This is a genomic window from Sphingobium bisphenolivorans (genome assembly GCF_000412635.1).
Lineage (GTDB): Bacteria > Pseudomonadota > Alphaproteobacteria > Sphingomonadales > Sphingomonadaceae > Sphingobium > Sphingobium bisphenolivorans.
The window spans coordinates 1-93,973 of sequence record NZ_ASTG01000020.1; the positions used below are offsets into that span (position 1 = coordinate 1).

87 protein-coding genes and 3 tRNA genes are annotated in these 93,973 nt (G+C 63.6%); 28 read left to right on the forward strand and 62 right to left on the reverse strand.

Features of this window, described 5'->3' with window-relative positions:
* Positions 1 to 164: 164 nt before the first annotated feature.
* Positions 165 to 2,441 carry an ATP-dependent helicase gene (locus L858_RS0114710; protein ID WP_022683920.1) on the reverse strand — a complete coding sequence of 759 codons (2,277 nt, stop codon included), beginning with the start codon at positions 2,439 to 2,441 and terminating at the stop codon, positions 165 to 167.
* Positions 2,442 to 3,102: 661 nt separating this feature from the next.
* Complete coding sequence (locus L858_RS0114715; RefSeq protein ID WP_028056169.1) at positions 3,103 to 3,579, reverse strand: RrF2 family transcriptional regulator; 477 nt, start codon at positions 3,577 to 3,579, stop codon at positions 3,103 to 3,105.
* Between the two features lie 115 nt (positions 3,580 to 3,694).
* Between L858_RS0114715 and L858_RS0114720 the strand changes: the two genes are divergently transcribed.
* The gene (locus L858_RS0114720) at positions 3,695 to 4,144 is read left to right on the forward strand and encodes a globin domain-containing protein (protein ID WP_022683922.1); all 450 of its coding nucleotides are present in this window, start codon (positions 3,695 to 3,697) and stop codon (positions 4,142 to 4,144) included.
* Positions 4,145 to 4,147: 3 nt separating this feature from the next.
* Here the strand turns inward: L858_RS0114720 and rsmD are convergent, their stop codons facing one another.
* Positions 4,148 to 4,687, reverse strand: coding sequence for a 16S rRNA (guanine(966)-N(2))-methyltransferase RsmD (gene rsmD, locus L858_RS0114725; protein ID WP_022683923.1), 540 nt, complete (start codon positions 4,685 to 4,687; stop codon positions 4,148 to 4,150).
* Between the two features lie 7 nt (positions 4,688 to 4,694).
* Positions 4,695 to 5,609: a pseudouridine synthase gene (locus L858_RS0114730; RefSeq protein WP_028056170.1), complete on the reverse strand. Its 915-nt coding sequence runs from the start codon at positions 5,607 to 5,609 to the stop codon at positions 4,695 to 4,697.
* 161 nt (positions 5,610 to 5,770) lie between these two features.
* Here L858_RS0114730 and L858_RS0114735 point away from each other — a divergent pair, with 161 nt between their 5' ends.
* Both L858_RS0114735 and L858_RS21705 read left to right on the forward strand, forming a co-directional pair.
* Positions 5,771 to 6,217 (forward strand): response regulator, encoded by a 447-nt coding sequence (locus tag L858_RS0114735; RefSeq protein WP_022683925.1) that lies wholly within the window; start codon positions 5,771 to 5,773, stop codon positions 6,215 to 6,217.
* 267 nt (positions 6,218 to 6,484) lie between these two features.
* The gene (locus tag L858_RS21705; RefSeq protein ID WP_152639845.1) at positions 6,485 to 6,919 is read left to right on the forward strand and encodes a hypothetical protein; all 435 of its coding nucleotides are present in this window, start codon (positions 6,485 to 6,487) and stop codon (positions 6,917 to 6,919) included.
* Positions 6,920 to 7,540: 621 nt separating this feature from the next.
* On the opposite strand, the gene L858_RS0114745 is transcribed toward L858_RS21705, so the two are convergent.
* From L858_RS0114745 to L858_RS0114790, 10 genes are all read right to left on the reverse strand, one after another.
* A complete protein-coding gene (locus L858_RS0114745) occupies positions 7,541 to 8,488 on the reverse strand; it encodes a hemolysin family protein (protein WP_022683927.1) in 948 nt (315 codons plus the stop codon).
* A 20-nt stretch (positions 8,489 to 8,508) separates the two neighbouring features.
* Positions 8,509 to 9,009, reverse strand: coding sequence for an rRNA maturation RNase YbeY (ybeY, locus tag L858_RS0114750; RefSeq protein ID WP_022683928.1), 501 nt, complete (start codon positions 9,007 to 9,009; stop codon positions 8,509 to 8,511).
* 14 nt (positions 9,010 to 9,023) lie between these two features.
* Positions 9,024 to 10,034, reverse strand: coding sequence for a PhoH family protein (locus tag L858_RS0114755; protein ID WP_022683929.1), 1,011 nt, complete (start codon positions 10,032 to 10,034; stop codon positions 9,024 to 9,026).
* Between the two features lie 122 nt (positions 10,035 to 10,156).
* A complete protein-coding gene (gene miaB / locus L858_RS0114760; RefSeq protein WP_022683930.1) occupies positions 10,157 to 11,506 on the reverse strand; it encodes a tRNA (N6-isopentenyl adenosine(37)-C2)-methylthiotransferase MiaB in 1,350 nt (449 codons plus the stop codon).
* A 9-nt stretch (positions 11,507 to 11,515) separates the two neighbouring features.
* On the reverse strand, positions 11,516 to 12,274 hold the full coding sequence (locus L858_RS0114765) for a lysophospholipid acyltransferase family protein (RefSeq protein WP_022683931.1): 759 nt from the start codon (positions 12,272 to 12,274) through the stop codon (positions 11,516 to 11,518).
* Positions 12,275 to 12,281: 7 nt separating this feature from the next.
* Positions 12,282 to 12,704 carry a Fur family transcriptional regulator gene (locus tag L858_RS0114770; protein WP_022683932.1) on the reverse strand — a complete coding sequence of 141 codons (423 nt, stop codon included), beginning with the start codon at positions 12,702 to 12,704 and terminating at the stop codon, positions 12,282 to 12,284.
* 128 nt (positions 12,705 to 12,832) lie between these two features.
* Complete coding sequence (locus L858_RS0114775) at positions 12,833 to 13,255, reverse strand: Ros/MucR family transcriptional regulator (protein WP_028056171.1); 423 nt, start codon at positions 13,253 to 13,255, stop codon at positions 12,833 to 12,835.
* A gap of 107 nt (positions 13,256 to 13,362) precedes the next feature.
* Complete coding sequence (locus L858_RS0114780; RefSeq protein WP_028056172.1) at positions 13,363 to 13,842, reverse strand: GNAT family N-acetyltransferase; 480 nt, start codon at positions 13,840 to 13,842, stop codon at positions 13,363 to 13,365.
* Entirely contained in the window at positions 13,839 to 14,465 is a 627-nt protein-coding gene (tsaB, locus tag L858_RS0114785) for a tRNA (adenosine(37)-N6)-threonylcarbamoyltransferase complex dimerization subunit type 1 TsaB (RefSeq protein WP_022683935.1), read from the reverse strand. The genes L858_RS0114780 and tsaB overlap by 4 nt, the downstream gene beginning before the upstream one ends.
* Positions 14,466 to 14,546: 81 nt before the next feature.
* Positions 14,547 to 15,119 carry a NifU family protein gene (locus L858_RS0114790; protein WP_022683936.1) on the reverse strand — a complete coding sequence of 191 codons (573 nt, stop codon included), beginning with the start codon at positions 15,117 to 15,119 and terminating at the stop codon, positions 14,547 to 14,549.
* Positions 15,120 to 15,234: 115 nt separating this feature from the next.
* On the opposite strand from L858_RS0114790, the gene L858_RS0114795 reads away from it, so the two are divergent.
* The 3 genes from L858_RS0114795 (at position 15,235) to L858_RS0114805 (ending at position 20,490) form a co-directional block, all read left to right on the forward strand.
* On the forward strand, positions 15,235 to 15,705 hold the full coding sequence (locus L858_RS0114795; RefSeq protein WP_022683937.1) for a pyridoxamine 5'-phosphate oxidase family protein: 471 nt from the start codon (positions 15,235 to 15,237) through the stop codon (positions 15,703 to 15,705).
* Between the two features lie 384 nt (positions 15,706 to 16,089).
* The gene (locus L858_RS0114800) at positions 16,090 to 17,478 is read left to right on the forward strand and encodes a DEAD/DEAH box helicase (RefSeq protein ID WP_022683938.1); all 1,389 of its coding nucleotides are present in this window, start codon (positions 16,090 to 16,092) and stop codon (positions 17,476 to 17,478) included.
* A gap of 120 nt (positions 17,479 to 17,598) precedes the next feature.
* On the forward strand, positions 17,599 to 20,490 hold the full coding sequence (locus L858_RS0114805; RefSeq protein WP_022683939.1) for a M16 family metallopeptidase: 2,892 nt from the start codon (positions 17,599 to 17,601) through the stop codon (positions 20,488 to 20,490).
* Between the two features lie 153 nt (positions 20,491 to 20,643).
* Here L858_RS0114805 and L858_RS0114810 read toward each other — a convergent pair whose 3' ends face one another.
* A complete protein-coding gene (locus L858_RS0114810) occupies positions 20,644 to 21,231 on the reverse strand; it encodes a TetR/AcrR family transcriptional regulator (RefSeq protein WP_028056173.1) in 588 nt (195 codons plus the stop codon).
* A 115-nt stretch (positions 21,232 to 21,346) separates the two neighbouring features.
* Here L858_RS0114810 and L858_RS0114815 point away from each other — a divergent pair, with 115 nt between their 5' ends.
* Genes L858_RS0114815 through L858_RS0114825 form a run of 3 tightly spaced genes read left to right on the forward strand, consistent with a single transcriptional unit; the run spans position 21,347 to position 27,080 of the window.
* On the forward strand, positions 21,347 to 22,504 hold the full coding sequence (locus L858_RS0114815) for an efflux RND transporter periplasmic adaptor subunit (protein WP_028056174.1): 1,158 nt from the start codon (positions 21,347 to 21,349) through the stop codon (positions 22,502 to 22,504).
* 3 nt (positions 22,505 to 22,507) lie between these two features.
* On the forward strand, positions 22,508 to 25,663 hold the full coding sequence (locus L858_RS0114820; RefSeq protein WP_022683942.1) for an efflux RND transporter permease subunit: 3,156 nt from the start codon (positions 22,508 to 22,510) through the stop codon (positions 25,661 to 25,663).
* A 4-nt stretch (positions 25,664 to 25,667) separates the two neighbouring features.
* Positions 25,668 to 27,080, forward strand: a complete 1,413-nt coding sequence (locus tag L858_RS0114825) for an efflux transporter outer membrane subunit (RefSeq protein WP_028056175.1) — start codon at positions 25,668 to 25,670, stop codon at positions 27,078 to 27,080.
* 145 nt (positions 27,081 to 27,225) lie between these two features.
* On the opposite strand, the gene L858_RS0114830 is transcribed toward L858_RS0114825, so the two are convergent.
* The 4 genes from L858_RS0114830 to dapB all read right to left on the reverse strand — a co-directional run bounded on the left by L858_RS0114830 (position 27,226) and on the right by dapB (position 29,300).
* Positions 27,226 to 27,302: transfer RNA gene (locus L858_RS0114830), tRNA-Arg, on the reverse strand.
* Positions 27,303 to 27,375: 73 nt separating this feature from the next.
* Complete coding sequence (locus L858_RS0114835) at positions 27,376 to 27,768, reverse strand: hypothetical protein (RefSeq protein ID WP_022683944.1); 393 nt, start codon at positions 27,766 to 27,768, stop codon at positions 27,376 to 27,378.
* Positions 27,769 to 27,870: 102 nt separating this feature from the next.
* A complete protein-coding gene (nth, locus tag L858_RS0114840; protein WP_022683945.1) occupies positions 27,871 to 28,527 on the reverse strand; it encodes an endonuclease III in 657 nt (218 codons plus the stop codon).
* A gap of 8 nt (positions 28,528 to 28,535) precedes the next feature.
* Entirely contained in the window at positions 28,536 to 29,300 is a 765-nt protein-coding gene (dapB, locus tag L858_RS0114845; RefSeq protein ID WP_022683946.1) for a 4-hydroxy-tetrahydrodipicolinate reductase, read from the reverse strand.
* A gap of 123 nt (positions 29,301 to 29,423) precedes the next feature.
* On the opposite strand from dapB, the gene L858_RS0114850 reads away from it, so the two are divergent.
* Positions 29,424 to 30,122 (forward strand): NAD-dependent deacylase, encoded by a 699-nt coding sequence (locus tag L858_RS0114850; RefSeq protein WP_022683947.1) that lies wholly within the window; start codon positions 29,424 to 29,426, stop codon positions 30,120 to 30,122.
* On the opposite strand, the gene L858_RS20240 is transcribed toward L858_RS0114850, so the two are convergent.
* The 3 genes from L858_RS20240 to L858_RS22015 all read right to left on the reverse strand — a co-directional run bounded on the left by L858_RS20240 (position 30,050) and on the right by L858_RS22015 (position 31,989).
* On the reverse strand, positions 30,050 to 31,126 hold the full coding sequence (locus L858_RS20240; RefSeq protein ID WP_022683948.1) for a FecR family protein: 1,077 nt from the start codon (positions 31,124 to 31,126) through the stop codon (positions 30,050 to 30,052). The genes L858_RS0114850 and L858_RS20240 overlap by 73 nt on opposite strands.
* Positions 31,047 to 31,649 (reverse strand): sigma-70 family RNA polymerase sigma factor, encoded by a 603-nt coding sequence (locus tag L858_RS0114860; RefSeq protein WP_028056176.1) that lies wholly within the window; start codon positions 31,647 to 31,649, stop codon positions 31,047 to 31,049. Before L858_RS0114860 ends, L858_RS20240 begins: the two co-directional genes overlap by 80 nt.
* Positions 31,650 to 31,812: 163 nt before the next feature.
* Positions 31,813 to 31,989, reverse strand: coding sequence for a hypothetical protein (locus tag L858_RS22015; RefSeq protein ID WP_022683950.1), 177 nt, complete (start codon positions 31,987 to 31,989; stop codon positions 31,813 to 31,815).
* A gap of 145 nt (positions 31,990 to 32,134) precedes the next feature.
* Here L858_RS22015 and L858_RS0114870 point away from each other — a divergent pair.
* The 5 genes from L858_RS0114870 to clpX all read left to right on the forward strand — a co-directional run bounded on the left by L858_RS0114870 (position 32,135) and on the right by clpX (position 37,233).
* A tRNA-Leu gene (locus L858_RS0114870) sits at positions 32,135 to 32,219 on the forward strand.
* A gap of 67 nt (positions 32,220 to 32,286) precedes the next feature.
* The gene (gene tig / locus L858_RS0114875) at positions 32,287 to 33,891 is read left to right on the forward strand and encodes a trigger factor (RefSeq protein WP_022683951.1); all 1,605 of its coding nucleotides are present in this window, start codon (positions 32,287 to 32,289) and stop codon (positions 33,889 to 33,891) included.
* A gap of 233 nt (positions 33,892 to 34,124) precedes the next feature.
* Positions 34,125 to 35,102, forward strand: coding sequence for a glycosyltransferase family 2 protein (locus L858_RS0114880; protein ID WP_022683952.1), 978 nt, complete (start codon positions 34,125 to 34,127; stop codon positions 35,100 to 35,102).
* A gap of 93 nt (positions 35,103 to 35,195) precedes the next feature.
* On the forward strand, positions 35,196 to 35,831 hold the full coding sequence (gene clpP / locus L858_RS0114885; protein ID WP_022683953.1) for an ATP-dependent Clp endopeptidase proteolytic subunit ClpP: 636 nt from the start codon (positions 35,196 to 35,198) through the stop codon (positions 35,829 to 35,831).
* A gap of 133 nt (positions 35,832 to 35,964) precedes the next feature.
* Complete coding sequence (gene clpX, locus L858_RS0114890; protein ID WP_022683954.1) at positions 35,965 to 37,233, forward strand: ATP-dependent Clp protease ATP-binding subunit ClpX; 1,269 nt, start codon at positions 35,965 to 35,967, stop codon at positions 37,231 to 37,233.
* A 320-nt stretch (positions 37,234 to 37,553) separates the two neighbouring features.
* On the opposite strand, the gene mtgA is transcribed toward clpX, so the two are convergent.
* The 3 genes from mtgA to L858_RS0114905 form a co-directional block, all read right to left on the reverse strand.
* Positions 37,554 to 38,246 carry a monofunctional biosynthetic peptidoglycan transglycosylase gene (mtgA, locus tag L858_RS0114895; protein WP_022683955.1) on the reverse strand — a complete coding sequence of 231 codons (693 nt, stop codon included), beginning with the start codon at positions 38,244 to 38,246 and terminating at the stop codon, positions 37,554 to 37,556.
* A 115-nt stretch (positions 38,247 to 38,361) separates the two neighbouring features.
* Positions 38,362 to 39,276, reverse strand: a complete 915-nt coding sequence (rpoH, locus tag L858_RS0114900; RefSeq protein ID WP_022683956.1) for an RNA polymerase sigma factor RpoH — start codon at positions 39,274 to 39,276, stop codon at positions 38,362 to 38,364.
* A gap of 75 nt (positions 39,277 to 39,351) precedes the next feature.
* Entirely contained in the window at positions 39,352 to 40,305 is a 954-nt protein-coding gene (locus tag L858_RS0114905; RefSeq protein ID WP_022683957.1) for an RluA family pseudouridine synthase, read from the reverse strand.
* Positions 40,306 to 40,322: 17 nt separating this feature from the next.
* Between L858_RS0114905 and L858_RS0114910 the strand changes: the two genes are divergently transcribed.
* Positions 40,323 to 40,724, forward strand: a complete 402-nt coding sequence (locus tag L858_RS0114910; RefSeq protein ID WP_022683958.1) for a M67 family metallopeptidase — start codon at positions 40,323 to 40,325, stop codon at positions 40,722 to 40,724.
* Positions 40,725 to 40,806: 82 nt separating this feature from the next.
* A complete protein-coding gene (locus L858_RS0114915) occupies positions 40,807 to 41,460 on the forward strand; it encodes a histidine phosphotransferase family protein (protein ID WP_028056177.1) in 654 nt (217 codons plus the stop codon).
* 3 nt (positions 41,461 to 41,463) lie between these two features.
* Here the strand turns inward: L858_RS0114915 and L858_RS0114920 are convergent, their stop codons facing one another.
* The 4 genes from L858_RS0114920 to map all read right to left on the reverse strand — a co-directional run bounded on the left by L858_RS0114920 (position 41,464) and on the right by map (position 45,613).
* The gene (locus L858_RS0114920; protein WP_022683960.1) at positions 41,464 to 42,519 is read right to left on the reverse strand and encodes an NAD(P)H-dependent flavin oxidoreductase; all 1,056 of its coding nucleotides are present in this window, start codon (positions 42,517 to 42,519) and stop codon (positions 41,464 to 41,466) included.
* 174 nt (positions 42,520 to 42,693) lie between these two features.
* Complete coding sequence (gene glnA / locus L858_RS0114925) at positions 42,694 to 44,106, reverse strand: type I glutamate--ammonia ligase (RefSeq protein WP_022683962.1); 1,413 nt, start codon at positions 44,104 to 44,106, stop codon at positions 42,694 to 42,696.
* A gap of 102 nt (positions 44,107 to 44,208) precedes the next feature.
* Positions 44,209 to 44,547 carry a P-II family nitrogen regulator gene (locus L858_RS0114930; RefSeq protein ID WP_028056178.1) on the reverse strand — a complete coding sequence of 113 codons (339 nt, stop codon included), beginning with the start codon at positions 44,545 to 44,547 and terminating at the stop codon, positions 44,209 to 44,211.
* A 235-nt stretch (positions 44,548 to 44,782) separates the two neighbouring features.
* Positions 44,783 to 45,613 carry a type I methionyl aminopeptidase gene (map, locus tag L858_RS0114935; protein WP_022683964.1) on the reverse strand — a complete coding sequence of 277 codons (831 nt, stop codon included), beginning with the start codon at positions 45,611 to 45,613 and terminating at the stop codon, positions 44,783 to 44,785.
* A 91-nt stretch (positions 45,614 to 45,704) separates the two neighbouring features.
* Here map and L858_RS0114940 point away from each other — a divergent pair, with 91 nt between their 5' ends.
* The 4 genes from L858_RS0114940 (at position 45,705) to L858_RS0114955 (ending at position 52,043) form a co-directional block, all read left to right on the forward strand.
* On the forward strand, positions 45,705 to 46,466 hold the full coding sequence (locus tag L858_RS0114940) for a competence/damage-inducible protein A (RefSeq protein ID WP_022683965.1): 762 nt from the start codon (positions 45,705 to 45,707) through the stop codon (positions 46,464 to 46,466).
* A gap of 156 nt (positions 46,467 to 46,622) precedes the next feature.
* Positions 46,623 to 48,845, forward strand: a complete 2,223-nt coding sequence (katG, locus tag L858_RS0114945; protein WP_022683966.1) for a catalase/peroxidase HPI — start codon at positions 46,623 to 46,625, stop codon at positions 48,843 to 48,845.
* 346 nt (positions 48,846 to 49,191) lie between these two features.
* Positions 49,192 to 50,535 (forward strand): UDP-glucose dehydrogenase family protein, encoded by a 1,344-nt coding sequence (locus L858_RS0114950; protein ID WP_022683967.1) that lies wholly within the window; start codon positions 49,192 to 49,194, stop codon positions 50,533 to 50,535.
* A gap of 314 nt (positions 50,536 to 50,849) precedes the next feature.
* Complete coding sequence (locus L858_RS0114955; protein WP_022683968.1) at positions 50,850 to 52,043, forward strand: glycoside hydrolase family 16 protein; 1,194 nt, start codon at positions 50,850 to 50,852, stop codon at positions 52,041 to 52,043.
* Here L858_RS0114955 and L858_RS0114960 read toward each other — a convergent pair.
* The 17 genes from L858_RS0114960 to L858_RS0115040 form a co-directional block, all read right to left on the reverse strand.
* Positions 52,028 to 52,948, reverse strand: coding sequence for a glycosyltransferase family 2 protein (locus L858_RS0114960; protein WP_022683969.1), 921 nt, complete (start codon positions 52,946 to 52,948; stop codon positions 52,028 to 52,030). The two genes, L858_RS0114955 and L858_RS0114960, sit on opposite strands and share 16 nt — an antisense overlap.
* Positions 52,948 to 54,033: an acyltransferase family protein gene (locus L858_RS0114965; protein ID WP_022683970.1), complete on the reverse strand. Its 1,086-nt coding sequence runs from the start codon at positions 54,031 to 54,033 to the stop codon at positions 52,948 to 52,950. The genes L858_RS0114960 and L858_RS0114965 overlap by 1 nt, the downstream gene beginning before the upstream one ends.
* Positions 54,030 to 55,160, reverse strand: a complete 1,131-nt coding sequence (locus tag L858_RS0114970) for an endo-1,4-beta-xylanase (RefSeq protein WP_022683971.1) — start codon at positions 55,158 to 55,160, stop codon at positions 54,030 to 54,032. The genes L858_RS0114965 and L858_RS0114970 overlap by 4 nt, the downstream gene beginning before the upstream one ends.
* Entirely contained in the window at positions 55,157 to 56,125 is a 969-nt protein-coding gene (locus tag L858_RS0114975) for a glycosyltransferase family 2 protein (protein WP_022683972.1), read from the reverse strand. The genes L858_RS0114970 and L858_RS0114975 overlap by 4 nt, the downstream gene beginning before the upstream one ends.
* A complete protein-coding gene (locus tag L858_RS0114980) occupies positions 56,125 to 57,084 on the reverse strand; it encodes a glycosyltransferase family 2 protein (protein ID WP_022683973.1) in 960 nt (319 codons plus the stop codon). The genes L858_RS0114975 and L858_RS0114980 overlap by 1 nt, the downstream gene beginning before the upstream one ends.
* Positions 57,081 to 58,010: a glycosyltransferase family 2 protein gene (locus L858_RS0114985; RefSeq protein ID WP_022683974.1), complete on the reverse strand. Its 930-nt coding sequence runs from the start codon at positions 58,008 to 58,010 to the stop codon at positions 57,081 to 57,083. The genes L858_RS0114980 and L858_RS0114985 overlap by 4 nt, the downstream gene beginning before the upstream one ends.
* Entirely contained in the window at positions 58,003 to 59,406 is a 1,404-nt protein-coding gene (locus L858_RS0114990) for an O-antigen ligase family protein (RefSeq protein ID WP_028056180.1), read from the reverse strand. Before L858_RS0114990 ends, L858_RS0114985 begins: the two co-directional genes overlap by 8 nt.
* On the reverse strand, positions 59,367 to 60,650 hold the full coding sequence (locus tag L858_RS0114995; protein WP_022683976.1) for a polysaccharide biosynthesis protein: 1,284 nt from the start codon (positions 60,648 to 60,650) through the stop codon (positions 59,367 to 59,369). The genes L858_RS0114990 and L858_RS0114995 overlap by 40 nt, the downstream gene beginning before the upstream one ends.
* On the reverse strand, positions 60,643 to 61,455 hold the full coding sequence (locus tag L858_RS0115000) for a WecB/TagA/CpsF family glycosyltransferase (RefSeq protein WP_022683977.1): 813 nt from the start codon (positions 61,453 to 61,455) through the stop codon (positions 60,643 to 60,645). Before L858_RS0115000 ends, L858_RS0114995 begins: the two co-directional genes overlap by 8 nt.
* A complete protein-coding gene (locus L858_RS0115005; protein ID WP_022683978.1) occupies positions 61,452 to 62,357 on the reverse strand; it encodes a capsular polysaccharide biosynthesis protein in 906 nt (301 codons plus the stop codon). The genes L858_RS0115000 and L858_RS0115005 overlap by 4 nt, the downstream gene beginning before the upstream one ends.
* Positions 62,354 to 63,712, reverse strand: coding sequence for a GNVR domain-containing protein (locus L858_RS0115010; RefSeq protein WP_022683979.1), 1,359 nt, complete (start codon positions 63,710 to 63,712; stop codon positions 62,354 to 62,356). Before L858_RS0115010 ends, L858_RS0115005 begins: the two co-directional genes overlap by 4 nt.
* Positions 63,709 to 65,124 carry an ATP-binding protein gene (locus L858_RS0115015; protein WP_022683980.1) on the reverse strand — a complete coding sequence of 472 codons (1,416 nt, stop codon included), beginning with the start codon at positions 65,122 to 65,124 and terminating at the stop codon, positions 63,709 to 63,711. The genes L858_RS0115010 and L858_RS0115015 overlap by 4 nt, the downstream gene beginning before the upstream one ends.
* On the reverse strand, positions 65,121 to 65,951 hold the full coding sequence (locus L858_RS0115020; protein WP_028056181.1) for a polysaccharide biosynthesis/export family protein: 831 nt from the start codon (positions 65,949 to 65,951) through the stop codon (positions 65,121 to 65,123). Before L858_RS0115020 ends, L858_RS0115015 begins: the two co-directional genes overlap by 4 nt.
* Before the next feature lie 26 nt (positions 65,952 to 65,977).
* A complete protein-coding gene (locus L858_RS0115025) occupies positions 65,978 to 67,126 on the reverse strand; it encodes a hypothetical protein (protein WP_051132660.1) in 1,149 nt (382 codons plus the stop codon).
* A gap of 300 nt (positions 67,127 to 67,426) precedes the next feature.
* Positions 67,427 to 67,705 (reverse strand): hypothetical protein, encoded by a 279-nt coding sequence (locus L858_RS20250; RefSeq protein WP_152639846.1) that lies wholly within the window; start codon positions 67,703 to 67,705, stop codon positions 67,427 to 67,429.
* A 173-nt stretch (positions 67,706 to 67,878) separates the two neighbouring features.
* Positions 67,879 to 69,270 carry a sugar transferase gene (locus tag L858_RS22305; RefSeq protein ID WP_022683984.1) on the reverse strand — a complete coding sequence of 464 codons (1,392 nt, stop codon included), beginning with the start codon at positions 69,268 to 69,270 and terminating at the stop codon, positions 67,879 to 67,881.
* A 279-nt stretch (positions 69,271 to 69,549) separates the two neighbouring features.
* On the reverse strand, positions 69,550 to 69,777 hold the full coding sequence (locus L858_RS0115040) for a hypothetical protein (protein ID WP_022683985.1): 228 nt from the start codon (positions 69,775 to 69,777) through the stop codon (positions 69,550 to 69,552).
* A 135-nt stretch (positions 69,778 to 69,912) separates the two neighbouring features.
* Here L858_RS0115040 and L858_RS0115045 point away from each other — a divergent pair, with 135 nt between their 5' ends.
* Positions 69,913 to 70,383 carry an Lrp/AsnC family transcriptional regulator gene (locus L858_RS0115045; protein WP_022683986.1) on the forward strand — a complete coding sequence of 157 codons (471 nt, stop codon included), beginning with the start codon at positions 69,913 to 69,915 and terminating at the stop codon, positions 70,381 to 70,383.
* Positions 70,384 to 70,486: 103 nt separating this feature from the next.
* Here L858_RS0115045 and L858_RS0115050 read toward each other — a convergent pair.
* The 6 genes from L858_RS0115050 to L858_RS0115075 form a co-directional block, all read right to left on the reverse strand.
* Positions 70,487 to 70,562, reverse strand: a tRNA-Lys gene (locus L858_RS0115050).
* Positions 70,563 to 70,687: 125 nt separating this feature from the next.
* Positions 70,688 to 71,803, reverse strand: coding sequence for a rod shape-determining protein RodA (rodA, locus tag L858_RS0115055; RefSeq protein ID WP_022683987.1), 1,116 nt, complete (start codon positions 71,801 to 71,803; stop codon positions 70,688 to 70,690).
* A 5-nt stretch (positions 71,804 to 71,808) separates the two neighbouring features.
* Positions 71,809 to 73,866, reverse strand: a complete 2,058-nt coding sequence (mrdA, locus tag L858_RS0115060; protein ID WP_022683988.1) for a penicillin-binding protein 2 — start codon at positions 73,864 to 73,866, stop codon at positions 71,809 to 71,811.
* A complete protein-coding gene (gene mreD, locus L858_RS0115065; RefSeq protein ID WP_022683989.1) occupies positions 73,863 to 74,390 on the reverse strand; it encodes a rod shape-determining protein MreD in 528 nt (175 codons plus the stop codon). Before mreD ends, mrdA begins: the two co-directional genes overlap by 4 nt.
* On the reverse strand, positions 74,387 to 75,313 hold the full coding sequence (mreC, locus tag L858_RS0115070; RefSeq protein WP_022683990.1) for a rod shape-determining protein MreC: 927 nt from the start codon (positions 75,311 to 75,313) through the stop codon (positions 74,387 to 74,389). Before mreC ends, mreD begins: the two co-directional genes overlap by 4 nt.
* Positions 75,314 to 75,325: 12 nt before the next feature.
* Positions 75,326 to 76,372 carry a rod shape-determining protein gene (locus L858_RS0115075; RefSeq protein WP_007685698.1) on the reverse strand — a complete coding sequence of 349 codons (1,047 nt, stop codon included), beginning with the start codon at positions 76,370 to 76,372 and terminating at the stop codon, positions 75,326 to 75,328.
* Between the two features lie 149 nt (positions 76,373 to 76,521).
* Here L858_RS0115075 and mutL point away from each other — a divergent pair, with 149 nt between their 5' ends.
* The gene (mutL, locus tag L858_RS0115080) at positions 76,522 to 78,300 is read left to right on the forward strand and encodes a DNA mismatch repair endonuclease MutL (RefSeq protein WP_022683991.1); all 1,779 of its coding nucleotides are present in this window, start codon (positions 76,522 to 76,524) and stop codon (positions 78,298 to 78,300) included.
* 2 nt (positions 78,301 to 78,302) lie between these two features.
* Positions 78,303 to 78,827 carry a hypothetical protein gene (locus L858_RS0115085; protein WP_028056184.1) on the forward strand — a complete coding sequence of 175 codons (525 nt, stop codon included), beginning with the start codon at positions 78,303 to 78,305 and terminating at the stop codon, positions 78,825 to 78,827.
* Between the two features lie 7 nt (positions 78,828 to 78,834).
* On the opposite strand, the gene L858_RS0115090 is transcribed toward L858_RS0115085, so the two are convergent.
* From L858_RS0115090 to ychF, 3 genes are all read right to left on the reverse strand, one after another.
* Positions 78,835 to 79,299 carry a MaoC family dehydratase gene (locus L858_RS0115090; protein WP_022683993.1) on the reverse strand — a complete coding sequence of 155 codons (465 nt, stop codon included), beginning with the start codon at positions 79,297 to 79,299 and terminating at the stop codon, positions 78,835 to 78,837.
* 103 nt (positions 79,300 to 79,402) lie between these two features.
* On the reverse strand, positions 79,403 to 79,924 hold the full coding sequence (locus L858_RS0115095; RefSeq protein ID WP_022683994.1) for a DNA-deoxyinosine glycosylase: 522 nt from the start codon (positions 79,922 to 79,924) through the stop codon (positions 79,403 to 79,405).
* A gap of 6 nt (positions 79,925 to 79,930) precedes the next feature.
* Positions 79,931 to 81,031 carry a redox-regulated ATPase YchF gene (gene ychF, locus L858_RS0115100; protein WP_028056185.1) on the reverse strand — a complete coding sequence of 367 codons (1,101 nt, stop codon included), beginning with the start codon at positions 81,029 to 81,031 and terminating at the stop codon, positions 79,931 to 79,933.
* A 139-nt stretch (positions 81,032 to 81,170) separates the two neighbouring features.
* Between ychF and L858_RS20255 the strand changes: the two genes are divergently transcribed.
* A complete protein-coding gene (locus L858_RS20255; RefSeq protein ID WP_037504813.1) occupies positions 81,171 to 81,623 on the forward strand; it encodes a DUF983 domain-containing protein in 453 nt (150 codons plus the stop codon).
* On the opposite strand, the gene L858_RS0115110 is transcribed toward L858_RS20255, so the two are convergent.
* The 6 genes from L858_RS0115110 to L858_RS0115135 form a co-directional block, all read right to left on the reverse strand.
* A complete protein-coding gene (locus L858_RS0115110; RefSeq protein WP_022683997.1) occupies positions 81,620 to 82,306 on the reverse strand; it encodes a DUF2490 domain-containing protein in 687 nt (228 codons plus the stop codon). The two genes, L858_RS20255 and L858_RS0115110, sit on opposite strands and share 4 nt — an antisense overlap.
* A 144-nt stretch (positions 82,307 to 82,450) precedes the next feature.
* Complete coding sequence (locus L858_RS0115115; protein ID WP_022683998.1) at positions 82,451 to 84,079, reverse strand: alpha-D-glucose phosphate-specific phosphoglucomutase; 1,629 nt, start codon at positions 84,077 to 84,079, stop codon at positions 82,451 to 82,453.
* Positions 84,080 to 84,198: 119 nt separating this feature from the next.
* Positions 84,199 to 84,768 (reverse strand): aminoacyl-tRNA hydrolase, encoded by a 570-nt coding sequence (gene pth / locus L858_RS0115120; protein WP_022683999.1) that lies wholly within the window; start codon positions 84,766 to 84,768, stop codon positions 84,199 to 84,201.
* An 86-nt stretch (positions 84,769 to 84,854) separates the two neighbouring features.
* Entirely contained in the window at positions 84,855 to 85,466 is a 612-nt protein-coding gene (locus tag L858_RS0115125; RefSeq protein ID WP_022684000.1) for a 50S ribosomal protein L25/general stress protein Ctc, read from the reverse strand.
* A 109-nt stretch (positions 85,467 to 85,575) separates the two neighbouring features.
* Positions 85,576 to 86,460 carry a TraB/GumN family protein gene (locus L858_RS0115130; protein ID WP_022684001.1) on the reverse strand — a complete coding sequence of 295 codons (885 nt, stop codon included), beginning with the start codon at positions 86,458 to 86,460 and terminating at the stop codon, positions 85,576 to 85,578.
* A 1-nt stretch (position 86,461) separates the two neighbouring features.
* Positions 86,462 to 87,376: a TraB/GumN family protein gene (locus L858_RS0115135; protein ID WP_022684002.1), complete on the reverse strand. Its 915-nt coding sequence runs from the start codon at positions 87,374 to 87,376 to the stop codon at positions 86,462 to 86,464.
* 174 nt (positions 87,377 to 87,550) lie between these two features.
* Here L858_RS0115135 and L858_RS0115140 point away from each other — a divergent pair, with 174 nt between their 5' ends.
* From L858_RS0115140 to ppdK, 3 genes are all read left to right on the forward strand, one after another.
* A complete protein-coding gene (locus L858_RS0115140; protein ID WP_028056186.1) occupies positions 87,551 to 88,423 on the forward strand; it encodes a glycine--tRNA ligase subunit alpha in 873 nt (290 codons plus the stop codon).
* A complete protein-coding gene (gene glyS, locus L858_RS0115145) occupies positions 88,423 to 90,426 on the forward strand; it encodes a glycine--tRNA ligase subunit beta (protein ID WP_028056187.1) in 2,004 nt (667 codons plus the stop codon). The genes L858_RS0115140 and glyS overlap by 1 nt, the downstream gene beginning before the upstream one ends.
* 145 nt (positions 90,427 to 90,571) lie before the next feature.
* Complete coding sequence (ppdK, locus tag L858_RS0115150; protein WP_022684005.1) at positions 90,572 to 93,274, forward strand: pyruvate, phosphate dikinase; 2,703 nt, start codon at positions 90,572 to 90,574, stop codon at positions 93,272 to 93,274.
* Positions 93,275 to 93,309: 35 nt separating this feature from the next.
* Here the strand turns inward: ppdK and L858_RS0115155 are convergent, their stop codons facing one another.
* A complete protein-coding gene (locus L858_RS0115155; protein WP_022684006.1) occupies positions 93,310 to 93,828 on the reverse strand; it encodes a hypothetical protein in 519 nt (172 codons plus the stop codon).
* Between the last annotated feature and the right edge of the window lie 145 nt (positions 93,829 to 93,973).

Here is a 93,973-nt window from a genome sequence, read left to right on the forward strand (position 1 = left end):
TCTCACCCAGATCGTCGCGCTATAGATCGACGAATCTGATGTGAACGCCGAAGCATTGTCACCGGCAGATCGGGCTAAAGCCGTGAACGGCAACTAGGCAGCAGTGATCATTCCGGCGTGATGCGAAAGGGGGGCGCTGTCGGGCAGCCACCCTTTTGTGTTGATCAGGCGGGCTGAACGAAACTGTCCATCACGCGCTTGCGGCCAGCGGTTTCAAAGTCGATTTCAAGCTTGTTGCCTTCTATCTCGGCTACCGTCCCGTATCCGAACTTCTGGTGAAAGACGCGCAGCCCGACGCTCATGTCATCCCGGCCTTTGTTGCCGAGCGATACGGCAGAGGTGCGCGCCTCCACGATACGCACCGGTTCGCGGCTGAACTGGCCGCTCTGCTGCGCGCGCTGCCAGCCAGGCCCCCTGCCGGAACCGCGCTGAACATTGGCGAAAGGATCGGCGCGCTCCGACCAGTTCGCCCGCCAAAGAGACGCACCGCCCGCCATGCTGCTTTCCTCCTCCACATGCTCGGGCGGAAGTTCTCCGACGAACCGGGAGGGGATGGAACTTGTCCACTGACCATAAATCCGGCGGTTGGCGGCGTGCAGGACGATGCACCGCCTACGCGCCCGCGTAAGAGCCACATAGGCTAGGCGCCGCTCTTCCTCCAACGCGTTCAGGCCGCCCTCATCGATGGCGCGTTGCGAGGGGAAGAGGCCTTCTTCCCAGCCTGCGAGGAACACGGTGTCGAACTCCAGCCCCTTGGCGGCGTGGATGGTCATGATGGTGACCTTCCGCTCCTCCTGCTGAGCCTCATTATCCATGACGAGCGACACATGTTCGAGGAAGGCGCCGAGCGTCTCATATTCCTCCATGGCCCGGGCAAGCTCGTTGAGGTTTTCGAGGCGGCCAGCGCTTTCAGCCGTTCGCTCCGCCTGGAGCATGGCGGTATAGCCGCTCTCATCAAGGATCTGGCGGGCAAGTTCAGCATGCGGGAGTTGGGCCGCGCGATCCCGCCAGCGCGCCAGGTCGCCGATAAAGGCCCCCAGGCTGCGACGCGCTTGCGGCGTCAGTTCATCGGTGTCGAGGATTCGGGCAGCGGAAAGCGTGAGGGGAATGCCCTGAGCGCGGGCCAGTCGGTGCAGCTTCTCGACCGCCTTGTCGCCGAGGCCGCGTTTGGGAACATTGACGATACGTTCGAATGCGAGATCGTCAGCAGGCTGATTGACCAGACGTAGATAGGCCAGGGCGTCGCGAATTTCGGCCCGCTCGTAGAAACGGAAGCCGCCAACGATCCGGTAGGGCATGCCGATCTGGATGAACCGATCTTCGAACTCGCGGGTCTGGTGCTGCGCGCGCACGAGAATGGCGACCTCATCCAGCGACTGCCCGCTGCGTTCGACCGCCTCGATTTCCTCACCGACCCTGCGAGCTTCCTCCGGTCCATCCCAGACGCCGATGATGCGAACTTTTTCGCCGACGTCGATGTCGGTCCAGAGCGTCTTGCCGAGGCGGTTGCCATTTTCCGCGATCACGCCGGAAGCTGCGCCGAGGATGTGAGGCGTCGATCGATAATTTTGCTCGAGGCGCACGATCTTGGCGCCGGGAAAGTCCTTCTCGAACCGCAGGATATTGGCGACTTCCGCTCCGCGCCAAGAATAGATGGACTGGTCGTCGTCGCCCACGCAGCAGATATTCTTGCGCTGCTGGGCCAGCAGCCGCAGCCAAAGATACTGGCTGCTGTTGGTGTCCTGATATTCGTCCACCATGATGTAGCGGAACCGTTGCTGGTAGCTTTCCAGGACATCCCGATGCCGCTTCAATATCGTGAGAATATGCAGCAGCAAGTCGCCGAAGTCGCACGCATTTACATCACGTAGACGGGCTTGATAGGCAGAGTAGAGCTTCTGTCCGCGTCCATTGGCATAGCCTTCGCTCTCGCCCGCGCCGACCTCCTCGGGCGTGAGACCCTTATTCTTCCACTGGTCGATCAGGCCGGCAAGTTGGCGCGCCGGCCAGCGCTTCTCATCGATGCCCTCGGCCTGGATAAGTTGCTTCAGAAGGCGAAGCTGATCGTCCGTGTCGAGGATGGTGAAATTCGATTGCAAGCCGACCAGTTCGGAATGACGCCGCAGCATCTTGGCCGCAATAGCGTGGAAGGTGCCGAGCCAGGGCATCCCCTCGACCGCCGACCCGATCATGCGCCCGACGCGCTCGCGCATTTCCCGGGCCGCCTTGTTGGTGAAGGTAACGGCGAGAATTTCGGATGGATAGGCCCGGCGCGTGGCGACCAGATGAGCGAGCCGCGCAGTCAGAGCGGCGGTCTTGCCCGTTCCCGCGCCGGCAAGAACCAGCACCGGACCTTCGGTCGTCAGCACGGCCTCCCGTTGAGGCTCATTCAAGCCTTGAAGATATGCGGGATCGTTGGGCGAAGGAGCAGGCAGGGTCATGAGCCAACAACTAGGAAGCGGAGGAGCGGGGAGCAAGGGCGGTGCGCTTTGAGCCCGCCAGTCTATGAGAACAAAAAGCGAATGACGCAAGGCGCAACATCGAGGGGCAAGTTGCTCCGATGTTCGTCATCAACTGGTGGCTCACCTGCCACGGTTCGTCGCCGTTCTTGGAACGCTCGCGTCACGGCTCCGGTTCTTCATCCGCCTATGCGGCAGAACGGGGCGAAAAAGGAAAGGATGTTCTCCATGAGATCAATCATGTTGGCAGGCGCCGCCATGTTGGCTTTCACCACAGGTGCCGTAGGATCGGCCCAAGCACAGCAGACGCCGCCCGCGGGGACCCCGATGAACGATCAGTCGGCGACGCCCGCAACGCCCGCGACACCCGCTGACCCGGGAATGCCTGGTGCCGGTGCTACGCCTGCCACTCCTGCTACACCGGCAACGCCGCCGGCTGGTGCGGACCCCAATGCCGGGCAGCCGACGGGTGCAGTTCCCGCCGACACAGGGATGCAGCCTGCTCCGGCCGATGCTCCGCGGGATGCAGCGGCACCGGTTGGAAGTTCTGCCAATCCGGTCACAGTCGGCGGCAATATGACTCCGCCGCCCACAGAGAAGAAGGATTATCCTCTTTGCAGCAGAACCGTTCAGGACAGCTGCATCAATCCGGGAGAAGCGCGGAAGGCTCGCAAGCGCCGCTGACAGCCGGGGCGGGGCTGGACAATGTGGCGATGATCGCCGCGAGCCCAGCCCGGTCACGACTGGCGTCCGCCAGACTGTGCTGATCGAGGACAGCCAGGAAGGCGCTGGTTGCGGCGCGCAATATGCCGGATAGGCCGCAGGCCGGGCGGAGTGCGCAGGACCCGCAGTCCGCCATGTTCATATCGGGTTCGGTATGGCGGATGACTTCGCCCAGGGTGATCGCCTCGGCTGGGCGGGCGAGGGTGAAGCCGCCCCCCCGACCTCGCTGGGTGTCGAGGTAGCCACCCTGGCCGAGGTGATGCACCACTTTCATCAAATGGTTGCGGGACAGATCGTAGCTGTCGGCGATCTCGCCGATGGTGGCGCGACCGGTCGGAGCCACTGCGAGATGGATCAGGACGCGCAGGGCGTAGTCGGTATGGCGGGTCAATTGCATGAAGGTTTCTGCTAGAAGGAGCGCATACTTTTTCAAAGATGCATTCCCTTTACATCTTTAAAAAAGACCCGTAAATGCTCCCCTACCGAGTCTTTTCCAAGAGGGGTGCTTTCCCATGAACCAGCTGACCGCCGAAACCATCGCCATCGTCAAGGCCACCGCGCCCGCGCTGCGCAGCCATGGCGTGGAGATCACGACGGCGATGTACGCCCGGCTGTTCCAGGACGCGTCGATCAAGGACATGTTCGATCAGGCCGCGCAGGAAAGCGGTGAGCAGCCCAAGCGGCTGGCGGCGGCGATCCTTGGCTATGCGGAGAATATCGACAAATTGCAGGCGCTGGACGGCGCGGTGGCGCGCATGGTGCAGCGGCATGTCGAGACGGGCGTGAAGGCCGAGCATTACCCCAAGGTCGCCGAAGCGCTGCTGCCCGCGATCCGCGATGTGCTGGGCGAGGAAGTCGCGACCGACGCGGTGCTCAACGCCTGGGGGCAGGCTTACTGGTTCCTTGCCAACATATTGATCGGCAAGGAATCGCAGGCTTATGAGGATGCCGAAGCGGCCTGAGCCTCAGCCCTCTGCTCTGAGCAGGGTTAGACGGGCTTTGCCGACGTCGCGGGTGGCGTCGACGGTGAAGCCCTTGACCTCCACATCTTCGCGCCTGTCCGTCTCGATGCTGATCCAGGTCGCCGACGTGGTCCAGCCGAGGCGGCTCAGCTTGTCGAGGGCGACCGCGCCAGCGCCCGTCTGATAGGGCGGGTCCATGAAGATGAGGTCCAGCGGCTTTGACGCGGGGCCGAGCGAAAGGACGCTGCTCTGGCGAATGTCGGGGCGCAGCCCAAGCCTGTCCCCATTGGCGCGGATCGCGTCGGCGGCGGCGCGATCCTGCTCAACGAAGATGCAGCTTGCCGCGCCGCGCGACAGGGCTTCGAAACCGAGCGCGCCGGACCCGGCGAAAAAGTCGCCGACAGCCAGCCCCTCGAACGAGCCGATGCGGCTGAGCAGCATCGAGAAGAGGGTTTCGCGCGTGCGGTCGGCGGTGGGGCGCGTGGCGTCGCCCTTGGGAGCGGTCAGCGGGCGGCCCCGCCACTGGCCTGAAATGATTCTCATGGGGCTTCTAGCTCTTCAGCGTCTTGAGGCTCTTGCGGAAAATGACGAGGTCGTGCTGGCGCACTTCCTCGACCGCGCCGGACGCGAGTTCGCCGAGGTGGAAGGGGCCGTAGCTGGTGCGGATCAGGCGGTTCACCTGAAGGCCCAGATGCTCCAGCACGCGGCGGACTTCGCGGTTCTTGCCCTCCGTCAGGGTCATCTCGATCCACTGGTTGCGGCCGGTGCGGCGCTCCAGATTGGCCTCGATCGGGCCATAGCGGATGCCGTCGATCTCAAGACCGTCGAACAGATCCTCAAGCTGGTTCTGGCTGACTTGGCCAAAGGCGCGGGCGCGATAGGTGCGGGGCACGCCTGTCGAGGGCAGCTCCATCTGGCGCTTGAACTCGCCATCGGTGGTGAGGAGCAGCAGGCCCTCCGTCGTCATGTCGAGACGGCCGATCGGCATGAGGCGCGGCAGGTCGGCGGGCAGGCGGTCGTAAATGGTCGGACGGCCGCGCGGGTCGCGCTCCGTCGTCAGATAGCCGGTGGGCTTGTGGAACAGGAAGAGGCGGGCGGGCGCGGGCGCGGCGACGGGATTGCCGTCGACCGCGATGCCGTGCAGCGAGGTGAGGAGCGTCGCCGGGGTGGTGACGGGCTGCCCGTCGAGCGTGACGCGGCCTTCCTCGATCATCCGCTCGATCTCCCGGCGGGAGGCGATCCCCGCGCGGGCGAGCAGCTTGGCGATGCGCTGCGGCTCATCCTTGCCGCTCGCCGCGGCGGCGGCGCGCGCCGGATGCGGATTGGCTGGCGTGGCAGGCGCGGCCTTTTTCTTGAAGGGGGGGCGCGGAGGCCGACTTGTCGAGCCGGGACGCGATGCGCCGGGATGCCTTGGGCCGCCCGGTCCGGCCCGGCGCGGTGATCCAGGTTTTTTCGGCGGTTCCACGGGCTGATTCCTTTTCAAGACGCTGTGACATTCCCATATCAGCATCGCCATGGATTTGACGAATGGTGCTGTCCCAACGCCCATGCGACGGCAGGGGCTGCAACCGGCGGAAGGCCCGGTGCGTTGATCGGGTGCATGGCGGAAATGGGGCGTGGCGGCAAATGTTTTTCGGGCTGGTCAAAGGGGAAACGGGATCGGGAATGCGCAAGGCGATCCGCAGCGTGCTGATCGTTGAGGACGAACCGCTGGTCGCCTTCGACAATGAGCATGTGCTGGAGCAGGCCGGCTTCACCGTCGCGGCGACGGTTGATGATTATGACCATGCGGTCGGCGTGATCGAGGATGAGCAGGTTGATCTGGTCATCGCCGACATCACCCTGCATGGCGACAAGACCGGCGTGGATGTGGCGCGCCATGCGCGGGACAAGGGATTGCCGGTGCTGTTCGTGACGGGGGCTTGCCCGCCGGATGCCGCGGAACTGGCGGTGGGATGTCTGGCCAAGCCCTACGCGCCGCGCGATTTGTTGTCGGCGATCGATGTGGTGGAGGCGGTGCTGCGTGGAGCCGAGCCGCCGAGGTTTCCGGCTGGGCTGCATTTATTTGGGTGAGGGTTGGCGAGGTAGTGTTGGGCGAAGGGTGGCGACGGGACGTTGCCATCGTCCAGCTTGTGGCCCTGGCTCCTGAGCTGGGGCGCGCTTCTTCTTCTCGCGGCAGGTTTTTGATAGCGGGACCCCGGATCAAGTCCGGGGTGACGAAATGGGGATGGCCGGAATCGACCATTTTCTGTCGTAGGGTGTGGTAATTTTCACCGTGATAGCGGACATCGCCGATCGTTCTTTACGGTCCAGCAACCTCACACACCGTAGCTTTCCGCTATGAACAAACTCAGTCAGATGTTGGTGCTGGTAAGCCTCTTGGTCTGTGCAGTGGCTCAGCCGCCTTCCTTTGCAGCATTCGGCATAGGCCTATCAATGACTTGCTTGAGCTACTGGATTGGTCGCAAATGGCCTGATCCTAAGCCAACATTTATGGCGGTTATTTCTCGACCCGACGCGAAAACACTATCTAAGGAACGGCTTTTAACCGCCTTGGCTGCCGGGGCGATGATCATAGGCGGCATATTATGTCATTTCTTTTTGCCGCTAATTCTCCCCGTTACCATTTGGACCCTTTTTTGGCCTCCTATGGGCGACCATATCATCGGGCAAGGCGTGGGAGCTCTCATTTTCGGATGGATCGCTGCGCCTAAGTATGTTGCAGAGCACAATTCGTGGCTGGCAAAAATGGGCAGCAACTTTCACCGTAACTGAACTGTCCGCTTATGCACTTATCTGTCGAAACGCCGCCCTCCCGTAAACCACCCGCCATCGTCGTTCCCAGCCCCGGAACCACGCTGCGCCGCCGGTAACCTGCTGGTCCGGTTCAAGATTGAAAAGCCGCCCAGCGGCAGGCGACCAGAAGCGGACCTAACCAACCGTCACCCCGGACTTGATCCGGGGTCCCGCTTCTTCACCGCCGCAGCTGTGTTCAGAGAACAGTGGGACCCCGGCTCAAGGGCGGGGTGACGACTGTCGGAATGACGGGAAACCACCCCTTTCTAATAGCGCGGGAAACCATATCCTAGCCTTGCGTCCGTAACTGGATCCCCGGCAAGGCTGGCGGTGGGTGACAAGTTTTTCCGCCTTTTACCCAAACCGACACTGCTTCTCGCTCGGAGAGCGGAGGCAGAGTCTTGCTGAGCGCAGCGGGTTTGGGCGGAGGTCGACGAGGGTGGCGGAGCTGGGCCGCGATCAGGCAGCGTCGCCCTCACCCTTCCGCCGTGCTTCGCGCGGCTCCCTCCCTCTCCCGCAAGGGGAGAGGGAAAGTTGCGCAGCCGCTCAGCGTGCCGTGCTCCTGCTTTTGCGGAAACATGGCTTGGCAAAGGGCACTGATCACTCTTCCTCTGAGACTTCCCGTTCGGCCGGGGGGTGGAGGCGCAGGCGGCTGACGCGGCGGCCGTCGCTGGCGAGGACTTCGAGTTTCCAGCCGCTTTCCTCATGCTCGATGATCTCGCCGGGGTCGGGAACGCGGCCGGCGATCACGAAGGCGAGGCCGCCGAGCGTGTCGACATCTTCCTCGACATCGGCGAGACGCGGGTCGATCTCCTTGGCGACGTCCTCCAGTTCGGCGCGGGCGTCGGCTTCCCAGAGGCCGTCGTCCAACGGGACGATCAGCGCTTCGGGGGCATCGTCATGCTCGTCCTCCACCTCGCCCACGATTTCCTCGACCAGATCCTCGAAGGTGAGGAGGCCCTCGGTCCCGGAATATTCGTCCAGCACGATGGCGAGGTGGGTGCGCTTGGCGCGCATTTCGGCGAGCAGGTCGAGCGCGCCCATGCTTTCGGGCACGTAGAGCGGCTGACGGATCAGCGGTTCGAGCGTGTCGGGCACGGGCGCCTTGCCCGCCAGGATCGCGAAGGCGTCGCGGATGTGGGCCATGCCGACGATGGTGTCGAGATTTTCCCTGTAAACGGGGATGCGGCTGTGGCCCGCCTCCGCAAACAGGGCGGCGAGTTCCTCGAAACTCGCGCTTTCCTCGATGGCGATGATGTCGGCGCGCGGCACCGCGACATCGTCCACCGTATGTTCCGAGAAATGGAGAAGGTTGCGGACCATCTGCCGCTCGATCGCGGAAAGGTCGCCCTTGGCCGGGGAGGCGGCGGGATCGTCCTGCTCGTCCTCATCATATTCGTCGAGGGCTTCCTCCAGCTCGCGGCGCAGGCTGGGGCTTTCCTCCTCACCGAAGAGCAGCGACTTCAGGCCGCTCCATAAACCGCCTTCGCCGCTGCTACTGTCCGGTTCCTTTGAACCGTTGCCGTCCTTGGGGGTGTTTTCACCCATCTGGCTCACCAACTCCTGATCTAGCGATCCCCGTAGGGATCGGAAATGCCGAGGCTGATCAGCGATTGCGTCTCAAGCGCTTCCATCGCCTCTGCTTCGGCGTCCTCCATATGATCATATCCGAGCAAATGGAAAGTGCCATGAATGATGAGGTGGGTCGCGTGATCAGCGACGGAAATGCCCTTTTCCGCCGCTTCGGCCGCGCAGACGCCCTCCGCCAGCACGATGTCGCCCAGGATCACCTCGCCATCGTCGGTATTGGCGGTGGCTTCGAGCAGGTCGGCCTGCACCATCGGGAAGGAGAGGACGTTGGTGGGCTTGTCCTTGTTCCGGTAGGCGCGGTTGAGCTGGTGCACCTCCTCGTCGGTGGTGAGCTTGACCGCCACTTCGTAGAGGGCTTCGTCGGCGGCGAAGGCGGCATAGGGGCTGTGCGTGATCGCCGCGACTACGGCCCGCTGGGCGAGCAGTTCCCAGTCGGTGTCGGGCCAGCCCTGTTCGTGGAGGATGGCGACTTCAATCATTCCAGCAGCTTCCGTTACGCATCCGGTCCCTCATAGGCCTGGACGATGCGGCCGACCACCGGGTGGCGGACCACGTCGCCGACATTGAAGGGCACGACCGAGATGCCGTCCACCCCCTCCAGCCGGGCGACCGCGTCGGCGAGGCCGGAAATGCCGGGCTGCGGCAGGTCGACCTGACGCGGGTCGCCGCAGATGACCATGCGGCTGCCTTCGCCGAACCGGGTGAGGAACATCTTCATCTGCGCGACGGTGGTGTTCTGCGCCTCGTCCAGCACGATGAAGGCGTTGGCGAGGGTGCGGCCGCGCATGAAGGCGAGGGGCGCGATCTCGATCTCGCCGGACGCGATGCGGCGCTCGACCTGCTCGGCGGGGAGCGTGTCGTAGAGCGCGTCGTAGATCGGGCGGAGATAGGGGTCGACCTTCTCCTTCATGTCGCCGGGCAGGAAGCCGAGCCGCTCGCCTGCCTCGACGGCGGGGCGGGAGAGGATGAGGCGATCGACGCTGCCGGTGATCAGCTGGCTCACCGCCTGCGCGACGGCGAGATAGGTCTTGCCGGTGCCGGCCGGCCCGAGGGCGAAGATGATGTCGTTGCGGGTGAGCGCCTCCATATAGGTCACCTGCGTCGCGGAGCGCGGGACGATCGTCTTCTTGCGCGTGCGGATCATGACCTTGGGCGGTTCGGCGACGTCCTGGCGGATGATGCCGTCGAGCGTGGGTTCGGCGGACATGGCGATGACGGCCTCGACCGCGCCGGCGTCTATTTCCTGCCCTGCGGCAATGCGGTTGTAGAGGCCGGTCATGACGTCGCGGGCGCGGGCGGCGGCTTCGGCCTCGCCCTCGATCTGGAGCTTGTTGCCGCGCGCGGCGATATAGACGCCGAGGCGGTTTTCGATGGCGACGAGATTCTGGTCATATTGGCCGAAGAGGGCGCCGAGCAGATGCGGGCGCTCAAAGGTGACCTCCAGCCGGGCGCGCTCGGCGACGTCGGTGCGGTGATTGTGGTTGTGGTTGGGTTTCTTCGACATTCAGCAGCCTCCCTCATTTTTCGTCGCGCCCGCATCAGCGGCTATCCATCTCCTCTTCGTTGAGCCTGGTGGACAGGTCCGGAGATGGGTTCCCGTTGCTCCGGGAACGACGATTTTTGGGTTCAAGCGGCCTTCCTCCTGCTGAGTTCGCCGGCCAGACTGTTCGGACCGGCGCTGATGATATCGACTTCTACCATGTCGCCGATCGAAAGTTCCGACGCGGTGACGTGGACGGACTGGAGCCAAGGAGTCTTGCCGATCAGCTGGCCGGGGTGGCGGCCCTTGCGTTCCAGCAAGATGTCGGTGGTGCGGCCGAGGGTGGCGGCGTTGAACTGCGCCTGATGGCGGTTGATGACGGCCTGGAGCCGAGCGAGGCGTTCGTCCATCACCTCCGCCGGGATCTGGTGATCCATGTCGGCGGCGGGAGTGCCGGGGCGCGGGCTATATTTGAAGCTGTAGCATTGGGCATAGCGCACCTGTTCGACCATCTTCAGCGTATCCTCGAACTCCGCGTCGGTCTCGCCGGGGAAGCCGACGATGAAGTCGCCCGAAAGCGCGATGTCGGGACGGGCGGCGCGGACGCGGTCGATGATCGCCAGATAGCTGTCGGTGCTGTGGCTGCGGTTCATGGCCTTGAGGATGCGGTCGTTGCCCGACTGCACCGGCAGATGGAGAAAGGGCATGAGCTTGGGTTCGTCGCCATGGGCGGCGATCAGGCCCTCGCTCATGTCATTGGGATGGCTGGTGGTGTAGCGGATGCGTTTCAGGGCATCGATCCTGGCCAGTGCGCGGACGAGGCCGTCCATCCCCTGCGCGCGGCCCCGGCCATCCTCGCCAGTCCAGGCGTTGACGTTCTGGCCAAGCAGCGTGATCTCCCGCACGCCGCCATCCACGAGCGCCCTGGCCTCGTCGAGGATCGCGGACCAGCTGCGGCTGATCTCGGCACCGCGGGTATAGGGGACGACGCAATAGGTGCAGAATTTGTCGCAGCCCTCCATGATGGTGAGGAAGGCGGTGGGGCGCGCCTGCTTGGTGCGGGCGGGGAGGGCGCCGAACTTCGAGGCGAGTGGCATGTCGGTGTCGACCGCGCTCTCGCCGCGTCCGGCCTTGTCGATAAGGTCGGGGAGGTGGTGGTAGGCCTGCGGGCCGACGACGATATCGACATTGCGCGCGCGGCGCTGAATCTCGCTGCCTTCCGCCTGGGCGACGCAGCCGGCGACGGCGATCATCGGACGGGTGCCGTCCTCGCGGGTCAGGCGGCCGATGTCGGAATAGACCTTGTCCACCGCCTTTTCGCGGATGTGGCAGGTGTTCAGGATGACGAGATCGGCCTCCGTACCCTCGGCGGCGGCGGTCATGCCGCGCGTGCCCAGCATCTCTGCCATGCGCTCGCCATCATAGACGTTCATCTGGCAGCCGAAGGATTTGACGTGGAATGTCGCTGGAGTCTTTGGGGCGTCGGTCCGATTCATGTGGTCCAGCTATACAGGCGGTGTGGGACGAGCGAAAGGCGGCAGGTGCGTTGCGATGCTGGTGGCGATCCTTTCCTGCGTGAGCGCGGCCAAAGCCTTGCGATCGGGGCAGGCGGCGGGATCGACAGGTTCCAGAAAGCGGAGCGTGACGTCCAGTCGGCCCCGGCGCTCCATCACGCGGCGGGCGTTGACGCCGGCGGGCTCGTCACTGTGCCAGGCAATGCCGTCGGTCGCTGCGCCATAGTCGATGTGCACCGGCTGGATCATCACCGCGCGCGGCGGGGGAAGGAGGACGGCAAGCAGCGTCGGCTTGAAGGGGAGGAGGGCACGGCCGTCGCCGGTCGTCCCTTCAGGAAAGAGCGCGACGGGCTGGTGCCCCGCGAGCGCCGCGCGCAGGGCGTCGAGCTGGCCCGAAAGCGTGCCGCGCCGGCTGCGCGAAACGAACAGCGTGTTATTCTGCGCGGCGAGCCAGCCGATGACCGGCCAGCCGGCAATGCCGTCATGGGCGACGAAAGCGGAGCCGGTCGCGCCTCCCAGCGCCAATATATCGACCCAGCTGACATGGTTGGCGATGATGAAACTGTCGCCACGAAAGGGATGCCCCTCTATCCGGACGCGCGCGCCAACGGAACGGGCGGCAAGGGCGAGGAAGTGCCGCGGCCATGGCGAAGGGCGCCCGGCGGCACGCCATAGCAGATGGGGGACAAGGCAGAGCAGCAGGCTGCCGGTCAGGGCAGCGATGCGCGCGGTGCGGCGAAGCGCGGGCAAGCTGCCTTCAGTTCTTGCGGTCGATCGCCACGCCGTACAATTCCATGCGATGATCGACCAGCCGGAAACCCAGCTTCTCGGCGATCTGCTTCTGCAACTGTTCCAGTTCCGGATCGACGAATTCGATGACATTGCCTGTCTCGACATCGATCAGATGGTCGTGGTGGGACTCGGGCGCCGCTTCGTAGCGGGCGCGGCCGTCGCCGAAATCATGGCGCTCAAGGATGCCGGCCTCTTCGAACAGGCGGACGGTGCGATAGACGGTAGCGATGGAAATGCCCGAATCCACCAGCGCCGAGCGCCGGTGCAGTTCCTCCACATCCGGATGATCCTCCGCATCGCTGAGCACTTGAGCGATGACACGGCGCTGGTCAGTGATGCGCAGCCCCTTTTCATGGCACAGGGCTTCAACGTCGATCTTTCGGTTCATCACTTCTCGCCCAAAATCATCAATTGCCGGGATCGGCCGGAGTCTAACGACTTTTGTCCGCGCATAAAAGGGGCGCGCGATCGACACGCCCCCCTTCCTGTGCTGCGATTAAATCGTCTGCCGATATTTTATTTCGGGCGTGCGCGACGACGCTTGGTGCCGAGGCCAATCTTCTTCGCGAGCGAACGGCGCTGCTCGGCATAGTTGGGAGCGACCATCGGATAGTCCGCCGGCAGGTTCCACTTCGTGCGGTAATCTTCCGGCGTCATTTGATAATGGGTCATCAGATGGCGCTTGAGCATCTTGAGCTTCTTGCCGTCTTCCAGACAGATAATATAGTCCGGCTTGATCGAGGAGCGCACCGACACGGCAGGTTCGGGCTTTACTTCCGGAGCAGCGGCCGGGGTCGCCAGACCGGAAAGCGCAGCGTGCACATTCTGGATCAGGGTGGATACGTCCGACACGGCGACACTGTTGTTCGAAACGTGCGCGGCGACGATGTCAGACGTCAATGTGATGAGCAGTTCGCTCTGAGCTGATTCGATTTCCATGGTCTTTCCTGCGAAGGCTTTGATGCGACCCGCCCGCATGCGATCATTTCAGGAGCGGTACGGCCCAGCTAGTCGCATCTCATGAATTTAGCAAGGGTGGATATGCACTATCCAAGCATATCGAGCCGAAAACTTAAGGCATCATGAAGTTGTCCATCATTGCCGCGATAATAACCGGGGCGGCGATGTACGTATTCAAAGCCTAACTTTTCGTATAGCTTGATGGCTATATTGGAAGCGCGAACTTCCAGATTCATCGACCTGATGCCCTTCAATCGCGCCGTTCTGAGGGCGTCGTTCAGCAAAGCTTCACCAATACCGCGCCCGCGCCAAAGCGGAGAGACGGCGAGCAGCAGCAGTTCGCACTCGTCGAGGACGGAACGGACAAGCGCGAAGCCGAGTGGCGCGGCATCAACCCGCGCGATGGTGAGCCACGTCCCCGGCATCGCCATCACGCCGGCCAACTGCGGCAGGGTCCAGGCTTCGCCGAACGCCGGGTCGAAGGCGCTGACCATCACGTCCATGGCGTCGCCCAGCGCGTTGCGCTCGCTTTCCTCATAAGTGTCTAGCGTCATCCGGGGCGTCATGGCTGGACCCGTTCCGCCATCGGCCGCGCATCCGCGCCCCGGCAATAGATGGGCGAAGGAGGCAGCGGCGGCAGCCCGGCTATGAGCGGGAAGTCCCGCGCGTCGGGATAGAGGGTCAAGGCGGTGCCGTGGCCGCGTGCGGTGATGAGCGCTTCGGCTCCGGTCCCGTAGACGGGGGCGTTGCTGAGTTCGGAGGCAAGGCCGGCGATCGGCGTCGAGGCGGGTTGCGTTTCGGCTACCAGTCCGCCGGCCGCGAAACTTTGCCAGAATAGTTCGCCATGGCCGCCAGTAATGGTGACGGCGATGGGTTGGAGCGCGTCTTCCTGCGCGGCGCGGGCCGCAATCAGGGAGAGTGCGCCATAGCCGTGAAGCGGGATCGACCATGCAAGGGCAAGCGCGCGCGCCGCAGCAATGCCGATGCGAACGCCCGTGAAGCTGCCCGGGCCGACATCCACGGCGATCATGTCGGCGCGGCCGCCGTCGGGCAGCGCGGCGATGGCCGGCAACAAGGCCTCGGCATGGCCACGCCCGACGATTTCATGAAAGTGACCGACCGGCACCGCATCGTCCAGCAGCGCGACGGACAGCGCCTGTGTCGCGGTGTCGATGACCAATATGCGCAAATTAAGCCCCTGTGGCCGATCAGCCAATTGCGAAGTTCCAGCGGTTAATCGATCCGGAGCGATTCGCCAAATGCGGGGCGATCAGACCGCGCGCACTTCGGTCACTTCGGGCACATAATGTTTGAGCAACTGCTCGATCCCGTTCTTGAGCGTTGCGGTGGAGGAGGGGCAGCCCGAGCAGGCACCCTGCATGCGCAGGTAGACGGTCCCCTTGTCGAAACCGCGATAGATGATGTCGCCGCCATCATTGGCGACCGCCGGACGAACACGGGTGTCGATCAGTTCGCGGATCTGTGCGACGATCTCCGCATCCTCGGGATCATCAGCAAATTCCTCTTCCTCCGGTACGGCGATGCCGGCAGCGGAGCCCTGCGCGAACAGGGGCATGTTGGCAGAGAAATGATCGAGCAGGACGGAGAGAATGTCGGGCTTCACCGCGTGCCATTCAGCGCCGGGCGCGATCGTCACGGAAATGAAGTCGCCGCCGAAAAAGACGCCGGTCACGTCGCCAAGATCGAAAAGGGCCGACGCAAGCGGCGATGCTTCCGCCTCCTCCGGCGTGGCGAAGTCGCGGGTGCCCATGCCCATCACCACGCGGCCGGGCAGGAACTTGACGGTGGCCGGATTGGGCGTCGGTTCAGTCTCGATCAACATGCGCGCTATGTGGAGAGAAGACTGCGCCAGATCAAGCTTTCGTGGTAAATTGGATGCGGAACTTCCGAAACGGGCAACCATTGAGTCTGAACAAGGTCCGGAAGGAGAGACAAGCATGGACAATGAATCGGATATCCGTCACCGCTTCTGGAGCGAACTAGCGCAGAGTCCCTTTTTGATGGTCAGCCTGCAGGGATCGCATGAGCATGCGCTGCCGATGACGGCCCAACTCGATCCCAATGCAAATCATTGCTTCTGGTTCTACACGGTCCGCGACAATCGCCTTGCGGCAGGCGGTCCGGCCATGGCGCAGTTCGCGGCCAAGGGCCATTATCTGTTTGCCTGCATCGACGGCACGCTGATCGAGGAAACCGACCCGGCCGTGATCGACCGCTATTGGACCCATGACGTCGCCGCTTGGTATGAAGGTGGCCGCAACGACCCCAAGCTGCTGATGCTGCGCTTTGAACTGGGGCATGCGGAAATCTGGCGCGCGGACATGTCGCTGGGCGGCGTATTCAAGCAGCTTTTCGGCGGCGATGTGAAGTCCGAAATGCGCGGCAAACATGTCGAGGTGGATCTGTAGACGGCCCATCTGTCGAGAGGGGCGGGCCGCTCGGCGGACGTTTCCGCACGGCGAGCGGCGGCGCGTTGATCCTGATAGCCGACGCGTCGCTCCCAGATCGATCGACCCATGATGTTGGCGAGCGCTTCCCCGCGAACGGCATGAAGCGCTTGCTTTTTCCCTGCATTTGCAGCATAGCGCGCCAGCGCAGCAGGCGAGCCGCATGGCTCCTCCAGCGATTGGCAGCGTGATCGTTCCGGCCGACTCAGGTCAGGAGCCGGCCAATGAAAGTCTGCGCCAAGCTTTGAGGCTTCCCTTTTCACGCGGGTCGTTTCGTAACCCGCCCTTGCGCCCTGCTGCGTGGCAGCTGGAATGGCGCGGGGCTGACCTGTGAGTTTTATTTCGATGCAATTTACTGAACTTGGCCTTGCCGAGCCGATCCTGAAGGCGCTCGCCGCCAAGAAATATGGTTCGCCCACGCCCATCCAGGCGCAGGCCATCCCTGTGCTGCTGAAGGGCAAGGACCTTTGCGGCATCGCGCAGACCGGCACCGGCAAGACGGCCGCCTTTGCGCTGCCGAGCCTTGACCATTTCGCGCGTAACCCCAAGCCCACGCCGCTGCAGGGCTGCCGCATGCTGGTGCTTTCGCCCACGCGCGAACTGGCGGCGCAGATCGCGCAGAGCTTCCGCGACTATGGCCGCTTCCTGAAGCTGTCGGTCGAGGTCGTGTTCGGCGGCGTGCCGATCAACCGGCAGATCCGGGCGCTGGGACGCGGCGTCGACATCGTCGTCGCGACGCCGGGCCGCCTGCTCGACCTGATCGACCAGCGCGCCTTCACGATCAAGGACACCGAGATCTTCGTCCTGGATGAAGCCGACCAGATGATGGACATGGGCTTCATCCATCCGTTGAAGCGCATTGCCAAGCTGCTGCCGAAGGAACGGCAGAACCTGTTTTTCTCGGCCACCATGCCCAAGGAGATCGAGGCGCTGGCGGCGCAGTTCCTGCATGACCCGGTGAAGGTCAGCGTCGCGCCGCAATCGACCACGGCGGAGCGGGTGCGCCAGCAGGCGACCTTCGTCAACCAGGCGGAGAAGCAGGCGCTGCTGAACCTTACCATCAGGAGCGAGGATATCGACCGCGCGCTGATCTTCACCCGGACCAAGCATGGCGCGGATCGCGTGGTGCGCTTCCTGGAGGGGGCGGGCATTCAGGCGGCGGCCATCCATGGCAACAAGAGCCAGGCGCAGCGGACCACCGCGTTGCAGGCTTTCCGCCATGGGCATGTGAAGCTGCTGGTCGCCACCGATATCGCGGCGCGCGGGATCGACGTGTCGGGCGTAAGCCATGTCATCAACTTCGAAATGCCCAACGTGCCGGAGCAGTATGTGCACCGCATCGGGCGGACCGCGCGCGCAGGTGCGGAAGGCATTGCGATCAGCTTCGTGGCGGACGACGAGCGGCCTTATCTGAAGGCGATCGAGCGGACGACCAAGGTGAAGCTGGACGTCGTGCCGCTGCCCGAGAATTTCGTGGAGGCCGTTCGCAACCTTCCCAAGGCCGCGCCGCAGCGCAAGGGCCGCGAGCAGACGACCGAACAGAAGGTGAAGCGGGCCGAAGGGCAGCGCCGCTATCAGGACCAGCAGAAGCAGCAGCGCGGCACTGGCGAGCGGGCGCATCGCCCGGACGGCGAGGCGGCTGCACCGGCGAAGAAGAACTTCCGCCGGCGGCGCGGCGGCAGCGGTGTCGGCGCGCACAAGGGGGCGGTGCAGAAGACCGGCGGGCGTGCCTAACGCCATCTGACGCTTCGTTCGAAGCGAACGAAGAGGGTTTCAGGGGTGTCGATCTTTACTGATCGGCGCCCTTGCTATTGTCAGTGGTCATTCAGGAAAATCTCATTAGGCTGCGCGCCTATGAGTTTTTCCTTCCGGCGTTCCGCCGTCTCGCTGTCCGTCCTTGCCCTGCTGCTTTCGGGAATGTCCGCGCCGCTGGGCGCGAAGACGGACCCGGCCAGCAACCCGGCCAAGCCCGCCTCCACCAGCGCTCAGGTACGGCCGTGGCTCTATGAAAATAGCGATGTGCCGATCGATCCGGCGTGGCGGTTCGGCGAACTGTCGAACGGCCTGCGTTATGCGGTGCGGCGCAATGGCGTGCCGCCGGGGCAGGTTTCGGTGCGGCTGCGGATCGACGCTGGGTCGCTGATGGAGCGGGCCGACGAGCTTGGCTATGCGCATTTCATGGAGCACCTGACCTTTCGCGGGTCGCGCCATGTCCCCGACGGGGAATCCAAGCGCATCTGGCAGCGGCTGGGCGTGACCTTCGGCAGCGACAGCAATGCGCAGACGACGCCGACCGGCACGACCTATGCGCTCGACCTGCCGCAGGCAACGCCGGCGAGCCTTGGCGAAAGCATGAAGATTCTCGCGGGCATGATGGTCGATCCCAACATTGTCGACAGTGCCGTCAACGCGGAGCGGGCGGTGGTGCTCGCCGAGAAGCGGGAGGGTGACGGGCCGCAGATGCGGATTTCCGACGCGAGCCGGCAGCATTTCTTCGCCGGGCAGCCGCTGGCGGATCATAGCCCGATCGGCACGGTCGCGACGCTGAACGCGGTGACCGCGACGAAGATGGAGGCATTTCACCAGCGCTGGTATCGACCGGAAAATGCGGTGATCTCGATCGCGGGCGACATCGATCCGGCGGCGGCCGAGCAACTGATCAAGGATAATTTCGCCAGTTGGACAGTGCCGGGCAAGGGTGCGCCGCTCCCCGACTTCGGTGAGCCGGACCCCAAGGCGCCCGCGACCCGGGTGACGGTGGAGCCGGGCGCGCCGACGGGCCTTACCATGGCTTGGCTGCGGCCGTGGAAGCCGCATGCGGACACGATCGTCTATAATCAGGACAAGCTGACCGACATGCTGGCGCTGCAGATCATCAGCCGGCGGCTGGAGCAGGCGGCGCGGGGCGGGGGCAGCTTCCTCCAGGCGAGCGTCGATCAGCAGGATGTCAGCCGGTCGGCGGACGGCACCTTCGTCACCATCGTGCCCACGGGCGAGAATTGGGAGAAGGCGCTGGCCGACGTGCGCGCGATCATCGAAGACGCCAAGGCGAGTGCGCCGAGCCAGATCGAGATTGACCGCGAATATGCGCAGATGGACACGGCGCTCGCCATCCAGGTGGAGAATGCCGACACCGAATCCGGCGCCAAGCAGGCGAGCGACCTGGTGAGCGCGGTGGATATACGCGAGACGACGGTCAGTCCGCAGGCGGCGCTTGATATCTTCCGCTCGGGCAAGCCGTCGATGACGCCGCAGAAGATACTGGATTCGACGCGTCGCCTGTTTTCGGCGGGCGTGTTCCGCGCGCTGCTGATCACGGGCAAGGTCCAGCCGGGCGTCGAGGCGAAGCTGGCGGCGGCGGTGGCGGCGCCGGTCAAGGCGGCGACGAACGCGCGCCTGGGCGACAAGGTCGTGACCATGGCCGACCTGCCGAAGCTGGGCACGCCGGGGAAGGTGGTAGCGCGCACGCCTGTCGGGCTGCCGGGAATGGAACTGGTGACCTTCGCGAACGGGGTCAAGCTGACGCTCTTTGCCAATGATGCCGAAACGGAGAAGGTGCGGATCAACGTCCGCTTCGGCCATGGGCAGCAGGCTTTCTCTCCCACCAAGCCTGCGCCCGGCTGGGCGGCGGACTATGCGCTGGTGGCGAGCGGCATCGGCAAGCTCGGCCAGCGGGAACTGGACGATCTGACCAACGGCCGCCGCATGGGCATGAATTTCTCGACCGACGATGATGCCTTCGAAATGCAGGCCGTGACGCGGCCGGCCGACTATAAGGACCAGTTGCAGCTGTTCGCGACGAAACTGTTCGCGCCCGGATGGGACCCGGCACCGATCGCACGGGTGAAGACGGGGGCAGGGGTTGCCTATGACGCGATGGAGCGCGCGCCGGATTCCGTGCTGGCGCGCGACCTCAACTGGTTGCTGCATGACAAGGACGTGCGGTTCCGCACGCCATCCCGCGCGGAGATCGACGCGCTGACGCCGCAGGCCTTCCGCGCGACCTGGGAGCCGTTGCTGGCGTCGGGGCCGATCGAGGTGCAGATTTTCGGGCAGGTGAAAGCGGACGACGCCATCCAGGCCGTTGCGGCGACCTTTGGCGCGTTGCCGCCGCGGGCCGATACCCCCGTACCAGCGGCCAACAGGCTGATGCGTTTTCCGGCCCATGTCGAAACCCCAGTCGTCCTGCGGCACAAGGGCGACAAGGAACAGGCGGCGGCGGTCATGGCCTGGCCGACGGCGGGCGGCTTCGCGCTGACCAAGGAGGCCCGGCAGCTGGAGATATTGACGCAGATCTTCAACGATCGGCTGTTCGACAAGCTGCGCTCCACCGAGGGCGCCGCCTATTCGCCGAGCGTGCAGAATAGCTGGCCCTTTTCCTATGAAAGCGGCGGCTACATTCTGGTGACGAGCCAGGTGCGGCCCGACCGGGTCAATTATTTCTACGGTGTGGTGAAGGATACGGCCGCCGACCTCGCGAAAAATCCGGTGAGCGGCGATGAACTACAACGTGCAGTCGCGCCGATGCGCCAGCTGCTGATGCGGGCCGGGACGGGCAACGCCTTTTGGATGAACCAGATGGAGGGCGCGGCGCATGACCCGCGCTATGTCGAGGCGATGCAGGGCATGGCACGCGACATGCTGAACGTCACCCCGGCCGATATTCAAACGCTGGCCGCCAAATATCTGGTGCCGGGCAAGAGCTGGTCGGCGGTCGTGCTGCCCGACGGGGTAGCTGCGAAGTAAGACCCCTTGCATGCTCGGCGCGGCTTGCCGCCAAGGGCGGGCAAGACTGAGCGGTTCCTCTTGCCAAGAGGAGCGCTTGGATAGCTAAGCCCGAACCGGGCTGTGCCGGCGTGCGTCGCGCCGGAGCCGGAATGCCCAGACCTTTGCCGATCGTCAGCGAATGGAGCGGAGGGCGGCGACGATCATCTGCGCGGCACTTCTCGCGGTGTCCTCCCGGCCGAGGGTCGGCGCGGAGAGGCTGCGGTGACCAAGGCCGAACAGGGTGGCGAGGATGATCTCCTCCGCGCTCTTGAGCGCATCACCTGCCAAGTCGGGATTGGCGATGCAGGCAAATTCGCCCAGCGCTTCGCGATAGTGCTCGCACATGGCGGTGATCGTGGCGCCCACACGGGGGTTACGATGCGCTTCGGCAAGAATGTCGAAGGTGAGGGCCTCGTAAGGGTTGTCCATCCCCTTGAGCAGCATCAATTCGAAGGTCCGCACAATATCGATCTCGCCTGCTTCGAGACGGGCGCGAAGGGCAAGGATCATCTGCTCCTTGTCATGCGCGTCCTTTTCGACGATGGCATCGATAATCTCTTCCTTGCCCTTGAACAGCCGGTAAATCTGTCCGACTGACACGCCCGCTGATGTCGCGAGTTCAGCGATGGGCGTCTGGTGAAACCCCTTCGCAGCGAAGAGGTCGCGCGCGGCCAGCAGGATGCGATCCTTACCGCTAATCTCATGTTGCAGCGCAGCCAAAATCATCTCCAGATCAGTTTTTTTCTTGAACTTAACCTGCCATGATCTTACCTGCGCATCAAGCGGAATGAATGTTCATTCACGATCGCAAACAGAGGGAACGGAGCATCAGATGATGCAAAAGGGGAAAATCGTCGGTCTGCTGGCTTGCGTTTCAGCCTTGGGGCTTAGCGCCTGTGGCAAGGAACAGCCGCCTGCCCCGCCCCCGCCGGCAGTCGGGGTGGTGACGCTCCAGACGGAATCTGCGCCGCTCTTCACTGAGTTGCCGGGGCGCATCACTGCTGTGGAAACAGCGGAAGTTCGTCCGCAGATCAGCGGTGTGATCCGCAGGCGCCTGTTCACTGAGGGCGGCTATGTGCGGGCTGGCCAGCTGCTTTACGAGATTGACGACGCGCCCTATCGGGCCGCTTTAGGTCAGGCGCAAGGCGCTCTGGGCAGGGCGCAGGCCTCTATTCGCGCGACGGGCCTTCAGGCGCAGCGGTATCGCGAACTGGTCGGCATCAACGCGGTCAGCCGACAGGAAGCCGACAATGCGGACGCCGCCGCCCAGCAGGCCCGAGCTGATGTTGCAGCGCAGCGTGCGGCCGTTCAGGCGGCGCAGGTGAACCAGAATTTCACGCGCATTCGCGCGCCCATTTCCGGCCGGATCGGCCGCTCGCTGTTTACGCCCGGCGCGCTGGTTCAGGCGGGGCAGGCCGACGCGCTGACGACGATCCAGAGGACCGACATGGTCTATGTCGATGTGACTCAGTCCGCCGCGCAGATACTGAACCTCAAACAGGCCATGCAGGCAGGGGGCGTCAGCGCCGCCCAGGGCGCACGGGTCCGCCTGCAACTGCCCAATGGCAGCGACTATCCGGTGGAAGGCCGGCTGCAATTTTCCGAAGTGACGGTTGATCCGAGTTCCGGCGCCGTGACCTTGCGCGCCACCTTCGCCAATCCCGACGGCCTGCTGCTGCCGGGCATGTATGTCCGCGCGACCGTGGTGGAAGGCCAGAGGTCGCAGGCGATACTGGCTCCGCAGCAGGGCATTTCGCGCGACGCGCGCGGCCGGGCGACGGCCCTGGTGCTGGGCGCGGGCAACAAGGTCGAGATGCGGCAGGTCGAGATCGATCGGGCGCTGGGCGACAAATGGATCGTGACCAAGGGCCTCAAGGCCGGCGACAGGCTGATCGTCGAGGGGCTGGTCAACCTGCGCCCGGGAACGGTCGTGCGGCCGGGCCGGCCGCAGCAGGTGACCGCGCAGCCGGTCACGCAGGCTGGAGCGAAGTAAGTCATGGCGCGTTATTTCATCGACAGGCCGATTTTCGCCTGGGTGATCGCCATTGTCATCATGCTTGCGGGCGTGCTCGCGCTGCGTTCGCTGGCCGTCGCGCAGTTCCCCGAGATCGCGGCTCCTTCCGTGACGATCGCCACCAGCTATCCGGGCGCGGATGCGCGGACGCTGGAAAGCACGACCACGCAGATCATAGAGCAGCAGCTCAAGGGCATCGATAATCTCCGCTATTTCTCTTCGAGCAGCGATTCGGCAGGTAATCTGACGATCTCGCTTACCTTCGAACAGGGCACCGACGCCGATATCGCGCAGGTGCAGGTCCAGAATAAGCTGGCGCAGGCCACCCCGCTACTGCCGCAGGAAGTGCAGCAACAGGGGCTGCGGGTCACCAAATCCACGTCCAGCTTCCTGATGGTTCTGGCCGTCTATGCCGATGACGGCATTCACGACCAGCAGGATGCGGGCGATTTCGTTGCGTCCACGCTGCAAGATCCGATCAGCCGGGTCGCCGGCGTCGGCGATACCCAGTTGCTGGGCGCGCAATATGCGATGCGGATCTGGCTCGACCCATACAAAATGGCCAATCTGGGCGTTACGACGGGCGATGTGAAAGCGGCGATCCGGGCTCAGAATGCGCAGGTTTCGGCGGGCCAGGTCGGCGGCACTCCCTCACCGGCGAGGCAGGCGCTTAACGCGACCGTGACAGCGCAGTCGCGGCTGCGCACCCCGGAAGAATTCCGCCAGATCATGCTCCGCAGCAACAGCAACGGGTCGGTGGTTCATCTGGCCGACGTCGCGCGGGTGGAACTGGGCGCGGAAAATTACGGTTTCGGCGCGCGGTTCAACGGCCATCCGGCCGCGGGTTTCGGCATCAAGCTGGCTCCAGGCGCCAATGCGCTCGATACCGTCGCCGCCGTGAAGAAGCGGATCGACGAACTGTCGGCGAATTTTCCGGTCTGGGTGAAATACGACTTCCCCGTCGACAATTCGACCTTCGTCAAACTGTCGGTCGAACAGGTGATCCACACGCTGGTCGAAGCGATCCTGCTCGTCTTTGTCGTGATGTTCGTCTTCCTGCAGAACTGGCGTGCGACGCTGATCCCGACCATCGCGGTTCCGGTGGTGCTGCTGGGATCGCTGGCGATCCTCTATGCGACGGGCTTTACCATCAACACGCTGACATTGTTCGGCATGGTGCTGGCGATCGGCCTGCTGGTGGATGATGCGATCGTCGTTGTCGAGAATGTCGAGCGATTGATCCAGGATGAGGGGCTCAGCCCCAAGGAGGCGGCGAAGAAGTCGATGGACGAGATCAGCGGCGCGCTGGTCGGCATCGGTCTGGTGCTGTCTGCGGTGTTCCTGCCCATGGCTTTCTTCGGCGGATCGACAGGCGTGATCTTCCGCCAGTTTTCGATCACTATCGTGTCGTCCATGGTGCTTTCAGTGCTGGTGGCGCTCATCCTTACGCCCGCGCTGTGCGCCACGATCCTGAAGCCTGCGCATCAAGGACATCAGCAGCATAAGGGCTTCTTCGGCTGGTTCAACCGCACCTTCGACCGCAATGTCGAGCGCTATGGCCGGACGGTCGAGAAGGTCGAGCGGCGCTGGGGCCGGACGATGCTGGTCTATGCCGCGATCGTTCTGGGCATGGCGCTGATCTTCCTGCGCATGCCGGGTGGCTTCCTGCCGGAGGAAGACCAGGGGTCGCTGATCAATCAGGTGTCCTTGCCGAGCGGGTCCACGCTGGAGGAGACGGAGCGGACGCTGGCCCGCGTACGCGACTATTATATGACGCAGGAAAAGGACAATGTCCGCGCGGTGTTCACCATTTCGGGCTTCGGCTTTGTCGGGCAGGGGCAGAATGTCGGCCTGACCTTCGTGCGGCTGAAGGACTGGTCGCAGCGCAAGGGCAAGGCGAATGGCGCCCCCGCCATCGCGCAGCGGGCGAACCAGGCGCTGCACAACATCTCCTCGGCCATGGTCATCGCGTTCGTGCCGCCTGCGGTGCAGGAACTGGGCAACGCCAGCGGCTTCGACTTCCAGCTGGTGGACCGGGGCGGTCTGGGCCATGAAAAGATGCTGGAGGCGCGCAATCAGCTGCTGGGGATGGCGGCCGCGGACAAGCGTCTGGCGCAGGTGCGGCCCAACGGCCTTGAAGACACTGCGCAGATCAAGCTGAATGTCGATCAGGCCGCAGCTGGCGCTCTGGGCGTCGCGCAGGCGGACATCAACGACACGATCAGCACCGCCATGGGCAGTTCCTATGTCAATGATTTCGTGGATCGCGACCGGGTGAAGCGCGTCTTCGTGCAGGCCGACGCGCCGTTCCGGACGTCTCCCGATGCCATCGGCGCGCTGCATGTTCGCGGCAGCGGCGGAGTGATGGCGCCGATTTCATCCTTCGCCTCGACCGAATGGACGAAGGGTCCGGCCAAGCTGGAGCGGTTCAACGGCGTGTCGTCGATGCAGATCATGGGGGCGCCGGCGCCCGGCGTATCGACGGGCGAAGCGATGCAGGTGATGGAGGAACTCGCGGCCAAGCTGCCGGCGGGCGTGGGCCATGAATGGAGCGGCATCTCCTATGAGGAAAGGACCTCCGGCGGGCAGGCCCCGGCGCTTTATGCTCTTTCCATGCTGATCGTCTTCCTTTGCCTTGCAGCCCTTTATGAAAGCTGGTCGGTGCCGATCGCGGTCATGCTGGTGGTGCCGCTGGGCGTGATCGGCGCGGTGATCGCGGCGAGCTTGGCGGGCCTGAGCAACGACATCTACCTGCAGGTCGGCCTGATCACGACCATCGGCGTGTCGGCGAAGAACGCGATCCTGATCGTGGAATTCGCCGAGGAGAAGATGCGCGAAGGCCTGCCCCCCGCACGGGCGGCGCTGGAGGCGGGCAAGCTGCGCCTGCGCCCGATCCTGATGACCAGCTTCGCATTCGTGTTCGGTGTGCTGCCTCTGGCGCTGGCATCGGGCGCGGGGGCAGGCGGGCAGCGGGCGATCGGCTGGGCCGTGGTGGGTGGCATGCTCTCCGCCACCTTGCTCGCGATCTTCTTCGTGCCGGTGTTCTTCACCGTAGTGAAACGACTGTTCCGTGAGCATCACGGGAGCGAGAGGGCTGAGCGTACGGGTGACGCGCCGCTGGCCCCGCAGGAGGCGTAGGATGATGCGCAATATGAAAGCGGCTTCGGCCATCACTCTCGCCCTTTCACTGGCGGCGTGCGACATGGCGCCCAAATATGTGCGGCCCGCGCTCCCGGTGCCGGAGGCGAGTCCGCAGGGGCCTGCCTATAACGCAGCGGGGCGGGGCGGGGCGATCTCCCCTGCTGACACGGCCTGGCGTGATTTCTTCCTCGACCCCCGGCTCGTCCGGGTGCTCGACGCGACGCTGGCCCATAATCGCGACCTGCGCGTGGCGCTCGCCAATGTCGAGCAGGCGCGGGCGCAATATCGGGTGCAGCGGGCGGACCTGTTACCGACCGTGGGCGCGCAGGGCAGCGCCACCTTCCAGGACCAGCCCTTTGCCCAGCAGGGCAGCGGCGCTTCGGGACGGACGGACATCTACACGGCCTCCGCGGGCATTTCCGCGTGGGAGATCGACCTGTTCGGCCGGGTGCGCAACCTGACGCAGGCGGCGCAGGAGCAATATTTCGCCTCGGTCGAGAATCGCAACGCGGCGCAGACGGCGTTGATTGCAGAAACTGCGCGCGCATGGCTGACCATGGCGGCGGATCAGGAGCGGCTGCGGATCGCGCGCGATCTGGAGAAGGCGTTCGGCCAGACGCTGGCGCTGACGCGGGCACGCTTCGCCAAGGGCATCGCGTCGGAACTGGAGGTGCGGCAGGCGCAGACCAGCCATGACCAGGCGCGAGCCGACATCGCGCAGGCGACGACGCTGGTGGCGCAGGACCAGAATGCGCTGAACCTGCTGGCAGGGACGATCCTCCCTGCGGGAGATCTGCCGTCGGCCATGCCGGAGGGCGAGGTGACGCTGGCCAATCTGCCGGGCAGCCTGCCATCGACGGTGTTGCTGCGTCGCCCTGACATCGCGGCGGCGGAGCATCAGTTGCTGGCGGCCAATGCCAATATCGGCGCGGCGCGAGCGGCTTTCTTTCCCAATATCTCGCTGACGGCTGCCGTTGGCACGCTGAGTTTGGGCCTGTCCAACCTCTTCTCCTCGGGCAGCGAATATTGGTCGGTCGCGCCGTCGTTGAGACTGCCGATCTTCGACTTCGGGCGGAACAAGGGCAATCTGCGTTATGCCCAGGCGACTTATGATGCGTTGCTCGCCACCTATGAAAAGAGCGTGCAGACCGGCTTTCGCGAAGTTGCCGATGCGCTGGCGGAGCGCGGCACGATGACGGCGCAGATGGAGGCGCAGACCTCCCTGCGCGACGCGGCGCGGGTCAGTTACCGCCTGTCGGAGGCGCGCTTCCGGGCCGGGATCGATCCGTTTCTGACGACGCTGGATTCGCAGCGGACGCTCTATAATGCAGAACGCAGCCTGCTCGCGACCCGGCTGGCGCGGGCAAGCAACATGGTCGAACTCTATCGCGCGATGGGCGGCGGGCTGAAATAGCGCCGCCCATTTTTTTACTGGTCTCATCTGTCCGAACGAGGCCGCTCGACAGGCTGAGGGCTAACGGGGATGAGCTAACGCCATGTCCTCAACGCTGAAAACAGCCGGTGCTTGCACGAACTGGTCACCGTCGGAGGTAAGGAAATGGCGCACCCAAGAGGATTCGAACCTCTGGCCTTTGCCTTCGGAGGGCAACGCTCTATCCAGCTGAGCTATGGGTGCGTGTCGCTGATGCGAAGGGCCGCTTAGCAAAGGCCAATCGTCCGCGCCAGCACCAAATAGCGTCAGGCCGATCTTATTTGTGCACTTTCTTCATCGGCTGGAACTTGCCCAGGCCACAGCTGGCACCGCGCATCAGCGAGGGGCTGCTGTAAAGCACCGTGATGATATCGACGGAGCAGAGCTGTGACAGGCTGGTCTTGTACGCGAAGCGCCGTTCGAAGCCGAGGCTGGGGCAGCTGTTGGGCAGGATGTTGCGATAAATCCTGTTGCCGTTGACCATGAAATCGATCGTGCGGTCGTCGCGCACATCGGTGTTCCGGATGGTCTGGAGCGGGATGCAATCGACCGGCTTGCCCGTGGGTACATAAGGGTCGGGCATGGTCTTCGCGACGGCCGGCGCCACCGTGCCGATGAGGGCGAACGCCAAGGCGACCCGGCGCGCCGTCGATGAGATGTGACTGGACATCTTATTCTCTCCTTTAGCTGCCGATAGTGACGTCACCGGCACGCATTTTCCATATGGTCCGCCTATATCACGCCATGGCTGAACCGCAGGATAATGCAGCGCTCAGGCAGGGGTTGCGGTTCCGGGCGGCGGCGTCTTCGGCTTGTAGCGGCACAGGTCGGCCACGATGCAGCGCCAGCATTCGGGCCGACGTGCCTTGCAGACATAACGGCCGTGCAGGATCAGCCAGTGATGCGCATCGCGGCGGAAGGGGCCGGGCACGCGCTTTTCCAGCTTCAGTTCGACGGCGAGCGGTGTCTTGCCGGGGGCAAGGCCGGTGCGGTTGCCCACGCGGAAAATATGGGTGTCGACGGCAAAGGCTTCCTGTCCGAAGGCGGTGTTGACCACGACATTTGCCGTCTTGCGTCCCACGCCGGGCAGCGTGGTCAAGATGTCGCGATCCTGCGGCACTTGTCCGTCGAAGTCGCGCACCAGGATTTCCGAGAGCGCGATGACGTTAGCCGCCTTGGAATTGAACAGGCCGATGGTCTTGATGTGCTGCTTTAGCCCATCCTCTCCGAGTTCGACCATCTGTGCCGGCGTCTCCACCTCCCCGAAGAGGGCGCGGGTCGCCTTGTTGACGCCGACGTCGGTCGCCTGCGCCGAGAGCACAACCGCGACCAGCAACTGATAATCATTGCCATATTCCAGTTCCGTGCGGGGCGCGGGATTGGCTTCAGCGAGGCGGCTGAAGAAGTCGAATATCTGGTCCTTCTTCATGGCGGGGGCTACAGGCCAAGCACGCCCTTCATGTCATAGCGGCCGGCGGCCTGGCCCTGTAGCCAGCGCGCGCCCTTGATCGCGCCGCGGGCGAAGATGGTCCGGTTCTCGGCCCGATGGCCGATCTCTATCAGCTCGCCCTCGGTGGCGAAGATCACCTGATGATCGCCCGCAACCGAGCCGCCGCGCAGGGCCGCAAAGCCGATCGCGCCGGCTGCGCGCGCACCGGTTATGCCGTCGCGGCCGCTTTCTTTCTTGTCGGCAAGGGTGATGCCACGTCCGCGCGCCGCTGCTTCGCCCAGCAGCAGCGCCGTGCCGGAGGGAGCGTCCACCTTGTGCCGGTGATGCATTTCGACAATCTCGATGTCCCAATCATCGCCGAGCCGGGACGCCGCCTGCTCGACCAGGGCCGCGAGCAGATTGACCCCCAGCGAGGTGTTGCCGGTCTGCAGGATGGGGATGTGCTTCGCAGCCCGATCTATCAATTGATGATGCGTGGCCTCCAGCCCGGTCGTGCCGATGAGGATGGGCTTCTTCGCGACGAGGCAGGCGTCGAGATGGGCGGAAAGCGCGCCAGGGACGGAGAAATCGATGAGGACGTCGCTCCGTCCGGCAAGCGCCTTCGGATCGGTGGTGATGGCGATACCGGGCGCGAGTTCGCCGGTACCATCCCGATCGGTGCCGCCCGCGATCTCAAGCCCCGCCTCGATCGCGACCTGCGCAATGGCCCGTCCCATGCGGCCGGCCGCGCCGAAGATACCGATCCTGCACATCTCTGTCTCAATACCCCGTTTCAAGTCAGGAGGGCGGATGCCAGAGCGGATCGCCTTTGTCATCCCCAAGAAGTCCGGCAGCTTCGGTTGGCAGCCCGGTGCCGATCGGGCTAAGCGTCTCTCATGGACGATATTCGCAACATTGTGATCCTGACCGGCGCGGGCATTTCGGCCGAGAGCGGCCTTGCCACCTTTCGTGGGCCGGACGGCCTATGGGAAGGGCATCGCGTCGAGGATGTATGCACGCCGGAGGCTTTGGCGCGGGACACCGCGCTGGTGCACCGGTTCTACGACGAGCGGCGGGCGAGGTTGCGGGAGGTCGAGCCCAATGCTGCGCATGAGGCGCTGGCCGCGCTGGATGCCCAGTGGCCGGGCGAGTTGCTGATCGTGACCCAGAATGTCGATGACCTGCATGAACGGGCCGGAGCGCGCCGGCTGATCCATATGCACGGGGGATTATGCTCGGCGCTGTGCGCAGCCTGTGGGAAGGCGAAGCCGTGGGCCGATCCCTTGCCGCCCGCGACGGTCTGTGACGGCTGCGGCAGGGCGGCTCTGCGGCCCGACATCGTCTTCTTCGGCGAAATGCCCTACGAGATGGACCGCATCGATGAGGCGCTGCGGCGGGCGGATTTGTTTGTTTCCGTCGGCACGTCGGGAGCGGTCTATCCGGCGGCGGGTTTCGTGCAGACCGCGCGCTACGCGGGCGCACGGACGATCGAACTCAATCTGGAACCTTCGGCCGGCAGCTTCTATTTCGAGGAGAGCCGGATGGGACCCGCGACCGAACTGGTGCCCGCATTGGTACGGGAGTTGCTGGCATGATGCGGGGCGAACCGTTCATCATCATATAGCAGCATCACCGAACCGTCCTGACCATTCACGGCGCGAACGGGAAGGCTTTGCTCCAGCGCAGCCAGGAACTGTCTGCTATCGCCAATCCCGAAGCTGCCGGCGGTGCGCAGCGATGAAACGCGGGTGTCGCCGATCAGGATGGGCGCCGTGCGATAGCGGTTGAACTCGCTCGCCGCCTGCTCGATCGTTTCGCCGTTCAGCCGCACCAGATGGTTGCGCCAGGCGAGACGCTGGCTGATGAGGGGTGGGTCGAGCCGCGTGGGAGAAATGTTTCTGGGCTGGATGACGGCGCCCGCACCCGCGCCGACCTGTTGCCGGGCGTTGGCATTCACGCTGACGGCGACGGCTCCGCGCGTGACGGTTAGTTCGGTGAGGGAAGGGCGGAGGCGGACGTTGAACGCCGTGCCGGTGGCCCGGATTGCGGCCGAGCGCGCCTCGACATCGAAGGGCCGGCGAGGGTCATGAGCGACCTCGAAAGAGGCCTCGCCCTTCAGCAGCCGCACCTTTCGGCCCAGGTCGGTGAAGCGCACCTCGGCGGCGCTGTCGCTGTTCAGGTGAAGGAGCGAGCCGTCGGCCAGCCGTATGTCCCTGATCTCGCCCGTCCGGCTTTCATAGCGCTCGACGCCGGAGAAGGTGTAGATGGTGACGATGGCGGCGGCGGCGAAGAGGGCGACGGCGATCGCGGCGACGATCATGATGTTGCGCGACAGGCGGCGCTGCTGTTCCTCGCTGGCGATGGCTTCAAGCGGGGGCAGCTTTACTTCGGCAGCGGCGCTCTTCAGCCGTTCCGTGGCTTCCCATGCGGATTCGGCGCGGGCGAAGGCGAGGGCGTGGCGCGGGTCCGATTCCACCCAGGCGCAGATTTCCGCTTCATCCTGCGGGCTGGGCTCGCTGTTAAGCCTTGCCAGCAGGCGCGCGGCTTCCTGCTCTATCTGCGCCCAGTCGGTGCCTGATCCTGATCCCGACCCCTGCACGTTCGAAATCCGTTTCCTCACGTTCCGCCCAAGCCCGCATAACCAATGCGATGGCTTTGGCCAGATGTTTTTCTACCGTAGAAACGGACAGCGACATTTCCTCCGCTATCTCGAGCATGGATTTGTCGTGGATGCGGCGCAGGATGAAGACGCGGCGGCACTGGGTCGGCAGCGTTTCCACGATGGTTTCCACCTGCCGCAGCGCTTCGCGTGCATGGAGTTGCGCCTCGACATTATCCTGGCCCTGCAGCAGCTCGAGGTCGGCGATCGTCTCGAAGCTGACGACCTTGTTCCGCCGCGCCGTGTCGATCACCAGATTGCGAGCGATGGTGAACAGATAGGCGCGGCCCGTCGTCACATTTTCCCAGTTTTCCGTGGCATAGGCGCGCGTAAGCACCTCCGCCACCATATCTTCCAATTCATGCGTGGACGGGAGTATCCGCCTCAGCCGCCCGCGGAGAGCAGCTTCCTGTGGTAAGATAACCGTCTTGAACCAATCCAGTTTAGCGCGAACCTTGTGCACGTTGACCCCCTTGATGTCAGCCGCGCCTCTCCCGCTATTTCATGTGTTTGTCACAGTTCAACCATGCTTGCAGGGGCCTGTCCAGCGGTAGCAGGAATAAGCTTTCCCCTTTTTGTGGAAAGGCTTTCCTGTTGTGGCCGGATCGCATCAATCTGTATCATCCTCAGCCCGGCGGCAGTTCGGGAATGGATCGGTCGGGCTGGTCGTAATCGGGGTTCTGCGGGACGATTTCGGGCGGTTCACCCGCGGGCGTTTCGTCCGGCGTGGAAGGAGCGGGGGTTTCGGGCGGGGATTGCGGCTCGATCCGGTCGGGCGGGGGGATGTCGGGCTGGGTCGCCATGATAGTCTCTCCTGTTGAAACAGAGGTACGTTTGGCTGGCAAGATGGGTTCCCGCCTGACTTATCCACCGGTTATCCACAGGCTTGACCCGGGGGCCTTGCTTCGCGGCACTCTTTTCTCTATGCCGCGCCGACCGGCGACCGATGCGGGCGTGGCGAAATTGGTAGACGCGCCAGATTTAGGTTCTGGTATCGCAAGATGTGGGGGTTCGAGTCCCTTCGCCCGCACCAGTGCGCCAGACTGATGGAAGCGCAGGCGCCAACGAAATTCAGCTGAAGAAAGCGTTTGAGAGAAGAGATGCAGACTGTCGAGACGTTGAACGAGGGCCTGAAGCGCGCCTACACCGTGACCATCACGTCGAAGGACATCGACGCCCGCGTCGAGAAGGAAGTGGCCGCGATCGCGCCGCAGGTGCGGATGCCCGGCTTCCGCCCCGGCAAGGTGCCCGCCAATCTTGTCAAGAAGATGCACGGCGAATCGTTGCAGCGCGACGCGCTCAACAGCTCGATCCAGGACAGCATCCAGAAGCTGATCGCCGACAACAAGCTGCGTCCCGCGATGCAGCCTTCGGTCGAACTGGACGAAGGTTTCGAGTTCGGCAAGGACGCAGAGGTCAAGGTTGCTCTCGAAGTGCTGCCGGAGATCGCCGCGCCGAGCATCGAAGGCCTGAAGCTGGAGCGCCTGACCGCCGAGATCGAAGACGCGAAGGTCGATGAAGCCGCTGGCCGCATCGCTACCCAGCAGGGCGCGCTGGAGGAGCATCCCGCGAGCCACAAGGCGAAGGACGGCGACACGCTGACCATCGATTTCGTGGGCAAGATCGACGGCGAAGCCTTCGAGGGCGGTTCGGCCGAAGATGTGAAGCTGAAGATCGGTTCGGGCCAGTTCATCCCCGGCTTCGAAGAGCAGCTGACCGGCGTCAAAAAGGGCGACGAGAAGACCATCAGCGTCACCTTCCCGGAAGATTATGGCGCGGCTCACCTCGCCGGCAAGGAAGCGACCTTCGACGTGACCGTCAAGGCGATCCTGGATGCCGACAAGCCCAAGCTGGACGATGATTTCGCCAAGTCGCTCGGCCTGGAAGGGCTCGACAAGCTGAAGGAACTGCTCAAGGGGCAGATCGAGCAGGAACATAACGGCCTGACCCGTACCTATATGAAGCGCAAGCTGCTCGACCAGCTGGCCGCTTCGCACGACTTCGATGTGCCGCCGAGCATGGTCGAAGCCGAGTTCAACCAGATCTGGGCGCAGCTTCAGCATGAGGCCAGCCATGAGGAAGATCCCGAAGCGGCCCTCAAGGAAATGGAAGCGGAGAAGGAAGATTATCGCGCCATCGCCGTGCGTCGCGTCCGTCTGGGCCTGCTGCTTTCCGAAATCGGCCAGGCGAACGGCGTCGTCGTTTCCGATCAGGAGATGAACCGGCTCATCATGCAGGCCGCGCAGCAGTACAGCCCGCAGGACCGCGAGCGCTTCGTGCAATATGTCCGTCAGGACCCGATGGCCGCCGCTCAGCTGCGCGCCCCGCTGTACGAAGACAAGGTCGTCGATTTCCTGTTCGAAAAGGCGGAGATCACCGATCGCACCGTGACCCGCGAAGAGCTGGAAGCCGCGATCGAGGCGGAAGATGGCGACCTGAAGCCGCACGTCCATGGCCCGGGCTGTGGTCATGACCATGATCATGACGAGAAGCCGAAGGCGAAAAAGGCCGCTCCCAAGAAGAAGGCTGCCGAGGCTGAAGATGCTCCCGCCGCCGAGGAAGCTGCTGAAGCCGCGCCCAAGAAGGCGCCGGCCAAGAAGGCTGCCGCCAAGAAGGACGAAGCTGTAGCTGAGGAAGCCGCTGCCGACGAAAAGCCCAAGGCGAAGAAGGCTCCCGCCAAGAAGGCTGCCGCAAAGGCTGAATAAGGCCGATTTGGCCCGGATGGATAAGCGCCCGGCTTCGCGAGGAAGCGCGGGCGCTTTTCATTTCTGCTGCGTCATGGCAGACGATATCTTAATCACATCCGTTCAAATGGGACGTGAGCAACGGGGGCAGCGTGCTCCTGCGAAGGCAGGAGCCCGGACCCGCCGCTTGGGCCGGTTCCCTCGCAGGACTGCGAAGCTCTGTTAGACTGGGCGGCAAAAAGGTTTTCGGGCAGATGAAGGAATTTCCGGCAGTGGAGAGCGGTGAGGGGATCGCCACGCCGCGCATCGCGGTGATCCTGCCCTGCTATAACGAGGCGGGTGCGATCGTGCAGACGGTGGAGGATTTCCGCCGCGCGCTACCGTCCGCGGAAATCTACGTCTTCGACAATAACAGCAGCGATGGCAGCCATGAACTGGCGACGGGCGCGGGAGCCATTGTCCGCCGCGTGTCGCAGCAGGGCAAGGGGCATGTCGTGCGCCGCATGTTCGCGGATGTCGATGCGGACATCTATATCATGGCCGATGGCGATGCGACCTATGAGGCGGCTGCAGCGCCCCGGATGGTCGCGGCGATGCTGGAAGACAATCTCGACATGGTCGTCGGCGCTCGAAAAAGCGAGATCGAGGAAGCCTATCGCAAGGGGCACCGCTTCGGCAATTGGGCGCTAACCAGCCTGCTCAAGCAGCTTTTCGGCCGCAGCTTCACCGATATCCTTTCCGGCTATCGGGTTTTTTCCCGTCGCTTCGTCAAGAGCTTCCCCGTGCTTTCCGCCGGGTTCGAGATCGAGACGGAGATCAGCGTCCACGCGCTGGAACTCGCCATGCCCGTGGCGGAGGTGGTGACCGCCTATGGCGCGCGGCCGGAAGGGTCGGTCAGCAAGCTTTCCACCTATCGCGATGGTTGGCGCATCCTCCGGACGATCATCACCCTGTATCGCATCGAGCGGCCGATCCTGTTTTTCGGCGTCATCGCCGCTCTGCTGGCGGTGACAGGGCTGGTACTGGCGGAACCGCTTGTGGTCACCTATCTTCGCACTGGCCTCGTGCCGCGCTTTCCGACGGCGATCCTGGTGACGGGGCTCATGATCCTCGCCACGCTTTCGGGCATGTGCGGCCTGATCCTGGACACGGTGGTGCGGGGGCGGCGGGAGGTAAGGCGGCTCGCCTATCTTGCATTCCGCGCTCCGTCCGACTTCGCGCGCCGGGACTGAAACAACCGATCTGCGTTGCACGCGCCCCCTTGAACAGTCTGTCTTTTGTCCCGATGTAGTGGACGGGCAAAAGCAACCACCCGAAAGAGCAAAATGACCGATATCATGTCCGATCCCATGGCCGCGCTGGTCCCTATCGTCATCGAACAGTCGAACCGGGGCGAGCGCAGCTTCGATATTTATTCGCGCCTCCTGCGCGAACGGATCATCTTCGTGACCGGGCAGGTCGAGGATCATATGGCCTCGCTGATCGTGGCGCAGCTGCTGTTCCTTGAGTCGGAAAATCCGAAGAAGGACATCTGGATGTACATCAACTCGCCGGGCGGCGTGGTGACGTCCGGCATGGCCATCCACGACACGATGAAATATATCCGTCCGCAGGTCGGCACCGTGTGCATCGGCCAGGCCGCATCGATGGGCAGCTTCCTGCTCGCCGCCGGTGAGCCGGGCAAGCGGATCGCGCTCTCCAATGCGCGCATCATGATCCACCAGCCTTCGGGCGGTGCGCAGGGCATGGCGTCGGATATCGAGATCCAGGCCAAGGAAATCCTGCGTATTCGCCAGCGGCTGAACGGCCTCTACGCGAATTATACCGGCCGTCCGCTGGAGGAAATCGAGCGGGCGATGGATCGCGACACCTTCCTGGAGGCTGAGGAAGCCAAGGCGTTCGGTCTGGTCGATGAAGTGTTCGACCGCCGGCCTGCGCTGCCGGAGTCGGCCGAAGGCTAAACCCCATGTTTACCGCACGCGCCCTTTTCTCCCCTTGTGAAACGGGCGCGTCGCGGTCTAGGATAATCCTAGGACCAGAATATCCCTCGTCGCGGGCGGCGGTTCGCCCGGCAGAGGGAAGAGAGATTGGCGAATGACTAAGCTTACGGGCTCCGATTCCAAAAGCACGCTTTACTGCTCCTTCTGCGGCAAGTCGCAGCATGAGGTGCGGAAGCTGATAGCGGGGCCGACCGTCTTCATCTGCGACGAATGCGTGGAATTGTGCAACGACATCATCCGCGAGGAGACCAAAGGCGGTCTTGTCGGCAAGAAGGATGGCGGCGTGCCGACCCCGCAGGAAATCTGCGATGTGCTGGACGATTATGTGATCGGCCAGAACCGGGCGAAGCGCGTCCTGTCCGTTGCGGTCCACAACCATTATAAGCGGCTGAACCACGGGACCAAGCCCGGCGAGGTCGAACTCGCGAAGTCGAATATCCTGCTTGTCGGCCCGACCGGCTGCGGCAAGACTCTGCTGGCCCAGACGCTGGCGAAGACGTTTGACGTGCCCTTCACCATGGCCGACGCGACCACGCTGACCGAGGCCGGCTATGTCGGCGAGGATGTCGAGAATATCATCCTCAAGCTGCTCCAGGCATCCGACTATAATGTCGAGAAGGCGCAGCGCGGGATCGTCTATATCGACGAGATCGACAAGATCAGCCGCAAGGCGGAAAATCCGTCCATCACGCGCGACGTGTCCGGTGAGGGCGTGCAGCAGGCGCTGCTGAAGCTGATGGAGGGCACGACCGCTTCGGTTCCGCCGCAGGGCGGGCGCAAGCATCCGCAGCAGGAATTCTTGCAGGTCGATACGACCAATATCCTGTTCATCTGCGGTGGCGCGTTCGCGGGGCTGGAAAAGATCATCGGCGACCGTCTGGAAGCCAAGTCGATCGGCTTCGGCGCTCATGTTGCTGCGCCTGAAGAGCGGAAAACCGGCGAGCTACTGCGTCAGAGCGAGCCGGAGGACCTGCTGAAGTTCGGCCTGATCCCTGAATTCGTCGGCCGCCTCCCGGTGATCGCGACCTTGGAAGACCTGGACGTGACCGCGCTGGTCAAGATCCTCGTCGAGCCGAAGAACGCGCTGGTGAAGCAATATGCCAAGCTGTTCGACATGGAGAATGTGGAACTGAGCTTCACCGATGACGCGCTGACAGCGATCGCGAAGAAGGCGATCGAGCGTAAGACCGGTGCACGCGGGCTGCGCTCGATCCTGGAGGCGATCCTGCTCGACACGATGTTCGACCTGCCTTCCATGGAAGGCGTCGGCGAGGTCGTGGTGGACAAGGATGTCGTCGCCGGCAGCAAGGAACCGATCCGCGTGTTCAGCGAAAAGGACAAGCGGGCCGAAGACGCGGCGTAATCCTACGCTCCTTTTGGATAGAATGGCCCGCCGGGAGCGATCCCGGCGGGCCATTCCTTTGCAGGCGATGGCGGGTTTCGACCAGAGCAAGACATTCCTTCTCCCTTGGAGGAAGAAGGATACGGAGCCTTGCTGAACGGAGTGAAGCTAGGCGAAGTTGGATGAGGGGGAGCGGCGACAGGCCAGTCTTTAGCCCGGATCACCCCCTCACCCAGCTACGGCTAGGCAGCAAACTGCCAAGCCTGCGCAGCCCTCTCCCTCAAGGGAGAGGGGTAAGAGAAGGATGTCCGCAACCCACCCTCAGCCGTGATCCGTCCCCCTCACTGCACGCAGCTATCGAGTCCATCACGCTGTACTACCCCGATCCGCGCGGCGACGCTGTTGCCATAGCGGCGGGTGAAGCCGCTGGGCGCGATTGCGGCGCGCTTCTTGGGGAGGGGGAGGACCGCCGCGATGCGGGCCGCTTCGGCGCGGGTCAACTGGCCGGCGCCGTGATGAAAGTAGCGGATCGCGCCGGCCTGCACGCCATAAGTGCCGATGCCGGTTTCCGCGACGTTCAGATAGACTTCCATGATGCGGCGCTTGCCCCAGATCGCCTCGATCAGCAGGGTGAACCAGGCCTCGAACCCTTTGCGGAGGAAGCCGCCGCCCTGGAACAGGAAGACGTTCTTCGCCGTCTGCTGGCTGATCGTGGAGCCGCCGCGAATGCGCCCGCCGCTGGCATTGTGGCGCAGCGCCTGCGCGATGGCGACGGCGTCAAAGCCGTGATGGCTGCAAAAGCGGCTGTCCTCCGCCGCAATGGCAGCGCGCGCCATGTCCGGATCGATCTTGTCCAGGCTTGTCCAATCCTTGGAGATGCCATTGGGATCGAACAGCATGGTAAGGGTGACCGGCGGCGGCACGAAGCGGTAGATCAGCACCAGGAACAGCGAGAGCAGAACGAAGCCGCCGATCAGCCTGAACAGGATGCGAAGCCAGCGAACGCGGCGGGCGGGAGCAGGGCGGGAGATCATCCGGCCGTCGTAACGCGATCTCGGACGCGTTCAAGCGGGAGGAGACATGCGCACCTTGGGCGCACATAAAAAAGCCCCGGACGATGCCGGGGCTCTTCTTTGACAGTTGGATCGATCAGGCAGCGGCCAGCCGCGCCATGCGGCCGATCTGGTCGCCGGCGATGCGCATCATCGCCTTCTGCAGCTTCTCGAAGGCGCGGACTTCGATCTGGCGCACACGTTCCCGGCTGACGCCGTAGACCTGGCTCAGTTCTTCCAGCGTCTTGGGCTCTTCAGCCAGGCGCCGCTCGGCCAGGATATGCTTTTCCCGGTCGTTGAGGTCGTCCATCGCCTCCACCAGCATGTCGTGACGCAGTTCGCGTTCCTGATCGTCAGCGACACGCTCGTCCTGAAGCGGATCGGTGTCGGCGAGCCAGTCCTGCCATTGACCCTCGCCATCCTCACGCATGGGAACATTGAGCGACGTATCGCCACCCATAGCCATGCGGCGGTTCATGGAGATGACGTCCTCCTCCGTGACGCCCAGATCGGTCGCGATCTTCTTGACGTCGTCGGGGTGGAGATCGCCATCCTCGAACGCTTCGATGTTATTCTTCATCCGGCGAAGGTTGAAGAACAGCTTCTTCTGCGCGGCGGTGGTGCCCATTTTCACGAGGCTCCAGGACCGCAGGATGAACTCCTGGATCGAGGCGCGAATCCACCACATGGCATAGGTCGCCAGGCGGAAGCCGCGATCGGGCTCGAACTTCTTCACGCCCTGCATCAGGCCGATATTCCCTTCGGAAATCAGTTCGCTGACGGGCAGGCCATAGCCTCGATAACCCATGGCGATCTTGGCCACGAGACGCAGGTGGGAGGTCACCAGCTGAGCCGCGGCTTCGGAGTCCGCATGCTCGGCATAGCGCTTCGCAAGCATATATTCCTGCTCGGGCGTCAGGATCGGAAATTTGCGGATTTCCGACAGATAGCGGTTGAGGCTGGCTTCGCCGCCCAGCGCAGGAACCGCGGGGACATTGGTCTTTCCGGCCATGTCGTCACCTTTCCCTTTCATGCGCGGCGGGACCCAGAAGAGGCATCCGATGCGCCGTCGCAAACTTGTCAAAACCTATACGTGAAGCTCGCTTAACAGTTCCTGCATATCGGCGGGCAGAGGGCTGTCGAAGCTGAGACGTTCACCGCTTAACGGATGTATGAACCCCAGCCTTTTGGCGTGCAATGCCTGCCTTTTGAAACCCAGCGTTTCCAGTATCGATTTGAAACCTTTTCTTTCTCTACTGTAAATCGGGTCGCCAATCAAGGGGTGACCAAGATGGGTCATGTGCACGCGCACCTGATGCGTGCGCCCCGTTTCCAACCTGCATTCGACCAAGGCAGCGCCGCGCAGGATCTGAACGGTGCGGTAATGGGTCACGGCATGCTTGCCGCGTCCTTCACGGTGAACCGCCATCTTCTTGCGATCGGAATCCGAGCGGCCGACCCATGTATCCACCACGCCCGATGGCGGCGCGGGCACACCATAGACGATCGCGGCGTAGAGGCGGTCGATGCTGTGCGCCTTGAACTGCTGCGCCAGCCCCTCATGCGCGCGGTCGGACTTGGCCACTACCAGAAGGCCCGACGTGTCCTTGTCGATCCGGTGGACGATACCCGGCCGCGCCACACCGCCGATGCCGGAAAGCTGGCCCTTGCAATGATGCAGCAGCGCATTGACGAGCGTGCCGTCCAGATTGCCGGCGGCGGGGTGGACAACCAGCCCGGCCGGCTTGTCGATGACGATCAGGTCCGCATCTTCATGCACGATGCTGAGCGGAATATCCTGCGCGATCGCCTCTGCATCGACGGGCGGCGGGATGCTGACGGCGAAGGCCTGTCCCGGCGCCACCTTCATCGACGGATTGAGCGCGCGGCCGCTCGCAGTCACCCGGCCGTCGAGGATCAAGGCCTTTAGCCGTTCGCGCGACAGTTCGGGCAACAATTCTGCCAGCGCGCGGTCGAGGCGCATGCCCGCCTGCGCGTCGGCAATCTTCGCTTCGATGATGATGGAAACCCCCGAACCCATTGGTTAAGCATGTAGGAATGATGGTCCGCATTTCAAGACGGCTTCTGGAACAAATCATGACCCTTGCGCAGAACGATCGGCATGAGGTCTGCGGGCTGCTGCTTGGGTCGCGGGAAGAGGTGGATGAAATCGTGCCTGCTTCCAATGTAGCATCCGATCCGGCGCGACATTTCGAACTGGACCCGATCGTGCTGATCGCGGCCCATCGGGCGCAGCGTGCCGGCGGTCCGCGCATCGTCGGCCACTATCATTCGCATCCGGGCGGACTTGCCGTGCCATCGGCCACCGACAGGGCAAATGCGGTGCCGGACGGCAGTTTCTGGCTGATCGTCGGCAGCGGGGATGCAAGGTTATGGATCGCCTCGCCGATGCACGACGGACAGGTCCAGTTTGCCGAGGGGACGCTGGAGGTGGCGTGAAGGAGGGTTGCATCACACCGCCGGGCAGCGCATTAGCCTCAAGTCCTTTTCCTGTTTCACTTTCCGGCGGCAGCGAACCTTCATGACCCATCCGATCGACAGCATCGAATTTGCGAGCCTGCTTTGTTCCCGTCTGTGCCATGATCTGTTGAGCCCTGTCGGTGCGCTCAACAACGGCCTCGAACTGATGGCGGACGAGACGGACCCGGAAATGCGGCAACGCTGTCTCGATCTGCTGGCGGACAGCGCCAAGACGTCCGCCAACAAGCTCAAATTCTTCCGCCTGGCCTTTGGCTCGGCGGGCGGCTTTGGCGATGCGGTGCCGACGCATGAGGCACGGGTTGCGATCGAAGGCATGTTCGCCGCCTCTGGCCGCGTGAAGATCGGCTGGATGGTCGAGGAGGATATTCTCGACAAATTGCCCGTGAAGGTGCTGCTGAACCTGGCGCTCATCGCCGGGGATGCGCTGGTACGCGGCGGGCAATTGGACATTGGTGCGGAGCGGCGGCCCGGCGTCACGGAGATCGTGGTGCGGGCGGAAGGGCCGAAGCTTGTCCTCGATCCGGACCTGCGTGCGGCGCTGGCGGGCACATTACCGGAAGAAGGGCTGGCCTCGCGCACCTCTGCGGCGTGGATGGTGCGGACGCTGGTGACGAGCGCGGGCGGCGACATTGCGCTTTCGGCAGCGGGTGAGCCGGTTCTGCTCTTCGGCGCTTCCATACCGGATGGGCACTGAAGCTCAGCGGCGGGACTGAACCAGCTCGGCGGCCAGGGTCCTGACAAGATCGGCAGCGGGCAAGGGGCGGGCGAGCGGTGCCCCCTGACCCGCCCATTGAGCGCCGTAGCCATATTCTCCCTTCGCTTTGGCAGCAGCGTTGAGAGCTTTGCCAGCGTCATAAGCGATGGGGTAAGCGGGGGGCGTCCGTTCAGATGCAGCGTCCCATGCGGTGAAGAGGTTGGCGAGACAGCGGGCCGGACGGCCTGAGATGGCGCGGGTCATCACCGTATGGTGTGCCGCCGGGCTGCGGAGCGCTGCGCGATAGCTCTCGTCGGCGCTGCTTTCCGGGCAGGCGATGAAGGCCGTGCCCAATTGCGCGGCGGCGGCGCCGAGGTCCAATGCTGCGGCTATTCCCCGACCGTCCATGATGCCGCCGGCTGCGATGACCGGCAATTGACATCGAACGGCCAGGAGCCGGGTGAGCGCCATGGTCCCGAGTTGGTCGTCCAGCGCGTCCGGGTCAAAAATGCCCCGGTGTCCGCCCGCCTCATAGCCTTGGGCGACAAGCGCATCGATCCCGGCCTGCGCTGCGGCCTGCGCCTCTTCAAGATTTGTGACAGTGGCGATCAGGAACGAACCCGCCTGTTTGAGAGCGGAGATGCGTGCCCTGTCCGGCACGCCGAAATGGAAACTGACCACCGGCGGCGCGAGATCGATCAAGGTGGCCAGCATCGCGTCGTCCTGCTGGAAGCTTTGATAGATTTCATGGAGTGCTGCCGGTGGCTCAGCATCCTGCTCGCGGAACAATGGGGTGAGCGCTTCCAGCCACCCAGCCTCTGCGCTTGCCTCTGGAATGGCCGGACGGTGCGCGAAAAGATTGACGTTGAAGGGGCGATCGGTCAGCGCGCGAACGGCCTCGATCATCGTGCGCGCACCGGTTGCATCGGTAGCGCCGACCGCGACGGAACCGAGCGCGCCCACGTTGGAGACGGCTGCGGCCATGGCCGGCGTCGAAACGCCAGCCATCGGCGCCTGAACGATGGGATGGGTGAGGCTCAGCGAGTCGATCAGGGCCATGGCTGCGATTTTCCGCCTTTGCGGGCTGCGACGCAATGGCTTCGACTTTGCTCGCGACTGGGAGGCTACAGGCCAGCCTTTCGTTGGATCGGTCGCCGTCAGCCGGCACGGCCTCAAGAAAAAGGCCCGGCCACTTGCGCGACCGAGCCCATTTTCTTTCAACTGCCGAAAGGATCAGCTGCTGTAGTACATGTCGAATTCGACCGGCGAGGGAGCCATTTCCCAGCGGTACACTTCGGGCCACTTCAGTTCGATATAGGCTTCGATCTGGTCCTTGGTGAACACGTCGCCCTTCAGCAGGAAGTCGTGGTCAGCGGCCAGCGAGTCGAGCGCTTCACGCAGCGAGGCGCAGACGGTCGGCACCTGGCTCAGTTCTTCCGGCGGCAGGTCGTAGAGATTCTTGTCCATGGCCTGGCCCGGATGAATCTTGTTTTCGATGCCGTCGAGGCCCGCCATCAGCAGCGCCGAATAGCAGAGATAGGGGTTCGCCATCGCGTCGGGGAAGCGGAATTCAACGCGCTTCGCCTTGGCGCCCGCGCCGTAGGGAATACGGCAGGAGGCCGAGCGGTTGCGGGCCGAATAGGCCAGCAGAACCGGCGCCTCGAAGCCCGGCACCAGACGCTTGTAGCTGTTGGTGGTCGGGTTGGTGAATGCGTTCAGGGCCTTGGCATGCTTGATGACGCCGCCGATGAAGTAGAGGCAGGTTTCGCTGAGGCCGGCATAGCCTTCACCCGCGAAGAGCGGCTTGCCGCCTTCCCAGATCGACATGTGGGTGTGCATGCCCGAACCATTGTCCTGCGCGATCGGCTTGGGCATGAAGGTCGCCGACTTGCCATAGGCCTGGGCGACGTTCCACACGACATACTTGTAGATCTGCATGCGGTCGGCGGTCTGGACCAGCGTGCCGAAGGTCAGGCCGAGTTCGTGCTGGGCGGCGGCGACTTCATGGTGGTGCTTGTCGCATGGCAGGCCCATTTCGAGCATGGTCGAAACCATCTCGGCGCGGATGTCGGTGGCCGGATCGACCGGAGCGACCGGGAAATAGCCGCCCTTGGCACGGGGACGGTGGCCGAGGTTGCCGCCTTCATATTCCTTGCCGGTGTTGGTCGGCAGTTCGATGTCGTCGATCTTGTAGTAGCTCTGCGAGTAATCATTCTCGAAGCGCACGTCGTCGAACATGAAGAATTCGGCTTCCGGACCGACATAGACCGTGTCGCCGAAACCGGCCGACTTCACGAACGCCTCGGCGCGCTTGGCGGTCGAGCGCGGGTCGCGGCTGTAGAGTTCGCCCGTGTCCGGCTCCACGATGTCGCAGATGAGGATCAGCATTGGCGTGGCGCTGAACGGATCGACATAGACGGCGTCCAGGTCGGGCTTCAGGATCATGTCGGATTCGTTGATCGTCTTCCAGCCTTCGATCGAAGAACCGTCGAACATCAGGCCCTGGGTCAGTTCATCCTCGCCCAGCACCGAAGCGACCATGGTCAGGTGCTGCCACTTGCCCTTGGGATCGGTGAAGCGGACGTCGACCCACTCGATCTCCTTTTCCTCGATCATCTTCAGGATGTCTTTAGGCGTGTTAGCCATTTCGAACTTGCCCTTCTTTCGTGATTACCCCCCCGAAGGGGTAGGTTGATGCGTGCGTCCGCCTGGCCGCGAGCAGCCGGCGAGAACCCTTTGGAGAAAGTGTCAGATGGCGTCGCTGTCGCGTTCACCGGTGCGGATGCGCACCGCGCCTTCGATGTTGGAGATGAAGATCTTGCCATCGCCGATGCGACCGGTTTGCGCGGCGGACGAAATCGCCTCCACCACGCGGTCGGCCAGAGCGTCATCGACGACGACTTCCAGCTTCACCTTGGGCAGGAAATCGACGACATATTCAGCGCCGCGATACAATTCGGTATGCCCCTTCTGGCGGCCGAACCCCTTGGCTTCCGTTACGGTGATGCCGGACACGCCCACTTCGTGCAGCGCTTCCTTCACCTCGTCCAGCTTGAACGGCTTGATGATCGCTTCGATCTTTTTCATCACTATCAATCCCAACCCAAACGCGCGCATGAAGCCGGGAGAGTTCCCGCCTTCCCCTCTTTCGAGAGACGATCATCTTGCCCCACCGACAGGTGCCGTCCCTCTTTCCAATCAATTACCGTGCCAAATGGCGAATCGCTGCGTCTGCTTTCTGCGATGCAGTACCGTTTGTCCATATTGCCCGGATTCCGGGCAATATTTCCGCGCCCTGCCTATTTTTTGGGCAGTTTGGCGATCAGTTATGATAGGGCGGCGCGTTGAGGCCCGCGGGGCTTTTCGTAAAAATCTCGCAGCCGGTTTCCGTGATGCCGATGCTGTGTTCAAACTGGGCGGAAAGCGTGCGGTCGCGGGTGACGGCGGTCCAGCCATCCTCCATCATCTTCACGCCCGGCTTGCCGATATTGATCATCGGCTCGATGGTGAAGAACATGCCCGGGCGCAGTTCAGGGCCGGTGCCCGGCCGGCCGACATGAACCACCTCCGGACTATCATGGAACACGCGGCCAAGGCCGTGGCCGCAAAAGTCGCGGACCACCCCATAGCGATGCTTTTCCGCATGCTTCTGGATCGCGTAGCCGATGTCGCCCAGATGGTTTCCGGGCTTCGCCTGATCGATCCCGAGCATCAGGCATTCATAGGTCACCTCGACTAGCCGGCGCGCCTTGATCGACGTTTCGCCGCAAATATACATGCGGCTCGTGTCGCCATGCCAGCCATCCACCAGCGGCGTCACGTCGATGTTGAGGATATCGCCGTCCTTGAGTTTCAGGTCGCCCGGAATGCCATGGCAGATCACATTGTTGAGCGAGATGCAGCAGCTATGGGTATAGCCCCGATAGCCAAGGGTCGCCGGCACGCCGCCGCCATCCAGCGTCATCCGCCGGACGATGTCGTCCAACTCTCCGGTGGTAACGCCGGGCACGACATGGGGCACCAGCGCGTCGAGGATTTCCGCCGCCAGCCGTCCGGCCTTGCGCATCCCTTCGAAGCCTGAAGCGTCGTACAGCTTGATCGCGGTCGAGCGGGAGATCGGCGCGTCCGCCGTCATCGTCATATATTCGGTCATGGTGTGACTATAGGCGGCGGCCGCGGATAATGCGAGGGGGTCGGCTGCAGCAGGCTAGGCAGCAACGCCTGCAGCGGCTATGCCCTGCGCCATGGCCGATAGTGAACGCATCTGGACCGCAGCGCTGATCGTCATCGGCGACGAGATTCTCTCCGGCCGCACGCAGGACAAGAATGTCGCGCAGATCGCCGCCTGGCTGAACGTGCAGGGCATTCGCCTGCGGGAGGTTCGCGTAGTCGCCGACGACAGCGGCGCTATCATCGACGCGGTCAACACGCTCAGGATCAGCAACGACTATCTTTTCACGACGGGCGGCATCGGGCCGACTCACGACGATATCACGGTCGATGCGATTGCCGCGGCGCTGGGTGTGGAGGTCGAAATCCATCCGCAGGCGCGCGCGATCCTGTCGGGCTATTATGAAACACGCGGCGGCCTTACCGACGCGAGGCTGCGCATGGCGCGCGTTCCTGCCGGCAGCAGCCTGATCGAAAACCGCATGTCGGGCGCGCCGGGCATCCGGCATGGCAATATCTTCATCATGGCCGGGGTGCCGCATATCACGGCGGGCATGCTGGACAGCCTGACCGGTACCTTGGAAGGCGGATTGCCGGTGCTTTCAGCCACGATCGGCTGCTGGGTGGCGGAGAGTGAGATTGCGGACCTGCTTGCCAGTACCGAGCGGGCGCATGAGGGATGCCAGATCGGCAGCTATCCCTTTTTTCGCCAGGGCAGGACGGGCGCGAACTTCGTCGTTCGCTCGACCGACGCAGCGATGCTCGACCGCTGTGTCGCCGACCTGAGCGCGCGGCTGGAGCGTGGCGGCTGGCCTGTGGTGGCTGGCGGCATCTGATCGGCTCGCCGGTGAGAGCCGGATTTCGACAGCTAGTGCGGACGCATGGAACTGCTGATCGATTCGCCGACTTTCTGTGATGGACGGAGATCATTTTGTCCGCCGGCCGTACGCGCCTATCGTTCCCCCACAAATATCTGAAAGAGGAGCCAATTCATGGACGCAAAAACTGGCGGCAGCCCGCTGAGTGATCCGTCAAAGGAGCCCGTCGCGCTGCGATCCCTGCTGGGAAGAACGAACCGGGATTGGTGGCCGAACCAGCTGTCGCTCGATATCCTTCATCAGAACGGGCTCAGCGGCAATCCGATGGGCGACGACTTCAACTATGCGCAGGCCTTCAAGTCGATCGATTATCAGTCCCTGAAAAAGGACCTTCATGCGCTGATGACCGACAGCCAGCCCTGGTGGCCGGCGGATTATGGGCATTATGGACCCTTCTTCATCCGGATGGCCTGGCACAGCGCGGGCACCTATCGCACAGGCGACGGGCGCGGCGGCGCGTCTTCGGGCACGCAGCGCTTCGCGCCGCTCAACAGCTGGCCGGACAATGCCAATCTCGACAAGGCGCGCCGTCTGCTGTGGCCGATCAAGCAGAAATATGGCCGCAAGCTGTCATGGGCCGACCTGATGATCCTGGCCGGCAATGTCGCGATCGAATCGATGGGCGGCCCCGTCTTCGGATTCGGCGGCGGGCGCGAGGATGTGTTCGAGCCGGAAAAGGACATTTACTGGGGCACCGAAGAGGAGTGGCTGGGCGCCACCCGCATCGAGGAAGAGTCGGGGCGGGCGCTCGAAAACCCGCTCGCGGCGATCCAGATGGGGCTTATCTATGTCAATCCGGAAGGGCCGGGCGGCAAACCCGATCCGGCGCAGTCCGCTCGCGACATCCGCGAAACCTTCGCGCGCATGGCAATGGATGACGAGGAAACGCTGGCCCTGACGGCGGGTGGGCACACTTTCGGCAAGTGCCACGGCGCGGGCGACGCTTCCAAGGTCGGTGCCGAGCCGGAGGGTGCGGACATCGCACAGCAGGGGCTTGGCTGGCAGAGCGGGCATGAGAGCGGCATTGGCGATCATACCATCACCAGCGGCCTTGAAGGAGCCTGGACCCCGACGCCGATCCAATGGTCGATGAATTATCTCCGCATGCTGCTGGACTATGATTATGAGCTGGTGAAGAGCCCGGCGGGCGCGTGGCAATGGCAGCCCAAGGACCAAAAGCCGGAGGATATGGCCCCCGGTGCGCACAGTCCGGACAAGCGCGTGCCCACGATGATGACGACCGCGGACATGGCGTTCAAGGTCGATCCCAAATATCGGCAGATCGCCGAGCGCTTCTACGCCAACCCGGACCAGTTTGCCGATGCCTTCGCGCGGGCCTGGTTCAAGCTGACGCATCGCGACATGGGGCCCAAGGTCCGTTATTTAGGGCCGGAGGTTCCGGCGGAGGACCTGATCTGGCAGGACCCGATCCCCGCGGCGGATCATCCGCTGATCGATGATGCTGACGTGGCGGGCCTGAAGGCCAAGATCCTCAGTTCCGGGCTGACGGTGGGAGAACTCGTGCAGACCGCCTGGGCGTCGGCATCGACCTTCCGCGGGTCGGACAAGCGGGGCGGCGCGAACGGCGCGCGTATCCGCCTGGCGCCGCAGAAGGACTGGGAAGTCAACCAGCCTGCGCAACTGGCAAAGGTGCTGCAAGCTTATGAGGGCATCAAGGCGGACTTCGACGGTTCCGCGCAGGGCGGCAAGAAGGTCAGCATCGCCGACCTGATCGTGCTGGGTGGTTCGGCTGCGGTGGAGAAGGCGGCGAAGGATGCCGGCCACGATGTGAAGGTGCCCTTCACGCCCGGGCGCGGCGATGCGACGCAGGAGCAGACCGACGCCGAGAGCTTCGAGCCGCTCGAACCCAAGGCCGATGGGTTCCGCAACTATCTTTCCGTCCGCTTCAGCGTGCCGACGGAAGAATTGATGATCGATCGCGCGCAACTGCTGGGGCTCAGCGCGCCGGAAATGACGGTGCTGGTTGGTGGTCTTCGGGTGATTGGCGGTAATCACGGCAATTCGCCGCATGGCGTGCTGACGAACCGTCCGGGGCAGTTGACCAACGACTTTTTCGTCAACCTGCTCGACATGCGGACGGCGTGGAAGGAAGTGGACGATCGTGGCGATGAGGTGTTCGTGGGGTCCAGCCGCGACACGGCAGAAGAGTTGTGGACAGCGACACGAACCGACCTCGTCTTCGGTTCCAATTCGCAGCTTCGGGCCTTGTCCGAGGTCTATGCAGCGGCGGATGCGGGCGAAAAGTTCGTGACGGACTTTATCGCGGCATGGACGAAGGTGATGAACGCGGATCGCTTCGACCTGAAGCAGGGCTGATAACAGCCTGTATCTAACCCTTGGGGAGGCGGCGGCAGCGATGCCGCCGCCTTTTTCGCGGAAATGGAGTGCGCATAAGGGCTTGCCGCTAATTGTAGCGACTCAACCGCGGCCATATGTGTCTGCTGAGCGGCAGGCTGCGTTGCATCCATGTTGTGCAGCAAGCTATGCTGCGGCGCATCAACAGCTGGCAGGCTCCAGCGATCGGAGGTCGGGCTTGATCGCCTGACGTCCAACCATGTGGAGGGCGTAGATTGTTCGGCACCGGGGATTTCTCCGGACGGCTTTGTGCGTCCTTTTCAGGCTGGTCCGATTGGAATGCCGTTTTGAAGAAGGAGAAAATGTGATGCGGATCGTTATGACCGGATCGGGCTATGTCGGGCTTGTATCGGGCGCGTGTCTGGCGGACTTTGGCCATGACGTGATCTGCGTTGACAAGGATGCGCGCAAGATCACGCTGCTGAAGGAAGGCGGCGTGCCCATCTATGAGCCTGGTCTCGCCGATTTGATCGGGCGCAATGTGAAGAGCGGGCGGCTGACCTTCACCACTGATCTCGCCTCGTCCGTCCAGCAGGCGGACGTGGTCTTCATCGCCGTCGGTACTCCGGCGCGCCGTGGCGACGGTCATGCTGATCTCAGCTATGTATATGATGCCGCGCAAGAAATTGCCGCGAACCTCAATGGTTTCACGGTGATCGTTACCAAGTCCACCGTTCCCGTCGGCACGGGTGACGAGGTGGAGCGGATCATTCGAGAAACCAATCCCGACGCGGACTTTGCCGTCGCCTCCAATCCCGAATTCCTCCGCGAGGGTGCGGCCATCCAGGACTTCAAGCGGCCTGACCGGATCGTGGTCGGCATTGAGGACGAGCGTGCACGGCCGGTCATGACTGAAGTGTACCGGCCGTTATACCTCAACCAGTCGCCGATCCAGTTCACCGGCCGGCGGACGAGCGAGCTCATCAAATACGCTGCCAACGCCTTTCTGGCGATGAAGATCACCTATATCAACGAGATCGCGGAACTATGCGAGCATGTGGGAGCGGACGTGCAGCAGGTCGCGCGCGGCATCGGGCTGGATAACCGGATAGGTTCGAAATTCCTTCACGCGGGACCGGGTTATGGCGGCTCCTGCTTCCCGAAGGACACGCTGGCGCTTGTCAAGACAGCCGAAGATGCCGGAGCGCCGATCCGCCTCATCGAAACCACGGTGGCGATCAACGAGAGCCGCAAGCGGGCGATGGCGCGCAAGGTGGTGGCGGTCTGCAATGGATCGGTGCGAGGCAAAAGCATCGCCGTGCTTGGCCTTACCTTCAAGCCGAACACGGACGACATGCGTGACGCCCCATCGCTCTCCATCATCCAGGCGCTTCAGGACGGCGGCGCGCAGGTCCGCGCCTATGATCCCGAAGGGATGGACGCCGCGCGGACGATGCTGAGCAATGTCGATTTCTGCGACAGCCCCTATCAGGCTGCGGAAGGCGCCGCGGCGGTCGTGATCGTTACCGAATGGGATGCGTTGCGGGCCCTTGACCTGCCTCGGCTCAAGAAGGTGATGAGCGGCGACGGGTTGGTCGATCTGCGCAACATCTACCGTCCCGAAGTCGCCGAGGCGGCGGGCTTTGCCTATGCGAGCGTCGGGCGCGGCATGGCGCCGCAACCCGAAGAACTCGTGCAGGCCGCCGAATGAAATGGCCACGGCTCGTCGCAAATGCCCAGGCTTTGCGACGAGCCGCACTTGACCGGAAGTATTTGTTAACCTTCCTAGCGGACCCTTAAGGGGTTAATAAGCTCAGGGGTTGCAACATGTCTGCCAGAATGACTGGCTCCGTATTCGGAGCCGGACTATCCTTGTTATGTGTCTTTGCGGCGGGAGCTGCGACACTATTGTCCGGAACCACTGGAACGAACCTTTCGACATCTGGTTCCACAACTTTATCGACGACCAGCGATTTAGGCACTCCGACGTCAACCGCCAGCGCCACCGCGAGCGCAAGCCCGGCAATGACGACGTCCAGTTTCTCTGCGTTCGACTTCGCCGACGGCACGAAGTTGCCGGAGAAGGCGACCCTGTCGCTGGGCAATGCGACATTCAGGCCCGGTTCCTCCGTCGCTTATGTGCCGGTCACGCTGGATCGCCCCACACCCAACACGGTGATCGCGCGGGTGACCACGGTGAACGGTTCCGGAGCGCTGCGCGCCCTGTCGGGATATCAGTATAAGACCGTAGAGCAGGTGGTGATCTTCCGTCCCGGCGATCCGCTGGTGCAGACGGTTGCCGTCCCGATCATCGGCGCGAGCGAAGGGCAGCAATTTCAGCTAAAGCTGCGGGAAGCGCCGTGGGGCGGCCTGCAGGGCCAGGCGGTCGCGACGGTCACCGCGACCAGCTATGCTGCGGCGACGGACCAATCGACGGGGACGTTCCGTGAGCCGCGCAAGTTCGCGGCTGCGGGAACATTGCAGTTCGAACTCGCCAAGGACACGCATCGGCGCTCGCCCGATGGCGGATGGAACCGCTGGGCGACCTCACTTTCCCATGGGCGCACGCAGGTCGCGAATGGCGAAACCGGGCTGTATCTCGATTCCACGCTGTTCTCAGGGACCGAGGGACCGATTTATTGGGGAACGCAGGGCCTGGTGCTGCACTCGCAGAAGCTGAAGACGCCGATCTATTATGAGGGGCAAAACTGGTATTATGGTGCCGCGGTGCTGGATGGGCGCAACTATCTCGACACCCAGATCGGCTACGGCCAATATGAGTGGGAAGCGAAGATGCCGAGCCGGCGCGGCTCATGGCCTGCAATGTGGCTGATCTCCACCAGTGGGTGGCCGCCCGAAATCGATATTTATGAAGGCTTCGGCTATCAGAGCTATTGGGATTTCGATCGCCATGTAGGCCAGACGATCCATGTCGGCACCGGCGGCACCCGCTATGACGCGCGCGGCGTGGTGATCCAGACGCAGCAAGCTTACGGCCTGTCAGGCTATGCGCAGGACTTCCATCGCTTTGCCGTCGATATCCAGCGCGATTACATCACCTGGTTCGTGGACGGGGTGGAGACATATCAGTCGGTCAACCCGTTCAACGGCCATCGCTGGTACCCGATCATGGACGTGGCGGTGAAGACCAGCGGCGCCTACAACGACGGGTCGGGCGACATGATCATCCGTTCGTTCAGGATCTACAGCGCGCCATAATGGCTTTGGGCGCCTCCTGCGAGCGCATAGAGGCGCCCCCAACTCTTGATCCACTGGCCGGCGATATCGACCCTGCGCGCGCCGGGCAGGAGCATGGCGGCGAGGCCCACCGTCCGCAGGCCGAGGATCGCGAGCGAGCGGGCCAGCAGCCGGGCCGAGCCGATGCAGCCCGGCAGCGCCTTGCGCCGGGCCATCGTTTCCGTGCAGCCGATGCGCCACATGCGGCGCAGCACCCAGGACAGGCGAGCACGTTCCGGGGTAACCCACTCGCTGACCCGCGCGTCGGGCGACCAGCCGAAACGCGCGCCCGCTTCATACAGCCGGGCGAGGAAATCGAGATCCTCGCCGCCGCTGCGGTTGAAGCGGGGGTCGAACCAGGGCACGCCAAGCCGCTCAAGCGCGCGCCGCGTGACCAGCAGATTGTTGCTCGCCCAGAGCATTCCGGTGGAGCCCCATGGGCGCTGTTCCGGGCGGAACACCAATGTCTCACGCGCCCAGCGAGGGGGCGAGCCGATGAAGCAGCTATCGACCGGCCCGGCCACCACATCGGCGCCGACCTGCGCCTGGCAGATCAACAGCGCGTCCAGCCAACCGGGCTGCGGCCATTCATCATCGTCGATCATCGCGAGGAAGCGCATGGCGGGATCGCCAAGGGCCGTTTCGGTGATGGCATTGCGAACGGCGCAAAGGCCGGGATTGGGCACGGTGAGGAGGGTGACGGGAAGGCGGTAGCCTTCCGCCTGCATGGCGCGCACCACTGCCGCGCCTTCCTGCGCCACGGGATCATTGTCGGCAACCAGCAGCATGACATCGTGGCGGTCGGCCATGGCGGGCAATGTCTCCAGCAGGTGGCGCAGTTGCTTCGGCCGGCGGAAGGTGGGGACACCGATCCAGATCGCGGGCATCAGGCGGTCGCTCCCACTGAAGGCTTGCGATGCCGGCGACCGCGCTGGAGCCATTTGATGAACTGATGCCCTCGCACTTCGACAAGGGCGTAGCTCGCCCAGCAGAGCAGCCAGGTCGCGACCAGCATCGCAGCGACGAACGCCCAGTCGAAGCCGGCGAAGCCGTGGCGGTGCGCCATGCTCATCATCCGGGCCATGATGTCGCGCACCAGCGGGTGCCAGAGATAGATGGAATAGCTGATGAGGCCGAGGTGGAAGCTGAGCGGATTGGCCATCACCGCGCGCGCCGCCGCACCGTTATAGTAGCAGCTCAACACCAGTGCGGGCATGAGGCAGACGACGAGAAGATCGGCCTTTCCGGGAAGCAGCAGGGCAAGGGCGATGAGCGCGCAGATGGCCGCGAAGGCACCGCCGCGGTCGATCAGCGCCTTGACCCGCGGCATTTCGGCGCAGCGAAAGGTCAGGACGCCGAGCGAGAAGCCCGCAAGGCAGCGCAGCAGGGTCAGTATCGTGTCGCTGTCATTGACGTCGAGCGGGCCGCTGGAGCCCCTTCCCGACGTGGCGACCAAAGCAAGGAGGGCGACGGCTATTGCGCCTTGCGCCCATGCCCAGCGGGAAAAGGCGATCATCGCGATAAGGGGGTAGATGAGATAGGCGGCCACTTCGGTGCTGACCGACCAGCTGTTGCCGGCGATCGGCTCCGTGCCCCAGCCCCAGCTCTGCACCATGGCGATGTTGGTGAGCAGATTGGCGGGATTGAGATCGATCGACTGGTTGCCCGACACGTTGAGCAGGATGCGCGCCATGAAGACGAGCGTCACGATGAGGTGCAGCGGCCATACGCGCGCCATCCGGTTGATCAGGAAATCGACATAGGTCGAGCGGCTCAGATGATTTACCACCCGGTCGTGATAGCCGAACGATATGACGAAGCCGCTGAGGATGAAGAACAGATCGACCGCCAGATAGGCGCGCGAGAAAAGCGGTATGGCAAAGGCGGCGAACGCCTCATTATGCGGGATGTGATAGAGCAGGACGGACACCGCCGCCACGCCGCGCAGGCCGGTAAGGGACGATATCCTCATGCGCCGCGCCTCCTGAAGGCGGGGGCGGCATCGAAAGCGGCGGCGATGGCATCCCATAGCGGCTTGCGGCGCATGTGGCCGTCAAGCGGCAGGCCGCGCGAGAGCTGGCCGTCGGGCCACTTATAATCCTTGAAGGTGGAAAGCCAGCTGTAGCGGTCCGACAGTCCCCAGCAGACCACGGAGCGCATCCCCGGATTGTCGAGCGCCACGTCAAGGAAGGCGCGGGCCACCGAGGCGATCTCGCGGTCGCGCTTGTCCGGATTGGGTGGGCCGCCGCGATCGGCAATGTCGAATTCGGTGATCGAGAGCGCAAGGCCATAGCCGCGAAGCTGCTCGAGGAAGCGGGCGAAGACCCGTTCGCTGAACCCTTCCTTATAGGGTTTCAGATGCCCCTGTATGCCGACGGCATCGACCGGCACCTGCTGCGCCATCAAGCGGTCGAGCAGCTTGAGCATAGCGGTGCGGCGACGTTCGCAACGTGGCGAGTCATGTTCCAGTCCAAAGTCCGTCAGGAACAGTGTTGCGCGGGGATCGACCGCGCGCGCGCGGTGGAAGGCGAGGGGGATATAGTCCTCACCCATAGCCTGCATCCACATGCTCTTCGCGCGCATACCGTCGGCTCGGCCCTCATTAGGCTCGATCGCCTCGTTTACCACATCCCATTCCGTGATGCGTCCGGCGTAGCGACGCATGGCCACATCGATATAGCTCGTCATCAGCTTTTCCCGCGCGGCAGGCCTCGCTGCCTGTAGCGCGGGCTCCAGCCAGGGAGGTTGGGCGGCATACCAGACCAGCGCGTGCCCCCGGGCGCGCATCTTGTGCTGCTGCGCGAAGCCGATGATCTGGTCGGCGCCGCTGAAATCATATTTGCCGGGCTTGGGCTCGGTGGTCCCGCGCTTCAGCTCATATTCCTGCACGACCATGTCGCATTCGCGCGCGACTGCGGCAGTCATGGCAGGGTCTTGGCGGAGCTGCCGCGACTTGATCGCCGCGCCGAAATAGCGGCCGGAGCGGCGTGCCCGGGCGGCAAGCCCTTCGGTTCCGCTGACCTGCGCGGAGGTTGGCGTGATGATCGGCGAGCAGCCCGCAAGGGCGGCCGCTCCGGCCAGGAACTCCCGCCGCCTCACAGCCGCTGCCCCTTGCCGGCAAGGATATGGGAGAAATCGATCCAGCGATCCGAGATACGGCGGTAGACGGGGTCCGGCATGACGATCTGAAGCAGCACGGTCGCCGCCAGTCGGGGACCGAAAGCGCCACGGCACACCGCGCCCAGATAATAGCGCATCGCCTGCCGCCGGCTGACCGGCCAGATGCTTTTCGCGGCGTGCCAGCCCATATAGGCGGAAAAGGCGCGAGGCGAGATATGCGGCCGCAGGTCCTTCAGCCAGCCAAGGCTGCCGACGCTGCCGCGCACCTGCGACAGACGGTCGTCCGACTGTCGGTCGGCCCAGATGGTGCCGGGGCGATCGGTCATGAGGAAGCGTGCGCCGGCCAGCGACAGGCGCATGGCGAAGTCGGTATCATCGCCGAAGCGCACATCCTCCCGATAACGGACCTTGTCCGCCAATGACCGGCCGAGTGCCAGACTGCTGGTCTGGATGAAGCCCCGGTCGCACATCAGATATCGGTCCATCGTCTCGCCCGACGCGATCGCGCGCGGCGGTTTGAGGAAATTGCGGCCCTCGCCCCTGTCCGCGAGCACCTGACCATAGGCGACCACATCGTCGCTCTGCTCCAGCAGCGGAAGCAGGTCGGCCAGATGATGCGGCAGGAAGCGGTCGTCGCAATCGAGGAAGGCGATATAGCGCCCGCGCGCATGATCGATCCCTTTGTTGCGCGCGGCGGCTGCACCGCGATTTTCCTGGACGATGACGATCAGGCGGGGATCATCGATTGCGCCCAAGGCGATTTCCGTGCCGTCGGTCGATCCATCGACCACGACGATCACCTCTATAATGGCGATTGTCTGCTCAAGCGCCGACAGCACGGCGGCAACCACTGCGTCGCGCCGCTGATAAGTCGGTATGATTACGGAGAAAAGCGGCACGGCGGCCGCTGCCTTCAGGCTGGATGGAGGGTGCCATGCCGTCATCACGAACCGGCTCCGCTATGCGCCGTGCTCGCCTTGCCGAAGCGCAGGACGAAGCCGTTGACCAGCGAGCGGTAGAGGGGCTTGGGCAGATAGGAGCGCAGCAGCTGACGGGCGATCACCTTGGGCGGCACACCGCCTGCCACCATGCCGACCGCCAGATCCTTGATCGCGGCTACAGGTTTGATCGGCGCCATATGATAGGCGAGCACTGTCGCCCGGTAGCCGCGGCGCGCGCGGTTGGTCAGCATGTGGCCGCATCGGTCGAGCCAGTCGAGCGAGGTTTCATAGCCCCTGACATAGGAAGTCCGGCCCGCCTCCGTCGCGTCGAGCCAGATGGTGAGCGGCTGATCGATCATGCGAAACCGCGCCCCGGCCCCCTGCAGCCGGACGCAGAAGTCGAGGTCCTGCCCCTTCTTCAGCGCGGGATCGAACAGCACCTGCTGCGCCATCGCGGTCGGCACGACCATGGTGCTGGTCTGCATGAACTGGTTGGCGCAAAAGAGATATTCGCCGACATCCTCATTCTCGCGGATGCCCCGGTCCGGCCTGATCCAGTAGCGATCGACGCCGCGGTCGACCTTCATCCGTGAATAGAGGACCGTGCTGCCATCGTCTCCCGCCAGAGCGCCTGCCATGATGGAAAGCTTGCCCGGAAGGAACAGGTCATCGGAATCGAGGAAGGCGATATAGCAACCCTTGGAGGCCAGTATCCCCCGGTTGCGGGCCGCGCCGCCGCCGGCATTGTCCTGCCGGATATAGCGGACGCGCGGGTCGCCAATCGCGGCGATCACCGGCTCCGGATCGTCGCGCGATCCGTCATCGATGACGACGATCTCGAAATCCTGCCAGTCCTGCGCCAGCACGGAACGGATGGTGTCGACGACGATGCTGGCCCGATTGTAGAGCGGGATCACGACCGAGAAAAAGGGTCGCGGATTGCGCGGGGCAGCATTGCTCATGCGCCATGCACCTTTCGATATTCTTCATAGTGAAAGCCGGCGAGGCCAGCGATCTTGCCTGCCGCGCGGTAGAGCTTGCCGAGCCGCTCCACCCGCTTGCCGCGATCGAACGTAGCGAGCGCGCCGAGCGAGCCGACGACAAATCCTCCGGCGATACGGTGCGCTTCGCCAGCCAAGGCGCGCAGGCGCCCCTTATGGAAGCGCTCGACCATCATGTCGGTCATGCCGACGCGATAGCCGCGCATCAGCAGCCATTTGGTGGTCACCCGGCTGGCGGGGATAAGCTCAGTGACGACCGCCTCCTCCGACCAGGCGAAGCGGAAGCCCTTGCGCTCCATGCGGGTGAAGAGCTGTTTGTCCGACCCGCCGGTCAGCGCCATGCGGTCGTCGAACGGCTGTGCGCCCATGGTGCGGAGCGCGTTCGCGGTGATGAGCACGTTGGCGGTGCTGTCGATCAGTGCGACAGGCCCGGAGCGGCCGCGCTGCTTTGGCTGGAGCAGGGGATGGCGCGCAGCCCAGGGGGCGATGACGCTGTCCATCTCCCGCAGCACTGCGCCGCCGACCACGTCCGCGCCATAGCGCGCGGCTGTGTCGATCATCGCGTCGATCCAGCCCGGTGAGGCGGCTTCGTCATCGTCGAGCATGGCGACGTGCGTGGTGTCCGGACGCGCCACCGCTGCTGCAACGAGAGCATTGCGGACCAGCGGAATGCCGCGTTCCGCGACCAGCAGCGCCTTTATCGGCCAGCGATAACCCGCCGAGGCGATCTGCTCGACCGTCGCGACGCCTTCCTGTCGGATCGCGTCATTGTCGGCCACCAGTATTTCAAGGCTGTGGTGCGTGTCCTGCGCGGTGATGGACTCCAGCGTGCGCCGCAATCCCTGGGGCCGGTTGCACGTGGCGATGCAGACGATGATTTTAGCCATTCACAATCTCCGTCCGGGAAAGATGCCGCCGGCCCCATTGCGGGCGCGGCTTTGCCTTGAAGCTGGCGTGCGCGGTCGCGACCGCCGCGAGGAAGATCACCCAGACCTGGCGATCCTTGTCGAAAAAGCTGGTTTCAAGGAGGTTCTGGTACATGACGAACACCCAAATCGCGAAGGCCGGCACCATCAGCGCCTGGTTCTCGCGAGTGGAGCCGGTCAGGAACCAGTAGGCGGGCAGGGCGAGGAAGCTGATCAGCAGCATGACGAGGCCGAGCGGCCCGGTGGTCACCCAGATCTCCAGATAGCCGTCATGTGAGTGAGCGGTCAGCATCTGAAACTGCTGATTGAGATAGTCATGCGCGGGGCTGTTCGCGCCGACCTGCCAGAAGCCGCCAAAGCCTGCGCCGAGATAGGGGTGGTCGGCGAGATAATCGAAGGCCACGCGCCAGATCGAGACACGGCCGGTGAAAGAAGTGGGGTCGGCGAACAGCCGCTCTACCGTCGGCTGATAGGCGATGTAGAGGCCGAGGAAGCCGACCATGCCGAAGCCCAGCATCAGCAGCAATATCGCGCGCTTCTGCGTGTTGTCGCTGAGCGCGCGATAGATGTTGCTGATGGCCAGCATGCCGATGCATAGCGCGAGCGACGTCTTGCTCTTCGTCCCGACCACGAAGACGAAGGCCATGGCCGCGAAAAGCGCATAATACCATTTGCGCCTGTCGATCCAGCTGTTGCCGCAGACGATGAAGGTCAGCGCCATGACCGCGCCGGCGATATTCTTGTGGAAGAAGAAGCCGCGCCATGCGCCGATTAGGGCCTTGTCGCTCTCGGTCGAGGGATGGACCGCCGCGGGGGTGAGCGGCAGCGATATCCAGCAGATGATGAGCGAGAGGATCAGCGCGGCCCGCAACGCGTCGAACAATCGCTGCGGCCCCATCAGGGAGAGGGCGCAGAATGTGATGTAGATCACGATCAGCTGCTGCATCGCCCGCTTGAAGGACACGAAGGGATCGACGCCCCAGCTGCAGGTGATGAAGAACCAGACCAGCATGATCGCCAGCGGCCAGAAGGTGAACTTATATTGCAGCGGATGCTTGCGGATCATCTGCACGCCGGTCAGCAGCAGCGCGAAGCCGATGAACAGCGCCTGCTTGAACAGGTCGGAGCCGTCATTTTCCTGCGCCATCGCGACCAGCTCGTCCTGCGTGCGGGAGGCGAAAGGCTGCTGACCGATGAAGACCATCATCAGGAAGACGAAATAGAAGACTTGCGTGACCCAGAGCATGCGGCTGCTTTGGGTGCGGGTCTGTTCGGCCGGGGCCGCGAAACCGCCGCGATGCCAGCTGGTCGCCATCGTCAATGCGCCTCCCGCCGCCACTTGCGGTCCAGCTGCCAGATGCCGAGCATCATGACGAGCTGCGACAGCACGACGCCGCCGATCGAGAAGACGGGGGCGGTGCCCAGCACCAGCAGCGTGACTGCGGCAAGGCCGACGACGCAGCTGCGCATGCTCTGCGCCGCGAGCGGACGGAAGGCCTTGCGCGCTTGCGTCATGACGCTCATCGGCGTCTGGATGCACTGGACGAGAGAGAGGAGCGCGCAGAGGGCGCCCGCGATCATGACCAATTGGTGGTCGAGCGCGGGCTTCAGGATCAGCCCTGGAAAGGCGTAGAGCGCGATTGCAGCGACGGCGCAGGTCGCAAGCCACAGCATCACAAGCGCCGCCATGAAGACGCGTTCAGACTTGATCGCGGCATCATGATCGCCCTTCGCTACGGCACGGGTCATGCGCGGTCGCTCCAACTGGGTGAGCGCAGTGATGCAGACATTGACCGGGCGGAAGAAAAGCATGCCGACAGCGATCGGCGCGAAGGCCGTCGGCCCGGCGAGCAGCGTCACGATATAGCTGTGCGAATTGGAGGTCGCCTCGGTCGAGAGCACGCCGACCAGAGTCCAGGCAGACTGCTCCTTCCATACCGGGCGATAGCGGGCGAGCGCTTTGGTCGGCGCCATGGCGAGATGCTGTCGAACATAGGCTGCGCCAAAGGGGAGCAGGCCGATGAGGCTGGCCGCCACCAGCATGGAGCCGATGGTAGGCAGGTCAGCGCCCGTCTTCATCGCGACCAGCAGGCCAGCGAGGATCGTCCCGGCATAGGCAAGGTCGGAGCGCGCTGCTCGAGCAGGTGCATGATGCGCATAGGCATTGGAGCGCCCGAACCAGCGGATGAGCGACAGCGTGCCGGCCAACCCGAAGATCAGTGCCGCCGCTGGAGAAGCCGTCGCCCATGCAATGACGGCGCACAGCAGCCCCTGGCTCGCTGCCAGCAGCAGGTTGACAGGGAAGAAGAAGTCGACGCCTCTCGCGTCGGCATCGTCGCCCTGATTGACGGCGATCGTATAGGGTGTCGACACCAGCGCGTTGGACAGGCTGTAGCCGAACTGCATGATCACCAGCAGAAAGGCCAAGGTGCCGATCGCCGCCGTCTCCAGATGATGGATAGAGAAAAGCTGCACCAGCAAATGGCTGACGGACACGATCGCCGACGATAGGCTCGCCAGGCCGAAGCGGCCGAACAGGCTGCCGAGCCGCTGGACGGGGCCAGTCGTCGGACGATCGGTCACCGCCTGCGCTTCAGCCACGGCGATGCTTCCAGATCAGCCAGAGCGCGTGCGGGTTGGTAGTGATGTAGCGCCAGGCGAGTTCCTTGGGCCGCGTCGCCATGCGGTGCAGCCATTCGAAACCCGACTTCTGCATCCAGAGCGGCGCGCGCGGATAATCGCCGGTGATATAGTTGAAGAGGCCGCCGCAGGTGACGATCCAGCCGGCCCTGATCCGGTGCCGGTTGCGCACGCAGAAGGCCTGCTCGCGCGGCTTGCCCGTGCCGACCCACAGGACGTCGGGCTGCGCGGCGTTGATCGCGTCGATGACGGCGTCTTCTTCCTCCGCTTTCCAGAAGCCGTTGCGCCGTCCGGCGAGTTGCAGCCCCGGCGCCAAGGAAAGGATTTCCTGCGCGCAGGCAGCGTTCACCTTCTCCTCGGCCCCCAGCAGATAATAGCTGACTTGCGCCTGCGCGGCGGGCTTCAGGCTGTCGATGAACATGTCGGTGGTGCTTGACCGGTCGGCGATCTGCGGCCCGCCGAACCAGCGCGATGCCAGCACCACGATCTGGCCGTCGGCGTGGATCAGGTCGGCCTGTGCCAAACTGGCACGGAAATCCGGATCGGTGGCGTTCATAGAAAGGCCTTGGCCGTTGCAGTCGAAGACCAGCAGCGGTTGTTCGCCGAGGCTTCGCCGCAACGGTGCCTCGATCAGCATCTTGGCGATCAGCGCGTCCAGCGAGAGAGTGGAGACGGGAATGCCGCCGATATTCGCCACCGCCTCCTCATGACCGAGGCCGGGGGAGGGTAGCGGTTGCGGGCGCGGCAGCGCGGTTTCAGCGCTCATGCGATGACCGTGCCGGCGATCGGCACGCCATGGCGGTCGAGATCATCGATGATGCGGCGCATGTCGGCGATGGCCGTATCCCCGCGCCGGGCGACCAGCACCACCGCGTCGAATCCTGCAAGGATACTGCCATAGGGTGTCTGGTCGCCCTTGCGCTCGGCAAGGTAGAAGAGCATCGACGTGTCGCGCAGCCCCCATCCGCTCGCCGTGTCGGCCAGCGGTCCGCGAGAGATGAGGCTGGTCGCGCTGCCCGAAGCCCGACCCGCGGTCATGAGCCACAGACCCTCGACCGCCGTCTTCGCTGCGGGAAGCAGCGCCGCGCTGCCCGTCAGCTGCTCGGCAAGCCCTGCCTTGTTGGCGATGCGGAACAGTCGGTCGAGCGAGGGGCGGCCCATGTCGACGTCGATCAGCATCGTCTGCCCGTCCATCTGCGCCAGCACGACGGCGAGGTTCGCCGCCATGATCGCCGCTTCGTCACCGGCCTCGACGGAGAGCACCGCCAGCCGCAGCGATGCCGGATCGGCATCCCTGGCGACGCCTTTCATCTTGGCTCGGATCGTGCGCATCTTGGCGGCGTAGGGATTGGCCGGGTCAAAGGCCGCGACCACCAACGGATCGATCCGCTCGTCACCCTCCGGCAGCAGGGCAAAGCCGCCCTGCAAGGCTGCCAGCAGCCCCGCCTCATCGGCATTCAGCAGGCCGAGATCGACGGCGGCATCGTGCAGCGCAAAACCTTGCGAGCGGGCATGCGCCTCCACCCGATGCACGTCCGTTTCGGCGAGAAAGCCATGCTCCACCGCCAGCCGGGCGAAGCTCTGGGAATCCCGTGCGCGGGGTCGCAGCGTCGTGGTGCTGCCGGGTGTCAGTTGAGGCGGTGCGCCTGCTGTCGAACGCAGTCTCATGCGGCCTCCTGTAGCTTGAAGGACCCAGTGCCACGGGTAGGCACCGGCATCAGTTCGGTGATGACGTCCACCTCGGTCGCGCGGGCGACACCGGCTGCCGAGCGGACGCGGGGATGGACGATCTCCATGAGGATGACGGCCGCGACACCGCCGACCAGACCCAGGGCAACGCCTGCGATCAGCCAGAGCATGATGTTCGGCTTGGCCGGCATCAGCGGAACCGCCGCCTCATCGAGCGGGCTTGCGTTGGGTTGGGAGATTTGGCTCTTGAGCGCGGCCTCGTTGAAGCGTTGGCGCACCGTATCATAGGTCTGCCGCGCCGCATCGACATCGCGCTGGAGCACCATCAGTTGATCCTGCACGTCGGACATGCGGATCATGCGATCTTCCTGGCCCGCCATGTTGGAAGTGAGAGCGCCTTCACGCCGGCTCGCCGCGACGCTGTTCGCGCTGACGGCGGCCGCCTGGCTCGATCGTGCGCCCGCCAGCTTGGCCTCAAGCTCCGACAATTGTGCCGCCGCAGCCGCCATGGTCGGGTGATTGGGACCCAGCGTTTTTTGCAGTTCGGACACCTTCGCCGACTGCGCCGCGACCTGCTCCTGCAAATTCTGGACGATCAGCGATCCCTCGATGTCGGACACGCTGCCCGCATTGGCCTTTGACCGGGCAGCCGCCGCTTCGGCCTGTGCCTGCGTCAGCTGATAGGACATGTTCTTCAGCTTCTCGGCCTCAAGGTCCATGCGGTTGATGCCGATGATGTCGTGCGCGCGCTGAAAGTCGGACAGCTTCTTCTGCGCCATTTCGTAACGGCGGCGCACTTCCTGTGTCTGCTCGTCGAACCATTTGGCCGAGCCGCGCGCGGGGGAGGCGCGCAGTTCCACCTGTTCGCGCATGTAGATCTTGGCGATAAGGTTCGCGACCTTGGCCGCAACCTGGGGGTCGGCGTCCATATATTGGATCTGAAGCATATTGCTCTGCCGTCCGGTGGTTACCGTCATGTTCTTCGACACCAGCGCCGCGGCCGATTGCAGCCGTGCGTCCGCAGGCATCTCGGCCGGCATGGCATCGACGATACCTGCTTCTTTCGCGACCGCGTTCATCACCTTGCCGCTGCGGATGATATCGGTCTGGGTGCCAAGGATGGCGTCGGCGTCAGGCTTTGCGCCCGGCGCTGCGTTCGTGTCGGTCGGATCGGTCTGCGACAGGTCCAGCAGCAGCGATGCCGTCCCCTGATATTGCCGGGGCTGTAGAAAGGCGACAATCGCGATGATCAGGAACAATATGCCCCCGATCAGCGCAGCGGTGCGCCAGCGCGCCTGAAGCGCCGCCAGCAGGTCCATCGGGTTCATGGTCATAGCCCGTCCACTCCCTTGAGCAGCGCGCGCATTTCCTCAGCCGGCGTCTGGACGGGCGGCGCGGCGGGCACCGGCTGCTTCGCCATCAGCAACAGGAATTGCGGCGCCAGCGTATCCTCGAACATCCAGAGCTCACCGTTCGGCGTTGCGACCAGCGCGGGAGCGAGGCGGGTCATGGCGTCGCGCGCCTGCGCCTCATTGATCGAGCCGCCGCCCAGCACCTCGTGGCCAAGCTTCACGAGCCGCTCATAGGAGATGGCCGACATTTGCGACGCCACCACGGCGGCGAGCGCGATCATGCGGCGGCTGGAGCCCGCTTCCCACAGGATGCGCTGGAACAGGGCGTGGGTGGCGGTGCTCATGTCGCTCCAGTCGTGCAGTGCGGAGACGAGTCCTTCCTCGACATCGCCCAGGGTCATGCGGTCCCGCAGGCCGACTTCGGTGACAAGCGCCGAAGACATGCCGAACAGACGGGCATGATAGGGCGAACCCATGGCCGCGCTCGCCAGCATGTCCAGCGCGTCCTCATCGATGGAAAGGCGTGCATTGGCGGCGCAGGCAAGCAGCAGACGCTCCAGCTCCGGCTTCGGAATAGCCGTTACCCGCTGAGACGCCAGGTGCCGGCGCAGCGAGGGATGGGCAGCGATCAGCCCGTCAATGTCGCTGGCGATGCCGACCAGCACGACCTGTACGGGCGAATGAATGTCGGTTAGCAGCTTCAGCAGTGTCGCGACTTCCTGCTTGGCGGTGTCGGACTGGACCCGGTCATATTCGTCGATGATCAGGATAGAGCGCTCACGCACTTCCTCGACCAGCAGGGCCGATAGGCGGGACACGTCCAGCGGCTCGCTCATCATCTTGCGCGCCCGCTCCTGCCCCGTACTGCTCATCGGCAGTTCGGTCAGGAATGGGCGAAAGAGGGAGTCGAAGTCCGCTTCCCCGTTCGCCGAAGCATAGAGGGCGACGCAGCCCGCTTCGTCCGCCAGATCGCCGAATACGCGCGCGAGCGAGGTCTTGCCTGATCCGCGCGTGCCGAAGATCACCGCATGCTTGCGCTGCACGACGATCGCCTCGACCAGCTTTTCCAGTTCGCTGTTGCGCCCGGCCAGGCCATGGCGGTCCGTCACCGGCATGGCGGTGTTGAAGGCGGCGTAGATGCTGTCGCGGCGCAGGCTGATTGGCTTGATCGGAGCGGTCATGGCGCTGATCGAGAGGGGACGAGGCTCGTCGGCCGGTCTTTCGGTCGGCGCGTCCTGCCGGAAACCGGGCAGCGCCGGCACGTCCAGATGCAGCGGCACGCTGTCGGGAATGGCGCGGTCGGCGCGCTTCTCCGCACTCCCCCGCGTCAGGTTGAGAACACGGTCGAGCAGACCGGTGCGTGGTGACATGAAGCCTTGATCGATGGCGGTCAAAACAGCTTCTCCCGGATGATGAGGACATCTTCAGGCTTCACCGGATCATCCAGATTGGCCTGTACTTCCTTCCCCTCCCGACGCACCTTTATGCGTTTGGTCGATCCCGCCAGTGTCGGCCCGCCCGCCAGAGCCAGCGCCTGGCGGAAGCTTTGCCCCGGCACATAGGAAAAGGCGCCCGGCTGCTGGACCTGGCCGTAGACGTAGATTTTCTCCGCCGGCGGCACGAACAATATGTCCCCCGCCTTCAACTGCCGGTTTGCGCCAGCCGCCATGTCGGTCAGCGAAATGCGCACTGGCGCGCCGCCTTCGGCCGGGGTCAGGATGACTGCGTTGGCGCCATCCTTGGTGGAACCGCCCGCCTTAGCCAGCATCGACGCCACCGTGTAACCCCGGTCGAGCGGATAATTCCCCGCCTGCGGGACGTTGCCGAGCACGGTCACATAGCGGCTGACATAGTTGCTGACCTCTACGCTGACCGACGGCTTGGTAAGATAGCCGCCACTGGCATAACCCGCTGCGATCTCCTGCGCGAGTTGCGCGGTGGTCTTTCCCTGTGCCGGGATCGCACCGACCAGCGCGAGCAGGACGGTGCCGTCCGCCTTGATCCGGGTTGTCGTCGACAGGTCCGGCTGGCCGAAGACGGAGATCTTCAACTCATCGTCCGGACCCAGCTGGTAGCCGGCGCTTGCCGCCTGCGGGGTAGGGGCTGTCGCGGTGGTGGCCGCGACGGGCGTCGTGCTGCCGGCCGTCTGGGCATTCGCCGCAAAGGGCGCTGCCAAGATCAGCAGCATCGAGCATGATGTCACGAGAGTTTCAGCTTTCACAGCCAGTGGCTCCCAAGTCTTGAGGATCAAAATCGCAGCGCCGCACCCAGCGTGACTTGCGTGCCGCTGTAGTTCGCGACGTCGGTGTCGGTTCTGCGGATGTAATGCTGAGCATCGAGCGTCAGATCGAAGCGGTCCGACAGCTTTCTCTTCAGGATTCCGCCGAACCGATGATTGCGATCGGCGCTGATGGCGAAGGGGCGGAGCGCTGCATCCTGGCGGAACTTCCGGCGCTCGAACTCGCCGTACAGACCCGCCGAGGTGAGTTCGGAAATGGCGAAATCGCCCTGCAGCCGGTAGCGAGTGTCGATCGCGAAGCCGCTCGCGATCAGGCTGTCGTTGATGATCGCGCGTTCCGTCTCCGCCGTCAGCTTGAGACGCGGCACGAAATTGCTCGACAGCCGCACATTCCAGCCGAGCCCGCTATAGCTGCCGACCGCCGTGGAATCGCTGCTGACGTCGAGCCAGCGCAGATCGGCGTCGATCTGCGTCAGCGGCGTAACGGACCGCTGGAAACGGAAGCCCCAGCTGTTGATGCGGTTTTCGATCCCCAGCGTGTCGCGCTTGCTGTTCACCCGTTCGTAGAAGGCGGTGACGGTGCCAAGGCTCGGCTTGTAATAGCCGATCCCGCCCAGGAAGCTGTCGCTTGTCTGGTCGGCATAGTCGAACTGATCGGCGTTGCGCGTGGTATCGCGGCTATAGCTTGCGACTGGGAAAATGCCCGGCCGCTCGCATGTGAAGTCAGCGCCGATAGTGGAGAATTTCTGCAGATTCTCAGTGGCGGTGTTGAGGTCGCCATAGTCGGCGCGCTGCTGGCGGTAGGCGGCGCGGGGCGTCACAAGACATGTCGCGCCGAAGCGGATATTCGCCTTGGCTTCCGTATCGAGCCGCAGCTTGCTGCGCTGGCCCTCGGAAATGAAGCGGTCGTATCCCACTTTGCCGCGCAGCAATATGTCGTGCCGCCCAAGCGGCTTGCCGAACGTCGCCTCCAGAGAGGGTGTGATGATCAGGTCAGCCGTGGGATCTTCAACTCGATCATCTACGCGATACACATTGTCATCGTAGAGCAGATCAAGCCCTGCCGTCAGGTGAAGTCCATAATTCTCCAGACGCTGTTGCTCAGTTTGGCGCTGATCTTCCTGAACCTGTGCGATCGCAGGAGCAGCCGCCACGATTGCAGCTCCACTGACCGTGGCTGTAGCGAATATATCCGACCATTTCGATGCATGTGCCGAGGACGCCAGAAGGCGCCCCGCCAAACGCGGAACATTATATATTTTCAAACTTACGACCCTTATTGCATTGCAGCAATCGAGGGCATGCTAGCCATGTTTCCGCAAAACACACTAGTCGCGGGAGCAGCTTATCGCGTCAAAGCAACGGCTCGTTTCATCGCAAACGGGGCGCGCCGAGGCCACCCTCGTCGCACCCTGCATCTGTTAATCTGGGAGAAAGCTAAGCCGCTCGAATCTGGATCAGACGAGGAGCCAGATAATCGCGGCAACGGTTCCTGCAAAGGCCAGAATGCCGGCCCATCGCGAGATGAACTGGACGCCGCTCTCGGCGCGCTCGGCTAAGGAGGGTTCTTGTACTCGCGCGGGCAACTCGACACGTGCATCTGCCGCGTTGGACACTGGAGAACGAACTACTGCAACTGCCCCGAATTCTTCCGCCACGTGGATATCCCCGCCGCCCGATTGCTGATGACGGTCATATCCGATTTTGCGGTTAACAAACAGTTGTAGCGAGCGCATCGCTAGCATCCGTTCGTCGCATCTAGGGATGCAGGACGGGAGTTTTGTTGATCCAGGATAGGATTTATTTGCGACGGGCTGCTTGTGCCGGCGGCTCGTCGCAAAAATCGGCAAGTGAAACGATTTTACCGGGAACTTTCTGCACCGTTCGGAGTTCGCGCTCGCCTGATTCGTTAATAGGCGTTCTTGTGCACCAGCACGTTCACTGTGCCGAACAGGATGGCGATGTCGCGCATCAGGCTCCACCCATGCAGATATTCGAGATCGGCTTCCACCCGGTTCAGTATGTCCCTGCGCGTCTCGGTGGCGCCTCGGAAGCCCCGGATTTGCGCCAAGCCCGTGATGCCGGGTTTCAGCGCATGCCGGTGCCAATATTGACGGTCCACCTGCCAGAAGAGCTGCTCCTCCGCTGTAGAGCCCAGCGCATGGGGACGCGGCCCCACCAGGCTCATTTCGCCTAGCAGCACATTGATGAGCTGGGGCAGTTCGTCGATGCTCGTCTTGCGGATGAAGGCACCCACGCGCGTGATACGGTTATCCGTTCGCTGCGTGGAGGTGGCACCGGCGGCGTCGCACTGCTCGACCCGCATGCTGCGAAACTTCAGGATATGGAACAGCATGTTGCCGCGGCCGATCCGCTCCTGACGGAAGAAGATGGGGCCGGGCGAGTCCAGCTTGATGGCGATCGCGACGGCCGCCATCAGGGGCGACAGGATAATCAGCACCGGAACGGTAAGGATGATGTCCAGCAGGCGCTTTTTAGCCCGATTGGCGAGGTTCAGCGGGCCCCGCGACACGACCAGCGTCGACACGCCGCGATAGGTCTGCACCGCGAGCGGCGCCATCGGATCGAGCTCGGGGACGATGATCTCGCCCAATATGTTGCCGCCCTTCAGCATCTGGGCCCAGTCCGCCTTCCGATCGGCGGGGCAGGAGATCACGACGCGGTCATAATTGCGCAGCAAAGTGCCCAGGCGGTGCAGCATATAGGGATCATCAAGGTCGGCCTTGAGCCCAATTGCCTGTGCGTCGACCATCACCATGCCGCTGACGTCCTCCGGCACAATGGCATCGTCGATGATCAGCAACTGCGCGAACAGGCTGTCGCCCAGGTTGCGCCGCACGGTCTGGACGATCATCAGCCGCTGCAGCGCGAGCAGCGTCCCGCTGCACAAAATGCCCGTCGATATCCCAAGGCGCGACATCTGCCCGGTTGCCTTCAACGAGAAGAGGACGAGCAGGAAGATGAGCAGCGTGCCCGCCAGCGCCATGCCGGCGTTGCGGCAAGATCGCGACATGCGAGTCAAGCAGGCGGGATTATAGGCCTGGTTGTGGAACGCCAGCACGCCATAAACGATCATGCCGCCCAACAGCGGCTGCCATACGCCTTCCCCGAGCCACGGCACGCCAGCGACGCGCAGCCCGACCGCAAATCCGGTGGCGAGCGCCGCCATGTCGGCAACCAGCATCAGCAGGCACAGCCAAAGCCTCGTATTCCGCTGGACGGCGGCCGATGCTGGCTGGCGACTGGGAACACCTTCGATCGCCAGATCAATTTTCGACATCTGCAACCCTTTTTATGTCATGACGTCAAACGGATCATCACCCGCCGGCGATGGGAAGGCATCAGACATCCACGCGTTATGATTATGTTGCGCAGCAGCAGGGCATAAATGATTTGGGCTGACAATCGGGCTGGGACATGCGGACCTGCTTTTCCGATGATCCGTTCGTCTCAGAAGACGCGCTGCCCGGATTTTACGATGACCCGAAGTTGCATATCGCTGCACTGCGGCGGGAGCACGCAGCAACACGGCAGCGATCAGCCGAATCGTCGGTCTGGATCAATATATTACAATCCAGCCGATCAGGATGAGAGTCGCGAGAAGCGCAAAGGGGCCGGCCCAGCGTGAGACAAGCTGCACGGCCCGTTCCGCCCGCTCATGCGAGAAGCGGTTGGACCAGCGGCTCGATGTGTGTGCCGGGTCCGGGGTGATCGGATCGTGCTGCGGCGCCACCGGCGCTGTTTCCCCGCCGCCGCTATCGCGTGGATGAGGAGAAAGGTCGATCATATGCTATCCCCGGCTGTTCAGATACGACCCTTAGAAAAAGAATAGCCGCCTCAGGCAAAAAGGGAAGCATTTTCCCCCTTTCCGGCCATCATCATCCCGCTTGGACAGAAGGAAAATCGGTTCTACTTTCCGCATATGAAGCAGGACCGCACAATCGACGCTATAGATCGGAAAATCATCACGGCGCTGCAGCAAGACGCGACGCTTAGCCATGCTCAACTCGCCGATCGCGTGGGCGCATCCAGCGCATCTTGCTGGCGGCGGATCAAGGCGCTGGAGAATGCCGGGATCTTCGCCGCCACCGTGCGCCTGGTTGATCCGGACAAGGTGGGGCGGGGCGTCAACGTTATGTGCAACATACGAATGCGAAGCCATGCCATGGAAGCGCGCAGCGCGTTCGAACAGTTCGTCAACAGCCGGCCTGAGATCGTCCAGTGCTTCTCGATGTCAGGGGAGTGGGATTATCTGCTGCGTGTCGTGGTGGCCGATGTCACGGACTATAACCGCTTCCTCATGATGGTGCTGCTTGGCCATCCTTCGGTCGCGGCGGCGGCTTCGCACTTCGCGCTGTCGATGACGAAATCAACAACCGCTCTTCCCGTGTGAACATGCGCCGGAAGAGAAGCGCTGACTGACAGACGACTGTAGCATCGCTCGTGAAATCGGGCGGACCGAAAGCCTGTCGATTTCGTGATGTAAGGGAGGGATTTGGTGGACGCACTAGGGCTCGAACCTAGGACCCGCTGATTAAGAGTCAGCTGCTCTACCAACTGAGCTATGCGTCCACACTATCCTTCGGCTCCGGCCCGCTTGGGGTGTCGCCGTGGCGTGGGCGGGCTGTTACCATCGTCATCCGGCTTTGCAAACATTAAATCGCTCGCGCAGCAAATTTTTTGAAAAAGCGCCAGTTTCAGCCCCAGTTGGAATGTCTTCCAACTCGCCGCCGGCCTGAACGTTCGATGGACATGATGATGCCGACGCACAGCATGACCGTCAGCATCGACGAACCGCCATAGGACATGAAGGGCAGGGGAATGCCCACAACTGGAGCAAGCCCCATCACCATCATCAGGTTGATGGCGACATAGAAGAAGATCGTCGTCGTGAGTCCCGCCGCCACCAGCCGGGCGAACTTGTCCGGCGTGCGGAGCGACACGCCGATGCCCCAGCGGAAGAGGAGCAGGAATGCACCGATGAGCAGCACGCCACCGAACAGACCCCATTCCTCGGCCATGGTGGCGAAGACGAAATCGGTGTGCCCTTCCGGCAGATAGTCGAGATGGCTCTGCGTGCCCTTCAGGAACCCCTTTCCGAATATCCCGCCCGATCCGATCGCGATCTTGGACTGACTGATATGATAACCGGCGCCGAGGGGATCACTCTCCGGATCTAGGAAGATGAGCACGCGGTTCCGCTGATATTCGTGCAGGAAGCTGAAGGCTATCGGGATGATCGCCGCCAATGTCAGGCCGGACCCGACGAACAGGCGCAGCGGCAGGCCGGCCAGGAACATGATGGTGACCCCGCCCGCCGCGATCATCGTCGCCGTGCCGAGGTCAGGCTGCACCAGCACCAGCGCCCATGGAACGCCGATCAGCACCAGCGCGGGCCAGATCGCGTTCCAGCGCCTGATCTCGCCGACCGGCAACAGGGCATAGAAGCGGGCTACGGCTAGCACGATGATCGGCTTCATGAACTCCGACGGCTGTAACTGCATGAAGCCGAGGTTGATCCAGCGCTGGCTGCCGCCTGCAACACCGCCGATCAGTTCGACGGCCAGCAGCGCGGCGAGTACGGCGCCATAGGCGGGAAAGGCGAACCGCGCGAACAGTTCCAGCGGGATGCGGCTGAGCCCCAGCGCCATGCCGGAGAAGATGACGAAGCGGACAGCCTGGTTGATGGCCCAGGGCGTGATGCTGCCGCCTGCCGCGCTATAGAGCACCAGCGTTCCGAAGAAGGCGATGCCGAGCAAGATGCCCAGCACGCGCCAGGGAAAATGCGTGAGAGGTTCTGGAACGATGCTCATGCCGCTCAGTCCGCGCCGGCGCCGGGGGGAGGAGGCGCATCGTCCGCAGCGGCAGCCGCGCTGCTGTTGCTGCCTTCCGCCACATTGGCTGCACTTGTGGCGTTGGCGGCTTCCGGGGGCGGTGCCTCGCCTTTTTCGATTGCCTTGGCAGTACGGAATGTTGCCATCTGCCTAGCCTGCCGCTCCGTCGGCGTCCCGCCCCATGTCTTCTCCAGCGTTTCCAGCTTCTCCATGGCCTTGGCCTGATCGAACAGGTAGGACAGGGTATCGGCCGCGATCATCGGTGCGTCCTCATTGCGGTTGAGGTGTCCGCCATGTTCGATGATGCAGCCGATCGCGTAGCGCGGATTGTCGAACGGCGCGAAACCCTGGAACAGGGCATGGTCGCGCAGTTTGAACGGCAGCGAAGCGTTGCTCCGCACGCCACCGCCACGCTCCGCCATGGTGATGCGGCGAACCTGCGCCGTGCCGGTCTTGCCCGCCATCATGACGCCCGGCAGATTGATCCGCGCGGCACCGCCTGTACCGCCGCCATTGACGACCGCGCTCATCGCGTCGCGGATCGTCACCAGATGCTGTTCCTCGACACCGACTGGAGCGGGAGCGGGGCGTTTGGCGCCGAACAGGAAATTGGGCATCAGCTGCTTGCCCGTTGCCAGCCGCGCTGCCATCACCGCCATCTGCAAGGGATTGATGAGCATATAGCCCTGACCGATGGTCGCGTTGACCGTGTCATAGACCTGCCATTTCTGATTATATTTCTTCAGCTTCCATGCTGGATCAGGCACGGTGCCGTAGCTTTGGCTGGGAAAGGGCAGGGCGAATTTCTGCCCCATGCCGACCCTGTGCGCCATGCTCGCGATGCGGTCCATGCCGATCCGCTGCGCCATCTGGTAGAAATAGATGTCGCAACTTTGCGCGATGGCGCCGCGCATGTTGAGCGAACCATGGCCTCGCCGCTTGTGGCAGTGGAACAGCGTGTTCCCGACGCGGATCGCGCCGGCGCAGCTTACCGTGTCCATGGGCGAGATGCCCGCCTCCAGCAGCGCCAGCGCCACCATCGGCTTGACGGTCGATCCCGGCGGATAGAGACCTTGCAGGGTTTTGTTGCGCAGCGGGACATGATCGTCTTTCGACAGCATCTCCCACTCGACATGGCTGATGCCGTCGGAAAAGCTGTTGGGGTCGAAGCTTGGCATCGACGCCATCGCCAGCACATCGCCATTATGGCAGTCGATCACCACCACCGATCCGCTCTGCGTGGCAAGGCGGCGGCCGGCATATTCCTGCAATCCCGCGTCGATGGTGAGCTTGATAGGGTTGCCTGGCGTATCGGGTCGGGTCGTCAGTTCCCGCACGATCTTGCCGCGTGCCGTCACCTCGACCCGCTTGGCGCCGGGCTTCCCGGTCAACTCCCGGTCGAAGGATTTCTCAAGGCCATCCTTGCCCACCTTGAACCCCGGCGTGATCAGCAGCGGGTCCTTGCGTTCTTCATAATCCTTGGCCGACGCCGAGCCAACATAGCCGAGCAAATGGCCCACCGCCGCGCCCGCCGGATAGTTGCGCGAGAAGCCCTGGCTCGGTGCGACCCCCGGAAGGTCTGGCAGGCGGACGCTGACCGCCGCATATTGGTCGTAGGTCAGCTTCTCTGCCACTTGGACGGGGCGGAAACCCTGCGACTTTTCCAGTTCCTCCCTGATGCGCTGGATATCCTCATCCTTCAGGGCCAGCAGGTGAGCCAGGCTGCGGATCGTCCGGTCCGGATCGTTCATACGCTCGGGGATCAGGTCCACGCGGAAGTCGGTGCGGTTGTTCGCCAGCGGCCGCCCGTTGCGGTCGATGATCCAGCCGCGACGAGGGGGGATGAGCGTCAGATTGACGCGATTGCTTTCGGAGAGAAGATTATATTTCTCATTTTCCGCGATGCTGATCCAGCCCATCCGGCCGATCAGAAGCGCGCCGATGCCTGCCTGAAGGCCGCCGACCACCATCGCCCGGCGCGTGAAGGTGAAAGACAGGGCAGCTTCGTTGACAGTCTTCTTCTTGAACTTGGGCAGCTTCATGCCATCACGCGCCAGCGATCGACCCGGGCGCATTGCCGGACGACAAAGGGAAAGAGCAGGATCGTCCAGAGCATCTGCGGCACGACCAGTTTCAGCGTCACTCCTCCTCCGCCTGTGATCCGCGCAAACAGGACGCCGCCGGCGATGCAGAAGATAATCCCGACCGAGGCGATTAGCCAGTCCTGCCGGTAGCTGCGCCACACCATCCGGTGCTCGACCGCGTCGATGCCGATCAGCATGACCGTCCAAAGGAACATGGCCGATCCGATCGGCTGGCCGCTCATCAGGTCATCGAACAGCCCCAGCGGCAGGCCGATCCATGTTCGCCACAACTCCGGCCGCAGCAGCCGCCAGGACAGCAGCAGCAGCAGACCGAACGGCGGCATCACCGGCGACTGTGCGATCACCGGCAGCGCTGTCGTGGCGGACCCCAGCATCACCGTGATCACAGGGACTCCCGCCAGCCGCCAGCGCGAAGGATGCCGGCCGAGCCGCGGGACATGTTGGAGATGCGGGTCGATCATGGGCCAGGAGAACTGACCGCGGCATTCCCTGCCTCCGGGCCGATGACCCCGGCCTGGGCGCTGGGATCGGGCCGCGTCACCACTTCTTCGAACGACCGCTCGACCACTACGGCATCGACCTTCGACGGGTTGGCGAGCGGCACGCCATAGGCGATCTCTCCCGCCACGCGGACAACCACCGCGACGGGAATGTTCGGCTGATAGATGCCGCCGATCCCGGATGTTACAAGCAGATCGCCGGGCTTGAACGGGTTGCGTCCTGCGGCCAGCGCGCGGATCTCGACCGTGCCATCGCCAAGCCCTGTGGAGATGGCCGGCACGCTGTCATTGGCGCGGCGAACCGGCACGATATTGCTGGTGTCGGTCAGCAGCAGCACCTCCGCCGTGTTGGGCGTGGTGATGTGGATGCGCCCGATCAGCCCTTCGGGCGCACGCACCGGCATCCCCGGCCGAACGCCCTGCCAGCGCCCTGCGTTCAGCCGCGCAAGCCGTCGGGAACTGGAGGAGGAGGACGCGATCAGACGCGCCGTCAGCAGGTCGCTGCTATCCTCATCGACCAGCTTCAGTAGCTTTTTGAGGCGCGCATTTTCCTGCGCGACCGCTTTCGCCTCGATGATGCGGTTGCGATCGGCCTCCACCTGCCGGCGCAGCCCGACATTCTGCGATCCCGCGCGCCAGTAAGCCGCCAGCACCTCGTCAATGGAACTGACGCCGCTCACCATATTCTTCATCGTGACGGATGCCGGGCGCGTGACCTCTGCCGTTGCCACGCGGATGGCCGCGAAACCGGTGGGATCGAACATCGCGACACCGACCAGAAGCAGTCCGACAGCGGCGCCGGTCATCGCCACGACATAGCTGGCGAAGAGGCTATATTGCGCCTTCCGGTTGTGGCCGGGGCGTCGGCTGGGTGGCCGCGCCATGGTGTCGCCCCCTTAAGCGGTCTGGAGTACGCCCCGGAAGATCGGATCTTCCATCGCGCGGCCGGTGCCGATCGCGACGCAGGTCAGCGGATCTTCGGCGATGGTGACGGGCAGGCCGGTTTCGTCGCGCAGTTCATCGTCCAGCCCCTTGAGCAGCGCGCCGCCGCCGGTCAGCACGATGCCCTGATCGACTATGTCCGCCGCCAGTTCCGGCGCGGTGTTTTCCAGCGCGATGCGAACGCCCTCGACGATGGTGCTGATCGGTTCGGCCAGCGCATCGGCGATCTGGCCCTGATTGATCGAGATTTCCTTGGGTACCCCATTCACCAGATCGCGGCCTTTAATGTGGATCGTCTCGCCCACGCCGTCCTCGGGCGGCTGAGCCACGCCGAACTGCTTCTTGATCCGCTCGGCGGTCGCCTCACCAATGAGCAGATTGTGATGACGGCGCACGAAGGAGACGATCGCCTCGTCCATCTTGTCGCCGCCGACGCGGACCGAGGTGGTGTAGGCAAGGCCGCGCAGCGACAGCACCGCGACTTCGGTCGTGCCGCCGCCGATGTCGACCACCATCGACCCGATCGGTTCGGTCACCGGCATGTCGGCGCCGATCGCGGCGGCCATCGGCTCCTCGATCAGGAACACCTGGCTGGCACCCGCATTGCTGGCCGCATCGCGAATCGCGCGGCGCTCGACGCTGGTAGAACCCGATGGCACGCAGATCACGATTTCGGGGAAGCGCCAGGGACGCGACTTGCCGCCATGGACCTTGGTGATGAAGTGCTTGATCATCTGCTCCGCGACGTCGATGTCCGCGATCACGCCATCTCGCAGTGGCCGGATCGCCTCGATCGAATCGGGGGTCTTGCCCATCATCAGCTTAGCGTCGTCGCCGACTGCCTTCACCCGCTTCACGCCGTTCAGCGTCTCGACCGCCACCACGGAGGGCTCATTCAGCACGATGCCGCGTCCGCGCACATAGACCACGGTATTTGCCGTGCCGAGGTCGATGGCCATGTCCTGGGAGGAGAGTTTGAAAAGTCGCGAGAAGATCGACATGCCTGTTCCTGTTCAGCCCGCACGCCCCGGCGAAGCGAACCGGGACAGACGGAAAGTTCGCCCCACGTTTCACCCGCCCCCCTTCGGTACCCAAATTTCTTGAGGCTTGTGTCTCGCGGAAAGCGATCGCTTGGGCTAGTCACTAATCAATGTCAATACGCCGTCTGCCCGAACATCTGGTCAATCGCATCGCTGCGGGCGAAGTGGTCGAAAGACCCGCCAGCGCGCTCAAGGAAATCGTTGAAAACGCACTGGATGCTTGCTCCAATCGCATTTCGATCCGCATTTCCAACGGCGGCCTCGACCGCATCGAGGTGAGCGACGACGGCTGCGGCATGGATTCAGAAGAGATCGCGCTGGCGCTGGAGCGCCATGCAACGTCGAAGCTGCCCGACGACGCTATAGAAAAGGTCGCGACCCTGGGTTTTCGCGGCGAGGCGCTTCCTTCCATCGCCAGTGTCGCGCGGCTGTCGATCGACAGCCGCCCCGCCGGCAACGATGGCTGGAATCGTACGATCGACAATGGCGCGCTCGTCTCCGAGGGCCCTGCGGCGCTCCCGCCCGGCACGCGGGTGACGGTCGAGCAGTTGTTTGCCCGCGTGCCTGCGCGGCGCAAATTCCTCCGCTCGCCCAAGGCGGAATATGCCGCCTGCCTGGACGTGATCCGCCGCCTGGCGATGGCGCATCCCTCCGTCGCCTTCAGCCTGGAGCATGATGGCCGCCGTGTGCTGTCAGTGCAGGCTGGCGAGGCGCGGGAGGACCGGGTCGCGGCCCTCACCGACCGGGCGCTCGCCGAAAATCACGTGATCGTCGCGCTGGAGCGGGAGGGGGTGCGCCTGTCAGGCGTCGCCTCGCTGCCGACCTATAATCGCGGCGTTGGCGACCATCAGTTCCTATTCGTGAATGGCCGGCCGGTGCGCGACCGGCTGCTCGTCGGCGCGGTGCGCGGCGCCTATGCTGACATGCTCGCGCGCGATCGGCATCCGGTCGTCGCGCTGTTCCTGGACGTGCCGCCGCTGGAAGTGGACGTCAACGTCCACCCAGCCAAGACCGAAGTACGCTTCCGTGACCCGACCCTCATTCGCGGGATGATTGTCTCAGGCCTGCGCCGCGCTTTGGACACCGAAGGTTTCCGCGCGGTCCAGCACGCCGATCCGGCCGGCCTTTCCGCCTGGAAGCCCGAGCCGATCTCGCCCACGCCGATCAGCCCGATGCCGATCTTCGAGGCGGTGGGTGCATCCGCGCCGATGCCCAGCTATTCGGTCGCTGACCGCCGCTCCGGATTCATCGCGCCGCCACCGCAGGCGCGTGCGGAACCGGCGGCCGCTCCCGCTCCCGAAGGCAATAGCTTTCCGCTCGGCGTCGCACGCGGGCAGGTCGCGCGCACCTACATAGTGGCCGAGGCGGAGGACGGGTTGGTCATCGTCGACCAGCATGCCGCGCATGAGCGCCTCACCCTTGAGCGGATGCGCCGGGCGATGGACGGGCAGGGTGTCGCTGCGCAGGCGCTGCTGCTTCCCGAAGTCGTCGAACTGGACGAGCCCGCGTGCGACCGGCTGGAGTCGCGTATCGAGGAACTGAGGGACTTCGGCCTGGAACTGGAGCGTTTCGGGCCTGCCGCCATGCTCGTGCGCGCGACACCGGCGATGCTTGGGCAGGGTGATGTGCAGGCGCTGGTGTCCGACCTCGCCGACGATCTGGCGGCCTATGACAGCGCTTTGTCGCTCAAGGAGAGACTCGATCTGGTCGCTGCGACCATGGCGTGCCACGGCTCTGTCCGCGCCGGTCGTATATTGAGTGTAGCCGAGATGAACGCGCTGCTGCGCGAGATGGAAGTGACCCCCCGCAGCGGCCAGTGCAACCATGGGCGACCAACCTGGGTGAAGCTGGGCCATGGCGACATAGAGAAGCTGTTTGGAAGGAAATGAGGGTGAAGCATGCTCTGTTGCTTCTCGCGCTGAGTGCCTTTCCCGCGCAGGCAGCGGCTCCGTGCAAGGACGCGCCGCCGCTGGCCGAACCATGGACGAGTTGGCGCCAGAGCGGGAACTCCACAGCCGGGCGCTTGCCCGATGCCGCTCCGCGACTAACGCTGGGAAAACCGGTGACGGTCACGTTGCCCCCGGCCACGCAGGTCCAGTTCCCTGTTCCGCCGGCGAAGAATGGTAGCAAAAGCTATGCCGGCCTCTTTACGCTGGCGCTGAAGTCGCCCGCGCGCGTGGGCATCGCCTTATCAAAGAGTGGGTGGGTGGATGCCGTTTCGGGCAAGCAAGCACTTTCGCCGGTCAACCATGGGCATGGGCCTCAATGCTCGGGCATCCGCAAGATCGTCTGGTTCGACATGGCCGCAGGATTGACCACGATCCAGATCGCTGATGCAGCCTCGTCCACCCTTCGCATCATGGCGGCGGACGCTTCTGCCAATCAGCCGCGACCCAGGATCGACAAGCTGCCCTAATAGGCGCTCAGACGGGCCGAGTGCGCACCATCGCGATCGGGTTCATGGTGAAAACAGGCTCATCATTCTGATTGAACAGCGTGACGCGAGTCTTGATGATACCCATTTCCGGACGGCTTCTCGACGCTTTCTTTTCCACCGTTTCGGACGTCCCTCGCAGCGTGTCACCGGGACGCACCGGTCGAAGCCAGCGCAATTCGTCGATACCGAGCGCGCCGAGGCTGGCAGCCTGTATGCCCGGATTTTGTTGCCAATTGGCAACCATCATCTTCATGCAGAGCGCGGCAGTGTGCCAGCCACTGGCGGAAAGGCTGCCAAAATGAGTCTGCGCCGCAGCTTTATCAGACAGGTGGAATGGCTGGGGATCGAACTCTGCGGCAAAGCGGACGACATCTTCCCGGCTGACGTTGTGCGGCCCAAAGGAGTGCGTTTCGCCGATCTGGATGTCTTCGAAATATACGATGTCGCTCATCACACCCTCGCGTCGCTCTGGGCACGACGGTTATGCAGCACCCGCTGCCTGGTCAAGTTCCGCTTGACCGGGATGTAAGATGAGTGGCCCGGCTACTGCCGGCTTAGGCACCGATAAAGGGGATCAGCGCCATCCAAGCCTGCTGCTTGGCATCGCGCGACATGCTGGCGAAGGCGCCGCTCGAAGAAGGCAGGTCGATCAGGGTCAATCCCTGCCGCGCGCCGATCTGCCGCTGCCCATGCAGCGCCGCCGTCTTGCCGTTGAACGCGATAGCCTCCAGCTTGGGCAGTCGATCCACAAAGGCCGAAAGATCGCGCAGTTCAGCGCTGCGGATCGCGCTGTCCAGACTGCCCGGCCGCTCTGCGCTTTCGATGACGTCCCACAGCCCGACGCCGCGTGCCCGCAGCCGCTTCAGCCGCATCGCATAGGGCTCGTCGCGCAATTCCTCCCCCATGACATCGCCCAGGAGGGTCCAGAAGGCATTGCCGCGATGGGCATAATATTCGCCCTGTCGGATCGAAGCGTCGCCCGGCAGGCTGCCCAGGATCAGCAGCCGCGTCCCTTCATCGACGCTGGGAGGAAAGGCTGCCTTGCGACGAGCAGGCATCTGGCCCGGCCGCAGCATGCTCGATCAGACGTTGAAACGGAACAGCATGATGTCGCCATCCTGCGTCACATAATCCTTGCCTTCGGACCGCCACTTGCCCGCTTCCTTGGCTCCCGCCTCGCCATTGAACTGCACATAGTCGCCATAGGCCATCGTCTCGGCGCGGATGAACCCTTTTTCGAAGTCGGAATGGATCGCGCCGGCGGCCTGGGGCGCCTTCGATCCCTTCGCCACAGTCCAGGCGCGCGCTTCCTTCGGGCCGACGGTGAAAAAGGTGATGAGGCCGAGCAGTTCGTAGCCCGCCCGGATGATCCGGGCGAGGCCGGCTTCCTCCAGTCCCAGCGCTTCCAGATATTCCGCGCGTTCCCCGACCGGCATGGTGATGAGTTCAGCCTCGATCGCAGCCGAAACGATCACCGCCTTGGCGCCTTCCGCCGCCGCCTTCTCGAACACGCGCGCCGAATGGGCGTTGCCCGCCGCCGCGCTGTCCTCCTCGACATTGCAGACATAGAGAACGGGCTTGGCGGTCAGCAGCTGTGCCTGGGCGAAGAGGCGCGCTTCCTCGTCATCCTTCGGCTGCGTCAGCCGCGCGGGCTTGCCGTCGCGCAGCAGATCCAGTGTCTGACCCAGAACGGATGCGGCTGCCTTCGCCTCCTTGTCCCCCTGTGCCGCTTTCTTCGCGAAGTTGGGGACGCGCTTCTCCAGGCTTTCCAGGTCCGCGAGCATCAGTTCCGTCTCGACCGTCTCCGCATCGGCGATGGGGTCGACCTTGCCCTCGACATGGGTGATGTCGTCATCCTCGAAGCAGCGCAGCACATGAACGATGGCGTCGACCTCGCGAATATTGGCGAGGAACTGGTTGCCGAGCCCTTCGCCCTTCGATGCGCCACGCACCAGCCCCGCTATGTCCACAAAGGCCAGCTGCGTTTCGATGATCTTGGCCGATCCGCCGATCTTCGCGATGGTCTGGAGCCGCTCATCGGGGACGGCGACCTGGCCCACATTGGGTTCGATCGTGCAGAAGGGATAGTTCGCCGCCTGCGCCGCCTGCGTTTCGGTCAGCGCGTTGAACAGGGTGGATTTCCCGACGTTGGGAAGGCCGACGATACCGCAACGAAAACCCATTTTACTGCCTTCAAATCTGGATGATTGGCCGCGCCGATAGCCGTTTACTCCGGCAAAGGCCAGCGGGTAGGACAAAAGGCGCAATTGAAAAAGATGCGCCAGACCCGACATGGGACCCGGGCTTGAGGAGGCCCCGATCATGCAGCAGCCAAGGCAAACCATCACAGACGAAAGCGGCAGACAGTGGCCCCGCCGCCCGGCGCATGAGACGGGACCGTTCGGCCGCTGCCCGCGCTGCGGGGAAGGGCATATCTTTACCGGCTTCCTTACCGTGCGCGATCATTGCGAGGTGTGCAGCCTGGACTATAGCTTCGCCGACCCGGCCGATGGCCCTGCGGTCTTCGTCCAGCTTTTCGCCTGCGTGCCCGGCGTCGTCTTCATCGTCATGCTGGAAATTCTTGCCCGGCCGGGGCTGTGGGTCCATTTGGCGGTCGGCGTGCCCGTGCTGATCCTCACCACCATCCTGCCGTTGCGCCCGATCAAAGGCTGGCTGGTTGCCGCCCAGTATACGAACAAGGCGCAGGAAGCGGGGACCGCCGATCTGTGGGCGAAGCTGCACGGGACGGAAAAGGACAAGCGGCCCGGGGCTTAATGCCGGAAAAACAGCGTGATCGAGGCGATATGGTTCACGCGTTGGTTGCCAGCCGGCTGATTGATCAGCTGGTTCATATAGCCCACCTCCGCCGTCGATCCGCCGCCGAGCCCCAGTTCCGCGCCGAGAAAGCTGCGTAACTGATCGAAGCCTGCGCGCGCGCCCCAATCCGTATCGTTGAGCGCGACGAACCCCTCAGCGTAGACAAGGGCATTCACTTGGTCGCTGGCAGACGCCAGCGGCTTTTCGTACCGCAGCATTTCGCGCAGCCGCCAGCCCATGTCCTCGCCATCCGACCGCCAGCGCTGTTCCAGTCGTGTGCGCGATGACAGTTCGCCGCCCCATGGCTTGCCGATGGTCCAGTTGACCTGCTGGAAGCTCCGTTCTTCGTTCCGATCCCTCCCGCCCTCGACCGGCAGCACGACATGCGCATAGCCCTGATAGACGGAGAGCTTGGGCGATAATTTCCAGCCTACCGCGCCCCTCAGCAATAGCTGGTCGAGGCGCGACATGCCGTCCGCGGCGCGCGGCTGCACTTCCGCGAAATAAATGAGCTTGCCCGTCAGCGAGCCGATGGCGGTCAGGTTGACCCAGAGTTGCTCATCTTCACTGGTGCGGGCGGTGGCGATTTCGGCGGGTATGATGGCGGCGCAGAGAGCAAGGGCACGAACAAGACGGCGCATTAAGAACCTCGAGCAAACAAGAGGCTGTTTGTCCCTGACAGGCTCCCGCTTTCGCAGGAGCGCGTGCAGTTGCCCCTTAGCGGAGGCGTCTATCGCCCCCTCGTTGCTCGTTGATGTCCCGAAGGTAAGTCTTGGCAACCCGTTTCAGGTGATGACGCTGGGTCTGTCCATTCCCGTATAGCCGGAAATATCCGCCACTTCCTGCGCCGCCTGCACCAGCGGGGCAAGCGCGCTGCCGGTTTCCTGTGCCAGGTCGCCCTCCGGCCCGACATAGCGCTCGATATAGACGCGCAACGTTGCCCCTTCGGTCCCCGTGCCGGACAGGCGGAACACGACACGCGATCCATCTTCGAACAATATCCGGACGCCCTGGTTGCGGCTGGCCGACTGGTCGGTCGGGTCGGTATAGGCGAAGTCGTCCGCGCTGCTGACGGTGCCGCCGCTGTTTGTCGTGCCTGGCAGAGCCTCCAGCTTGCCGCGCAATGCCGCCATCAGCGCGTCGGCCTTATCCTTGGCGATCGCCTCATAGTCATGGCGGGCATAATAATTTCGGCCGTAAGTCGCCCAATGCTCCTCCATGATCTGGGCGACGCTCTGCCGCCGCGCCGCGAGAATGTTGAGCCATAGCAGCACCGCCCAGATGCCATCCTTCTCGCGCACATGATCGGACCCGGTGCCGGCGCTTTCCTCCCCGCAGATCGTCGCCATGCCGGCGTCGAGCAGATTGCCGAAGAATTTCCATCCGGTCGGCGTCTCGAACAGGGGAATGCCGAGCTTCTCCGCTACCCGGTCCGCCGCGCCGCTGGTCGGCATCGAGCGCGCGATACCCTTTAGCCCACTGGCGTAGCCGGGCGCGAGATGCGCGTTGGCTGCAAGGACCGCCAATGAATCCGAGGGCGTCACATAGCAGTGCCGGCCGATGATGAGGTTCCGGTCGCCGTCACCATCAGACGCGGCGCCGAAATCCGGCGCGTCCGCCGCCATCATGCGGTCATAAAGCTCCTTGGCATGGACCAGATTGGGATCGGGATGATGATGGCCGAAGTCGGGCAGGGGGATGGCGTTGCGGACGGTGCCCGAAGGCGCGCCCAGCCGCTTCTCGAAGATTTCGACCGCATAGGGACCGGTCACTGCGCTCATGGCATCGAAAGACAAGGTGAAGCCTTGATCGATCATCGCGCGGATCGCGCCGAAGTCGAACAGCGCCTCCATCAACTCCGCATAGGCTGTGACGGGATCGACCACCTCCACTGACATGTCGCCCAGCTTGGCGCTGCCCAGCGTATCGATGTCCACGTCGGCGGCGTCCAATATGCGATAGCTGTCGATCACCAGCGTCCGCGCGTGGATCGCGTCCGTTACCTTCTCCGGCGCGGGACCACCGTTCGAGACATTATATTTGATGCCGAAATCCTCGTCCGGCCCGCCCGGATTGTGGCTGGCCGACAGTACCAGGCCCCCGAAAGCTCCCGATGATCGGATCAGGTGCGAAGCGGCGGGCGTGGAAAGGATACCGCCCTTGCCAACCAGCACCCGGCCAAAGCCGTTTGCCGCGGCGATCTTCAGCACGATCTGGATGACTTCCCGGTTGAGGTAACGCCCGTCGCCGCCGACGACCAGCGTCCGGCCCTCGAAACCATCGAGACTGTCGAACACCGACTGGACGAAATTCTCCGCATAATGGGGCTGCTGGAAGATGCGGACCTTCTTGCGCAGCCCGGACGTGCCGGGCTTCTGGTCGTTGAAAGGCTTCGTCGCGACGGTCTTGATCACCCGTATCCCCTTGGGAAAGTGGAAGGCAGGTGCTCTCTATGGCCCGGTAATGCGACGCTCTGCAATTACCCAGGATCATTTCGCCGCGAGGGCAGGGCGGCAGGACGCGCGTGCACCCTTCAGTCGGCCAGCCGGACAGCCACCTCGTTCATGAAGCGCGCATCATCGCCCTTCGCCAGCCATTCCGCCTCAGCGCCGATCGCGCCCAGCATGTCGGACAGCGCGTCCATCTCGCTCTTGTGATAATTGCCCAGCACATAGCCATGCACCCGGTCCTTGTGCCCCGGATGCCCGATGCCGATCCGCACCCTGCGGAAATCGGCGCCGATATGGGCATCGGTGGAACGCAGCCCGTTATGTCCCGCGTTGCCGCCTCCGCGCTTCACCTTCACCTTCATCGGCGCGAGGTCGAGTTCGTCGTGGAAGACGGTCACATCTTCCGGCACCAGCTTGTAGAAGCGCATCGCCTCGCCGACCGACCGGCCGCTCTCATTCATGAAGGTCGCGGGCTTGATCAGGATGATCTTCTCAGGGCCGATGCGCCCTTCCTGCACCCAGCCCTGAAATTGCTTCTTCGGTGGCGAGAATCGATGCATGTCCGCGATGACATCCGCCGCCATGAAGCCGACATTATGCCGGTTCATCGCATATTGGGTTCCGGGATTGCCCAGGCCCACCCAAATCTGCATCCCTTATCTCCAAAACAACAAAGCCCCGTTCGCCCTGAGCTTGTCGAGGGGCGAACGGGGCTTGGTCAGTCACAACGATTGGAGGCTTAGGCGCCTTCAGCCGGCGTTTCATTGTCGCCCTCTGCGCTCTTCAGAGCCGACGGAGCAACGATGGTGGCGACGGTGAAGTCGGTTTCGTCAGCAGCCTTGGCGCCGTTGGGCAGCTTTACGGCGTTGATGTGAATCGATTCGCCGACGTCCAGGCCGGTCAGGTCGACCACGACGTCGTCGGGGATCTCCGCCGCGTCGACGATCAGTTCGACTTCATGCGCGACGATGTTGAGCACGCCGCCCTTCTTGATGCCCGGCGAAGCGTCTTCGTTCTCGAAACGCACCGGCACGTTGACGTGGACCGTGGCATGTTCGGAAACGCGCAGGAAATCGGCGTGCAGCGGCCGGTCGCTGACGGGGTGGAAAGCCACATCCTTGGGGAGGGTGCGAACCTTCTTGCCGCCGACTTCGACGAAGACGACCGAATTGAAGAAGTGGCCGGTGCCGAGCAGCTTGTTGAGGAGCTTTTCCTCTACGTGGATCGACTGCGGTTCTTCATTGTTACCATAGATGACGGCGGGTACGCGGCCCTCACGGCGGAGAGCGCGGGAGGCTCCCTTGCCTGCCCGATCGCGTGCCTCTGCCGACAGCGTAAGCTGCTCGCTCATTGCGTGTCTCCAAAAGCAAATTGATGTAAGCGCCCGCCACGCCTCCAGGGATGACCATGTCGGGACGCGCGCCCAATAGCAGAAAGGTCCGGGAAAGCAAGGGTGCGCGCTATTGTATGCGCGTGACTTTCAAGCCTCTTGCCGTCAGCAGGTCGATCAGGTTGCCGCGCCCGGTCAGATGCCCCGTACCCACGGCTATCAAGGGCCGCCCCTTGGCCCGCGCTATCTCTGCTGCCCAATCCCGGTTCCGCGCGTTCAGCACGGCTTCCTCAACATCGCGGTCGGGCTGCTCGCCCCTCTGGTCCTCGCGGGCGATCGCCTCGACATCCCCCTTGAGCCAGGCGGCAAGGACACGGCCGTAAAGCGCCCTCATCTCCCGTGCCTCATGCACTGTCTGCGTCAGCAAGCGGCGCTGCGCAGCTTCGGGCAGGGTATCGAAAGCGCCGAATTGCCGCGCAACCGTCTCCACCCCGCTGACTGGTTTACCGGCCTTCCGGAATGCAGCGATCAGCGCAGGTTCGACGCCATCATCCCTGCTGACGTCCAGCGCCTGTTGGCTTGCCGCCGAGAGCAGCATCGCCGCCGCCCAGCTTTCATAGCCCGAAAGGGCCTCCGTGCTGGTCCCTGCCTCGTGCGCAATCCGCTCCAGCGCATACTGGTCACCGACAGGAACCCGCGCCTGCAGTGGCGGAAGGCCGGCGCTGCGCCCCATCTTTTCGAACAGCGCCCGCGTCCGGCCTTCGTCCTGTATCTCGGCGGACTCCAGCTCCAGACGATCGGCCTGGTTCATCGCATCGCGAATAGCGCCCGTCTGCCATTCGACTCCATGGGGCAGCACATGGATCGTCCCGAACAGCCAGCCGTCCAGTCCTTCGCCCCTCACTCGCCATAGCGCAGGCCCGCCATCGGGCGGCGGGGCAGGGGGCCTGTCACCGCAGGCGCTCAGCGCCGCTAAAGCCAGCAGCGCCAGCCATCGCCACGCCGAATGCATCATCTTATTGGCGTACTCGCGCCGATTTGATGCCAAGCCTGCGGAGTTGATCCTGCACGCTGCCCTTGCCCGCCAGATGCCCAGCGCCGACCGCAATGAAGACGGTTCCCGGCCGCACGAGGCGGGACATGATCCACTTGGCCCAATTGGCATTCCGCTGGATCAGCAGCACCTGCGCCAGTTCTGGCGTCGCCTCCAGGGACTCGTTCATTTCTGCGGCCAGCTTGTCCGGCTCGCCACCCTGCCAGTATTGGATCAGCCGCCCGAATTCCGCCTCCATTTCAGGAAGACCCTCGACCGTCGTGGTCAGGAAGCTGATCTGCTGCTTCATCGGCAGGCCAGCGAAATATCCCAGCTGCTGTTCGACCGTCTCCAATCCGATCACCGGCTTGCCCGCTGCCTTCGCGGAACGGGCCAGCACCTTCTCCGCACCCAGTTCAGCCTGGTAGCCCAGCTTCTCCAATGGCTGCACCGATAGAGCCATGCCGGCCATCCAGGGATTGAACATCTCGAATGTCTGCCAGGGCAACCCGTTCGCGGTCATCGCTGCCTGGTAAGCCGCCCGGTCTTTTTCATTCAGCCGGTCGGAAAGCTTGATGCCATCGCGCGCTATCGCCTTGCCCGCCATCGCCCCTGCAACAAGGTGAGGATCGTCGGGCTCCACAATTTCCAGAACCAGTTCGTCCGATCGGTCGAAGGCCGACTTGATGTCGCCCTTGAGCCAGTCAACGCCCGGCTTCATCACATGGACCGTGCCGAACAGATAAATGGTGGTGTCCTTGTCCCTCACCGTCCACAGCGCGGGCGCGGCGGAGGCAGCCTGAGCGGCGGGCGCTCGCGCATCGGCAGGGCGCTCCTGCCCGCAGGCGCTCAGCAGGAGAAGGCCAACGGCGAGCCAGCGGAAGGACGGCCATTTCATAAGCGCTGCGGTTCCCCTCATGCAGTTCACTCATCCATGCGGGCGCCCCTGCGCAAGAGCAAGTGGATTTACCCTTCCTCCTGCCTCTTTCCCTTGACCCTGCGCCCGCCCTGCGCCAAGGCGCGCCGCAATCACACCGTCATATTGAACGCCGTGTTTTTCTGGGGACCATCCGTGGCGACAAGCGAAGCGCTCTCCTTCCAGGATCTGATCCTGACCCTCCATGCCTATTGGGGCAGGCAGGGCTGCGTCATTTTGCAACCCTATGACATGGAAGTGGGTGCGGGGACCTTTCACCCGGCAACGACGTTGCGCAGCCTTGGGCCGAATGCCTGGAACGCGGCCTATGTGCAGCCGAGCCGCCGGCCGACGGATGGCCGCTATGGCGAAAACCCGAACCGGCTTCAGCATTATTACCAGTATCAGGTGATCATGAAGCCTTCGCCGGCCAACCTCCAGGATCTCTATTTGGGGTCGCTGGCGGAGATCGGTATCGATCCGTTGGTGCATGACATCCGCTTTGTCGAGGACGACTGGGAAAGCCCCACGCTGGGGGCCTGGGGCCTCGGCTGGGAAGTCTGGTGCGACGGGATGGAGGTCACCCAGTTCACCTATTTCCAGCAGATGGGCGGCTTCGACTGTAAACCGGTCGCGGGAGAACTCACCTACGGGCTTGAGCGCCTGGCTATGTATATTCAGGGCGTCGACAGCGTCTATGACCTCAAGTTCAACGATGCCGGCGTCACCTATGGCGACGTGTTCCTGGAAAATGAGCGGCAGATGTCGAAGTGGAATTTCGAGGTCGCAGACACGGAAAAGCTGTTTCGTTGGTTCAAGGACGCGGAAGCCGAGTGCAAGGCTTCGCTGGAAGCCGGGGTTCCCCTCGCCGCCTATGACCAGGCGATCAAGGCGAGCCACGTGTTCAATCTGCTACAGGCACGCGGCGTCATCTCCGTGCAGGAACGCGCCAGCTATATCGGCCGCGTCCGCGACCTGGCCAAGGGCGCGTGCGAGAAGTGGATGGAAGTGAACGGGTGGGCGGCGTGATGACTGATTTCCTCCTGGAACTGCGCTGCGAAGAAATCCCGGCCCGGATGCAGCTGAAGGCGTCCGAAGACCTCGCGCGTCTCTTCACCGATGAACTGGCGAAGACCGGTCTGAAGCCGGGGAGCGTGGAGAGCTTCGTCACGCCGCGCCGGCTTGCGCTCGTCGCCCAGGGCTTGCCGTTCGAAACCGCCGCTGTCAGCGAGGAATTCAAGGGACCGCGGACCTCTGCGCCTCCGCAGGCGCTGGAGGGTTTCCTGCGCAAGACCGGACTGACACAGGACCAACTGGAGGACCGCGACGGTGTCTGGTTCGCCGTCGTAAACAAGCCTGGTCGCGCGACTGCCGAAGTATTGGCCGATGCCGTCCCTGCGATAGTCCGCGCCTTCCCCTGGCCCAAGTCGATGCGTTGGGGGACGGCCTCGCAGACGACAGAGAGCCTGCGCTGGGTCCGCCCGCTTCAGGGCATCGTAGCGATCCTGGGCGAAGAGCTGGTCGACATCGAGATCGAGGGCATCCGCTCCGGCTACGCCACGCTCGGCCATCGCTTCCATCATCCCGGCGAGATTACCATCGGCGGCGCGCACGACTATGTGGAAAAGCTGCGCGCCTGCCATGTGATCGCCAGCCATCAGGAGCGGCAGTCTATCATCGAGGCGAAGGCCGCTGAAGCTGCTGCCGCCCGGGGGTATAGCGTCATCGAGGACAAGGGACTGGTTGCCGAGAATGCCGGCCTGACCGAATGGCCGGTGCCGCTGCTGGGCGACTTTGACCCTGCCTTCCTTGAGGTTCCGCCTGAAGTTATCCAGCTGACGCTGCGCATCAACCAGAAATATTTCGTGCTGAGGGATGGCGCGGGCGGGCTTGCTCCTGCGTTCATCTGCACTGCCAATATCGACGCGAAGGACGGCGGCGAGGCGATTATCGCCGGCAACCGCAAGGTGCTCGCCGCACGCCTGTCGGACGCCCGCTTCTTCTGGGAGCAGGACCGCAAGACGAAGCTGGAAGACCATGCGAAGAAGCTGGAGCGCATCACCTTCCATGAAAAACTCGGCACAGTGGCCGACAAGGTGGAGCGCGTCGCGAAGCTTGCGCGCTGGCTGGTGGAATCGGGGATTGTTCACGGCGCGGATGCCGACCTAGCCGGACAAGCCGCGCGCCTCGCCAAGGCTGATCTTGTCACCGAGATGGTGGGCGAGTTCCCTGAACTTCAAGGGGTTATGGGCGGCTATTATGCTCGCGCCGAGGGCCTGCCCGACCCCGTCGCGGACGCCATCCGCGACCATTACAAGCCGGTTGGGCAGGGCGACGACGTTCCTACCATACCTCTAACTGTCGCGGTCGCGTTGGCGGATAAGCTGGATACGGTTCGCTCTTTCTTCGGTATCGGTGAAAAGCCAACGGGTTCGCGTGATCCTTTCGCGCTCCGCAGAGCCGCGCTCGGTGTGATCCAGATCGTGACAGCGAACAACCTCCGCTTTCCAGTGGCGGAGGGTGATCTCCTCGACTTCTTTGCCGACCGCCTCAAGGTCCAGCAGAAGGAAGCCGGCGTCCGCCACGATCTGATCGACGCAGTGTTCGCGCTGGGTGGCGAGGATGATCTCGTCCGCCTGCTTGCACGCGTGAAGGCGCTGCAATCCTTCATCGCCACGGACGACGGCAGCAATCTCCTTGCCGGTTACAAGCGCGCCGCCAACATCCTCAAAAAGGAAGGTGTCGCAGCCGCGGAGAAGGTCGAACTCACCTATGCGCCCGAGCAGGCCGAGGCCGACTTGATCGCCGCGCTGGATGCGGCAGAGCCCCGCGCGACCGCAGCCGTCACTGCGGAGGACTTCGAAGCCGCGATGGCCGCACTTGCAACATTACGCGCTCCGATTGACGCCTTTTTCGAAAGCGTCACCGTAAATGACACCGACCCGGCCAAGCGGTCCGCTCGGCTTGGGCTCCTCGCCAGGGTTCGGGACGCGGTTCAAGCTGTCGCCGACTTCTCAAAAATCACGGGCTAAGCACTAGAGATACCTGCACAAGCGGGAAAATGAGTGAAGCTGGAGAGCAATTATCGTAAAAGCGGGTGCGTTTGTCGCCCGCCTGTTGTTTAAGTTTTGTTGCATCGCACAAATACACGGCAATCAGTGCAGGAGAGCCGCGAGTATGTTGACAATGGAAGAGGCCAGCATGAGCACGACCGCCACCCGTTATGTCTATCGTTTCGGCGGCAGCGTCGATGACGGCGGCAAGGGCGACAAGAATCTCCTCGGCGGCAAGGGTGCCAATCTGGATGGCATGGCCGCCATCGGCCTGCCCGTTCCTCCGGGCTTCACCATCACGACCGAGATGTGCACGCGCTATTATCAGGATGGCGGTGTCTTTCCGGAAAGCCTGAAGGCGCAAGTTGCCAACGGGATCGCCCATATCGAGGGCGTGACGGGCAAGAAGTTCGGCGACAAGTCCGATCCGCTGCTGGTGTCCGTCCGCTCGGGCGCGCGCATTTCGATGCCCGGCATGATGGATACCGTTCTCAATCTCGGCCTCAACGACGAGACGGTCCTCGGCCTGGCCGCAGCCTCGGGCGACGAGCGTTTCGCCTGGGACAGCTATCGCCGCTTTATCCAGATGTATTCGGACGTGGTGCTGGAACTGGACCATGGCGCGTTCGAGGAAGCGCTGGAGGTGGCCAAGGAAGATCAGGGCTACACCCTCGATACGGAAATGACCGCTGAGGATTGGAAGGCGTTGGTTTCCGAATACAAGGCTTTGGTTTCAAAGCTCTGGAACAAGCCCTTCCCGCAGGATGTCAACGATCAGCTGTGGGGCGCGATCAGTGCGGTGTTCGGTTCGTGGCAGGCCGACCGCGCGAAAGTGTATCGCCGCCTCAACTCGATCCCGCATGACTGGGGCACTGCAGTCAACGTGCAGGCGATGGTGTTCGGCAATATGGGCGATACTTCGGCTACGGGCGTTGCCTTCACCCGTGACCCCGCGACCGGCGAGAATGCCTATTATGGCGAATATCTGATCAACGCCCAAGGCGAGGACGTGGTGGCGGGCATCCGCACGCCGCAATATCTCACCAAACAGGCGCGTGAGCGGGCAGGGGCAAAGCCGCTGTCGATGGAGGAGGCGATGCCGGAAACCTATGCCGAACTGGCGCGGGTGTTCCAGATCCTCGAAACCCATTACCGCGACATGCAGGATATCGAGTTCACGGTGCAGCAGGGCAAGCTCTGGATGCTCCAGACCCGCTCGGGCAAGCGCACCGCCAAGGCCGCGCTCAAGATCGCGGTCGATATGGCGACCGAGGGCCTGATCAGCGAGGAAGAAGCCGTCGCCCGTGTCGACCCCGCCGCGCTCGACCAGCTTCTGCACCCGACGCTCGATCCCAAGGCGCCGCGCGACGTGCTGACCAAGGGCTTGCCTGCCTCGCCGGGCGCGGCTTCCGGCGCGATCGTGTTCGATGCCGACACCGCCGAGCGCCGCAACGAGTTGGGCGACTCCGTTATCCTCGTCCGCGTCGAAACTTCGCCGGAAGACATTCACGGCATGCACGCGGCCAAGGGTATCCTGACCGCGCGCGGTGGCATGACCAGCCACGCGGCCGTGGTGGCGCGCGGCATGGGCCGCCCCTGCGTCTCCGGCGCGGGCAGCCTGTCAATCGACAATGCGAACAAGACGCTGCGCATTGGTGATCGCATACTGAAGGAAGGTGACATCCTCACCATCGACGGCGCCACCGGCGAGGTCATGGCAGGCGAAGTCCCGACTGTGCAGCCGGAGTTGGCAGGCGACTTCGGCACGCTGATGGGCTGGGCCGACAAGGTCCGTCGCCTCAAGGTTCGCGCCAATGCCGAAACCCCGCTCGACTGCCAGACCGCGCGCGATTTCGGTGCCGAGGGCGTGGGCCTCTGCCGCACCGAGCATATGTTCTTCGACGCGGCGCGCATCACCGCCGTGCGCGAAATGATCCTGGCCGATAGTGAGAAGGGCCGCCGCACCGCGCTCGACAAACTGCTGCCGGAGCAGCGCGACGATTTCGCGCAGATCTTCCTGGTGATGGCGGGCCTGCCCGTCACCATCCGTCTGCTCGACCCACCGCTGCACGAATTCCTGCCGCATGGCGAAGCGGAGTTCGAGGAAGTCGCGAAGGCTGCGGGCGTCGGCGTGGACGCGCTCAAGCGCCGCGCCGCTGAACTGCATGAGTTCAACCCGATGCTCGGCCATCGTGGCTGCCGTCTCGGCGTCACTTATCCTGAGATCTATGAAATGCAGGCTCGGGCGATCTTTGAAGCAGCGCTGATCGTCAAGCAGCGCAGCGGCGAGGCGCCGATCCCGGAAATCATGATCCCGCTCGTCGCTACGAAGAAGGAACTGGAGCTCATGAAGGCGATCGTCGATCGCGTCGCGAGCGAGGTTTTCGAAGAGCAAGGCGCATCGGTCGAATATCTGGTCGGCACCATGATCGAGCTGCCGCGCGCTGCGCTGAAGGCAGGCGAGATCGCCGAGGTGGGCGAGTTCTTCTCCTTCGGTACCAACGACCTGACGCAGACCACTATCGGCATCAGCCGCGACGACGCCGGGCGGTTCCTGACGCAATATGTCGACAAGGGCATTTTCGCCCGCGACCCGTTCGTCAGCATCGATGTGGAGGGCGTCGGACAACTCATCGAATTGGCCGCTGAGCGGGGCCGTGCGACCCGCAGTGGCATCAAGCTCGGCATCTGCGGCGAGCATGGTGGTGATCCCGCCTCGATCGCTTTCTGCGAGCAGACCGGCCTCGATTATGTGTCGGCATCGCCCTATCGCGTGCCGATCGCCCGGCTGGCCGCGGCTCAGGCAGCGCTGGCGAAGCGGAAGTAAAAAGGGGAGGGCGGGGTTGTCCCGCCCTTTTTCAATCAGGCAGGAGACGGGCGGTCATAGAGCCGCCTATGCTCATCATCCTTGCGATCGTTGAGCAGCGCTGCCTGTTCGCGCCATTGTTCGTCGGCGATCACGCCTGGCTTCAGCCCCAATTTCGCCTCCAACGAGGCTTCTTCCTCGCGGCTGAGGCCTGCAAGCTGCGCATAGCTGTGGTAACCGGCCTCATGGAGGTGCGCCTCCTCTTGTGAGGTGATGCCCCGGATCCGACTAAGATCGTCCCTCGGGTGACCGGCACCTGCCAGGCCCGCGACCGTTCCGGGTCCGGTGCGGTGTGCTTGCCGCTCGAGTTCGACCAGCCGCTCGCTCGCCGTATTGAGCCGGGCCTCACGATCCTTCAACCGTGCGTCGCGCTCTTGCACCGCCTGCTGGTGAGCCATCTGCTCATCACGCCATAGCCGCTTATATTTCCCACGCCCGCTCAGCATCAGGCCAAGCACGAGGCCGATCAGCAATGCGACGCCAAGCAGTACGATGTTGTTCAAGGTAAGGGTCATGTTGGGGGGATCCTTTCCGACGGTGAAACGATCGGATCAGGATGAAGGTTGCGCTGAAGGAGCGGGCTACTCGCCGCTTTCAAAAAAGTGCAAAAAGGGGCTTGCCCAATCTTCTGCCGGCTTCTATCTGCGCCACTCCACGCAC

What these genes read in the sequence shown, in the direction of transcription:
- L858_RS0114800 (WP_022683938.1), top strand. Translation starts at nt 16,090, where the DNA reads ATGCAATTTACTGAACTTGGCCTTGCCGAGCCGATCCTGAAGGCGCTC.
- L858_RS0114825 (WP_028056175.1), top strand. Translation starts at nt 25,668, where the DNA reads ATGCGCAATATGAAAGCGGCTTCGGCCATCACTCTCGCCCTTTCACTG.
- L858_RS0115095 (WP_022683994.1), bottom strand. Translation starts at nt 79,924, where the DNA reads ATGCTGCGGCCGGGCCAGATGCCTGCTCGTCGCAAGGCAGCCTTTCCT.
- L858_RS0115090 (WP_022683993.1), bottom strand. Translation starts at nt 79,299, where the DNA reads ATGAGCGACATCGTATATTTCGAAGACATCCAGATCGGCGAAACGCAC.
- ychF (WP_028056185.1), bottom strand. Translation starts at nt 81,031, where the DNA reads ATGGGTTTTCGTTGCGGTATCGTCGGCCTTCCCAACGTCGGGAAATCC.
- nth (WP_022683945.1), bottom strand. Translation starts at nt 28,527, where the DNA reads ATGAAGAAGGACCAGATATTCGACTTCTTCAGCCGCCTCGCTGAAGCC.
- pth (WP_022683999.1), bottom strand. Translation starts at nt 84,768, where the DNA reads ATGCAGATTTGGGTGGGCCTGGGCAATCCCGGAACCCAATATGCGATG.
- L858_RS0114820 (WP_022683942.1), top strand. Translation starts at nt 22,508, where the DNA reads ATGGCGCGTTATTTCATCGACAGGCCGATTTTCGCCTGGGTGATCGCC.
- L858_RS20255 (WP_037504813.1), top strand. Translation starts at nt 81,171, where the DNA reads ATGCAGCAGCCAAGGCAAACCATCACAGACGAAAGCGGCAGACAGTGG.
- mrdA (WP_022683988.1), bottom strand. Translation starts at nt 73,866, where the DNA reads ATGAAGCTGCCCAAGTTCAAGAAGAAGACTGTCAACGAAGCTGCCCTG.
- L858_RS0114880 (WP_022683952.1), top strand. Translation starts at nt 34,125, where the DNA reads ATGAAGGAATTTCCGGCAGTGGAGAGCGGTGAGGGGATCGCCACGCCG.
- L858_RS0114710 (WP_022683920.1), bottom strand. Translation starts at nt 2,441, where the DNA reads ATGACCCTGCCTGCTCCTTCGCCCAACGATCCCGCATATCTTCAAGGC.
- L858_RS0114745 (WP_022683927.1), bottom strand. Translation starts at nt 8,488, where the DNA reads ATGGGTGAAAACACCCCCAAGGACGGCAACGGTTCAAAGGAACCGGAC.
- dapB (WP_022683946.1), bottom strand. Translation starts at nt 29,300, where the DNA reads ATGTGCAGGATCGGTATCTTCGGCGCGGCCGGCCGCATGGGACGGGCC.
- L858_RS0115110 (WP_022683997.1), bottom strand. Translation starts at nt 82,306, where the DNA reads ATGCGCCGTCTTGTTCGTGCCCTTGCTCTCTGCGCCGCCATCATACCC.
- L858_RS0114915 (WP_028056177.1), top strand. Translation starts at nt 40,807, where the DNA reads ATGACCCATCCGATCGACAGCATCGAATTTGCGAGCCTGCTTTGTTCC.
- L858_RS0114775 (WP_028056171.1), bottom strand. Translation starts at nt 13,255, where the DNA reads ATGGAAATCGAATCAGCTCAGAGCGAACTGCTCATCACATTGACGTCT.
- tig (WP_022683951.1), top strand. Translation starts at nt 32,287, where the DNA reads ATGCAGACTGTCGAGACGTTGAACGAGGGCCTGAAGCGCGCCTACACC.
- L858_RS0114930 (WP_028056178.1), bottom strand. Translation starts at nt 44,547, where the DNA reads ATGAAAAAGATCGAAGCGATCATCAAGCCGTTCAAGCTGGACGAGGTG.
- mtgA (WP_022683955.1), bottom strand. Translation starts at nt 38,246, where the DNA reads ATGATCTCCCGCCCTGCTCCCGCCCGCCGCGTTCGCTGGCTTCGCATC.
- L858_RS21705 (WP_152639845.1), top strand. Translation starts at nt 6,485, where the DNA reads ATGAACAAACTCAGTCAGATGTTGGTGCTGGTAAGCCTCTTGGTCTGT.
- L858_RS0115130 (WP_022684001.1), bottom strand. Translation starts at nt 86,460, where the DNA reads ATGATGCATTCGGCGTGGCGATGGCTGGCGCTGCTGGCTTTAGCGGCG.
- L858_RS0115075 (WP_007685698.1), bottom strand. Translation starts at nt 76,372, where the DNA reads ATGTCGATCTTCTCGCGACTTTTCAAACTCTCCTCCCAGGACATGGCC.
- L858_RS0115135 (WP_022684002.1), bottom strand. Translation starts at nt 87,376, where the DNA reads ATGAAATGGCCGTCCTTCCGCTGGCTCGCCGTTGGCCTTCTCCTGCTG.
- L858_RS0114850 (WP_022683947.1), top strand. Translation starts at nt 29,424, where the DNA reads ATGGACGATATTCGCAACATTGTGATCCTGACCGGCGCGGGCATTTCG.
- L858_RS0114975 (WP_022683972.1), bottom strand. Translation starts at nt 56,125, where the DNA reads ATGACGGCATGGCACCCTCCATCCAGCCTGAAGGCAGCGGCCGCCGTG.
- L858_RS0115155 (WP_022684006.1), bottom strand. Translation starts at nt 93,828, where the DNA reads ATGACCCTTACCTTGAACAACATCGTACTGCTTGGCGTCGCATTGCTG.
- mutL (WP_022683991.1), top strand. Translation starts at nt 76,522, where the DNA reads ATGTCAATACGCCGTCTGCCCGAACATCTGGTCAATCGCATCGCTGCG.
- glnA (WP_022683962.1), bottom strand. Translation starts at nt 44,106, where the DNA reads ATGGCTAACACGCCTAAAGACATCCTGAAGATGATCGAGGAAAAGGAG.
- L858_RS0114985 (WP_022683974.1), bottom strand. Translation starts at nt 58,010, where the DNA reads ATGGCTAAAATCATCGTCTGCATCGCCACGTGCAACCGGCCCCAGGGA.
- rsmD (WP_022683923.1), bottom strand. Translation starts at nt 4,687, where the DNA reads ATGAGAATCATTTCAGGCCAGTGGCGGGGCCGCCCGCTGACCGCTCCC.
- L858_RS0114960 (WP_022683969.1), bottom strand. Translation starts at nt 52,948, where the DNA reads ATGCCCGCGATCTGGATCGGTGTCCCCACCTTCCGCCGGCCGAAGCAA.
- L858_RS0114795 (WP_022683937.1), top strand. Translation starts at nt 15,235, where the DNA reads ATGGACAATGAATCGGATATCCGTCACCGCTTCTGGAGCGAACTAGCG.
- L858_RS0114980 (WP_022683973.1), bottom strand. Translation starts at nt 57,084, where the DNA reads ATGAGCAATGCTGCCCCGCGCAATCCGCGACCCTTTTTCTCGGTCGTG.
- L858_RS0115125 (WP_022684000.1), bottom strand. Translation starts at nt 85,466, where the DNA reads ATGAGCGAGCAGCTTACGCTGTCGGCAGAGGCACGCGATCGGGCAGGC.
- L858_RS0114950 (WP_022683967.1), top strand. Translation starts at nt 49,192, where the DNA reads ATGCGGATCGTTATGACCGGATCGGGCTATGTCGGGCTTGTATCGGGC.
- L858_RS0114965 (WP_022683970.1), bottom strand. Translation starts at nt 54,033, where the DNA reads ATGAGGATATCGTCCCTTACCGGCCTGCGCGGCGTGGCGGCGGTGTCC.
- L858_RS0114955 (WP_022683968.1), top strand. Translation starts at nt 50,850, where the DNA reads ATGACGACGTCCAGTTTCTCTGCGTTCGACTTCGCCGACGGCACGAAG.
- L858_RS0114815 (WP_028056174.1), top strand. Translation starts at nt 21,347, where the DNA reads ATGCAAAAGGGGAAAATCGTCGGTCTGCTGGCTTGCGTTTCAGCCTTG.
- L858_RS0114720 (WP_022683922.1), top strand. Translation starts at nt 3,695, where the DNA reads ATGAACCAGCTGACCGCCGAAACCATCGCCATCGTCAAGGCCACCGCG.
- L858_RS0114780 (WP_028056172.1), bottom strand. Translation starts at nt 13,842, where the DNA reads ATGACGCCCCGGATGACGCTAGACACTTATGAGGAAAGCGAGCGCAAC.
- L858_RS0115040 (WP_022683985.1), bottom strand. Translation starts at nt 69,777, where the DNA reads ATGATCGACCTTTCTCCTCATCCACGCGATAGCGGCGGCGGGGAAACA.
- L858_RS0114940 (WP_022683965.1), top strand. Translation starts at nt 45,705, where the DNA reads ATGGCCGATAGTGAACGCATCTGGACCGCAGCGCTGATCGTCATCGGC.
- L858_RS0115000 (WP_022683977.1), bottom strand. Translation starts at nt 61,455, where the DNA reads ATGAGCGCTGAAACCGCGCTGCCGCGCCCGCAACCGCTACCCTCCCCC.
- L858_RS22015 (WP_022683950.1), bottom strand. Translation starts at nt 31,989, where the DNA reads ATGGCGACCCAGCCCGACATCCCCCCGCCCGACCGGATCGAGCCGCAA.
- L858_RS0114905 (WP_022683957.1), bottom strand. Translation starts at nt 40,305, where the DNA reads ATGGGTTCGGGGGTTTCCATCATCATCGAAGCGAAGATTGCCGACGCG.
- L858_RS0114715 (WP_028056169.1), bottom strand. Translation starts at nt 3,579, where the DNA reads ATGCAATTGACCCGCCATACCGACTACGCCCTGCGCGTCCTGATCCAT.
- L858_RS20250 (WP_152639846.1), bottom strand. Translation starts at nt 67,705, where the DNA reads ATGCGCTCGCTACAACTGTTTGTTAACCGCAAAATCGGATATGACCGT.
- L858_RS0114735 (WP_022683925.1), top strand. Translation starts at nt 5,771, where the DNA reads ATGTTTTTCGGGCTGGTCAAAGGGGAAACGGGATCGGGAATGCGCAAG.
- L858_RS0114755 (WP_022683929.1), bottom strand. Translation starts at nt 10,034, where the DNA reads ATGTCGAAGAAACCCAACCACAACCACAATCACCGCACCGACGTCGCC.
- L858_RS22305 (WP_022683984.1), bottom strand. Translation starts at nt 69,270, where the DNA reads ATGTCGAAAATTGATCTGGCGATCGAAGGTGTTCCCAGTCGCCAGCCA.
- L858_RS0114790 (WP_022683936.1), bottom strand. Translation starts at nt 15,119, where the DNA reads ATGTTGATCGAGACTGAACCGACGCCCAATCCGGCCACCGTCAAGTTC.
- L858_RS0114910 (WP_022683958.1), top strand. Translation starts at nt 40,323, where the DNA reads ATGATGGTCCGCATTTCAAGACGGCTTCTGGAACAAATCATGACCCTT.
- ppdK (WP_022684005.1), top strand. Translation starts at nt 90,572, where the DNA reads ATGTTGACAATGGAAGAGGCCAGCATGAGCACGACCGCCACCCGTTAT.
- glyS (WP_028056187.1), top strand. Translation starts at nt 88,423, where the DNA reads ATGACTGATTTCCTCCTGGAACTGCGCTGCGAAGAAATCCCGGCCCGG.
- mreD (WP_022683989.1), bottom strand. Translation starts at nt 74,390, where the DNA reads ATGATCGACCCGCATCTCCAACATGTCCCGCGGCTCGGCCGGCATCCT.
- L858_RS0115005 (WP_022683978.1), bottom strand. Translation starts at nt 62,357, where the DNA reads ATGAGACTGCGTTCGACAGCAGGCGCACCGCCTCAACTGACACCCGGC.
- L858_RS0115010 (WP_022683979.1), bottom strand. Translation starts at nt 63,712, where the DNA reads ATGACCATGAACCCGATGGACCTGCTGGCGGCGCTTCAGGCGCGCTGG.
- clpP (WP_022683953.1), top strand. Translation starts at nt 35,196, where the DNA reads ATGACCGATATCATGTCCGATCCCATGGCCGCGCTGGTCCCTATCGTC.
- map (WP_022683964.1), bottom strand. Translation starts at nt 45,613, where the DNA reads ATGACCGAATATATGACGATGACGGCGGACGCGCCGATCTCCCGCTCG.
- katG (WP_022683966.1), top strand. Translation starts at nt 46,623, where the DNA reads ATGGACGCAAAAACTGGCGGCAGCCCGCTGAGTGATCCGTCAAAGGAG.
- rodA (WP_022683987.1), bottom strand. Translation starts at nt 71,803, where the DNA reads ATGAGCATCGTTCCAGAACCTCTCACGCATTTTCCCTGGCGCGTGCTG.
- L858_RS0114920 (WP_022683960.1), bottom strand. Translation starts at nt 42,519, where the DNA reads ATGGCCCTGATCGACTCGCTGAGCCTCACCCATCCCATCGTTCAGGCG.
- L858_RS0115045 (WP_022683986.1), top strand. Translation starts at nt 69,913, where the DNA reads ATGAAGCAGGACCGCACAATCGACGCTATAGATCGGAAAATCATCACG.
- L858_RS0114805 (WP_022683939.1), top strand. Translation starts at nt 17,599, where the DNA reads ATGAGTTTTTCCTTCCGGCGTTCCGCCGTCTCGCTGTCCGTCCTTGCC.
- ybeY (WP_022683928.1), bottom strand. Translation starts at nt 9,009, where the DNA reads ATGATTGAAGTCGCCATCCTCCACGAACAGGGCTGGCCCGACACCGAC.
- L858_RS0114835 (WP_022683944.1), bottom strand. Translation starts at nt 27,768, where the DNA reads ATGTCCAGTCACATCTCATCGACGGCGCGCCGGGTCGCCTTGGCGTTC.
- miaB (WP_022683930.1), bottom strand. Translation starts at nt 11,506, where the DNA reads ATGAATCGGACCGACGCCCCAAAGACTCCAGCGACATTCCACGTCAAA.
- mreC (WP_022683990.1), bottom strand. Translation starts at nt 75,313, where the DNA reads ATGGCGCGGCCACCCAGCCGACGCCCCGGCCACAACCGGAAGGCGCAA.
- rpoH (WP_022683956.1), bottom strand. Translation starts at nt 39,276, where the DNA reads ATGGCCGGAAAGACCAATGTCCCCGCGGTTCCTGCGCTGGGCGGCGAA.
- L858_RS0114770 (WP_022683932.1), bottom strand. Translation starts at nt 12,704, where the DNA reads ATGAACCGAAAGATCGACGTTGAAGCCCTGTGCCATGAAAAGGGGCTG.
- clpX (WP_022683954.1), top strand. Translation starts at nt 35,965, where the DNA reads ATGACTAAGCTTACGGGCTCCGATTCCAAAAGCACGCTTTACTGCTCC.